The organism is Sulfitobacter sp. EhC04, from assembly GCF_001650875.1.
Taxonomy (GTDB): Bacteria; Pseudomonadota; Alphaproteobacteria; order Rhodobacterales; family Rhodobacteraceae; genus Sulfitobacter.
Genome location: NZ_LXYI01000029.1, coordinates 1 through 89,355 on the forward strand (window position 1 = coordinate 1; position 89,355 = coordinate 89,355).

At 62.6% G+C, this 89,355-nt stretch carries 91 protein-coding genes, 2 tRNA genes and 1 other RNA gene; 49 read left to right on the plus strand and 45 right to left on the minus strand.

Annotated features, from left to right (window positions below):
• Positions 1–96: 96 nt before the first annotated feature.
• A complete protein-coding gene (locus A8B82_RS13290; RefSeq protein ID WP_067293153.1) occupies positions 97–969 on the minus strand; it encodes an AraC family transcriptional regulator in 873 nt (290 codons plus the stop codon).
• Positions 970–1,128: 159 nt separating this feature from the next.
• On the opposite strand from A8B82_RS13290, the gene A8B82_RS13295 reads away from it, so the two are divergent.
• The 6 genes from A8B82_RS13295 (at position 1,129) to A8B82_RS13325 (ending at position 5,712) form a co-directional block, all read left to right on the plus strand.
• Entirely contained in the window at positions 1,129–2,037 is a 909-nt protein-coding gene (locus A8B82_RS13295) for an aldo/keto reductase (protein WP_067293156.1), read from the plus strand.
• Positions 2,038–2,092: 55 nt separating this feature from the next.
• Positions 2,093–2,668: an SRPBCC family protein gene (locus A8B82_RS13305; protein ID WP_161489462.1), complete on the plus strand. Its 576-nt coding sequence runs from the start codon at positions 2,093–2,095 to the stop codon at positions 2,666–2,668.
• Between the two features lie 311 nt (positions 2,669–2,979).
• Complete coding sequence (locus A8B82_RS13310) at positions 2,980–3,708, plus strand: precorrin-6A/cobalt-precorrin-6A reductase (RefSeq protein WP_067293165.1); 729 nt, start codon at positions 2,980–2,982, stop codon at positions 3,706–3,708.
• Entirely contained in the window at positions 3,690–4,340 is a 651-nt protein-coding gene (locus A8B82_RS13315) for a DNA-3-methyladenine glycosylase family protein (RefSeq protein WP_082899307.1), read from the plus strand. Before A8B82_RS13310 ends, A8B82_RS13315 begins: the two co-directional genes overlap by 19 nt.
• Positions 4,337–5,002, plus strand: coding sequence for an alpha/beta hydrolase (locus A8B82_RS13320; protein WP_067293167.1), 666 nt, complete (start codon positions 4,337–4,339; stop codon positions 5,000–5,002). Before A8B82_RS13315 ends, A8B82_RS13320 begins: the two co-directional genes overlap by 4 nt.
• Before the next feature lie 125 nt (positions 5,003–5,127).
• Entirely contained in the window at positions 5,128–5,712 is a 585-nt protein-coding gene (locus tag A8B82_RS13325; RefSeq protein ID WP_067293170.1) for an HNH endonuclease, read from the plus strand.
• Positions 5,713–5,806: 94 nt separating this feature from the next.
• On the opposite strand, the gene A8B82_RS13330 is transcribed toward A8B82_RS13325, so the two are convergent.
• Together A8B82_RS13330 and A8B82_RS13335 are read right to left on the minus strand one after the other, a co-directional pair.
• A tRNA-Asn gene (locus tag A8B82_RS13330) sits at positions 5,807–5,881 on the minus strand.
• A gap of 81 nt (positions 5,882–5,962) precedes the next feature.
• Entirely contained in the window at positions 5,963–6,874 is a 912-nt protein-coding gene (locus A8B82_RS13335) for an MBL fold metallo-hydrolase (protein ID WP_067293173.1), read from the minus strand.
• Positions 6,875–6,931: 57 nt separating this feature from the next.
• On the opposite strand from A8B82_RS13335, the gene A8B82_RS13340 reads away from it, so the two are divergent.
• From A8B82_RS13340 to A8B82_RS13350, 3 genes are all read left to right on the plus strand, one after another.
• Positions 6,932–8,257, plus strand: a complete 1,326-nt coding sequence (locus A8B82_RS13340) for an ATP-binding protein (RefSeq protein ID WP_067293176.1) — start codon at positions 6,932–6,934, stop codon at positions 8,255–8,257.
• 161 nt (positions 8,258–8,418) lie between these two features.
• Positions 8,419–8,616 (plus strand): hypothetical protein, encoded by a 198-nt coding sequence (locus tag A8B82_RS13345; protein ID WP_067293179.1) that lies wholly within the window; start codon positions 8,419–8,421, stop codon positions 8,614–8,616.
• A 262-nt stretch (positions 8,617–8,878) separates the two neighbouring features.
• Complete coding sequence (locus tag A8B82_RS13350; protein WP_067293183.1) at positions 8,879–10,147, plus strand: hypothetical protein; 1,269 nt, start codon at positions 8,879–8,881, stop codon at positions 10,145–10,147.
• A gap of 298 nt (positions 10,148–10,445) precedes the next feature.
• Here the strand turns inward: A8B82_RS13350 and A8B82_RS13355 are convergent, their stop codons facing one another.
• Both A8B82_RS13355 and A8B82_RS13360 read right to left on the minus strand, forming a co-directional pair.
• The gene (locus A8B82_RS13355; protein ID WP_067293186.1) at positions 10,446–10,838 is read right to left on the minus strand and encodes a hypothetical protein; all 393 of its coding nucleotides are present in this window, start codon (positions 10,836–10,838) and stop codon (positions 10,446–10,448) included.
• 158 nt (positions 10,839–10,996) lie between these two features.
• Positions 10,997–11,073: transfer RNA gene (locus tag A8B82_RS13360), tRNA-Ile, on the minus strand.
• Positions 11,074–11,188: 115 nt separating this feature from the next.
• Here A8B82_RS13360 and purM point away from each other — a divergent pair.
• Genes purM through A8B82_RS13380 form a run of 4 tightly spaced genes read left to right on the plus strand, consistent with a single transcriptional unit; the run spans position 11,189 to position 14,454 of the window.
• Complete coding sequence (gene purM, locus A8B82_RS13365; RefSeq protein WP_067293189.1) at positions 11,189–12,235, plus strand: phosphoribosylformylglycinamidine cyclo-ligase; 1,047 nt, start codon at positions 11,189–11,191, stop codon at positions 12,233–12,235.
• Complete coding sequence (gene purN / locus A8B82_RS13370) at positions 12,232–12,828, plus strand: phosphoribosylglycinamide formyltransferase (RefSeq protein ID WP_067293193.1); 597 nt, start codon at positions 12,232–12,234, stop codon at positions 12,826–12,828. Before purM ends, purN begins: the two co-directional genes overlap by 4 nt.
• A 60-nt stretch (positions 12,829–12,888) precedes the next feature.
• Positions 12,889–14,046 (plus strand): ribonuclease D, encoded by a 1,158-nt coding sequence (rnd, locus tag A8B82_RS13375; RefSeq protein WP_067293196.1) that lies wholly within the window; start codon positions 12,889–12,891, stop codon positions 14,044–14,046.
• 60 nt (positions 14,047–14,106) lie between these two features.
• Complete coding sequence (locus A8B82_RS13380) at positions 14,107–14,454, plus strand: RidA family protein (RefSeq protein WP_067293199.1); 348 nt, start codon at positions 14,107–14,109, stop codon at positions 14,452–14,454.
• A 65-nt stretch (positions 14,455–14,519) separates the two neighbouring features.
• Here the strand turns inward: A8B82_RS13380 and A8B82_RS13385 are convergent, their stop codons facing one another.
• Entirely contained in the window at positions 14,520–15,044 is a 525-nt protein-coding gene (locus A8B82_RS13385) for a hypothetical protein (RefSeq protein WP_067293201.1), read from the minus strand.
• A 126-nt stretch (positions 15,045–15,170) separates the two neighbouring features.
• Between A8B82_RS13385 and A8B82_RS13390 the strand changes: the two genes are divergently transcribed.
• Positions 15,171–15,581 (plus strand): SufE family protein, encoded by a 411-nt coding sequence (locus tag A8B82_RS13390; protein ID WP_067293204.1) that lies wholly within the window; start codon positions 15,171–15,173, stop codon positions 15,579–15,581.
• 89 nt (positions 15,582–15,670) lie between these two features.
• On the opposite strand, the gene A8B82_RS13395 is transcribed toward A8B82_RS13390, so the two are convergent.
• Positions 15,671–16,324, minus strand: a complete 654-nt coding sequence (locus A8B82_RS13395; RefSeq protein WP_067293206.1) for a DUF1638 domain-containing protein — start codon at positions 16,322–16,324, stop codon at positions 15,671–15,673.
• Between the two features lie 105 nt (positions 16,325–16,429).
• Between A8B82_RS13395 and A8B82_RS13400 the strand changes: the two genes are divergently transcribed.
• Entirely contained in the window at positions 16,430–16,921 is a 492-nt protein-coding gene (locus A8B82_RS13400) for a hypothetical protein (protein ID WP_067293209.1), read from the plus strand.
• Between the two features lie 2 nt (positions 16,922–16,923).
• Here the strand turns inward: A8B82_RS13400 and A8B82_RS13405 are convergent, their stop codons facing one another.
• Together A8B82_RS13405 and A8B82_RS13410 are read right to left on the minus strand one after the other, a co-directional pair.
• Positions 16,924–17,109, minus strand: coding sequence for a hypothetical protein (locus A8B82_RS13405; RefSeq protein WP_067293211.1), 186 nt, complete (start codon positions 17,107–17,109; stop codon positions 16,924–16,926).
• A gap of 155 nt (positions 17,110–17,264) precedes the next feature.
• On the minus strand, positions 17,265–17,966 hold the full coding sequence (locus tag A8B82_RS13410) for a corrinoid protein (protein WP_067293214.1): 702 nt from the start codon (positions 17,964–17,966) through the stop codon (positions 17,265–17,267).
• A gap of 215 nt (positions 17,967–18,181) precedes the next feature.
• Here A8B82_RS13410 and A8B82_RS13415 point away from each other — a divergent pair, with 215 nt between their 5' ends.
• Entirely contained in the window at positions 18,182–19,279 is a 1,098-nt protein-coding gene (locus tag A8B82_RS13415; protein ID WP_067293360.1) for a PA0069 family radical SAM protein, read from the plus strand.
• Between the two features lie 477 nt (positions 19,280–19,756).
• On the opposite strand, the gene bmt is transcribed toward A8B82_RS13415, so the two are convergent.
• The 3 genes from bmt to A8B82_RS13430 form a co-directional block, all read right to left on the minus strand.
• Entirely contained in the window at positions 19,757–20,770 is a 1,014-nt protein-coding gene (gene bmt / locus A8B82_RS13420; protein WP_067293215.1) for a betaine--homocysteine S-methyltransferase, read from the minus strand.
• A gap of 33 nt (positions 20,771–20,803) precedes the next feature.
• Complete coding sequence (locus A8B82_RS13425) at positions 20,804–22,678, minus strand: phosphatidylglycerol lysyltransferase domain-containing protein (RefSeq protein WP_067293218.1); 1,875 nt, start codon at positions 22,676–22,678, stop codon at positions 20,804–20,806.
• Between the two features lie 174 nt (positions 22,679–22,852).
• Positions 22,853–23,170, minus strand: coding sequence for a DUF1476 domain-containing protein (locus A8B82_RS13430; RefSeq protein WP_067293363.1), 318 nt, complete (start codon positions 23,168–23,170; stop codon positions 22,853–22,855).
• Between the two features lie 173 nt (positions 23,171–23,343).
• Between A8B82_RS13430 and purC the strand changes: the two genes are divergently transcribed.
• The 6 genes from purC (at position 23,344) to A8B82_RS13460 (ending at position 28,677) form a co-directional block, all read left to right on the plus strand.
• Positions 23,344–24,105 (plus strand): phosphoribosylaminoimidazolesuccinocarboxamide synthase, encoded by a 762-nt coding sequence (gene purC / locus A8B82_RS13435; protein ID WP_067293220.1) that lies wholly within the window; start codon positions 23,344–23,346, stop codon positions 24,103–24,105.
• Positions 24,106–24,172: 67 nt separating this feature from the next.
• Positions 24,173–24,403: a phosphoribosylformylglycinamidine synthase subunit PurS gene (gene purS, locus A8B82_RS13440; RefSeq protein ID WP_067293223.1), complete on the plus strand. Its 231-nt coding sequence runs from the start codon at positions 24,173–24,175 to the stop codon at positions 24,401–24,403.
• A 7-nt stretch (positions 24,404–24,410) separates the two neighbouring features.
• Complete coding sequence (locus A8B82_RS13445) at positions 24,411–24,878, plus strand: hypothetical protein (RefSeq protein ID WP_067293226.1); 468 nt, start codon at positions 24,411–24,413, stop codon at positions 24,876–24,878.
• Positions 24,875–25,543 carry a phosphoribosylformylglycinamidine synthase subunit PurQ gene (purQ, locus tag A8B82_RS13450; protein WP_067293228.1) on the plus strand — a complete coding sequence of 223 codons (669 nt, stop codon included), beginning with the start codon at positions 24,875–24,877 and terminating at the stop codon, positions 25,541–25,543. The genes A8B82_RS13445 and purQ overlap by 4 nt, the downstream gene beginning before the upstream one ends.
• Before the next feature lie 36 nt (positions 25,544–25,579).
• On the plus strand, positions 25,580–27,337 hold the full coding sequence (locus A8B82_RS13455) for a sensor histidine kinase (protein WP_067293231.1): 1,758 nt from the start codon (positions 25,580–25,582) through the stop codon (positions 27,335–27,337).
• A 5-nt stretch (positions 27,338–27,342) separates the two neighbouring features.
• Positions 27,343–28,677: a sigma-54-dependent transcriptional regulator gene (locus A8B82_RS13460; protein WP_067293234.1), complete on the plus strand. Its 1,335-nt coding sequence runs from the start codon at positions 27,343–27,345 to the stop codon at positions 28,675–28,677.
• A gap of 497 nt (positions 28,678–29,174) precedes the next feature.
• On the opposite strand, the gene A8B82_RS13465 is transcribed toward A8B82_RS13460, so the two are convergent.
• A complete protein-coding gene (locus A8B82_RS13465; RefSeq protein ID WP_067293236.1) occupies positions 29,175–29,465 on the minus strand; it encodes a hypothetical protein in 291 nt (96 codons plus the stop codon).
• 559 nt (positions 29,466–30,024) lie between these two features.
• On the opposite strand from A8B82_RS13465, the gene A8B82_RS13470 reads away from it, so the two are divergent.
• Positions 30,025–32,976, plus strand: coding sequence for an Rne/Rng family ribonuclease (locus A8B82_RS13470; protein WP_067293239.1), 2,952 nt, complete (start codon positions 30,025–30,027; stop codon positions 32,974–32,976).
• 148 nt (positions 32,977–33,124) lie between these two features.
• On the opposite strand, the gene A8B82_RS13475 is transcribed toward A8B82_RS13470, so the two are convergent.
• Positions 33,125–33,352 (minus strand): sulfurtransferase TusA family protein, encoded by a 228-nt coding sequence (locus A8B82_RS13475; RefSeq protein WP_067293241.1) that lies wholly within the window; start codon positions 33,350–33,352, stop codon positions 33,125–33,127.
• A 92-nt stretch (positions 33,353–33,444) separates the two neighbouring features.
• On the opposite strand from A8B82_RS13475, the gene A8B82_RS13480 reads away from it, so the two are divergent.
• The 4 genes from A8B82_RS13480 (at position 33,445) to A8B82_RS13495 (ending at position 38,087) form a co-directional block, all read left to right on the plus strand.
• Complete coding sequence (locus A8B82_RS13480) at positions 33,445–34,197, plus strand: cytochrome c biogenesis CcdA family protein (protein WP_067293244.1); 753 nt, start codon at positions 33,445–33,447, stop codon at positions 34,195–34,197.
• A gap of 316 nt (positions 34,198–34,513) precedes the next feature.
• A complete protein-coding gene (locus A8B82_RS13485) occupies positions 34,514–35,725 on the plus strand; it encodes a hypothetical protein (RefSeq protein ID WP_067293245.1) in 1,212 nt (403 codons plus the stop codon).
• Complete coding sequence (locus A8B82_RS13490) at positions 35,722–37,074, plus strand: cytochrome P450 (protein ID WP_067293248.1); 1,353 nt, start codon at positions 35,722–35,724, stop codon at positions 37,072–37,074. Before A8B82_RS13485 ends, A8B82_RS13490 begins: the two co-directional genes overlap by 4 nt.
• Positions 37,075–37,193: 119 nt before the next feature.
• Positions 37,194–38,087, plus strand: coding sequence for a fructose bisphosphate aldolase (locus A8B82_RS13495; protein ID WP_067293250.1), 894 nt, complete (start codon positions 37,194–37,196; stop codon positions 38,085–38,087).
• Between the two features lie 294 nt (positions 38,088–38,381).
• Here the strand turns inward: A8B82_RS13495 and A8B82_RS13500 are convergent, their stop codons facing one another.
• The 8 genes from A8B82_RS13500 to A8B82_RS13535 form a co-directional block, all read right to left on the minus strand.
• Entirely contained in the window at positions 38,382–38,654 is a 273-nt protein-coding gene (locus A8B82_RS13500; RefSeq protein WP_067293252.1) for an N-(5'-phosphoribosyl)anthranilate isomerase, read from the minus strand.
• Between the two features lie 18 nt (positions 38,655–38,672).
• Entirely contained in the window at positions 38,673–38,897 is a 225-nt protein-coding gene (locus A8B82_RS13505) for a ribbon-helix-helix domain-containing protein (protein ID WP_067293254.1), read from the minus strand.
• Entirely contained in the window at positions 38,894–39,070 is a 177-nt protein-coding gene (locus tag A8B82_RS13510; protein ID WP_067293257.1) for a DUF4169 family protein, read from the minus strand. The genes A8B82_RS13505 and A8B82_RS13510 overlap by 4 nt, the downstream gene beginning before the upstream one ends.
• A complete protein-coding gene (gene fumC / locus A8B82_RS13515) occupies positions 39,067–40,458 on the minus strand; it encodes a class II fumarate hydratase (RefSeq protein WP_067293260.1) in 1,392 nt (463 codons plus the stop codon). Before fumC ends, A8B82_RS13510 begins: the two co-directional genes overlap by 4 nt.
• 111 nt (positions 40,459–40,569) lie before the next feature.
• On the minus strand, positions 40,570–41,049 hold the full coding sequence (locus tag A8B82_RS13520; RefSeq protein WP_067293261.1) for an SspB family protein: 480 nt from the start codon (positions 41,047–41,049) through the stop codon (positions 40,570–40,572).
• 72 nt (positions 41,050–41,121) lie between these two features.
• On the minus strand, positions 41,122–42,369 hold the full coding sequence (chrA, locus tag A8B82_RS13525) for a chromate efflux transporter (RefSeq protein ID WP_067293264.1): 1,248 nt from the start codon (positions 42,367–42,369) through the stop codon (positions 41,122–41,124).
• Entirely contained in the window at positions 42,366–43,181 is an 816-nt protein-coding gene (locus tag A8B82_RS13530; protein ID WP_067293267.1) for a chromate resistance protein ChrB domain-containing protein, read from the minus strand. Before A8B82_RS13530 ends, chrA begins: the two co-directional genes overlap by 4 nt.
• 558 nt (positions 43,182–43,739) lie before the next feature.
• Positions 43,740–44,570: an alpha/beta fold hydrolase gene (locus A8B82_RS13535; RefSeq protein ID WP_067293268.1), complete on the minus strand. Its 831-nt coding sequence runs from the start codon at positions 44,568–44,570 to the stop codon at positions 43,740–43,742.
• Positions 44,571–44,787: 217 nt separating this feature from the next.
• Here A8B82_RS13535 and A8B82_RS13540 point away from each other — a divergent pair, with 217 nt between their 5' ends.
• The gene (locus tag A8B82_RS13540; RefSeq protein ID WP_235604698.1) at positions 44,788–45,756 is read left to right on the plus strand and encodes a GlxA family transcriptional regulator; all 969 of its coding nucleotides are present in this window, start codon (positions 44,788–44,790) and stop codon (positions 45,754–45,756) included.
• 266 nt (positions 45,757–46,022) lie between these two features.
• On the opposite strand, the gene A8B82_RS13545 is transcribed toward A8B82_RS13540, so the two are convergent.
• The 4 genes from A8B82_RS13545 to A8B82_RS13560 form a co-directional block, all read right to left on the minus strand.
• Entirely contained in the window at positions 46,023–48,056 is a 2,034-nt protein-coding gene (locus A8B82_RS13545; RefSeq protein ID WP_067293273.1) for a sensor histidine kinase, read from the minus strand.
• Between the two features lie 272 nt (positions 48,057–48,328).
• Positions 48,329–48,677, minus strand: a transfer-messenger RNA (tmRNA) gene (ssrA, locus tag A8B82_RS13550).
• Positions 48,678–48,700: 23 nt separating this feature from the next.
• On the minus strand, positions 48,701–49,762 hold the full coding sequence (locus A8B82_RS13555; RefSeq protein ID WP_067293275.1) for a hypothetical protein: 1,062 nt from the start codon (positions 49,760–49,762) through the stop codon (positions 48,701–48,703).
• Positions 49,762–50,076: a hypothetical protein gene (locus tag A8B82_RS13560; protein ID WP_067293278.1), complete on the minus strand. Its 315-nt coding sequence runs from the start codon at positions 50,074–50,076 to the stop codon at positions 49,762–49,764. Before A8B82_RS13560 ends, A8B82_RS13555 begins: the two co-directional genes overlap by 1 nt.
• A gap of 355 nt (positions 50,077–50,431) precedes the next feature.
• On the opposite strand from A8B82_RS13560, the gene rplM reads away from it, so the two are divergent.
• The 3 genes from rplM to A8B82_RS13575 all read left to right on the plus strand — a co-directional run bounded on the left by rplM (position 50,432) and on the right by A8B82_RS13575 (position 52,598).
• Positions 50,432–50,893 (plus strand): 50S ribosomal protein L13, encoded by a 462-nt coding sequence (rplM, locus tag A8B82_RS13565; protein ID WP_067293280.1) that lies wholly within the window; start codon positions 50,432–50,434, stop codon positions 50,891–50,893.
• Positions 50,894–50,895: 2 nt separating this feature from the next.
• Positions 50,896–51,384 carry a 30S ribosomal protein S9 gene (rpsI, locus tag A8B82_RS13570; protein WP_067293281.1) on the plus strand — a complete coding sequence of 163 codons (489 nt, stop codon included), beginning with the start codon at positions 50,896–50,898 and terminating at the stop codon, positions 51,382–51,384.
• A gap of 224 nt (positions 51,385–51,608) precedes the next feature.
• Entirely contained in the window at positions 51,609–52,598 is a 990-nt protein-coding gene (locus A8B82_RS13575; RefSeq protein WP_067293284.1) for an LLM class flavin-dependent oxidoreductase, read from the plus strand.
• Between the two features lie 10 nt (positions 52,599–52,608).
• On the opposite strand, the gene A8B82_RS13580 is transcribed toward A8B82_RS13575, so the two are convergent.
• The 4 genes from A8B82_RS13580 to metA are packed head-to-tail and all read right to left on the minus strand — an operon-like array spanning position 52,609 to position 56,030.
• Positions 52,609–53,226, minus strand: coding sequence for a TetR/AcrR family transcriptional regulator (locus A8B82_RS13580; RefSeq protein ID WP_067293285.1), 618 nt, complete (start codon positions 53,224–53,226; stop codon positions 52,609–52,611).
• Complete coding sequence (gene ppk2 / locus A8B82_RS13585) at positions 53,219–54,088, minus strand: polyphosphate kinase 2 (protein WP_067293287.1); 870 nt, start codon at positions 54,086–54,088, stop codon at positions 53,219–53,221. Before ppk2 ends, A8B82_RS13580 begins: the two co-directional genes overlap by 8 nt.
• Before the next feature lie 48 nt (positions 54,089–54,136).
• Complete coding sequence (locus tag A8B82_RS13590; protein ID WP_067293290.1) at positions 54,137–55,096, minus strand: alpha/beta fold hydrolase; 960 nt, start codon at positions 55,094–55,096, stop codon at positions 54,137–54,139.
• A gap of 16 nt (positions 55,097–55,112) precedes the next feature.
• Positions 55,113–56,030: a homoserine O-acetyltransferase MetA gene (gene metA / locus A8B82_RS13595; protein WP_067293292.1), complete on the minus strand. Its 918-nt coding sequence runs from the start codon at positions 56,028–56,030 to the stop codon at positions 55,113–55,115.
• Positions 56,031–56,250: 220 nt separating this feature from the next.
• On the opposite strand from metA, the gene A8B82_RS13600 reads away from it, so the two are divergent.
• The 3 genes from A8B82_RS13600 to A8B82_RS13610 all read left to right on the plus strand — a co-directional run bounded on the left by A8B82_RS13600 (position 56,251) and on the right by A8B82_RS13610 (position 58,193).
• A complete protein-coding gene (locus tag A8B82_RS13600) occupies positions 56,251–56,757 on the plus strand; it encodes a hypothetical protein (protein WP_138069762.1) in 507 nt (168 codons plus the stop codon).
• A 136-nt stretch (positions 56,758–56,893) separates the two neighbouring features.
• Entirely contained in the window at positions 56,894–57,820 is a 927-nt protein-coding gene (locus tag A8B82_RS13605) for a hypothetical protein (RefSeq protein WP_067293298.1), read from the plus strand.
• A 19-nt stretch (positions 57,821–57,839) separates the two neighbouring features.
• Entirely contained in the window at positions 57,840–58,193 is a 354-nt protein-coding gene (locus A8B82_RS13610; protein WP_067293301.1) for a hypothetical protein, read from the plus strand.
• On the opposite strand, the gene A8B82_RS13615 is transcribed toward A8B82_RS13610, so the two are convergent.
• The 4 genes from A8B82_RS13615 to guaA all read right to left on the minus strand — a co-directional run bounded on the left by A8B82_RS13615 (position 58,182) and on the right by guaA (position 62,786).
• Positions 58,182–59,039 (minus strand): ATPase, encoded by an 858-nt coding sequence (locus tag A8B82_RS13615; RefSeq protein ID WP_067293303.1) that lies wholly within the window; start codon positions 59,037–59,039, stop codon positions 58,182–58,184. The genes A8B82_RS13610 and A8B82_RS13615 overlap by 12 nt on opposite strands.
• A gap of 12 nt (positions 59,040–59,051) precedes the next feature.
• Complete coding sequence (locus A8B82_RS13620) at positions 59,052–59,984, minus strand: DMT family transporter (RefSeq protein ID WP_067293306.1); 933 nt, start codon at positions 59,982–59,984, stop codon at positions 59,052–59,054.
• 309 nt (positions 59,985–60,293) lie between these two features.
• Complete coding sequence (locus A8B82_RS13625) at positions 60,294–61,160, minus strand: DMT family transporter (protein ID WP_067293374.1); 867 nt, start codon at positions 61,158–61,160, stop codon at positions 60,294–60,296.
• A gap of 51 nt (positions 61,161–61,211) precedes the next feature.
• The gene (guaA, locus tag A8B82_RS13630; RefSeq protein WP_201120813.1) at positions 61,212–62,786 is read right to left on the minus strand and encodes a glutamine-hydrolyzing GMP synthase; all 1,575 of its coding nucleotides are present in this window, start codon (positions 62,784–62,786) and stop codon (positions 61,212–61,214) included.
• A 198-nt stretch (positions 62,787–62,984) separates the two neighbouring features.
• Here guaA and A8B82_RS13635 point away from each other — a divergent pair, with 198 nt between their 5' ends.
• Positions 62,985–64,529: a trimethylamine methyltransferase family protein gene (locus A8B82_RS13635; protein WP_067293308.1), complete on the plus strand. Its 1,545-nt coding sequence runs from the start codon at positions 62,985–62,987 to the stop codon at positions 64,527–64,529.
• A gap of 79 nt (positions 64,530–64,608) precedes the next feature.
• Here A8B82_RS13635 and A8B82_RS13640 read toward each other — a convergent pair whose 3' ends face one another.
• Positions 64,609–64,914 carry a DUF6477 family protein gene (locus A8B82_RS13640; protein ID WP_067293310.1) on the minus strand — a complete coding sequence of 102 codons (306 nt, stop codon included), beginning with the start codon at positions 64,912–64,914 and terminating at the stop codon, positions 64,609–64,611.
• Between the two features lie 287 nt (positions 64,915–65,201).
• Between A8B82_RS13640 and A8B82_RS13645 the strand changes: the two genes are divergently transcribed.
• From A8B82_RS13645 to lipA, 3 genes are all read left to right on the plus strand, one after another.
• A complete protein-coding gene (locus A8B82_RS13645) occupies positions 65,202–66,299 on the plus strand; it encodes a DUF6456 domain-containing protein (protein ID WP_067293378.1) in 1,098 nt (365 codons plus the stop codon).
• 100 nt (positions 66,300–66,399) lie between these two features.
• Positions 66,400–66,855, plus strand: a complete 456-nt coding sequence (locus tag A8B82_RS13650; RefSeq protein WP_067293312.1) for a DoxX family protein — start codon at positions 66,400–66,402, stop codon at positions 66,853–66,855.
• Between the two features lie 81 nt (positions 66,856–66,936).
• Positions 66,937–67,890, plus strand: coding sequence for a lipoyl synthase (gene lipA, locus A8B82_RS13655; RefSeq protein ID WP_067293316.1), 954 nt, complete (start codon positions 66,937–66,939; stop codon positions 67,888–67,890).
• Between the two features lie 42 nt (positions 67,891–67,932).
• On the opposite strand, the gene A8B82_RS13660 is transcribed toward lipA, so the two are convergent.
• From A8B82_RS13660 to hpt, 5 genes are all read right to left on the minus strand, one after another.
• Positions 67,933–68,985: an FAD-dependent oxidoreductase gene (locus A8B82_RS13660; protein WP_067293317.1), complete on the minus strand. Its 1,053-nt coding sequence runs from the start codon at positions 68,983–68,985 to the stop codon at positions 67,933–67,935.
• 166 nt (positions 68,986–69,151) lie between these two features.
• Positions 69,152–70,024 (minus strand): cytochrome c, encoded by an 873-nt coding sequence (locus A8B82_RS13665; protein WP_067293381.1) that lies wholly within the window; start codon positions 70,022–70,024, stop codon positions 69,152–69,154.
• Positions 70,025–70,040: 16 nt separating this feature from the next.
• The gene (locus A8B82_RS13670) at positions 70,041–70,514 is read right to left on the minus strand and encodes a c-type cytochrome (RefSeq protein WP_082899310.1); all 474 of its coding nucleotides are present in this window, start codon (positions 70,512–70,514) and stop codon (positions 70,041–70,043) included.
• 147 nt (positions 70,515–70,661) lie between these two features.
• Complete coding sequence (locus tag A8B82_RS24340) at positions 70,662–70,835, minus strand: hypothetical protein (protein WP_162841712.1); 174 nt, start codon at positions 70,833–70,835, stop codon at positions 70,662–70,664.
• Entirely contained in the window at positions 70,832–71,368 is a 537-nt protein-coding gene (gene hpt, locus A8B82_RS13675; protein WP_067293386.1) for a hypoxanthine phosphoribosyltransferase, read from the minus strand. The genes A8B82_RS24340 and hpt overlap by 4 nt, the downstream gene beginning before the upstream one ends.
• Before the next feature lie 69 nt (positions 71,369–71,437).
• On the opposite strand from hpt, the gene A8B82_RS13680 reads away from it, so the two are divergent.
• Together A8B82_RS13680 and A8B82_RS13685 are read left to right on the plus strand one after the other, a co-directional pair.
• On the plus strand, positions 71,438–71,890 hold the full coding sequence (locus A8B82_RS13680) for a type II toxin-antitoxin system RatA family toxin (protein WP_067293320.1): 453 nt from the start codon (positions 71,438–71,440) through the stop codon (positions 71,888–71,890).
• Positions 71,887–73,164 (plus strand): MmgE/PrpD family protein, encoded by a 1,278-nt coding sequence (locus A8B82_RS13685; protein WP_067293323.1) that lies wholly within the window; start codon positions 71,887–71,889, stop codon positions 73,162–73,164. Before A8B82_RS13680 ends, A8B82_RS13685 begins: the two co-directional genes overlap by 4 nt.
• On the opposite strand, the gene A8B82_RS13690 is transcribed toward A8B82_RS13685, so the two are convergent.
• The 4 genes from A8B82_RS13690 to A8B82_RS13705 all read right to left on the minus strand — a co-directional run bounded on the left by A8B82_RS13690 (position 73,146) and on the right by A8B82_RS13705 (position 76,560).
• Complete coding sequence (locus A8B82_RS13690) at positions 73,146–74,327, minus strand: ammonium transporter (protein ID WP_067293326.1); 1,182 nt, start codon at positions 74,325–74,327, stop codon at positions 73,146–73,148. The two genes, A8B82_RS13685 and A8B82_RS13690, sit on opposite strands and share 19 nt — an antisense overlap.
• 138 nt (positions 74,328–74,465) lie before the next feature.
• Positions 74,466–74,942 carry a CinA family protein gene (locus A8B82_RS13695; protein ID WP_067293328.1) on the minus strand — a complete coding sequence of 159 codons (477 nt, stop codon included), beginning with the start codon at positions 74,940–74,942 and terminating at the stop codon, positions 74,466–74,468.
• Complete coding sequence (locus A8B82_RS13700; RefSeq protein WP_067293331.1) at positions 74,939–75,433, minus strand: phosphatidylglycerophosphatase A family protein; 495 nt, start codon at positions 75,431–75,433, stop codon at positions 74,939–74,941. The genes A8B82_RS13695 and A8B82_RS13700 overlap by 4 nt, the downstream gene beginning before the upstream one ends.
• Positions 75,430–76,560: a bifunctional 2-C-methyl-D-erythritol 4-phosphate cytidylyltransferase/2-C-methyl-D-erythritol 2,4-cyclodiphosphate synthase gene (locus A8B82_RS13705; RefSeq protein WP_067293333.1), complete on the minus strand. Its 1,131-nt coding sequence runs from the start codon at positions 76,558–76,560 to the stop codon at positions 75,430–75,432. Before A8B82_RS13705 ends, A8B82_RS13700 begins: the two co-directional genes overlap by 4 nt.
• Positions 76,561–76,794: 234 nt before the next feature.
• Between A8B82_RS13705 and dusB the strand changes: the two genes are divergently transcribed.
• The 5 genes from dusB (at position 76,795) to ntrX (ending at position 83,942) form a co-directional block, all read left to right on the plus strand.
• Complete coding sequence (gene dusB, locus A8B82_RS13710) at positions 76,795–77,727, plus strand: tRNA dihydrouridine synthase DusB (RefSeq protein WP_067293389.1); 933 nt, start codon at positions 76,795–76,797, stop codon at positions 77,725–77,727.
• Positions 77,724–78,797 carry a two-component system sensor histidine kinase NtrB gene (locus A8B82_RS13715; RefSeq protein WP_067293335.1) on the plus strand — a complete coding sequence of 358 codons (1,074 nt, stop codon included), beginning with the start codon at positions 77,724–77,726 and terminating at the stop codon, positions 78,795–78,797. Before dusB ends, A8B82_RS13715 begins: the two co-directional genes overlap by 4 nt.
• Positions 78,798–78,800: 3 nt before the next feature.
• Entirely contained in the window at positions 78,801–80,174 is a 1,374-nt protein-coding gene (locus tag A8B82_RS13720) for a response regulator (protein ID WP_067293338.1), read from the plus strand.
• 112 nt (positions 80,175–80,286) lie between these two features.
• Complete coding sequence (locus A8B82_RS13725; RefSeq protein WP_067293341.1) at positions 80,287–82,533, plus strand: sensor histidine kinase NtrY-like; 2,247 nt, start codon at positions 80,287–80,289, stop codon at positions 82,531–82,533.
• Positions 82,530–83,942, plus strand: a complete 1,413-nt coding sequence (gene ntrX / locus A8B82_RS13730; RefSeq protein ID WP_067293344.1) for a nitrogen assimilation response regulator NtrX — start codon at positions 82,530–82,532, stop codon at positions 83,940–83,942. The genes A8B82_RS13725 and ntrX overlap by 4 nt, the downstream gene beginning before the upstream one ends.
• A 234-nt stretch (positions 83,943–84,176) precedes the next feature.
• On the opposite strand, the gene A8B82_RS13735 is transcribed toward ntrX, so the two are convergent.
• On the minus strand, positions 84,177–84,650 hold the full coding sequence (locus tag A8B82_RS13735; protein WP_067293346.1) for a hypothetical protein: 474 nt from the start codon (positions 84,648–84,650) through the stop codon (positions 84,177–84,179).
• 128 nt (positions 84,651–84,778) lie between these two features.
• Here A8B82_RS13735 and trkA point away from each other — a divergent pair, with 128 nt between their 5' ends.
• The 4 genes from trkA to hflX all read left to right on the plus strand — a co-directional run.
• Complete coding sequence (trkA, locus tag A8B82_RS13740; RefSeq protein ID WP_067293349.1) at positions 84,779–86,155, plus strand: Trk system potassium transporter TrkA; 1,377 nt, start codon at positions 84,779–84,781, stop codon at positions 86,153–86,155.
• A 3-nt stretch (positions 86,156–86,158) separates the two neighbouring features.
• A complete protein-coding gene (locus tag A8B82_RS13745) occupies positions 86,159–87,709 on the plus strand; it encodes a TrkH family potassium uptake protein (protein WP_067293352.1) in 1,551 nt (516 codons plus the stop codon).
• A gap of 131 nt (positions 87,710–87,840) precedes the next feature.
• Entirely contained in the window at positions 87,841–88,080 is a 240-nt protein-coding gene (hfq, locus tag A8B82_RS13750; protein WP_007119530.1) for an RNA chaperone Hfq, read from the plus strand.
• Positions 88,077–89,355: GTPase HflX (gene hflX, locus A8B82_RS13755; protein WP_067293355.1), on the plus strand; the 1,279-nt coding region annotated here is incomplete at its 3' end. The genes hfq and hflX, both read left to right, overlap by 4 nt.

Sequence of the window (89,355 nt, forward strand, 5' to 3'; positions counted from 1 at the left end):
CGCTGCAGCTCCCGCTGACAGCAGCCACAAACCTTGGACTTTGTTGCCGTTGACCTATTCTTTTTGAATGTCTGCTTTGCTCACTGCAGAGGTAAGCTATGATGCCCGCGCAAGGTGGTGTTTGGGGGAGCAACCAAATTTGCGGGAGTAGTCGCGACTGAAATGCGTAGAGCTCTCATAGCCGACTTCAAATCCGGCAACGGATACAGAAGGGACACCGCGCTCCAAAAGAGCGCGTGCCTCGATCATTCGAAGATCTTTTTGATACTGCAACGGCGTTGTGCCAGTCACAGACTTGAAGTGCTCGTGAAACGACGACTGGCTCATTCCGGCCACCTCGGCCAGTTCACCCACGACCAACGGCTCTCGAAAATTCGTCCTGATCTGTTGGATGGATTTGGCGATACGGCTGGCATGGCTATCGACCGACAACAGGTTCCGCAACATGCCGCCAATCGGCGACAGCAAAAGACGGTAGTGGATTTCTCTCAAGATCATCGGGCCGAGGACCTTCACGTCCAGGGGCGCATCCTTCAATTCCAGATAGCGCAGTATTGGATCGACCCATGCGGGATCAGCGACACTCGCCGAGAGTGACCTTGCATCATGCGCGTCAGACACCGCTTCGCCGACCTGTTCATAAAGGCTGCGCAAAATACTTAAATCCAATGACAGGATAAGTGCGCGGTAAGGGGCGTCGGCACTGGCTTGTGTGATTTTCGACGTCACAGGCAAGTCATGGCTGACCAAAAGCGCATCCCCTTCGCCAAGTTCAACGCATTGCTTGCCGACGTTCATTTCTTTTCGTCCCTGTAGGATCAGACAAATCACAGGGTTATAGACGACAGCTTCGAACGCTGTAATTTCGTCGCGTTGAAATATATGCGCAGCGGGCAGAATTCTGCCAGAACCTGCTATTTCGCGGACTGAAAGCTCTGCTGACAGGTGTTGCAATCTCTCAAACATCATCGACGTCTCCTCTACCAATCCTTATCAGGAGTGTTCCGTGAGATCACGCAATTTCCCAACCATTCGGAGGAATTGGCAGAAATACCGGAGAAATTGGCAGGACGGATCGTCGCCACGCACATAGCTTCCAATCAACAAGATGCATGAATGGAGCACTGCATGTCTGGACCACAAACCACCTTCGCCCTCAACGCTGACACCTCGATCCCCGCAGTCGGGTTCGGTACATATCTTATCTCGAACGACGATGCTGAAACCGCAATCAGTTCGGCAATCGCCGCAGGCTACAGGCATATCGACACCGCTTCGGGCTATCACAACGAGGAAACGGTTGGCGCCGGGATCAGGAAAGGGTTGCAGGCCGAAGGGTTATCACGCGCTGATCTGTTCGTTACGGCCAAGCTTTGGCCCGGAAACCCCGCATGGGGCGACGCGCCCAAAACCGGTGCGCAAACCCCTGAGGAATGCGACGCAAGCCTGTCACGTCTGGGGTTGGATTATGTTGACCTTTATCTAATCCACGCGCCTTACGGCGGCGACATGCGGCTGGAACAATGGCGCGCCTTGCTGGAGTTGCAAGCCATTGGCAAGGCCCGTTCCATTGGCGTGAGCAACTTCAACGAAGGCCATCTTGATGAGATCAGCGCCGCTGGCCTGCCGATGCCAGATGCCAACCAGATCGAATTGCATCCTTGGTCCCAGAAACCCGGCCTGCTTGCCCATATGGCCCGGCACAACATCGCACCGATTGCCTATAGCAGCCTTGTCCCGCTCTCCACTTGGCGCACAGAGCCCGGTCAAGACAGTGCCAAGACGGATGACATGAAGGCGGACGGCGCAGCCTTCAAAGGCATGGCGCAGAAGTACGGCGTGTCTGAGGCCCAGCTTTTGCTGCGATGGGGCGTACAGAATGGCTATGCCGTCCTGCCCAAAAGTCTGAACCCCGAACGGATGGCTCAAAACCTGGATCTGTTTTCTTTCACCATCGACGACGCAGACATGGCGCAGATGGCGACCATGGATCGCGGTGATGGCGTGGCCTGGGCATCAGGCGATCCCAGCAAGTAGCCACGCCTTCATCCAACCTTTCCGTAACCGAAACATAATCTCGATTGGAATCACCATGCACAGTTCATTTCCCTTCACATCAACAGCACTTGCCGCCTCATTGCTTGCAATCGCGTTCAGCGCACCTTTGGCGGCAGATACGTCCTGCGATGCACGCTTGATGAGCGGCAGCATCGCGCAACTCAGCCCAACGCATGCGACAGTCGACACATCGGTGCTTATTAATGCTGCCCCGGAGGATGTCTGGGCGACCCTGACCGACTTTGACAATATGGCGAACTGGAGCACCAGTACATTGCAAGGCATGACCGGTGACATCCAAGACGGCGGCAGCGTGACCATCACCTTTATCTTTGGCACCGATGAGAACGGTGAACCCAATTTGATGGAGATACCTCACACGCTTATCTATGAAGATGGCCAATCATTCGGTTGGTCCGACCCGTTCTCCGAAGACATTGGCGGCGGTCACGACAATCATCTCTACCGCGTTGAAGCCTGTGGTGATCAGACTCTGTTTGTCCAATCGGACGAGATCGTCGACAACCCCTATGCGGCGAACTTTGTGGCTCAGTTGTTGCCGATGTATCAAACCTTCAATGTGGAGCTAAAAGCCTCTGTCGAGGACTAAGCACCGGTGTCTTGTGGCGCGAAGCTGTCTGAAAAGTATTCGCGCCACTCCGGCCAAAGCTGACGTTCACTGCGATGCAGAAAACTGGAGGTTTAGGCTCGGAGCCGCCATCCGCTGCGATCTGTACCAAGGTCAGCTATGACGTTTTCAATGAATTGCGTCAGTTGTTGACGTAACGGTCAAAGTCATCTTACGTTCAACAGTCAACGCCGTGCCGCCGTCCATTGACAGGCCTCACACCACCCCTGACGCGCCGGAGATGCGCGATGCGCCCCCCTTGCCACCGCAGGGCCGGTGGCTAATGTCGGCGGATGACGTGCAGAATCCTCCTTCTTGCGGGCAGTGCAGAGGCGCGCCGCATCGCCGTGACCTTGCAGGCGCGGGGCGTGGACGTGCAGGCTCTGGTGTCAGAGCCACCGCGCGGCCCCGATCCGATGCCGGTGCCCTGCCGCCTGACCACCTTTGACGATGCGGCAACGCTGGCGGGTCAAATGGTCGGCTACGACGCCGTGATCGACGCAAGCCACGGGTTTGACGGGCAAATGAGCCGGGTCGGACATGCCGCCGCCGGGATCGCGGCGCTGCCCTTTGTCAGCCTGACGCGCCCCGGCTGGGGGCTGGAAGCGGCAAACTGGCACGAGGTGTCGGATGTGGCCGCAGCCCTGCCGCTGATCGGGCCCGACATGCGGGTGTTCTCGGCAACCGGCTGGGCCAGCCTGCCGGATTACGCCGGGTTTCCCGGCGCGCGCCTGCTGCTGCGCCAGACCACACGGCATGACAGGGTGCCGCCCTATGATTTTGTTGAACTGGTGTTTGGCGACCCGCCCTTTGATGCAGCACAGGAAGCGGCGCTGTTCCGCGATCTGGATGTGGACCTGCTGATCTGCCGAAACCTGGGCGGACGCCCCAGCCGCCCCAAGCTGGACGCGGCCAAAGCCCTTGGCCTGCCGGTGATCCTGATTGCGCGGCCAAGGCTGCCCGAGGGGGCAGAGGTGCTTGGCGACATTGACGCGGTGCTGGATTGGGTGGCGGCCCTGTGACCGGCGCGGGCGGCATCATCCGCAGCGCAGGGGACCTGCAACAGGGCGCCGCATGGCTCGTCACGCGCGAGCCGCGCTTTGCCCCGGTGCTGGCGGCCACCGGGCCCTTGCCGCTGCGGCTGAAACCACCGGGGTTTGCCGCGCTGATGGAGATCATCGTCAGCCAGCAGGTCAGCGTGGCCTCCGCCAATGCGATCCGCGCGCGGCTGGCGGCAGCGGGGCTGAACGACGCCGCCGCCATAAGGGCCGTGGATGAGGCAGCCCTGACCGCCGCGGGGCTGAGCCGCCCGAAAGCGCGCTATGTCAGCGCCCTGGCCCATGCCGACATTGACTTTCACGCGCTGGCGAACATGACAAATGCCGAGGCCGAAGCGGTGCTGATTGCCCAAAAAGGCATCGGTCCCTGGACCGCGCAAATCTATGTGATGTTCGCAATGGGCCGGGCGGATGGCTTTGCCCCCGGCGATCTGGCCCTGCAAGAGGCCGCGCGGGTGGTGTTTGACCTGCCCGCACGCCCCACGGCGGAACAATTGGCCGCGATTGCACAGGATTGGTCGCCCTGGCGGTCGGTTGCGGCCCGCGCGCTATTTGCCTACTACCGGATGCTGAAGAACAGGGAAGGGTTGGGATGACACGGGTATTGAACGCAGAGCGCCGCGCGCCGAAATCGGGGGACACACGATCCATTGTGGTCTTCCTGCATGGCTACGGGGCGAACGGGGCCGATCTGCTGGGGCTGGCCGATCCGCTGGGCGAACACCTGCCGGACACGCTTTTTGTCGCCCCCGATGCGCCGGAGATGGTGGCGGGGATGCCCAATGGCCACCAGTGGTTCCCGATCCCCTGGATCGACGGCTCTTCCGAGGAGGAATCAGAGCGCGGGATGATGCAGGCGGTGGCCGATCTGAACGCGTTCCTCGATGCGCTGATGGTGGACGAGGACGTGCTGCCCGAGCAGGTCGTGCTCTTCGGCTTTTCCCAGGGGACGATGATGGCCCTGCACGTCGCCCCCCGCCGCGAGGATGAAGTGGCCGGAATCGTCGCCTTTTCCGGGCGGTTGCTGTCGCCCGAGGCGCTGAAGGACGAGGCCGTGGTGCGCCCGCCGGTGCTGCTGGTGCATGGCGACGCCGATGACGTGGTGCCACCGCAATCCCTGCCGCAGGCGGCAGAGGCGCTTCAGGAGGCAGGCTGGCAGGATGTCTATGCCCATGTGATGAAAGGCACCGGCCACGGCATTGCGCCCGACGGGCTGAGCGTGGCGCTGGCCTTCATGCGCGACAAGCTGGGGCTTTGAAACGGTTATAAAACTGTCACGTTTCGGGGCTACTTCTGTCCGCGACATCTTGTGCCACGCTTGGGCTTGCCAGAGCTAAACCACGAGATATAGTCAGATAAAACGGGCAGGGGACGATACCGGACATGGACGGCGATTTCAGGACCGAATTTACCAGGCAGCCGGCGGGGCTGAAACACAGGCCCGCGCTGGTACTGAATGCCGATTACCGACCGCTGAGTTACTATCCGCTGTCGCTGTGGCCCTGGCAGGAGGCGATCAAGGCCAAGTGGCTGGACCGGGTCGACATCGTTGCCGAATACGACGAAGTTGTCCGAAGCCCCTCGACCGAGATCAGGATTCCTTCGGTTGTCGTGCTGAAAGATTATGTAAAACCTCAAAAGCGCGTGGCCTTCACGCGCTTTAATTTATTTCTGAGGGATGAATTCCGCTGCCAGTACTGCGGCGCGCGGGGCGATCTGACCTTTGACCATGTGGTGCCGCGCGCCAGTGGCGGGGTGACCTCATGGCAGAACGTGGTGGCGGCCTGTTCGCCCTGCAACCTGCGCAAGGGGGCCAAGGCGCTGCACCAGACCGGCCTGTCCCTGCGCAAACCCCCGCGCCAGCCCGGCGCAGAAGAACTGCGCAACATGGGTCGCAAATTCCCACCCGGCCATCTGCATGAAAGCTGGATGGATTTCCTGTACTGGGATGCGGAACTGGAGGCCTGAGGGGGGGACTCGCCAGATTATGTCCCGAGGGTAAAATCATGCCAGCCCAAAAACCAAAAAAGCCCTCAAGTCGTTGAGACTTAAGGGCTTTTTATGGCTCCGGCGGTAGGGATCGAACCTACGACCAATTGATTAACAGTCAACTGCTCTACCGCTGAGCTACGCCGGAACGGTCTGGGGCATATAGCAGTGGCATTTTTCCACGTCCAGAGGGGAAAGGCGCAAAAACGTGATTTTTCCGTCTCCCCGGTCAGCGCAGGCGAAAACGGGCGTCGGCCTGCAAATCTTCCAGCGGCTCCACCTTTGATTTCTGAGTGAGATCAACAAGATGCGCCAGCACATTGCGGGTGGCGGCGGGCAGCAGGGCGGCGGGGGTGTCGGCATAGACGCGGGCGGCGAGGGTGGCGGCATCGGTGGGGCCGTCCGACAGGGCCTGCACGATCGCCGCCTCACGCGACAGGCGGTGGCTGACCAGCCAGTCCAGCCGCGCATGTGGCGCGTCGACCGCGGCGCCGTGGCCGGGGTAGAACACCCGCCAGTCCCGCGCCGCCAGCCGCGCGCAGGAGGCCATGAAGTCGGTCAGGTCGCCATCGGGGGGCGACACCAGCGACGAGGCCCAGCCCATCACGTGATCGGCGGTGAAACAGGCATCGCCCCAGCCCAGACACAGGTGATTTCCCAGATGCCCCGGCGTGTGCAGCACCTCCAGCGACCAATCCGCGCCGGTGATGGTCTCGCCGTCCGCCAGGGTGATGTCCGGGGCAAAGCTGTGGTCGATCCCCTCGCCGCCGCCCATCGGGGTGGTGCGGGCCAATTGTTCCATGATCGCCGAGCGCCCCGCCATCGGCCCGCCGAATGCCAGCACCGGCGCGCCGGTCCGCTCTGCCAGCGGGCGGGCAAGGGGGGAGTGGTCAAGGTGGCTGTGGGTCACGATGATATGGCTGACCTGCTGACCGGGCGCCAGCGCCGCCAGGATCGCCTCCAGATGCGCCGGGTTGGCCGGGCCGGGGTCGATCACCGCAATGCCACGGGTGCCCAACAGATAGGTATTGGTGCCGCGATAGGTCATCGGCGAGGGGTTGGGGGCCACAATGCGCCGCAGTCCCGGCTGCAGCGCCTGCGCCACGCCGACGGGCGGATTGAAATCATCGGGTGGCAGCATCGGCGGGACCTTTCATTTCGGCTTTCGCGCCGGTCGGGCGCTGGCTAAGGTCTAGCCATGTTCTTTGTCTGGCTCAAACGCTATGTGCCGCGTGGCATCTATGGGCGCGCTGCGCTGATCCTGCTGTTGCCGGTGGTGCTGTTGCAGCTTGTGGTGGTGGTGATCTTTGCCCAGCGGCATTTCGAAGGGGTCACCAACCAGATGACCGATACGGTCCTGCGCGAATTGGCGCAGGTGCTGGAGGTGGTGGCGGAGGCCCCGGCGCGGGACGATGTTGCCGCAGCGGTTCAACAGAGTCTGGGCCGGCTGGCCATCGAGGTGACACCGGTGCCGGCAGAGGCTGTGCCCGCCGCCAACAGCTACCTGTGGTATGATTATTCGGGCCGGGTGCTGGCGCGGCGTCTGGCGGCACGTCTGCCAGAATACCGGGCGGTTGACCTGAGCGATGGCGGGCTGGTCGATCTCTACCTTCAGACCGGCAAGGGGCCGCTGAAGCTGCGCTTTGACCGGCGGCGCATCTCGGCGGCGAACCCGCACCAACTGTTTGTCTATACGGTCTTTTTCGGCGTGGTGCTCAGCCTGATCGCCTCGATCTACCTGCGCAACCAACTGCGCCCGATCAAACGGCTGGCCCGCGCGGCAGAGGCCTTTGGCCGGGGTCGCCACGAACCCTACAGCCCCTCCGGCGCGGTCGAAATCCGCGCGGCGGGCAATGCTTTCATCGACATGCGCGCCCGGATCGAACGGCAGATGGAACAGCGCACGCTGATGCTGTCCGGGGTCAGCCACGACCTGCGCACGCCGCTGACCCGGATGCGGCTGGGCCTGTCGATGCTGGAGGACGACGAAGCGGCGGCACTTTTGCAGGACGTGGAGGACATGCAGCGGATGCTGGATGAATTCCTGAACTTCGCCAAGGGCGCGGCAGAGGGCGAGCCGGAGCGGGTGGACCCCCATGTCCTGATGGCGGAAGTGGTGGAGGACGCCAGACGGGCAGGGCGCGACGTGACATTGCTGCCGCCCGAGGGCGACGGCACCGGCACGGTCAAGCTGCGGCGCATCGCGATCCGGCGCGCGGTGGACAACCTTGTGTCCAACGCAGTGCGTTATGGCGCCCGCGCCGAGGTTTCCGTGATGCTCAGCGACAAGACCCTGCGCATCCGGGTGGAGGACGACGGCCCCGGCATTCCCGAAGCGCAGCGGGTGGAGGCGGTCAAACCCTTCAGCCGCCTTGATCCCGCGCGCAATCAGGACAAGGGCAGCGGCGTGGGGCTGGGTCTGGCGATTGCCACGGACATCGCCCGCGCCCATGGCGGCGTGCTGCGGCTGGGAGAATCGTCGCGGCTGGGCGGTTTGCGCGCGGATATCGTGATCGCGCGGTAAGGCACAGGCCCCGGTGGTGCACCGGGTCAGGAAAACCGGCCCTAATTTGACAGCTACGGGGAACTGTGCGGTTATCCGCTATCCACATGCCACCTGCCGAAACGACGCGTCAGCGCGCCCCGGCAGCCATTATCAATTTTATTCGAACCAAAGGATTTATCATGCTCAAAACCCTATCCATCAATGCGCTTGCCACCGCCGCTCTGCTTTGGGCGGGCACGGCCGCTGCCGACAACGTGGTTGCCGATGATCAGATCGTGCAGCTGAAAAAGATCGAAGAACTGACACTCTATATATTGCAACAGGAGGACCGCACCGCCCGGCTGGAAGCGGCGTTGGAGGCGGGTTCCACAAGATAGGGACGCGTCGGAATTTGACAGAACAATCCGGCGAGGTAATATTTCCCGCGATCTGGACCCTGGCCTCCGGGCCACCGTATCCTTTGCGCATCACGGGAATGCCTGCCAGCCCGCGCCAACTGACGTCAACCGCAGGCGCTGGCTGCACTATTTTGCGCAGCAGAAAATCACCTCTTCCGGGCCAAAAGGAATATTCAAGGCACGCCCGGGACTAAAGCGCCGATAGCGCGACTGAAATTTCCAACTGAGGGACAATTGAACCATGACCAATTTTCACTTTAGCGCAGCTTTGCTGGCGACCATTTCGACGATCTCACTGGCCGGACCGGCCACGGGCGAGGAACTGATACACGATGACCTGGTGGTGGACGGTGCCGCCTGCATTGGTCTCGGCTGCGCAAGCGGCGAGGTGTTCGGCGGCACCGACCTGAAGATCAAACAGGCTGCGATCAGCATCCTTCTTGAAGACACCAGCACTGGTGGCAGCTTTCCCACCACCGATTGGGAGATCAAGGCCAATGACATCGGCTCTGGCGGTTCGGATTTCCTTGTCATCCGCAATGTCGACGCGGATTCCGCGCCTTTCCGGATCTGGGGGGATGCGCCCGACAACACTTTGGCTGTGTCGAATGTGGGGACCGTGGCCGTTCCGGAAGCGGGGCTTGGCATTGGCACACGTATTCCGCAGGCAAATCTGCATGTCAGTACGGCTGACAACGTCCCTTCCATCCGGCTGACCAGCAACGGATCGGGTGGGTTCACGCCAAGCGACTGGAATATCGAGTCGAGTTCCTTTGAATTTGCCATACGGCGTGTTGATAACACCAACCAGCGCCCGTTTCGCATCCGGGGCGACGCGCCCGAGAACAGCTTTTATGTCTCTCCCCTCGGCAATGTCGGGCTGGGCACCAACGCGCCGGAAGAAAAACTGCACATCGTGACCGTGGCGGAAGACACCGATGCCTTCGCCCTGTTCGATGCGGCGGGTGCCGGGTCTGATGCCGCGTTCCTGCTGCGCCAGAACGGGGTGACCCCCACCACCTGGGAATTCCGCAACCAGCAGGACTCGGGCCGCCTGAACATCGGCATCGCGGGCGGCAACACCCCACTCAAGATCGACAATGCCGCCGATAACAACCTGCTGAAACTGGGCCGCAACGGCAAACCGGACGAGGTAGTGGTGACCGGCACATTGGTGGTGAACAACACCGACATGAACGTGCCGGATTATGTCTTTGCCGAGGATTACGCCCTGCGCCCCCTGGCCGAGGTGCGCGCCTTCATCGACACCAACAGCCATCTGCCCGAGGTGCCGTCAGAAGCTGACATCAAGGCCAATGGGCTGGACATGACCGCAATGCAGATGACGCTTCTGAAAAAGGTGGAGGAACTGACACTGTATACGCTGGAGCAGGAAGAACATGCGGCAGCCCAGGACGTCACGATTGCCACGCAACGGAACAAAGCCGAAAAGCAGGATGCGCTGATTGCCTCCCTGATCCGCCGAATCGAGGTTCTGGAAGCACGCTGACCCCGTGTTTTCGCAGCTGGCCCCGCGCAACGAGGGGGCGGACCAGAACGACTCCATGCATCCCGGTGTCTGCTCACCCTCGGCAAAGCGGCATCGGGCGCGGCCATGGCGGGCGCGTTGGCACCGGTGATTCTGGACCCGCGCGCGGTCGCGGCCAGCGCACAGATTGCCTTCGCGACGCCGGAAAACCACATAAAGTGATAATCACCGCCGTCGCAAGAAAGCTTGTGACAATCGTGAATGCGCTTTGCAGATCACGGCAGAATGGGACGGTTCAAGCCGCTTGAAGATACAGGCCCTAGCTGCTGCCCCTGTAAACGCAACCGAACTTTTTCTGTATCTCCCGGTGTACTTCCTTTCGCCGCGCATCGGCTTCAGCGATCAAGTCCTCCAACATGGTAAGTACTTCGACGGAAACACTATCTGGCGACATGGCGACAACCATCGCCTTGGCCTGTACGCGGGCGGTCTCCTGTAGAGCCGGCTCGAAGAGCGCATGGGCGGCGCGGGCGCTTTCCTCCGATATCTTGGTGGTTTCCGTGTCATCGCAGCGATAGCCCAACGTGCCTTTACCGTCCGAGGCAGGGAAATTGAAATCGCCGGACCCGGTTGCGAACACCCCGAGGCTGCCAGCCGCCATCGCAACCAGAATGCCAAGCCCACACACACACACGACAAGTCCGAATTTCATTAAAACCATCTGTCAATCGTTAACCGGATGAACGGTAACAGCGGAACGTGGCACAATTTTGGCCCGTCGCTGCCGTTCCACGCAAATCACCTTATCGGCGGCTCTGCGTGCTGCATCCGATCCGTGAGCCTGAAAATGGCGGGTATGAAAGGCAGGTATGGTAGGCCCGGCAGGACTTGAACCCGCAACCAAAGCGTTATGAGCGCTCTGCTCTAACCAATTGAGCTACAGGCCCGCCATGGGCGCTTGGGTATGCGCGGGGCGCGCTTTCGTCAAGGCTTACCGTTGCGCAAAAGGCGGCGATGCACTAACCCCGGCGCGAACGGGATCACTGCGCCGGGGGCCATGCCATGTCATCACCACAAAACGGGATCACCTACGCCGATGCAGGCGTGGACATCGACGCCGGCAATACGCTGGTCGAACGGATCAAACCGGCGGCAAAACGCACCGCGCGGCCCGGCGTCATGTCGGGGCTGGGCGGGTTCGGCGCGCTCTTTGACCTCAAGGGGGCGGGGTTCACCGACCCGGTGCTGGTCGCGGCCACGGATGGCGTGGGCACCAAGCTGCGCATCGCCATCGACACCGGCAATGTGGACAGCATCGGCATCGACCTGGTTGCCATGTGCGTCAACGATCTGGTCTGCCAAGGGGCGGAGCCGCTGTTTTTCCTCGACTATTTCGCCACCGGCAAGCTGGAGCTTGATCAGGCCACCCGCATCATCGAAGGCATTGCAGCAGGCTGTGCCGCCTCGGGCTCTGCGCTGATCGGGGGCGAAACGGCAGAGATGCCCGGCATGTACCACGCGGGCGATTTCGACCTGGCGGGTTTTGCCGTAGGCGCGATGGAGCGGGGCACCGAATTGCCCCGCGCGGTCACCGAGGGCGATGTGCTGCTGGGGCTGCCCAGCGACGGGGTCCACTCCAACGGCTATTCGCTGGTGCGCAGAATCGTGGAGCTGAGCGGCCTGGGATGGGATGATTCCTGCCCCTGGGGTGACGGCACGCTGGGTGCGGCGCTGCTGACGCCCACGCGGCTTTATGTCAAGGGTGCTGTGGCCGCCCTGCGCGGCGATTGCGTGCAGGCGCTGGCCCATATCACCGGCGGCGGGCTGACCGAAAACCTGCCCCGCGTGCTGCCCGAAAACCTTGGCGCCGAGATTGACCTGGGCGCATGGGAACTTCCCCCGGTGTTCAAATGGCTGGCGGCACAGGGCGGCATGGCCGAGGCCGAGCTGCTCAAGACCTTCAATTCCGGCATCGGCATGATCGCCGTGGTCTCCCCGGATCAGGTCGACACCGCCAAGGCGGCCTTTGCCACGGACGGCCATGCAGCGATCGAGATCGGGCGCATCACCGAAGGCAGCGGCGTGGCCTACAGGGGCAGCCTGTTGTGACAAAAGGCGTTGCGATCTTTGCCTCCGGCGGCGGCTCCAACATGCGCGCGCTGGTGGCGGACATGACGGGCGACCACCCCGCGCGGCCCGCCGTGGTGCTGTCGAACAACGCCGAGGCGGGTTGCATCGCCTGGGCGCAGGGGCAGGGGATTGCGACAGTTGTGGTCGATCACCGGCCCTTTGGCCCCGACCGCGCCGCCTTCGAGGCGGCAGTGACGGCGGCGCTGGCCCCGCATGCGCCCGATATCATCTGCCTTGCCGGTTTCATGCGCAAGCTGACAGCGGGTTTTACCGATGCCTGGGCCGGTCGGATGATCAACATCCACCCCTCGCTGCTGCCCAAATACAAGGGGTTGCACACCCATGCCCGCGCGCTTGAGGCCGGGGATGCGCAGCACGGCTGCACGGTGCACGAAGTCACCGCCGCACTGGATGATGGTCCGATCCTGGGGCAGGCCCGCCTGAACGTCACCCCGGATGACACGCCAGAGACTTTGGCCGCACGGGTGCTGACCCTCGAACACCGGCTTTACCCCGCCGTGCTGCGCCGTTTCGCCGCCGGGGACCGCGAACAGATCACCCTCAAGGGGTGACTGGCAAAGGTGCCGGACTTGCTGTAGCTGTGATCAAACCAGCAGTCACGAAGTGAATTCATGAAAACGATCACCACCACCGCCGAACTTGCCGCCTTTTGCTCAGAAGCCGCCAATCACCCCTATGTCACTGTAGACACGGAATTTTTGCGCGAACGCACCTATTATTCCAAACTCTGCCTTGTGCAATTGGCGATGCCGGGCACCGATGACAGCAAGGCCGTGCTGGTGGACCCGCTGGCCGATGGCATCGAACTTGACCCGCTCTATGATCTTTTTCGCGACACTTCGGTGGTCAAGGTGTTCCATGCCGCGCGGCAGGATCTCGAAATCTTCTTTGTCGATGCGCAGGTCTTTCCCGAACCGCTGTTCGACACCCAGGTTGCCGCGATGGTCTGCGGATTTGGTGAACAGGTCGGCTATGAGACGCTGGTGCGCAAGATCTGCCACGCCGGTGTGGACAAGACTTCGCGCTTTACCGACTGGTCGCGCAGGCCCCTGACCGACGCGCAAAAGAAATACGCGCTGGCCGATGTCACCTTCCTGCGCCAGATCTACGAATTCCTGCGCGACAAGCTTGAAGAAAGCGGTCGTGCCCGTTGGGTTGCGGAAGAACTGGAAATCCTGACCAACCCGGCCACCTATATCACCGCACCCCAAGATGCCTGGAAACGGGTGAAAACCCGGACATCCTCGCCCAAATTTCTGGCGATCCTGCGCGAACTCGCCGCCTTCCGCGAGGAATATGCCCAAACCCGCAACGTGCCGCGCAACCGGGTCTACAAGGACGATGCGCTGATCGAACTGGCCAGCCTGAAGCCCGCCAATGCCGAAGAGCTTGGCCGCGCGCGTCTGTTGCTGCGCGAGGGGCGGCGGGGCGATATTGCCGATGGTATCCTCGCGGCGGTCAAGGCGGGCATCGCCTGCAAATCCGAAGATCTGCCGCAACCCGACCGCAGCCGCGACAAGTTGCAGGTGAACCCCGCGCTTGCCGACCTTTTGCGCGTGCTGCTCAAGGCCAAGACCGAACAGGCAGGCGTCGCGGCCAAGCTGATCGCGCCTGCCGCGGACCTTGACGGAATCGCCGCAGGCCTGCGCGATGTGCCGGCCCTTGCCGGTTGGCGGCGCGAGGTCTTTGGCAATGACGCCCTGCGCCTGTGCGACGGAGAGATTGCGCTGACGGCCAGGGGCAATGACGTAATCGTTGTTGAGGTCTGACAGCACCTGAGGTCTAAGTGCGGTTGAGGTTTAACCCCCAACCCTTTGCAGGAGAACAGAATGTCGAATATCACCCGTCACCACACCAACGCCCGGATGAGCCAGATCGTCACCCATAATGGCACGGTCTACCTTGCCGGTCAGGTCGGCACGCCCGGTGCCAGCGTTGCACAGCAGACCCAGGATTGCCTCGACAGTATCGACAAGCTGCTGGCCGAGGTCGGATCGGACAAGTCCCGCATCCTGCAGGCGGTCATCTGGCTGGCTGACATGGGCGATTTCGAAGAGATGAACGGCGTCTGGGACGCCTGGGTGCCAGCAGGCCAGGCCCCGACCCGCGCCTGCGGCGAGGCCAAGCTGGCCCGCGCCGATTTCACCGTCGAGATCATCGTGACCGCCGCCGTCTGAGCGGCAGCGCACATCAAGATCACAGTGTAACGGTTTGAAAAATATCGCTTCCGCTGGCCTGTCAGTCAGCGGCGGCGGGTTTCCTGCGCGTTCAGCGCGCCTTCGACCCGGATCACCCGAACATTGCGCAGCTGCTGGTCGGTCAATTTGCGCCCTGCGGTGACTTCACGGGTCGGTTTTGTCCCGACCGGCGTGTTCTTGTCGGGCCGCACACCCTCAAGCCGGTAGGTCAGAACACCGTCCACCGGCTCCTGCTCGTCATTCTCGGGGGTCAGTTGCACCGCATAGATGCCCTGACGCGCGGCCAGCCCCGTGGCGCGGATGATCGCACCGCCGGGAATACGCTCCACCGTCAGATCGGTCACCTGTTCAAAAGGACGGCCCAGATAAGCCACCTCTTCCTTGCCGGCCCGCGAAAAGAACCCGCCGCGTCGCGGGATCAGCGGATTGGTCTGTTCGGGCGCGGCAGCGGTTGCCACGGACCGGGACTGGCCAAACCAGTTGAACGGGTTGACCCGGCTTTCGCGGATCGCCCCACAGGCCGAAAGTGTGAGTGTGAGGACCGCCAGAACGGTCAGGGTCTTGCGCATGGTGCCGCCTCGGGTGTTTTCTTGATCTTTGACTAGCCTATTCCCCGGTCCTTGGGAAGGGGGTGGACCTTTGCCAAGGCGCTGCTTACCTCTGACAACACGCGCAGTTACAAAGGACCCCGATCTATGGCCACCGCCGCTTTCGAAGAACTTGTCGAGGATTTCGAATTTCTGGACGACTGGGAAGACCGGTATCGCCATGTCATCGACCTGGGCAAGGCGATGGACCCGCTTGAGGAAGCCCTGCGCGTGCCTGCGACCAAGGTGGACGGGTGCGCCAGTCAGGTCTGGCTGCATGCGCAGTTCGACGATGGCACGCTGCATTTCGACGGGGCCAGCGATGCGATGATCGTCTCGGGCCTGATCGCGGTGCTGCGGGTGCTCTACAACGGGCTGACCCCGGCGGACGTCGTCGCGGTCGATGCGCGGGCCGAAATGGGGCGGCTGGGTCTGAACGATCACCTGTCGGCACAACGCTCCAACGGGCTGCGCGCGATGATTGAACGGATCAGGGAAACCGCCGCCCAGACGGTGTGAGGGGAACAGCGCCGCTGTGCTATCGGCATTGTGCCTGCCCCAAAGGTGCCCCCCCGGCCTGCGCCTGATGGCCTGCCGGGGTTCGGGGCCTAAAGACCCGCCAGCGCCGTTTTCAGATCGCCATAGCCGGTATAGCGCCGCTCGAACGCCAGCCCCAGAACCTCGGCGCAGGCGCGGGCCTTCTCCGTCAATTCCGGATCGTCGGTCTGGGCCTGATACACCAGCTTTTCGTAATTGCCGAAATACATGTCCCGCAGCTCCGGATGCCGGTCAAGCCCCATGGGTTTCATGATAAAGGCATCGAACTGGCGCACCAGAAAATCGGTCAGATAGAAGCTGGTGAATTCCTCATCCGCCTTGGCGGCAAAGGCGTCGTTGCCTTCGTAAAAACTGTAGCAATGCGGGCCGGCAACCATCTGCACCCCCAACTCGTCGCAGGCGGCCTGCAAATGCCCCCCGGTGCCACAATCGGCATAGACCACAAAGATATCGTCATAGGTGTCGCGGTGTTTGGCGACAGCCTCGCGCACGGCGTCTGTGATCTTGTCCGGGTAAAGGTGATACTTGGCGGGCAGGCAGGTCAGATCCAGATGGGTCCAGCCGTTGGCCGCCTTGAGGTCGAGAATCTCCCGCGCCAGGGCACCGCAGGCAATCAGCAGGATGCGGCCCTTGCGATGCTCCAGTGGCAGGCCTTCTTCGGTCAGCTTTTCGGGGTCTGGCCGGGGGGCGGTGGGGGGTGTCACAATTCTAACCAATCCGTGTGGGCAGATGACATTCATTGCAAGATAGCACGCACGCCACCTATGTGTATGGAACAGATACGACATTTCTCACAAGGATGGAACGAAATGACGGTATATTCAAACAAGGTGGGTGTGAACACAGCCACGCTGGGGCTGATGTTCATTTCGGGGTTTTTCGCAACGATGGCCTTTGATCTCTGGGGGCAGGTGATCAGCCCCGGTGTGGGTTTTGCCAACCTGTCGCCACACGGGCTGGCCAAGAGCCTGTTTGGCGCGCTGGGGCTGCCAAATGGTGATTTTGCGGGCTATTTCATGCATTTCTATCTGGTGGGTCTGGTTGGCTATCCGGTCGGTTGGCTGTTCATTTTCAGGCCCGTCTGGAACCGTGTCATCGGCTCGGGCATCCATTGGTTCATACCTGCGGCAGTCTACGGATTTGGCCTCTGGGTCTTTGCCATCGGCGGGATCACAGCGATTGCGGGCCTGCCGTTTTTCCTGAACTTCACCGGAATCACATGGGTCGCACTGGTGGGCCATGTCCTTTATGGCGTGGTCATGGTGGCTGTGATGGTCTGGCTGACACGCGGCAGGGCCTGAACCTATTTCTGTCTGGTTCGGCCGCGCAGCAACCGGACCAGCACAATGGCCAGCAAGGCCAGTGGCACCAGCGCCATTGCGGATTGTGGCAGGCTGAAAGCCGAGGCGGCCCGCATTCCCAGCCAGATGGTGACCGCAGCAGCGGCAATTACCACGGCAAGGAGCAGGACAAGGTGCTTGAAGGGCATGGGACCTCTCTTTCATCCCCAAGATAAGACCTGTCAGCCCATATAAAAGCCCCGTGCAGGCAGGACCAGTAACAAGGGGCAGCTCTCCCGGATGCAAAAAGACCCCCGAAACCGCTTCGGGGGCCCTTGTTGTTCACTGCCGCAGGGCAGGGAGGTCAGGCCGACGCGGCCCGGTTGTGCTTGCGGTGCATCCAGTCCTTGGCGGTTTCCACCGCCACAGCGGCATCGCGGCAATAGGCGTCAGCGCCGATGGCCTTGCCGAATTCCTCGTTCAGCGGCGCGCCGCCCACAAGAATGATGTAATCGTCGCGAATGCCCTGTTCGATCATCGTGTCGATGACCACCTTCATATAGGGCATCGTGGTGGTCAGCAGTGCCGACATGCCAAGGATGTCAGCACCCTCGCGATCCAGCGCCTCAAGATAGTTTTCCACCGGGTTGTTGATGCCCAGATCGACAATCTCGAATCCCGCACCTTCCATCATCATGCCGACAAGGTTCTTGCCGATGTCGTGAATGTCGCCCTTCACCGTGCCGATCACCATCTTGCCGATGGTCGGCGCGCCGGTTTCGGCCAGCAGCGGCTTCAGGATGGCCATGCCGCCCTTCATCGCATTGGCGGCCAGCAGCACTTCGGGCACAAACAGGATGCCGTCGCGGAAATCCGCGCCCACGATGGTCATGCCCCCGACAAGCGCCTTGGTCAGGACATCATAGGGCTCCCACTTGCGTTCCAGCAGGATATTCACACCCTCTTCGATCTCTTCCTTGAGACCGTCGTAAAGGTCGTCGAACATCTGCTGTACAAGCTCTTCGTCATCGAGTTCGGAGAGGATGATTTCTTCATCGTCAGACATGGTGGTTCCTTCTGCCGTCTGTGCAGCTGCGGTGCGCTTTCGCCTACATGTCACGAATTCCCGCAGTCAGAAGAGCGAATTGCGACATGGACCGCGTAAAGCGCGACGCCATTCGGTTGAGACTACGCTTTTTTCACCCCAGGGGACAAGGCGCTGGCGTCTTGAATGCGATCTATTTCGATTGCCGGTGTTCCGTGTTTGTTCTAGTGTCAGGTATGGATAACGAAGATCGTCGTTTCAAAGTGGTCGGACGCGCGGCGGGCAGCAACCATGCCGGGCGGTTCGAGCGGCACGAAAGGGTGCAGGTCGATGACGGCTGGACGCCGGAAACAGACCTGCCGGTGCTGCGCACCCAGACCGCAATCGAGGTGCCGCGCAGCCTGATTTCCTACAACGCCTCGCCGGATCTGCCCTTTGACCGGTCGATCAACCCCTACCGGGGCTGCGAACATGGCTGCGTCTATTGTTTTGCACGGCCCAGCCACGCCTATCTCGGCCTGTCGCCGGGGCTGGATTTCGAAACCCGGCTGGTGGCGCGCCCCGATGCGCCCCAGGTGCTCAAGAGGGAGCTGGCCGCCAGATCCTACAAGGTGGCCCCGATTGCCATCGGCACCAATACCGACCCCTATCAGCCGATCGAACGGGAGCATGAGATCATGCGCGCCTGCCTGCGGGTGCTGTCGGATGCCGGGCATCCGGTGGCCATCGTGACCAAGGGCGCGCTGATCGAGCGCGACATCGACATTCTGGGCGACATGGCGCGGCGCGGGCTGGTGCGGGTCGGCATCTCGGTGACCACGCTGGACGCAAAACTCAGCCGGTTGATGGAGCCGCGCGCCCCCGCGCCCCGGCGGCGGTTGCAGGTGATCCGGTCGCTGGCCGGGGCGGGGATTCCGGTGCGGATCATGGCCTCGCCGATGATCCCGGCGCTGACCGATCCGGAACTGGAAAACATCCTGCGGGCGGGCAGGGATGCAGGCGCGCGCCATGCAAGCTGGATCATGCTGCGCCTGCCGCGTGAGGTCTCTCCGCTGGTGCAGGACTGGCTGGCGCAGCATTTCCCGGACCGGGCAGGGCGCATCATGGCGCGCCTGCGCGAGATGCATGGCGGCCGCGAATACGATGCCACCTGGCACCGAAGGATGCGCGGCGAGGGACCCTATGCCGAGATGGTGGCGCAGCGGTTCAATGTGGCGGTGAAACGTCTGGGCCTCAAACTGCGCGCCAACCCGATGCGCTGCGACCTGTTTCATCCGCCGCACAAGGAAACCGCGCAGATGTCGTTGTTCTACAGCGTCCCGCCTTTAACCTGAAGCATACCCCATCGCCAATGTCCCGAGAGCGCGCAGCGCGGCAGGGTATTGGCGATTCAAGTTTAAGGCGGGGCGCAGTAGGGCCTAAAGAGTCCGGCCTGCGCAACACCAAATTGATCGTCCATGTGCAGTGATAACCGACAAGGGTGGTAAGAGACGACCGGCGCCTTCGGCTTGATACCGGGCCTGGGTGAAAGACCGCAAGGTCCCGCTCACCGAGCTTTCGCGCGCCTTGCGGCGACGGATCGAATGGAGCCCGTTGTTGCATGAGGCGCTGGCCGCCTCGCTTCATTGCGGAAGGCAGGCGATGGGCCATGAACCGTCGTAAGCCCCCCATGTCGAAACATGCAAGGGACGGCAGCCCTTGGCTGGCTGTCCCGTGCGCAGCGTTAACGGAATAGAAATGTGTATTAACAATGTGTTGGGTAACCCATGGGTTACCCGCCTGCCAGTTCTGCCGCCCGGTGGCTGCCGGGGTCAGCCCCTGCGGCGGCCCTTGCGTGGGGCGCGTACCGGGCCCTGGCCGTCGGTGCCGTCGCTTGCCGAGGAAAAATCACCCAATGTGGCGGCGATCTCTTCCAGTGTCGGGGCGTCGCCCTTGGGCTGGCTGTCCAGTGCCGCGCGCATGGCCACCAGGTGCTCCGGCATGGTGCCACAGCAGCCGCCGATGATCGTGGCCCCGCAGTTGCGCGCCATCACCGCGTATTTGCCCATCAGTTCCGGCGTGCCGTCATAGTGGATATGACCGTCGTGATACTTCGGAATACCCGCATTGCCCTTGGAGATGATCGGCAATGTGCCGCCCTTGGCAGCAAAGCCCAGCACCGTGCGCAAAAGGTCCGATGCCCCGGTGCCGCAATTCGCGCCATAGGCCATGGGCCGGTTGTCCAACCCATGCACCATATCGACCATCGCCTCGGAGGTGACGCCCATCATGGTCCGGCCCGCCGTGTCGAAACTCATCGTGCCGCACCAGTCCAGACCGGCCAGTGCAAAACCTTCGGCGGCGGCCTTGTATTCTTCCGGCGCGCTGATCGTTTCCAGCCAGCCGATATCGACCCCACCGGCCTTCAATCCATCGGCGGCCTCGTGAAACATCTCGACGGCCGATGCATGGCTCAGGGTGCCGACCGGCTCCATGATCTCGCCGGTTGGCCCGACCGAGCCTGCCACGATCACCTTGCGCCCGGCGGTGTCAGCCACCTCGCGCGCCAGTTCGGCAGAGACGCGGGCCAGCTCATGCACCCGCTTTTCCGCGCCATGCAGTTTCAGGCGCGAGGCATTGGCCCCAAAGCTGTTGGTCAGGAACAGGTCGCTGCCACTGTCCACCGCGCCCTTGTACAGCTTGATGATGTTCTGCGGCTCGTCAACATTCCACATCTCGGGCGCGTCGCCAGACATCAGCCCCATGTTGAACAGGTTGGTCCCGGTGGCCCCGTCGGCCAGCAGAAAGCCTTTTTCGGCCAGAAGATCGGTGAATGGATTTGACATCAGCTATACTCCGCGCGTGGTCCTTTGCCTATTTCACGCAGCCCGCCTTGGGGCAAGTTCATATTCTTCATCACCTTCATGAACCTCAAACCGGGTGCCCGGCGCCGGGTCTGGCGGATGGTGGACTTCGCGTGCGATATCGGCAAGGCAAAGCGCCAGCGCGATGCGGCTCGGTGCCGCGACATAGCGGGGCGACCAGCGCGGGGCGAAGCCGGATTTGAACTGCCGCAGCCCCGCCGCTCCGGTCCGCGCCAGCAGACGCGCGCGCAGTGGGGCCGACAGGCGATGTTTCAGCGCCGGTATATCCGGCACGGCAGCCAGGCTGAACCCGGTCCTGCCCGCCGCACGACCCGCCTCCAGCGCGGCGGTTACCAGCGCCTGCATCGTGCCGTCCGGGGCATCTGCCGACAGGCGCATCAGGTCCAGCGCCATGTCCCGCGCGCCCGCGTGAAAGGTGGCAAACCCGATCAGCCTCTCGCCGTGCCAGGCCAGAAAAACCTGCTGACCCGCGATGTAGTCGGGGCAGTACCGCCCCATGGTGCCGCCGCGTGCCGGGCCGTTCCGGCGCTGCCAGCAGGCATCAACTGCGGCCATCCGGGACAGCGGCAATGGCGTGGCGGGCATCACCCGCACCCCGGATTTTTCCGCCTGACGCAGCTTGCGGCGCAATCCTCTGCGGGCCGGTTGGTCCAGATCAAAGGTCTGCGGGTTCAGCAATGCCTCCTCAGCGATGCGCAGGACCTGCCAGCCCTGCGACCGGGCAAATGCCGCCTCCCGTGCGGTGCATTTGTAAAGACAGGCCAGCCGGTTCTCCCACCGCGCGTGGCCCCGCAAGGCGGTCAGGGCGGCGGGCGTGGTCAGCGGTGCGGCGCCGGGCAGCACAACCAGCGCCTGACCACTGCGCCAAAGCGCCATTGCACTGCCGCCAAGCTGTTCCACCTGGCCACCGTTCTGCCGCAACAGACCCAGTTCCGCGCGCCCTTCGCCATGGGGGATTGGCGCGGGCGGTGCCGGAACCTTCAGCGACAGGGGCCGGATCAGGGCCAGCGCGCCAATCACCGCAGGCAGCGCGTAATACAGTGCGCGGTATCCCATGATCGCAGCAATCAGCGCCGCATCCGGGACAGCAGGCAGCAGGCTGAGCAGGACCAGCTCAAACGGGCCAACCCCACCCGGCGCGCCCGACAGCAGCCCGGCACCAAAGGCCAGCAGGAACACCGGCAGGAAGAGGGCGAAGCCGACTGTGCCTGCCGGGACCAGCAGGTAAAGCACCAGCGCCGCTGCCAGCATGTCCAAAGCGGCCCAAAGCACGATGGCACCCTGGGCCCGCAGCGTCGGCAGGCTGGGCCACCACCGCGCCAGACGCAGGCGCGGGCCAAAGGCCAGCAGACCGGAACAAAGCGGCAGCAGGGGCAGCGCGATGGCGGCAGGCAATATGGTCCGGCCCGGCGCGGGCAGGACGGTGCAGGCCAGCGCGGTGATCCAGAGCCAGGCGGCCAGAAAACTGAGCGAGACAAAGACCGACAGTTGCAACGCGCGCCCGACCCCCAGACCGGGCAGCAGGCGATGGCGCACCAGCGCGCCGGTGACCACCCCAAAGCCGAGGGTCTGGGCCAGTGCAATGGCGATCACGCCACTGCGCCGGGCGACCGCTGGCGGCACCCCGGTGCCGAAATGGCGGTGCGACAACCCGTCGTATCGTCCCATGGCCCAGAAGCTGACCGCGACACAGCCAAGTGCCAGAAAGATGTTGAACCCGCCGCCAGTCAGGCTGGCGGGCAGGGCGGTGGGCATGTTTTGGCCGACCTGCTGATGGACCAGCCACAGACAGCCCGCCGTGAGGGCCAAAGGCCCCAGAAAACGCGCGCCCCGCGCCAGATGCCGCGATGCGGCTGCGATATTTGCCATGGTTTGCTGTCCCCCGTATCACCCATGCGCAGCGACAATAGGGGGCGGGAGCGGTCAAAAGGTTAAGCTGTGGCCATGAAACGCAAAAACGCGCCTTCCATTTGAATGAAAGACGCGTTGAATTGTTGCGGAAGGCGGGCCTTTGCGGAGGCCCTTCGCGCCGGGTCTCAGATCTCAGTCGATCTCGCTCAGGATCTGGGCCTTTGCCTCGGTCATCAGGGCGGACATCTTGGCGCGGATCGTGGCCTCATCCGCCTTGTCGCCCAGATCGCCCGAGACCTTGCGAAAGACGTCTTCGTCGCCCGCTTCCTCGAAATCCGACTTGATCACCTCACGGGCATATTCCGTTGCCGCATCGCCGGTCTTGCCCAGCAGGTCGGCAGCCCAGAGACCCAGCAGCTTGTTGCGCCGCGCCTCGGCCTTGAACTGCATTTCAGCGTCATGGGCGTATTTGTTCTCAAAGGCGTTCTCGCGGTCTTTCATCGTGGTCATCGGGTTCTCCCTGGCAATATCTGTCTGACCATAGATGTGGGTGCAGGGGCGGGCGGACGCAAGGGAAAACCGGCCCAAGGCGTGCTTGCGGTGCGCGCACCCATAGACTAAGAGGAGCGCAAACGGGCCTTGCATCTTTTCTCCCGGCTGGCCCCCTTGCGGAAAGGACGCCCATGGCCCGGCGCACCAAGATTTACGAAGGCAAAGCGAAAATCCTCTACGAAGGTCCGGAACCCGGCACCATCGTGCAGTATTTCAAGGATGACGCCACCGCCTTCAACGCGCAGAAGAAGGACGTGATCGAGGGCAAGGGCGTGTTGAACAACCGCCTGAGCGAATTTTTCATGACCGGGTTGAACCAGATCGGGGTGCCGACGCATTTCATCAAGCGGCTGAACATGCGCGAACAACTGGTGCGCCAGTGCGAGATCATCCCGCTGGAAGTGATTGTGCGCAACTTCGCCGCCGGGTCGATGGCCAAGCGGCTGGGGATCGAGGAGGGGCTGCAACTGCCGCGTCCGATCGTCGAATATTGCTACAAGGACGACAAGCTGGGCGATCCGCTGGTCACCGAGGAACATATCGCGGCCTTTGGCTGGGCCAGCCAGCAGGACATGGACGATATCCTGAGCCTTGCGCTGCGGGTGAACGATTTCCTCAGTGGCGTGATGATGGCGGTCGGGATCAAGCTGGTGGATTTCAAGATCGAGATCGGCCGCGTCTATGACGGCGATTTCCAGCGCCTGATCATCGCAGACGAGATCAGCCCGGACAGTTGCCGGTTGTGGGACATCGAGACTGGTCAGAAGCTGGACAAGGACGTGTTCCGCCGTGACCTTGGTTCACTCACCGACGCCTATACCGAAGTGGCGCGCCGGTTGGGTGTGATGCCCAAGTCCTCCACGCCGATTTCCAAACCGACCCTCATCAACTGAGGCGGGCGGGACAGAGGCGGGCGGGGCGCTTGAGTATTTTTGGCATAAAGAAGCGAGGGGACGCGCCATGAAAGCACGCGTGCATGTGATGTTGAAGAACGGGGTCCTGGACCCCCAGGGCGAAGCAGTGCGTCATGCGCTTGGCGCGCTTGGCTTTGACGGGGTCAACGGGGTGCGCCAGGGCAAGGTGATCGAACTGGACCTGGCCGAGGGCACCACCGAGGCTGATGTGACGGCGATGTGCGAAAAACTGCTGGCCAATACGGTGATCGAATCCTACGCGGTGGATATCGGGTAGTTCCGGCGTGAGCCGCCCCTATTTGTGGCGTAACGATGTGACAGGCCGCGCGGTCAGCTGGCGGGTCTGGGTGCTGATCTGGCTTTGTCCGGTCATTTTCGCGCTGGCTGCGGTCTGGCTTTTTGCCCAGACGTGGTACGATCTGACCCATAGCGTCGAGGCCGACGCGCAGGTCGTGCGCATTTACCGTTGGGATGACACCGGCGGGGTCGCGCCCCTGATGCGCTATACAGACCCGCAAGGACAGACGCATGAGGCAACGCCGGGATTGCGTCACCCCGATTGGGATTTCGAGATTGGCAGCACCCGTCCGATCCGCTATTTCCCCGACAGGCAGGGCGACATCATCCTGCCCGGTGCGCATAACTGGTTCGTGGCGCAGGTCATCGCGGTGATCGCGCTGGTTCTTGTGATCCCTGCACTGATTTTGCACAGGCGCTTGCGCCGATGGCTGAAAGAAAGGTCCGTGGCATGAAAGCTGCTGTTGTCGTATTCCCGGGGTCCAATTGCGACCGCGATCTTGCCGTGGCTTTGCGGGCTGCGGGGGCGGAGGTTCAGATGGTCTGGCACAAGGACAGCGCGCTGCCCGAGGGAATCGACATGGTCGGCATTCCCGGCGGGTTCTCCTATGGCGATTACCTGCGCTGCGGGGCCATTGCCGCGCAATCCCCGATCTGTGGCGCGGTCAAGGCCCATGCGGAGCGCGGCGGTTACGTGCTGGGGATCTGCAACGGTTTTCAGGTGCTGACGGAAACCGGGCTGCTGCCGGGGGCCCTGCTGCGCAATGCGGGGCTGAAATATATCTGCAAGACCGTGGGCCTGAAGGTGGAGACATCGGACAGCGATTTCACCGCAGGCTATAACGCCGGTGACGTGATCGACATTCCGATTGCGCATCACGACGGCAATTATTTTGCCGATGCGGACACCCTTGCCCGGTTGAAGGGCGATGACCGCGTGGCCTTTACCTATACCGACAACCCGAACGGGGCGCAGGCGGACATTGCCGGCATCCTGTCTGCGAACCGCAGGGTGCTGGGCATGATGCCGCACCCCGAGCGGGCGGCGGACGCGGGCCATGGCGGCACCGACGGGGTGGCGCTCTTCCGCGCATTGGCCGGGGCGCTGATCACGGCCTGACTTGAGTGCGCTGGCCCTTGCGCGTAGATTGCGCGGATGGCGGAAGCAACTGACAATCGGCGGACATTGACGGTCTCCTGGCGGGTCCGGGTGGCCATTGGCGTGCTGATGTTGCTGGCGGTTGCGGTGATTTCGGTCACCAACAGCCTGCTGACCGACCGTTTTACCGAAAGCACCCGCAGCCGCGCGGAACTGCGGATTGCGCTTTATTCGGGGAACCTGCTGGCGGAGTTGCGCCAGAACGCGATTGTCCCGCAACTGCTGGCGCGTGATCCCACGCTGATCGGCGCGCTGGAATCGGCGGATTATTCGCTCTCGACCCAGCGGCTGATCTCCTTTGTCGAGGAGATCGGGGCGGCGTCGCTGATGCTTTATGATCTGGACGGGCGCACGGTCGCTGCGACGGACCGCAACAAGCTGGGCGCGACCCATCGGTCGGATGCCTATTTTGTCGATGCGATCCGGTCCAATGCCACGATCTTCAGCACCATCAAGGTGGATGGCGGCGGCTACAAGTTCATGTATTCACGGCGTATTCAGGACGGCGGTGCCACGCTGGGCGTGATCGCGGTCGAGGTGGATCTGCAAAAGTTCGAACGCGCCTGGGCGGGTATTTCGGACGCGGTGATCGTGATGGACAGCGCCGGAGAGATCATTCTGGCGACCGAACCGCGCTGGCGTGGCCGGACCGAGCCTGAGGCGCTGTCGACCCAGCCCGCGCGCACTGCCATCGAGCGGGCGATCAAGGTGACCGCGGACTGGACCGCGCTGCCGCCCGATGCCTATCTGCAGGGCGAGGCGGTGATGCGGCTGGAAAACAAGATTCCGTTCCGGGGCTGGCGCATGACCAGCTATACCACCTACGCCTCGGTGCGCGAAAAGGTGAACGGCGTGCTGGCGCTGGAGGTGATGGGCTTTGCCATCCTGCTGGCGCTGGCGTTCTATTTCCTCAGCCGCCGCACCGCAGGCAGGCTGGCGATCTTTCAGCGCGAGTCGGCCAAGTTGCGCGCATTGAATGCGGCCTTGCAGCGGGAAATCGCCGAGCGCAAGAGGGTGCAGGAAACTCTGGCGGTGGCCGAACAGACGCTTGAGCAATCAAGCAAACTGGCGGCGCTGGGGGAAATGTCCGCCGCCGTGAGCCATGAATTGAACCAGCCGCTGGCGGCGATGAAGACCTATCTTGCCGGGGCGCGGCTGCTGCTGCGGCGCAACCGGCCGGAGGAGGCGCTGTCGTCTTTCGGGCGCATCGACGATCTGATCGAGCGGATGGGCGCGATCACCCGGCAGCTGAAATCCTATGCCCGCAAGGGGCAGGAGGCATTTTCGCCGGTCGACATGGGGGCGGCGCTGGCCTCCAGCCTGTCGATGATGGAACCGCAGCTGCGCCAGCGGCAGGTCCAGATCAGCCGCATCCTGCCCGATGCCCCGGTGATGGTGATGGGCGACCGGATGCGGATTGAACAGGTTCTGGTCAACCTCTTGCGCAATGCGCTGGACGCCACCAAGTCTGAAAGGAACCCGCAGGTGGAGATCATGCTGAGCGCGGGGGAGACGGCGACACTGACCGTGCGCGACAACGGGCCGGGGATCGAAGACCTCGACGCGCTGTTCGAACCGTTCTACACGACCAAACAGCCCGGTGACGGCGTTGGTCTGGGCCTTGCCATCTCAAGCGGGATCGTCGCCGATCTGGGCGGCAGGCTGACGGCACGGAACGGACAGGGCGGTGGCGCAGTTTTTGAAATGCAACTGCCCATTCTGGGCGACACGACAAATATGGAAGCGGCGGAGTAACGGCTATGGCACAGGCAATGAAGATCGCGATTGTCGATGACGAACAGGACATGCGGCAGTCCATCAGCCAGTGGCTGGCGCTGTCGGGATATGACACGGAGACTTTCGGGTCGGCCGAGGATGCGCTGAAAAAGCTGGGGCCGGATTACCCCGGTATCGTGATTTCGGACATCAAGATGCCCGGCATGGACGGCATGCAGTTCCTGAAAAAGCTGATGGGCAATGACAGCGCCTTGCCGGTGATCATGATCACCGGGCACGGTGATGTGCCGATGGCGGTGGAGGCGATGCGGGTGGGGGCCTTCGATTTCCTGGAGAAACCCTTCAACCCGGACCGGATGAACGAACTGGCCAAGAAGGCCACGCTGGCGCGGCGGCTGGTGATGGACAACCGCGCATTGCGGCGTGAACTCTCTGACGGCGGCCAGCTGATGAAAAAGCTGATCGGCCAGAGCCCGGTGATGGAGCGTCTGCGCGAGGATATCCTCGATCTGGGGCAGGCCGATGGCCATGTGCTGATCGACGGGGAAACCGGCACGGGCAAGACCTTGGTGGCCCATGCGCTGCATGCGGTGGGCAGCCGGGCGGGCAAGAAATTCGTGCTGGTCAGCTGCGGCGCGCTGGAGGAAGACGCGCTGAGCAAGCGTCTGTTCGGCCCGATGCTGCCCGAGGACACGCAACTGCCCGCCATCGAAGAGGCGCGCGGCGGCACCTTGGTGCTGGAGGACGTGGAGGCGTTGTCAGAAACCCTGCAGGCGCGTTTGCTGAGTGTGATCAACGAACAGGGCACGCCCGCCGAGACCCGGATCGTGGCGATCTCGAATCTGCAGGAAGCGGGGCGCACCTCGGAAGATGCGCTGCGTTCGGATCTGTTCTACCGCCTTGCGGCGCTGCGCATCACCGTGCCGCCGCTGCGCCAGCGGGGAGAGGATATCCTGACGCTGTTCACCCGGCTGTCGGATCAGTTCGCCGATGAATACGGCTGTGACGCGCCGCAGGTCAGCGCGCAGGAGGCCGCACAGCTGTTGCAGGCCCCCTGGCCGGGCAATGTGCGCCAGTTGATCAATGTGGCCGAGCGCGCGGTGCTGCAATCGCGGCGCGGATCGGGGACCATCGCATCGCTGCTGATGTCCGATCACGACGAGATGCAGCCGGTGATGACCACCGAAGGCAAGCCGCTGAAGGAATATGTGGAAGCCTTCGAGCGGATGCTGATCGACAACACGATGCGCCGCCACAAAGGGTCCATTGCCAGTGTGATGGACGAGCTTTGCCTGCCCCGGCGGACCCTGAACGAGAAGATGGCCAAATACGGGCTGCAACGCTCGGATTACCTGTAGAGCATCGGATATGCGGGATCAGCAGATTAGAGGCCGGACGCCTTGAACCCGTTGATGCTGGCGCGGTGGCGGAGGTCATGCGCGCCGTCACAGTTGCTGTTTTTCGCGATAGCGCTCTGCAATTCTCTGCCCGATGCGGTCTCATGACCCTCCCGTGGAGACATGTCAAAAATGACATGTCTTCACGGGAGGGTGTGAACTGCCCGGGCGAATGAGCGGGTGCATGCAGGTCGCAGGAAAACGGCCAGAGCGGCAGCATTGTGACCCAGTCCCGTGTTTTGGCAAGAGATCGGCATGTATGCTGAATGCCGGAGGGCTTTGGCCATCGCGTCATAGCCTGACCCAGTTTGAATACCGGATCTTTGCCAGATTGCAGCCACGGGCGGGAACCGGCGGATTACCTTTGATCCAAACGCACCAGGCCGCCCCCTGGGCGGCCTGGCGGAAATTCTTTCAAAAGAATTTGCCCGGAATTTTCGAAAATTCCGGCCCCCCGATCAGCCCCGGCGGTTTTCCACGATGGACTGTGCCTGGCCTTCGTCATTGGTAAAGCAGGTCCAGTAGGGGGCGTTGGGCACGTTCACGATATATTGGTTTATCTCGACAATCGGGATCGTCGTATTGATTGCGGCACCGGTCACGCCGGTTTCATTCTCCACCGCCGAAATGCAGCTTTTGGTGGCGCGCAATTGCGCCCGCGCCACCGGGTCATTGGCCACGGCAACCTCGTCACAGGCGGCAAGCGCCAGCAGGGACAGGAAAAGGGCAGGGCGCAGAAGTCTTGGCATGGCAGGTCCTTTGGTATCAAGGCGGCCAGCGGGGGGCCGCAAAATGCATATTGGCGCGTGCACCGTGCAGCCGGTTTGCGCGCAGGGACTGTCCCCAAGCGGGTGCTTGTTGTCAAGCTTTGCCCCGTTTTGAACCGCATTCGATGTGAACCGGAACGATTGCCCATTGTCATTTGTCCCCCAAACCTCTTAACTGGTAACAGGGGGGATTGCGGCTTCAATGCAGCAATCCGACACCCCGCAAACAGTTTCGCTGTTGACGCGCGCCCCACCGGGACCGCCTGAACAGACCGATTGGGCCGGAAACGGCCAAAGAACCGCTGACGGTCCGGGCAATGCCCCCTGAAAAACCGCAGTACAATAATGGGTATGGCCGCCTTCGGGGGGATACATATCGGAGAAGAAACGCGATGACGCGCGCGAGTGCCAAGAGCAGACGATCAGAGGCCGGTATCGGCCCCGTTTTTGCGCCGTCCCCCATCGCCCTGACAAGTCTCATCACGCAGCCTTTGGCCCCCCCTGGGAGGACAGTGGCGCGCGTGCTGTGCAAAGTGGATTTATGCCTAAGAAAATGCTTATCGATGCCACCCACGCGGAAGAAACCCGTGTTGTGGTCGTGGACGGAAACAAGGTTGAAGAGTTCGATTTCGAATCCGAAAACAAACGCCAGCTTGCTGGCAACATCTATCTCGCCAAGGTAACACGGGTCGAACCGTCGCTTCAGGCGGCGTTCATCGACTATGGCGGCAACCGTCACGGTTTCCTCGCCTTTTCCGAGATTCATCCGGATTACTACCAGATCCCAGTTGCCGACCGTCAGGCGCTGCTGGAAGAGGAACGCGCCTATGCCGAGGCCCAGGCGGCCCGCGAGGAAGAGGAAGACAAGCCCAAGCGGTCGTCTTCGCGCTCGCGGTCGCGCAGCCGGTCGAGTTCCAAGGCAGCGGATGTCACAACCCAGGATGCCACCACATCCGGCGATATCAACGGGATGGAAACGGTCGATCTGACCGAGGACGACGAGGTCGAGGTCAGCGATGACGAGGCTTCCTCTCCGATGGAGCGGGTCAGCGAGACACCTGTTGAAACACCTGCCGTTGACGAGGACGACCAGGACGACGACGGCAACAGCGACACCTCCGACGATGATGGCGATGACAACAGCGGCGATGCCTCGGACAAGGACGACAGTATCGAATCCGTCGCCGACGAGGACGACAGTGAAGACATCCGCCCGGCGCGCAAGCCCCGGCCCAAGCGCTACAAGATCCAGGAAGTCATCAAGGTGCGTCAGATCCTGCTGGTGCAGGTCGTCAAGGAAGAGCGTGGCAACAAGGGTGCGGCGCTGACCACCTATCTGTCGCTGGCGGGCCGCTATTGCGTGCTGATGCCCAACACCGCCCGTGGCGGCGGCATTTCGCGCAAGATCACCAATGCGGCGGACCGCAAGAAGCTGAAAGAGATCGCAAACGAGATCAAGGTGCCGCAGGGCGCCGGGCTGATCGTGCGCACCGCCGGTGCCAAGCGCACAAAGGCCGAGATCAAGCGCGATTACGAATACCTGCAACGCCTGTGGGAACAGATCCGCGAGCTGACGCTGAAAAGCATGGCACCCGCCAAGATCTATGAGGAAGGCGACCTGATCAAACGGTCGATCCGCGACCTTTACAACCGCGACATCGACGAGATCCATGTGGAGGGCGAGCGCGGCTATCGCATCGCCAAGGACTTCATGAAGATGATCATGCCGTCCCACGCCAAGAACGTGAAACGCTATGAAGAACGGCTGCCGCTGTTTGCGCGCTATCAGGTGGAAACCTACCTCAGCGGCATGTTCAACCCGACGGTGCAGCTGCCTTCGGGGGGCTATATCGTGATCGGCGTGACCGAGGCGCTGGTGGCCATCGACGTGAACTCCGGCCGTGCCACCAAGGAAGGCTCGATCGAGCAGACTGCGCTCAAGACCAACCTGGAGGCCGCCGACGAGGTGGCGCGCCAGTTGCGTCTGCGTGACCTTGCCGGGCTGATTGTCATCGACTTTATCGACATGGACGAGCGCAAGAACAACGCCTCCGTCGAGAAGCGGATGAAAGACAAGCTCAAGACAGACCGCGCGCGCATCCAGATTGGCCGCATTTCGGGCTTTGGCCTGATGGAGATGTCGCGCCAGCGTCTGCGCCCCGGCATGATCGAGGCGACGACACAGCCCTGTCAGGCCTGCCATGGCACCGGCCTGATCCGCAGTGACGACAACCTCGCCTTGTCGATCATCCGCCAGATCGAGGAAGAAGGCACCCGCCGCCGGTCCCGCGAGGTGCTGATCAAGGCACCGGTGGCGATCGCGAACTTTCTGATGAACCAGAAGCGCGAACATGTGGCGCAATGCGAGGCGCGTTATGGCATGTCCGTGCGCATCGAGGGGGATCCGCATCTGATCAGCCCCGAATTCAGCATGGAAAAGTTCAAGACCGCGACCCGCGTCGTGCCGCCGACCAACCATGTGGTGTCGGTTGACACTTCGCTGATGGACAAGATCGACGAGGATGATGCCGCCGCGGCGGAAGAGGCCGACCGCGCCGAAGAAGACGCCGGTGAGGCGGCTGAGGAGCGGGATGGCCAAAGCCAGGCCAGCGGGTCGTCCTCCAACGGGTCGTCCTCCAACGGGTCGTCATCCAGCGGGTCCTCCTCTGAGGGTGAGGGCAAGCCCAAGCGGCGCCGCAGGCGTCGGCGGAGCCGGTCCAAGAGCAAATCGAACGGTGATTATCAGGGCGGCGATCAATCCTCCGACAACGCGGAGTCGGGTGACGACGATCAGAAGTCTGATGACGATGCCGGCAAGGTAGCGGCGAAGTCCGCATCCAATGAGGCTGCCGAAACCGCCGGGGAACCTGCGGCCGAGGAGGCAAAGGCAAAAGACGATCCGGCTGCGGCGGAGACCAAGAAAAAGCCGTCGACCCGGAGCCGGTCGCGCAGCACATCTGCCAAGGCGAAAGCCGAGGCTGCGGCGGACGCGGATGCCACGTCATCGGCACCTGCTGAAGCGGCAGAAGCTGCGGATGCCGAGGCTGCGCCCAAGCCCAAGTCGAAGCCGAAATCGACCCGGTCCCGCAGCACGTCCAAGGCCAAGTCAGCGCCAGCGGCGGAAGAAACCGCCACGGATGCGCCTGCCACGGATGCGCCTGCCAAGGAAACGACGGCCAAGGCTACGGCGGCCAAGCCGAAAACGACCCGCAGCCGGGCCAAACCAAAGCCCAAGGCTGATCCAAAGGCGGAGGCGCCGGCAGCATCTGCCGAAGGTGCCGCCAAGGTCGAGGACACCGCGCCGGACCCTGTGGTCGCGGAACAGGCAGAGGACAAGCCAAGCGCCGCCCCGGCGAAACAGGCGGCGGCACCCAGCGTGACGGCAACGCCCGAGCCGGAGGCGGCCAAGCCCGAGCCCGCGCCAGAGGCGGCACCGGAAGAGGTTGCCGAGAAAAAGCCGAAGAAACGCGGCTGGTGGTCCCTGGGCGGCTGAGGTCGCGACTGACCCTGATGAACGTCCACAGGCCCTACAGCGTCCCGCCTTTAACCTGATACACTCCGTATCGCCGATGTAGCGCGAAGCGCGGCAGGGTATCGGCGATTCAAGTTTAAGGCGGGGCGCTTTAGCGCCCCGCCTTTTGCTATCCGCCCTTGCGCACGAGATAGACCTGGGCTGCGCCCTCTTCCTGTGTTTCCACCAGGGTGTGACCCGCCTCGGCGCAGAAATGCGGCACATCCACGATGGCGGCGGGATCATCCGCGCGCATCGCGATGCAATCGCCCGGTGACAATGCAGCCAGACGTTTGCGCAGTTTCAGCACGGGCAGGGGGCAGAGCAGCCCGATGGCGTCGAGGTCTTGTGTGATCATGTTGCCGGGATAGGACAGATGTTACACCCCGTCCACAGGCTTGTGACCAGCTTGGGCGTGACGCGGCTGCGCAACGGGTTTATGGGTTGCGGATGTTTGGTATCGAACTCATTGACGCGGGTCTATTTCCCGCCATGCTGGTCGCGCTTCTGGCGGGGGTGATCAGTTTTCTCAGCCCCTGTGTGCTGCCGATCGTGCCGCCCTATCTTGCCTATATGAGCGGCGTCAGCCTGGGCGATATGTCCAGCGCGGGTGCGGCGCGCAGACGTGCGGTTGTTGCTGCTGGCTGCTTTGTCCTGGGGTTGAGCACGGTTTTTCTGATCCTTGGGTTCACGGCATCGGCGTTTGGCGCGTTTTTCCTGCAAAATCAGATCGTTTTCGCGCGAATTTCAGGTGTTGTGATCATCGTGTTCGGTCTGCATTTCCTCGGGCTGTTCCGCATTCCCTTCCTCGACCGCGAGGCGCGGCTTGATGCGGGCGACAAGGGCGGGTCCAGCTTTGGCGCCTATGTGCTGGGGCTTGCCTTTGCCTTTGGCTGGACGCCCTGCATCGGGCCGCAACTGGGCGCGATCCTGTCGCTGGCGGCCTCCGAGGCTTCCGTGACGCGTGGCACGCTGTTGCTGGGGATCTATGCGGCGGGGCTTGGCATTCCGTTTCTGCTGGCGGCGATGTTCATCACCCGTGCCATGGGTCTGATGAACCGGATCAAGCCGCACATGGGGTTGATCGAGCGGATCATGGGCATCCTGCTGGTGCTGGTGGGTCTGGCGATGCTGACCGGGGCATTTTCAAGCTTTGCTTTCTGGCTGCTGGAGACTTTTCCGGCGCTGGGGTCGCTGGGGTAGCTGCGATTCCCGGCATGTGCCGGATGGATGCCAAGGTGGCTCGTCAGATGCTGCTGATGTTCTGCGCCAAGGGGTGATAGCGACAAACCCGCCGGACAAGAAGACATGTCATCGCAGACCTGCATAGAATGACATGTCTTCGCCGAGCGGTATGAGACGATCCGACCACGCAAAGCCATCCAGTATGATCCGCCGTGTTTGACGGGCGCATGAGCGCCGGGAGGCGCAGGCCTGTTGGCCATGCCCCTTCCGCTAAAGCGCCTTACTCTCGCCCGGATTTTTGGCTAGGCTTGCGCCAACAAACGAGCGGCAGGCAATGAGCGGACAGAGGCATAATCAGGTGGCGCGGCGCCGGGTGTTTTACATTCCGGGCTATGACCCCATTCATCCGCGCCGCTACCGCGAGCTGTATCGCAAGGAGGGCGCGGCACAGGCGGCGATTTCGGGCTATGATATCGCGCTCAAGCCGAAACCCAAGGGCGAGAATTACGGCTGGCACGTCGATGCTAGTATCGAGGGCGCAACCGTATCGGCGGAAGTCGAGGTGCTGGTCTGGTCCGACATCGTGCGCGACAGCATGAGCAATTCGATCCCCGCCACATACCTGCAATTGCTGCGCACGGCCTGGGTCTATATCGCCTCCGGCGCACTCTGGCGGTTGATGAAACTGCGCAAGGGGCCGGTGATCGCGGCACTTTACCCGGTGGGGATGCTGCTGGGGCAGTTGGGAATTGCCCTGGCATTGTGGCTGTTGATTTTCAAGGTAGTCGGGTTGCTGCACCCGTTGGTTGGTTTGATCACCGGTGCCTTTGCCTTTCTCTGGCTATTGCGCTGGTTCAAGAAGAAAGACGGCAAGTTCTTTGCCTATTACCTGATGCATGACTACGCCTATGCCGCCGCCACGCGCGGGGCCAATCCGCCCGCGCTTGAGGCGCGGATGGCGGCATTCAGGGACAGCATCGCGGCTGCGTTGCACGAAGACGTGGACGAGGTGCTGGTGGTTGGCCATTCTTCGGGCGCGCATCTGGGCGTGTCGGTGCTGGCCGATCTGATCCGCGCGGGCAGGGTGCCGGGGGATGGACCGGCATTGTCTTTCCTTTCTCTGGGGCAGGTGGTGCCGATGGTGTCTTTCCTGCCGGATGCGCATCGGTTGCGCGCCGACCTTGCCTATCTCTCGGCCCGCGATGATCTGACCTGGGTTGATGTGACGGCCCCCGGCGACGGCTGTGCCTTTGCGCTGTGTGATCCGGTTGCGGTGTCAGGCGTGGCCCCGGTTGGCAAGACATGGCCGCTGGTGTTCTCCGCCGCCTTCACCCAATCGCTGAGCCCCGCGCGCTGGAAAGAATTGCGCTGGCGGTTCTTCCGGCTCCATTTCCAGTACCTTTGTGCCTTTGACCGGCCAAAGGACTATGATTATTTCCGGATCACCGCAGGGCCGCTGACCCTTGCCACACGCTATGCCGGGCGGCCACCATCGAAATCGCGCATCGAGCGCGCGGTCAACAAATACACCTCGCTGGCCGCATGAGCCTGCCGCCGAAACCCGCCAGCCGCCCTGACAGGGTATCGCTGTGGCGCTATGCGCGGCTGTTTCGCGCTGACATCCTGTCGGCACAGCCTGCGCGGCTCTACCGCGCCTGGATGGCCGAATTCCGCACGCCCTTTTTTCGCAGCTACCTGATGAACCAGCCCGATCTGATCAAGACGGTGCTGAAGGACCGGCCCGAGGATTTCCCCAAATCGGAGCGCATCGGGGAGGGGCTGCGCCCGCTGCTGGGCAATTCGGTGTTCCTGACCAATGGCGAGACCTGGAAGCGCCAGCGTCGCATCATCGACCCGGCGTTCGAGGGCGGCCGCCTGCGCGAGACATTTCCCGCCATGTGGGACGCGGCAGAGGCGGCGGCGGCACGGCTGGCACCCCACACGGACAGCGTGATCGAGATCGAGGCAGAGACCAGCCATGCCGCGGCCGATGTGATCTTTCGCACGCTGTTTTCGATCCCCATCGAACACCACCTGGCGCGGGACGTGTTCGAGGAGTTCAAGGCCTATCAGCGCAGTCAGCCGCTGCTGAACCTCGCCGCCTTTGTGCCGCTGCCGCGCTGGATGCCGCGTTTCTTTCGACGCGGGACAAAGGCAAGTGCCGCCCGCATTCGCCGGTTGATCACCGAATTGACGCAAGGCCGGATGGATGAGATCGCGGCAGGCACCGCGCCCGACGATCTGGCGACCAAGATCATGACCACCGCCGACCCTGTCACGGGCGCGCGTTTTGACACCGAAGAGATGGTGGATCAGGTTGCGATCTTCTTTCTCGCCGGGCATGAGACCAGCGCTTCCGCCCTGGCCTGGACGCTGTATCTGATGGCAACCCATCCCGAGTGGCAGGACCGGCTGGCCGCAGAGGCGCAGGTGCTGGAGGCCTGCGATTTTGCGGTGATGTCGAAACTCAGGCTCAGCCGCGATGTCTTTCGCGAGGCGCTGCGCCTGTATCCGCCTGTGCCGATGATGGTTCGGGAGAACACCTGCCCGGAGCGGTTTCGCGAGCGTGACGTGAAACCCGGCGCGCAGCTGGTGCTCAGCCCCTGGCACCTGCACCGCCATGAACGCCTGTGGGACAATCCGGACGGGTTCGACCCGACGCGCTGGGGCACCGAGAATGGCCAGAAATGTCAACGCGAGGCCTATATTCCCTTTTCCGCCGGGGCGCGGGTCTGCACCGGGGCGGGATTTGCCATGGTGGAAGGGCCGCTGATCCTCTCCCGCATCCTGCGCGATTACCGGGTGGCGGCGGTGCCGGGCAAGGTGCCGGTCCCGGTGGCGCATCTGACGGTGCGTTCAGAGCGCGGAATCTGGTTGCGCCTGACGCGGCGCTGAAGCGCCCGGACGCTTGCAGGGGGCCGTTTGCGCTATCATGCGGCGGGCTCTCTACCATCGGCTGGCGTCTTGTCTTATGAATGACGCTGACAGGAATCACAGGACAGGCGGAGCTCTTCATGGCGATCAACTCAGCACAAAAGATGCAGATGACCAGCGGCAAGGGGTTCATCGCGGCCCTGGACCAATCCGGCGGATCGACCCCCAAGGCGCTGAGCCTTTATGGCGTTGAGCCCGAGGATTACAACGGCGAAGCCGAGATGTTCGCCGCGATGCATGCGATGCGCGCGCGGATCATCCTGGCGGATGATTTCACCAGCGAAAAGGTGATTGGCGCGATCCTGTTCGAGCGGACCATGGATGCAGAGATCAACGGCAAGCCTGTGGCGCAACTGCTGTGGGAAGACCGCAAGGTGGTGCCTTTCCTGAAGATCGACAAGGGATTGGAAGACACCGACCGCGATGTGCAACTGCTGAAACCGATGCCGGGTCTGGAAGACCTGCTGGCCCGCGCGGCGGAGAAGGGCATTTTCGGCACCAAGGAACGTTCCGTCATTCACGAAGCGAATGAGGCCGGCATCGAGGCGGTCGTGGCGCAGCAGTTCGAGGTGGCCAGGACCGTCTGTGCCGCGGGTCTGGTGCCGATCATCGAGCCGGAAGTGAACATCAACTCCGAAAGCAAGGCAGAGGCCGAAGAGATGCTGGCCCGCGCGTTGCTGGCACATGTTTCCGACCTGGGGCCGGACCAACTGGTGATGCTGAAGCTGACGATTCCCGAAGAGGCCGGAATTTACGACCGGCTTGCGGGGCATGACAATGTGCTGCGGGTTGTGGCGCTGTCAGGGGGCTATTCCACAGATGAGGCCTGCCGCCGTCTCAGCCGCAACCCCAAGATGATTGCGAGCTTCTCACGTGCGCTGACCGAGGGTCTGAACGTGAAGATGTCGGATGCGGATTTCAACGCGGCACTGGGCGAGAATATCGGCAAGATCTACCGCGCGTCGGTTGGCTAAGGCGCCGGACTTTTCAAAAAGTCCGGTTCGTTTTCTTCAAAGAAAACGGGCTCTGATGCATCTCTTCGTCGGGGTTGAGAGGCGTGACCCTCCAGTGTGGACCGGGCGGGTGCCGGACTTTTCAAAAAGTCCGATCCGTTTTCTTCAAAGAAAACGGGCTCTGATGCATCTTTTCGTCGGGGTTGAGAGGCGTGTCCCTCCAGTATGGACCGGGCGGGTGCCGGACTTTTCAAAAAGTCCGGTCCGTTTTCTTCAAAGAAAACGATACAAGCCCAGCGAATTTCCCATCCGATCCTAAAGCCTTTTCAGGCTCGGCACGGCTTTCTTCGAAAGAATCGTTCTCGACGCGACCCGGACCGGCTCCTGATTGCAGAAGATCACCAGTTGCCCCGCATTCTCGACCGCCGAAAACCCCCGGCGGTCAAGTTCCAGCAGAAAGGCATCCAGCCCCGCGTAACGCTCAATATCCCTGATCTTGCGGCGCACGACGCCACCCTCGCGGGCGGCTTTCGAGCTGAAGACATGCGTGACCCAGTGCTGCGGTGACATTTCCATCGGCAAAGACATGGCACCAGCCTAAGCCCATCAAGGTAAACGATCCTTTAACCGGCGCAGCACAAACAGCCGGATGGCAGAGGCAAGGCCGATGTCCATGTCCCGCGCCGCGTCGATCTGTGCCACCAGCGCGTTGATCGGCTGGCCCTGCGCCGCCGCAATGGCGCGGAACTCATCCCAGAATTCATCCTCCAGCGAGATCGAGGTCCGGTGCCCTTGCAGCGTCACCGAATGTTTGACCGGCCGTCCGCTCATGTCTCGCGTTTGTGGCCTTCCAGATTGCGGGCGATCTGCTCGGCGCGGGCCTTCAGCGCTTCTTTCTGCGCCCTGGTCTGTCCGAACTGTACCGCGTTTTCATCCGCGCGGGCCTTGCGGGAGGCGCGGTTGCGTTCTTTCTTCACCTTGTTGAGGTTGATGGGGGCGCTCATTTGGGTCCAATCATCTGTTCCGGCCGCACCACGCGGTCGAAGGTTTCCGCATCCACGAAACCCAGCGCGATGGCCTCTTCCTTGAGGGTCGTGCCGTTCTTGTGGGCGGTCTTGGCGACCTTGGTCGCGTTGTCATAGCCGATGGTGGGGGCCAGTGCCGTGACCAGCATCAGGCTTTCCTTCATCAGCCTGTCGATCCGTTCCACATTGGCCTGCGTGCCCACCACCATGTTGTCGGTAAAGCTGCCCGCCGCATCGCCCAGCAGTTGCATGGACTGGATCACGTTATAGCTCATCATCGGGTTATAGACGTTCAGCTCGAAATGGCCCTGTGAACCGGCAAAGCCGACGGCGGCATCATTGCCCATCACATGGGCGCAGACCATGGTCAGCGCCTCGGCCTGTGTCGGGTTCACCTTGCCCGGCATGATCGAAGATCCCGGCTCGTTCTCGGGCAGGATCAGCTCGCCCAGGCCAGAGCGGGGGCCGGAGCCCAGCAGGCGCATGTCGTTGGCGATCTTGAACATCGACGCGGCCACGGTTTTCAGCGCGCCCGAGAACATGACCATCGCGTCATGGGCGGCCAGCGCCTCGAACTTGTTGGGGGCGGTGACAAAGGGCAGGCCGGTGATATTGGCGATTTCCGCCGCGACCTTTTCGGCAAAGCCCTTGCGGGTGTTCAGGCCCGTGCCCACCGCCGTGCCGCCCTGTGCCAGTTCATAGATGTCGGGAAGGCAGGCCTCGATGCGCGCGATGCCCTTGGCCATCTGATGCGCGTAGCCGCCGAATTCCTGGCCCAGTGTCAGCGGAGTGGCATCCTGGGTATGGGTGCGGCCGATCTTGATGATGTCCTTGAATTCCTCGGACTTGGCGGCAAGGGCCGCGTGCAGCTTGCGCAGGCCCGGCAACAGCGTGTCGCGCGCCACCATGCCGATGGCGACATGCATTGCCGTGGGGAAAGTGTCGTTGGACGATTGCCCCATGTTGCAGTGATCATTGGGGTGCACCGGGCTTTTCGAGGCCATCTGGCCGCCCATGATCTCGATCGCGCGGTTGGAGATGACCTCGTTCGCGTTCATGTTCGACTGGGTGCCGGACCCGGTCTGCCAGACCACCAGCGGAAAGTTGTCGTCGAACTTGCCGTCGATGACCTCTTGTGCGGCCTGCTGGATCGCCGGGGCCAGATCCGCATCCAGGTCGCCAAAGCCAAGGTTCACCTCGGCGCAGGCTTTCTTGATCACACCCAGCGCCCGGATGATCGCTACGGGCTGGCGTTCCCAGCCGATCGGGAAGTTCATGATCGACCGCTGGGTCTGTGCGCCCCAGTATTTGTCGGCGGGAACTTCGAGGGTGCCAAAGCTGTCGGTTTCGGTGCGGGTGTCGGCCATGTCGGGCTCCTGATGTCTTTATAGGTTGGCCAAGGGTGTAGCGGCCAGCGTGACCCGGCGCAATCGACCGATGGCGCTAACGGGCGACAGAACGGTCAAAGCTGCGGCAAATTACTTGCGAAACGAATCGAGCGAGACGATTTCGGCGTCCTTGTGGTCTTCCTCCGGCACTTCCAGCTCGTCCTCGGTCTGCTGGGGCAGGTCGGTGCTGTCGGCCTTGTCTGCCGTGGCACCACTGTCCTGCTGTTCGAATCGCAGGCCAAATTCGACCGAAGGGTCGACGAAGGTGCGGATCGCGTCATAGGGGATATAAAGCGGCTCCGGCGCGTCACCGAAGTTCAGCGTCACGGCAAAGCCTTCTTCGCCGACGTCCAGCTTGTCGTACCAGTGCTGCATCACCACTGTCATTTCGCCGGGATAGCGGTCAGACAGCCAGTCGGCCAGTTCCGCATCCGGGTGCGAGGTGTCGAAGGTGATGAAGAAGTGATGATTCCCCGGCAGACCGCGTTCCGCGACATCCAGCAGGACCTTTCGGATCAAGCCCCGCATGGCCTCGTGCATCAGGTTGCCATAGTCGATCTTGCGGCTCATCTCTATCTCCGGTTGTGCCCATGGGCAGCCTCAGCATAGCCCATTCCCCGGCAAGGAAAAGGGGGTGCCGCGTCAAACCAGAGCCATCAGCAGGGCGGCGGCTGTCAGTGCTGCCATTGTCAGCACAAAACCCCGTCGCAACCGCAGCATCAGGACCATGCCGGCAAGGACAAGAACGCAGGCCAAGATATTGAAACTGCTCAGATCCGGGGCCGGAATCGCGAGAAAGGAGGCGCCCTCGACCCGGTCGAAGATCACATGCAGCGCAAACCAGACAGAGAGGTTGGCAATCACGCCGACAACGGCGGCGGTGATGGCCTGCAAGGCCCCTGCAAGCCGTGGTTGTGCTGAAATCCGCTCCAGGTAGGGACCGGCCAGGAAAATCCACAAAAAGCAGGGGGTGAAGGTGACCCAGAGCGCCAGCAGCCCCGCCGCCAATGCGCCGGTGATACCCGACTGTGCGAATCCCGCCAGCAGCGCCACGAATTCGGTCACCAGGATCAGCGGCCCCGGCGTGGTTTCCGCCAGCCCCAACGCGTCAATCATCTGATCCGTGCTGATCCAGCCGAAATCCTGAACCACGGTCTGCGTCATATAGGCCAGCACGGCATAGGCCCCGCCAAAGGTGACGATTGCCAGTTTGGAAAAGAACAGTCCGAGTTGCAGCAGGAAATCCTGATCCAGCGCCCAGAGCATCAGCAGCGGCGCGGCCCAGAGCGCGGACCAGACCAGCAGGGTGCGCCGGGTCTGCGCCGGGCGGGCAGGCAGGTGGTCCGGCGCGGGCCTGGTGGTCTGCCCGTGCATCATCCCCCACAGCCCCGCGCAGAGAATAATCAGCGGAAACGGCAGGCCCAGCACAAACAGGGCCAGAAACGACAGCACTGCCAGCACCCAGCCCTGCGCGCCATGCAGCGCCTTGCCCGCCACCTTGCGCAGCGCCTGGAACACCACGACGATCACCGCCGCCTTGATGCCGAGGAAGGCGGCCTGCACCAGCGGCAACTGACCGTACCAGGCATAGCCCAGCGCCAGCACGGCAATGACCAGCGCGCCGGGCACGACAAACAAGAGCCCGGCCAGCAGGCCGCCCGCCACGCCGCGCAGCCGCCAGCCCGCGTATGTGGCCAGTTGCATCGCCTCCGGTCCCGGCAGCAACATGCACAGCGACAGGGCCCGCAGAAACGCCTCTTCGCTCAGCCAGGGGCGGTGTTCGACCAGCTCGCGGTGCATCACCGCGATCTGCGCCGCCGGTCCGCCAAAGGACAGCAACCCGATGCGGCCAAAGACGCGGGTCATTTGCGGCCAGCCCGGCGCGCTCATGACGGACGGTCCGCGGGCCAGTCGTGGCCTTCGTCCTGCCCGTCGCGCGCCCAGCGATAAAGCGCATCATACATCACCATGCCTGCCTCAAGCATCATCAGGTCATCGCGGTACTGGCGCGACAGCCCGACCGACAGCGCCAGCAGACCCGCCGCCTGGGGGGATTGGTCGTGGGTATCGGTATCGGCGGCGCGCACGACCTGCGCCAACCGGTCAAGCGCGGCAGAGGAAAGGGCAAATTCGGACAGTATCTTGTCGAATGTGCATAAAGGGCCTTCGTGTGAGAAATGGACATCCAGCACATCGAAAGGCACCGCATCATAGCGCGCGGCCACGCCCATGACCTCGGCGGGCGAAACAAACAGGAACCGCGCGTCAGGGTCCACAAAGCGGCGGATCAGCCAGGGGCAGGCGATCCGGTCGATCTTGGGCCGGTGGCGTGTCACCCATAGGGTGGCACCATCCACCGGCGCGGGCAGGGCGGCTGCGGGGATGCGCATCGTGTCGGGATGATCCCGCCAGCCATACATCCCGCCTGACAGGTATTCTGCCACCAGCCCGTCGGCGCGCAGCCGCGCGGTCAGGCCCTGGCTCAGCTTGATGCCCTGCTGGCAGGTGATCACGCAGGCCCGCCCGTTCAGCCGCGTCTTGAGGCCCGCAATATCGGTGTGTGGGTGGCGGAACGAACCGGGGATCAGAAAAGGATCCTCGGCAAAGTCGGGATCAATGGAGATATCGACAATCACCGGGCAATCCGGCGTGCCGATCAGGCGCAGCAGTTGTGGTACGGTTATTTCATTCGGGGCAGCCATGGCATGCGTCCTCTCAAGTGGGATACATGCGAACTTTGGCTGGCGCCTCACGGGGCGTTCGCGGAGAACCCCATGCCCCCAGACAGCATCGCAGCGCCGCTCTGTCAAGGTCGGATGGTGAGGGGCCGGGCCGTCAGGCAATTGTTGAACGGCAGATGACTTTGGCCTTTACGTCATCAATTGACCCAAAATAGAAAACCGGACCTTCGCGCAGAATGCGGCGAAGGGCGGGGAGGGGGCCCTTAGGGGCGGATGCTGCAGTCATCCTGAAGGTCTGCTATCGCATCCAAAGACGAGAGTCCGGGCAATGAACTGCGTCTTGCCCAGTGTTGCCTGGATTTCGTTCGCAAGCTGTGAACAACACGTTCAAAGCATTGCCAGCAGACACATTCTGGCGATCGCTGCTACAGCGACGATATTCAATGGCCCCAACGCAGTGTCATGTTAATGGGGCCACTCCCGTTCTTGTTGCTTCTGAAATGGTGCGTAATCGTGCGGATGTTTTTTTGTTTGGGAGGGCAGCATTGCCCTCCCATCAAGGAATCGATTTCGATCAGCCTAGCTTTGCACAAAGCTGAGCAGGTCCGGGTTCACCAGATCGGGGTGCGTGGCGAAAAAGCCGTGTGATAGGCCCTCGTAAACCTTCAGCGTTCCGTTCGGCAGAAGCTTGACCGCCTTCTCGGCCGAGTTTGCGATCGGGACGACCTGATCGTCATCGCCGTGCATCACGAGGGTTGGCACGTTCATCGCCTTGAGATCCTCGGTCTGGTCGGTTTCGGAGAACACCGCGATACATTGGTAATGTGCGGATGCGCTGCCCATCATGCCCTGACGCCACCAGTTGTTGATCAAACCTTGGCTGACTTCGGCACCGTCGCGGTTGAAGCCGTAGAAAGGACCTGACGGAACGTCGAGGAAGAATTGCGCGCGGTTGGCGGCCAGTCCGGCCCGCAACCCGTCAAATTCCTCAATCGGAACACCGTCCGGGTTGGCGTCGGTCTGCAGCATCAGGGGGGGGATGGCCCCCAGAAGCGCAGCCTTGGCGACACGGCCGGGCTCGGCTTTGGCCACGTAAGCCGCGACTTCACCGCCGCCTGTCGAGTGGCCGATATGGACAGCGTTTTGCAGATCAAGCGCCGCCGCAAGATCGACAACGTCGTTTGAATAGGTCGCCATATCATGGCCAAGGTCCGTCTGGTCAGACCGTCCATGCCCGCGCCGGTCGTGTGCGATCACGCGGTAACCGTTGGCGAGGAAGTACAGCATCTGGTTGTCCCAGTCATCGCCGCTCAGCGGCCAGCCGTGGTGAAAGACGATGGGCTGCGCATCTTTTGGACCCCAGTCTTTGTAGAAAATCCTGGTGCCGTCGCGTGTTTCAATAGTGGACATGATAATGTCTCCTTCTTGTTGAGCAGGGGATCGAGCCGCAAGCGCGGCAGGCATCGCGGCGAGCAACGCGGTTGCTGCACCCGCCTGTAGAACGGTGCGCCTGGTCAATTCGTTTTGGGTCATGGTCATCGGCTTCTCGTTGCTTGTTCGATGACGCCAATGTTGCAATTTGGAGGGTTATCTACGATTGTCACAAATGACAAAAAGAGGTTCAAAAGTGACAAAAGTGACAAAAGACTGGATCTGCGAGATCGGTCTGTTGATTTACCCCGACTGCCAATTGTCCGCGATTTACGGCCTGACCGATCTGTTCCGGATTGCGGGCGAGTGGGCAGATAGCGACAACCCGCGACAGGTTCGGGTCACCCATTGGCGCGCCGAGGAAGGTGGGGAGCTCATTTGCGTCTGGGATACCCATCCGAACAAGACCCATCATTTGGATTACGTTATCACGCCGCCCAGCATCGTCATGCCGGACAAGATGCAGCCCATGCCACAAGAGGCTGCGTGGCTTCGGTCGCAACACAAAGAGGGCAGCCGCGTTTGCTCGATCTGTGCAGGTGCGTTCGTTCTTGCCGAAAGCGGATTGCTGCAAGGCCGACGGGTGACAACGCACTGGGCTTTCGCCAAACACCTTGCACAAAGCTACCAAGATATTGAAGTTGCCGACAGAAATCTGGTGCTGGACGATGGCGACGTGATTTCAGCGGGCGGTATCCTTGCCTGGACCGATCTTGGCCTGACCCTTGTCGAGCGTCTCTTTGGACGGAGCACGATGCTGTCGACGGCCCGATTTCTGGTCATTCAGCCGCCGCGGGCCACGCAGCTTCCCTTCACCGAGTTTATCCCGGTGTTCGATCATGGAGACGCGGCGATCCTGCGGGTCCAGCACCATATCCACGCTGATTTGACTGCATCTCTGAACCTCAACGATCTCTCCGATGTTGCCCGTCTGGGAAGGCGAACCTTCATGCGCCGTTTTGCCAAAGCGACTTCGCTCAACCCCACCGAGTACATTCAACAGGCGCGTGTTGCCAAAGCCCGAGGTGTTCTGGAACTGACCAACCGTCCCTTGGATCAGGTCGCGTGGGAGGTCGGGTACAAGGACCCTTCTGCCTTCAGCAAAATTTTCCAGCGTATCTCCGGAGTTTCAGTCTCAGCGTATCGGCACCAATTTGGTGTCTAAAGCGTCCGGCCTTTAAACTGAGGCATCGCACATCACTTTTCGCGCCCCGCCGCAGGCGAAGGCAGCGAACAAGTGTTTCATGTTCAAGGCCGGACGCTCTGGCCAAGGCTACCGTAGGCGTCAGTCAGGACAAGAAGCAGACCTTGGCGCAACCGCAGCGAATTGGCGCTTTGTCCTGCACGCCGGTCCTTGACCCATACCGCGCCGAAGGCCCGGTTTGGGTCGGAAATGCTTGACGATTGGGTCAGAATGAATGCGTCCAGAGCCTATGCAACCATGTTGTGCCGTTCTTCCTGGGTTTCGGCATTTTCCCCAGGCTCTCGCGGCAGGCGCATGACAAAGGTGCTGCCCTGACCCGTGACGCTGCTGGCGGTCAGCGTGCCGCCGTGCATTTCGGCGATATCGCGCGAAATGGCGAGGCCAAGGCCTGTGCCGCCGAATTGCCGGGTCGAGGTGGCATCGACCTGGTGAAACGCCTCGAATACCCGGCTGACCTGGTCTTCGGGGATGCCGATGCCGGTATCGGTGACGCTGAATTCCACCACGTTGTCGTTCATGACCACATCCAGCTTGATGCTGCCCGTTTGCGTGAACTTTGCCGCGTTGCCGACCAGATTGATCAGCACCTGACGGACCCGGTTGGCATCGGCATAGAGGTTTCCGGGGTCGACGGACACCTCGAATGCCAGGCCTTTTTCCTCGACCATGGGGCGCATCTGGTCTGCGACCGGACCAACGATGTCATTTATATCGTAATGTGTCGGCTGGATTGCCTGGCTGCCGGATTCAAGCTTGGCGAAATCAAGGATTTCGCTGATCAGCGACAGCAGATGCTCACCCGACCGCTCCAGCCGGGTCATCATGCTGACGATCTGCCCGGTGAGCGATTTCAGTTGCGGCTCGATCTCTTTTGCGACTTCGGGATGGGCCTTGAGAGCCTCATTCAACGCCAGGGCAGGCGGCAGGCGGTCTACATTGCGGGCAAGGCGGGCGTGGCCCAGGATCACGGTCAGGGGGGTGCGCAATTCATGGCTCAGCACGCCCATGAAATCGGTCTTGGCCTTGTTGGCGGCCTCTGCCGCCTGCTGCGCGCGTTTCAGGTCGGTGACGTCGATGCGCAGGCCCACGACGCTGCCATCCTCCATCAGGCGGTCGGATGTCTGCATGATGCGCCCGTCCGGCAAGATCTGTTCAGGGTCCGAGGAGCCGTCCAGCGGGCGGTTGCGCCATTCCTCAAGCCACTCTTGCTCGCGCCCGACCGCGCTGCGGATGACCCCCTTGTTCAGGCTGGATTTGACGATGTCCTCGTAATGTACCCCGATTTTCACAACCGAGGAGGGGCCGTGCATTTCGGCGTATTTCTGGTTCATCGCAATCAGCCTGCCTTCGGGGTCGAACATCACAAAGCCATGGTGAAGTGCCTCGATGCCGTTTGTCAGCCTGCTTTCGGCCTCCCGCCGGGTGTCGGCCAGCCGCAGGACGTAAAACAGGCCGATTGCAACCAGCGAGATAAAGATGAGGCGCAGGCTCCATTGCCACATGAATTGGGGGCGGCGCAGGGGCCAGCCGTCTGCCGGTGTGGCGGCCAATTCCCAAACGCCCATGGGAATGTTCAGTGTCATCACAACCGGGTCCCGGCTGAGCGCTGCGACGTCACCCAGCAACACATGGGCCACCGGGCCATCGCCAACGCGCCTTTCGCGCAGCACGATATCGTATTTTTCCGACAGGTTCGCGCTGCTGATGCTATCAACGAATGAATCGTAATCCAGCACAACGGAAAGCAGGCCCCACGGCTCCCTCTTGCCGTCGCGCATGGTAAAGACCGGCTGTCTGAGGATCAGCCCGCGTCCGCCCTGCAACAGATCGACTGGCCCGTCGATCTGGCCGTTCCCGGTGCGCATGGCTTCGGCGACCTTCGGGAATTGCAGCGGGTTGGTGCGATAATCCAGCCCCAATACCCTTTCATTGCCGGTCTTGGGGAACACCATTGTGACAACAAGGTCAGGCGCTGCGGCGATGTTGATGACATCATTGTTTTCAAGCAGGAAATCGACCGCCTTGATGTTGAATTCGGTCTGGTTCATGTCGGGATTCTGAGACAGGGCCGCGGCAATTTCGTTCATCCGCAGGACGCGGTTGACCATCTCTGACTCGAATTTTTCGCGGATGGCGGACAGTTCGATCGTGGTGTTCAGTCGCAGGCTCTGCAGATAGGTTTGATAAGACAGGCTCTCGATCTTCCTGCCGAACGCGATGATGACGCCGCAGACAATTGCAATCAGAACAACGCGCGTCATCCAGAGATGCAGTGAACGCTGTGGTGTGGGGCGGATTCCCGTCTGGCGGCTCACCATATCTCGGCCTAACTTTCTGTCTTGTGTCGCTCTGTCTTTGTCGCTCGAACCACCTACACAAACATTCCTCTAGATTCGGAAAAAATCATGACCAAGTCACTGATTTTTCAATCTAACGGGGAAATTCTGGCGCAGTGTGACCCGATCACATCAACTATAACAGAGCACGAAACGGCGAGATATGCGTTGGATTGTGCGATATTGCGGAAGATGAAAGTGCAGGCTTCTGTTGCCAGGTGCCTGCGAACCCCGCCTTAAGTCGCTAAACCCAAGGACTTAGATTTCAGTCTCTCCGGTCGCTTACGCGGCCATTGCTACTGGAGCACTATTGTCATTTGCAATTGTACTTTTTACGCCGATAACGGTGGCAGTCAGCCGAGACAAAGCAAAACCCCTTTAGACGTTCGTCGATCCTGTTTCGACCCCATGATCCCCAAATGAAGGATGTTGGTGGAGTCGCCGGGTACCGCCCCCGGGTCCGATCCGCTTATTACGAGCGCGTTTATGTCCATAGTTCCGAAGAACAAGCCAGATATAGGCCAAGGGGCCGGGATTTTCAATCGTCTACGTGATGAAATCGACCGAAATCACAGCAACCCGCCTGCGCCCCAGGCCAGCCCCAGCACGATGGCCGCGGCAGAGAGTGCTGCCGCATATCCGATCAGTTTCAGCCTTGAGAACGGGCGTTCGCCATAGGTGCGCCCGTCGATGCCGGACACGACCACCTTCATCGGTTTGCCGCCATAGCTGTAATGGGCGATCCAGACCGGCAACAGGATGCGGCGGTAGTGGATGCCGGTTGTGTCGGTCTGATAGCGAATGCCGTGCACACCGGATCTGTCGATATGGCGCTTGATCCGGTTGCGGATCAGCAGCTTCTTGTCCGGCGCATTGGCGGACAGCCCCTGTGCCACGCTTTGATGGTGCCGTTCTGCGGCAAAGCCCGCCAGATATGCCGCGCGGTAGGGTCTGAGTGCTGCGGGATCGAAGTCATGCAGGATGCCGTCGCGGATCAGGGGGGTGACATGCGCAGAGGCGGGCATCAGCAGATCGTCGAAGGTGATGGTCATGCTGCCCGAAGTGCGATGCGTCCGCCGCCGATCGCCCGAGCCGGTGGTGTATTTCGCCCAGTATCGCAGGGCCTCATGGCTGTCGAAGGTCCAGAACGGCGCGTAAAGCCCGGCCAGCCGTGCGTCCTCCAGCAGGGCGGGCAGGTCGCGCGGGGCGGCCAGACGCCTGGCCACCCAGGCGCGCATCTGGCGGCGGGCAAAGCCGGGATCGGTCTGAAAGGGGATCAGTGCCTTGGTGCGATAGCCGGCATCCGCAGGGCCCAGCACCACCGGGCCATTGCAATAGGGGCATTGTTCGGAAAGCGCTGCACCCACAAAGAGCACCGCACCGCCGCAGTTGCGGCATTGATAGGTGCGTTCCCGGGTCAACTCGGGCAGATCGTTCTCTGCTGCATCCGGTTCATAGGCGAATTCCTGCGCCGCATCGGCATCATGGATTGTCTCAAGCGCGTAGAGCCTGCCGCAGCTGCTGCATTCCAGTTTGCCCTGCAACGGCGAAAAGACGCAGTGCCCGCCGCAACTGGCGCAGGACAGGGCCGCCTGATCCGCCACAACCTGATCCGTCACGTCATGGGGCATCAGTCATTGTCCCCAAGGGCGGCGGCGATTTCCAGCAGGATGCGCAGCCGCAGCCAGGATCGGTCGATGGCCCCTGACAGATCACCCGTCACATGCCAGTCGCCGATGATGGTGGCGAAAAACCATGTGGCCATCAGCCAGAAGGCAATCACCGCCCAGCCGGAGATGGACCGGATGCGCCCGGCGGAACCGGGGCGCAATTCGTGGCGCGCCTCGTAGACCCGGATCAGCTTGACCACCGGGCGGATGCCGATGGCGGTGGACAGCGCCAGCAGGGCAAGGGTGGCAAGCAGGGGGGCAAGGGACAAATACATCGGTAAGCCTGTTGTGACGGGACAGACCCAAGGTTACAGCGTCCCGCCTTTAAACAGAAGCATATCACTTCGCCAATGTCCCGAGAGCGCGCAGCGCGGCAGGGTATTGGCGTATCAAGTTTAAGGCGGGGCGCGTTGGCACGGGATGCGGACCAACGGGAACCGGGTGATGCGAAGCGGCTGCGGAACCCCGGAATATTGGGGTAAAATAATACCTTAATTTCAAGCACCTGTTTTGCAACGATAAATATGGATAAGCGGTGCTTGACCGGGCGTAGGGGATGGTTATAACCCGGCCATCAGATACCAGGCGGGGTGCTTTGCCCCTGCTGTCACCACCAAACGGGAATTTCCGATGAAAACTTTCTCTGCAACACCGGCAGACATCGACAAGAAATGGATCATCATTGACGCCGAAGGCGTCGTGCTGGGCCGTCTCGCGTCGATCGTTGCCATGCGGCTGCGCGGCAAGCACAAGCCGTCCTTCACCCCTCACATGGATTGCGGTGACAATGTCATCGTCATCAATGCCGAGAAAATCCAGATGACCGGCAAGAAGCGTGAAGAAAACTTCTACTGGCACACCGGCCACCCCGGCGGGATCAAGAGCCGCACCAAGGCGCAGATCCTTGAAGGCGCGCACCCCGAGCGGGTCGTGACCCAGGCCGTCAAGCGCATGCTGCCCGGCAACCGCCTGAGCCGCCAGATCATGACCAACCTGCGCGTCTATGCAGGTGGCGAGCACCCGCACGAGGCGCAAAACCCCGACGTTCTGGACGTGAAGTCCATGAACAAGAAAAACACCCGGAGCGCATGAGCATGGCTGACGAAATCAACACACTCGAAGATCTGGCCGAAGTTGCCGGCGTTGCCGCAGCACCGGAAGTTGAGCTGACCCCGCGTGAGCCCGTGCGTGACGAATTGGGCCGTGCCTATGCCACCGGCAAGCGCAAAGATGCGGTCGCCCGCGTCTGGATCAAGCCCGGTTCCGGCAAGGTCACTGTCAACGGCAAGCCGCAGAACGAATATTTTGCACGCCCCGTGTTGCAGATGATCCTGGCGCAGCCTTTCGGCATCACCAACACAGAAGGCCAGTTCGACGTGGTCGCCACCGTCAAGGGTGGCGGTCTGTCCGGTCAGGCCGGTGCGGTCAAGCACGGTGTCTCCAAGGCGCTGCAGCTTTATGATCCCTCCCTGCGCGGTGCGCTGAAGGCGGCAGGTTTCCTGACCCGCGACAGCCGTGTCGTCGAGCGGAAGAAATACGGCAAGGCCAAGGCGCGCAAGAGCTTCCAGTTCTCCAAGCGTTAAGCTGCTGGTCATATTTTCGGGAAAGGCCGCGCCATCGGGTGCGGCCTTTTTCGTTTCTGCGGGCGTTTTCGCATTTGGTTTCGACGCGCTGGCGCGCGCCGACCGCCGGGGGAGGCGCTGCCTCCCCCGGACCCCCACCGGGAATATTTTTTGCCAAAAAGAAAGAGGCAGGGTTTTACCCGGGCTGCGGCTGTCTATCTTGGGAAGCAACAAAGGAGTTTGATGTGAAATATTCGGTTCTCGATCTGGCACCTGTCCCCGAAGGCAGCGATGCGGCGCAGGCGATGCGCAATACCACCGAACTGGCGCAGCAGGCCGAGGCGCTGGGGTTTCACCGCTACTGGATGGCGGAGCATCACAACATGCCCGGCATCGCCTCTGCCGCGACATCGGTGCTGATCGGCCATGTGGCAAGCGTGACCCGAACCATGCGCGTGGGGGCCGGGGGCATCATGCTGCCCAACCATGCGCCGCTGGCCATTGCCGAACAATTCGGCACGCTGGCGACGCTATACGGTGACCGGATCGACCTGGGCCTGGGCCGCGCGCCCGGTGGCGATCAGGCGGTGTATCAGGCGCTGCGCCGGGTGGGCAGCGACGATTTTGTGGCCGACGTGGCAGAGTTGCAGGGCTATCTGGGCGATCCGCAGCCCGGTGCAGCGGTGCGCGCCCTGCCGGGCGAGGGCACCCATGTGCCGCTGTGGATTCTGGGCTCGTCGCTTTATGGTGCGCAGGTGGCGGCGCATTTCGGGCTGCCATATGCCTTTGCCTCGCATTTCGCACCCGATGCGCTGGAGCAGGCGGTGGCGGTTTACCGACATCAGTTCCAGCCTTCCGCGCAGTTGGACAAGCCGCATTTCATGCTGGCGGTGAATGTCTTTGCCGCCGAGACCGATGCGGAAGGGGCCTATCTGCGGACCTCGATGCAGCAGGCCTTTGCCCGGATGCGCACCGGCCAGCGCGGCAAGCTGCCGCGCCCGGTGGATGACATCGACGCCGAGATCGGCGGCGCGGTGCGGCGCGGCGTGGATCAGGCGCTGCGGGTGACGGCAGTGGGCAGCCCCGAGACGGTGCGCGGCCAGCTCGATGCGCTGCGCGCCGAATACCAGCCCGATGAGATGATCCTGACCGGGCAGATCCACGATCACGCGGCGCGGCTCAGGTCCTTTGAAATCGCGGCGGAGGTGCTGTCGGGCCTGTCCCGCGCCGCCTGAACGGGCGAAATCACTCGTCCGGGCGCACCAACCCCAGACCCCGAAGGTAGATGCCGATGCCGGTTTCCAGCAGGTCGTCCGCCGGGAAGGGCGAGGCGCGGCCGGGGGAGTTGCGCGCGAAAAGTTCCACGACACCGTGGCTCAACGCCCAGATATGGGCCGAGAACATCGAGGCGGGCGGGCGCCGGTCCTCGGGGATGTGCTGGCTGAGGTCGGTGGCGGCGCGTTCCAGCACCGCATTGGCGCGGCCCGCCACGGCGGCCAGGTCCGGCGTCCGGTTCACCGAGATGCCGCTTTCGAACATCGCGATGTAATGGCCGGGATATTTGCGGGCAAAGGCGAGATAGGCCCGGCCCGTGGCTTCGAAGGCCTTGAGGGCGGAGGGCTGGCCGGACTGATAGGCGAAATCCATCAGATCCGCAAAAATCTCGTAGCCTTGCCGGGCGGCCTCGGCGATCAGATCCTCGCGGCCATCGAAGTGGCGGTAGACCGCCGCCGGGGTCACGCCCGCCTGTTTGGCCGCCTCCGACAGGGTAAATCCGGTTGGGCCGCGCGCCTCGATCAGTTCAAGTGCGGCCTCGATCAGCGCCTGTCGCAGGTTGCCGTGATGATAGCCGCGTTTAGGCATCCCAGATGTCCGGACCGCCGCAGATCAGCGGGTCGATCGCACCGATGGCACGCGCATCTTTCTGTGGATACTCAAAGGCATGGCAGAGCACCCGCATGGCATTCAGACGCGCGCGGCGCTTGTCGTCAGAGCGGATGATGGTCCAGGGCGCGTGGTCGGTATGGCTGCGCGTCAGCGTGTCCTGGATCGCGGCGGAATAGGCGTCCCATTTGGCCAGCCCCTGGACGTCGATGCTGCTGAGTTTCCATTGCTTCAGCGGATCGCTTTCGCGTGCCAGCATGCGGCGCAACTGTTCGGCGCGGCCCACGTTCAGCCAGAACTTGAACAGGTGAATGCCGTCATCCACCAGCATCTTTTCGAAATCCGGCACCTGGTTGAAGAAATGCCGGTTCTGATCCGGCGTGCAGAACCCGAAAACCGGTTCGACCACGCCCCGGTTGTACCAGGACCGGTCGTAGAAAACGATCTCTCCCGCGGTGGGCAGATGAGTCACATAGCGCTGGAAATACCATTGGCCCTGTTCCGTCTCTGTCGGTTTGGACAGGGCGACGACGCGCGCCGCGCGAGGATTAAGATTGGTGCGCATCCGGTTGATTGTGCCGCCTTTTCCGGCGGCATCGCGGCCTTCGAACACCATGACGATGCGGGTGCCGCTGTCACGGACCCAGGATTGCAGCTTGACCAGTTCGATCTGCAGCTTGTCATAGGCACGGTCATAAACCTTGCGCGCCAGCCGCTCCGAATGGGGGTAGGACGCCGAAATCACGTCTCCCTTGTCGGCGCGGCGGATCGCGTTGCGGATCTGGTCGGGCGCGTCGTTTTCGTAAAAGGCGCTGATCGCGCCGTCAAAGGGCAGGTCCATGGGGCCTCCTCAAATGGTCTTTGAATTCAATATGGGATGTTAAGGGGATTAACGCAAACCCGCACGGGCCGCGGCCCTGTCGATGGCGGCAGTCAGTTCCTCGGGCGCGGTATGTTGCAGCATGTGGCCCTGACCTGGCAGGATCTTCAATGCGCCACGGGGGACGTCGCCCATCAGCACCTCGGCGTGGATATGTGCGGGCACGATGGTGTCGGCATCGCCGTGGACCGCCTCGATGGGCATGGTCAGATTGCCGTATTGCTTTTGCATTTCAACCACATGCGGGCGCAGGGCATTGACCTGCTGGGCATTGGCGCGCAGCGACGTCCGGCGCAGGGTCAGCCCGGTGCCCAGATGGTCGCCATAGCCCGCCGGGGCCTCTTGCGGGGCAAAGATGGCGTTGATGCTGCCCTCGATATAGGTCCTGGGGACAAAGGCGGTGACCATCGGCACAAACAGCGCCCCACCGGGCAGGGAGCCATTGACCGTATAGGTCCAGCCCAGCCCGCCGGGCCAGGGTTCCGACACCGCACCGGCCAGCACCAGCGCGGCGGTATCATCGGGGCGCGACAGGCCCCAGGCGAGGGCCACGATGCCGCCAAAGGAATGGCCCAGCACGATGGGATTGCGCACATCCAGCGCATCGGCGGCCTTTTGCAGCAGCGCGGCCTGTGCCTGTGGCGTTTCTTCGGTGGTGTTCCAGGCACCGCCCGATCCGGGCAGGCGGCCCGTCCAGCCCATGCCGGGCCGGTCGAACAGGATCACCCGGTAGCGGTCGGTCAGGCGGCTGGCGAATCCCATGGTCAGGTCCCGCAGGTTGCCGCTGGCCCCGTGGATCAGCACCAGGTCGGGGCCGCTGCCCATGACCAGCGCATGCACCGGCACGCCGTCGATATCCAGCATCCGGCCCAGGGGCGGCGTGGCCGCTTCTGCCGCCGCTTCACGGGCTGCCGCGCGCCATTGAACGATGCCGATCAGCGCGGCCAGAAGGACAACAGCAATCATCATTCCGGTCCTCATCTGCTCAGGTGCCGATCAGCGAAATATCATAGGGGCAGCTTTGGTAGATCTCGTTGATCCAGTTGCCATAAAGCAGATGCGCATGGCTGCGCCAGCGGTTCATCGGCGCGCGCGACGGGTCGTCATCGGGGTAGTAGTTGCAGGGCACGTTGATCGGCGTACCCGAAGCCACGTCACGGTCGTATTCCTGTTTCAGCGTATCGCTGTCGTATTCGAAGTGGTTGAACACATAAAGCGCGCGGTGCTCCGGGTCTTCGATCAGGCAGGGGCCGACCTCATCGCTCGCCAGCAGGGTGGTCAGCTTGGGGTGGGTGTCGACCTCGTCCTGGCGCATCTCTGTCCAGCGCGACACCGGCACGACGCAATCATCGGAGAACCCGCGCAGATAGGGTGACGCGGGGGCGAGGTTGCGGTGCCGGAAACAGCCGAATGCCTTTTCGCTCAGGATGTGCTTTTTGACGCCGTGAAAGTGGTTGATCATGGCCATCCCGCCCCAGCAGACGCCGAAGGTGGAATGCACATTGGTCTGGGTCCAGTCCATCACCCGGCGCAATTCCTCCCAATAGGTGACATCGGTGAAATCCATATGCTCGATGGGCGCGCCGGTGATGATCAGCCCGTCGAATTTCTCGTCCCAGACCTGGCTGACGGGGCGGTAAAAGCTCTTCATATGTTCGGCGGCGGTGTTGCGGGTGCGGTGGTCCGACATGCGCAGCAGGCTGAATTCGATCTGCAAGGGCGTGGCCCCGATCAGCCGGGCGAACTGGTTCTCCGTCTGGATTTTCTTGGGCATCAGGTTCAGCAGCGCGATCTTCAGCGGGCGAATGTCCTGATGGTCGGCCAGCTCATCGTCCAGCAGCATCACGCCCTCGCGGTTCAGCACGTCATAGGCGGGCAGGGTGGCGGGTATCTTGATGGGCATGAGTTTGGCGATCCGTGTATTGAATGGTTTAGATAGACCGGGCAGGCTGCGCTGCCAAGGGGCCGGGGCGGCGGAGAACGCGGATGTGACATTGCATTTTCCGCAAGCTGACGCATCATGGCATTCTGTTGCGCCATGCACCGAGGTTTCCATGCGTCTGACCCTGCTTCTTCTCTGTCTGTTGTCCCCGCTTTCCGTTGCCGCGCAGCAAGGCGATCCCATGGATGTTCAACGCTGCATCTGGCGCTGCCTTGCCGATTCCTCCGGTCCGGCAAGTTCCGAATACAATCAATGCGTTGCGCGGCTTTGTTCAGGTGAACCCGTTGCGCCGCTCAGCACGCCTGCACCACCACAGCCAGTGCCGCTGGCCTGGCGCGCGGGGCTGGCCAGTGACGGGGTCCACCGCTTTGCGGGTGCCGATGCCGAGCAGGGCTATGGGTTCTACTATTTCTGCACGCCGCAGGTCAGTTTCTTTACCCTGATCGGCCTGCCGATGGATGCCGGACAATACAGGTTTGTGATCGGTGACGTCGCCTATCTGGTGCCGCTGGACCGCAGCCGCGGCGATCTGAGCGTGAACATCCCGCCGGGCGATGTGTTCATGCAGGGCGTGCAGGCGGGGTCCTGGCTGCGGGTGGAGGCGCTGGATGGCACATCGCTGATCCAGTTTTCGCTGTCCGGTGCCGGGGCCAGCATCAACAACGCGGTGCAGGGGTGTTTTGGCTGAGGTTGATGAAAGGTGACATGTCACCTGACTGTGGCTTAAATCTTGTGCCATTTCTGCTCTACGACATTTTAACGATTAACTCACGCTTCTGCCTTGGCGGTGACTGTATCGTGGTGCAAACAAAAGGGGTATCTGGATGCGTTCAAGAATTGGCATTGAACTGGCCGCCGTTATTCTGTTGGTCGGGTGTGGTGTACCCGCGACCGAAACTGAGGTAGCAGGTTTTGCAAACAGCCTTTCAGAAGTGGAAGCACCGCTTGCGCCGGTACTTAAGGCCGGAACAGAGCGAGAGACCAGCGCGGAGAAGGCGCGTTTCCTCGCGCGAGGCGAACTGGTCTATGACAGACCGCTCGATTGCATCGAAATCGTGTTCGGTCCCCGGACCGCAACAGAAAAGCTGGACCGGCGCAGCGCCGCCTGTGATGCGGCCCCAAGGTTCAGAGCCCCGTTGGTGCGTGGGAGCGCGGCTTATGCCGCTTCGGGACTTTCTGCTTTGCGAAGCTATGCGACTGTGCTGGAGCAGATTAGCGGATCGGACGTTTCTGCGCAGGTCAATGCGAATTTTCAGGAGTTCCTGACGTCGATCAACGCCTTTGCTACGGCAAACAATGCTGCCGGTGCGGAAAACGGCGTGATCAAGACGGATCAGATCGAACCGCTAGGCAACATTGTTGGACGCGCGGTAGAGGCACGGCGCGGTGCGATCCTGAAAAGGCTGGTGAACGCGGCTCATCCGCAGATCAAAGTGATCATCGCAGAATTGATCGCATATCGCGAGCCATCCGAAAGGCTGCTGTCGCAGGCGCGCGCGTTGAACACCGCATATGAGAATTTGACAACTGCACAGGATTCAGGAAACCCGGAATATTATGCCCGGATGACAGCACGCTACGAGGCCGAGCTTGCATCATTCCAGAAATCGGTCGGCGCCAGTGATGCGGGCCGACTGATGGCGCTCTGGCGGGCGCATCAGATACTGCACGCCCAGATCAACGGACCCGGTGATCCGGTAGAGTTGATTGGACTGCTGGAAGACTTCAAGGCTTTGGCCAAGACCAACTAGGTAGAAGGAGATAGGGGACATGACACAGTCCGGCGATATCCGCGGGATGAAGACTTATCAGCAACTCTATGACTACGGGTTTGCTGCTGTAGGGAAACTAGACGCGCGAGCGAGTGAGGAAACCGATGTCACGAAACGCAAGGCCTTGCGCGCAAAGTCATCGGAAATAATGGATTTCCTATTCCGGCTGCGGGCTGCTGAATTGGTCGAACTTTCGACGCCAACCTCCCAGATTTCAGCAGGCACACAATTGAGAAACGCAGTGGAAACAGCTAAAAAGGAGATGCGAAAACTCGAAAAGCTAGCGACTGCGCTTAAGGCCGCGTCGGACCTCCTGAAGATGGCAACGCTGTTGGTCAAACTAACCGTCTGACAGACAGCCCGCAATCAACTCCACGAAATCCGCTTCACTCTTCAACCCGCCGATCTGGTCGGGGGTGATGGTGACACCCCATTTCGCCATCGCCTCATAACGCGGCTGGCGGTGTGATAGGGCTTGCGCATAGGTCCAGCGGACAAAGGCATCAGGATCAACTTCATCCGCTGTGCATTTGTTTTCATTCAGATAATCCGTCCAGACCCGCGCAAGGAAAGCGGGCTGATAGGCCATCGGTTTGGGCGCGCGGTCAAAGCGGCGGATCAGCTCTTGCGTGTGGGCCTCATCGCCCCTGATCCAGACCAGCAGGCATTCCTCCGACAGGGTATTCAGCAGCGGATCATCCGGGTTTTCCGGGTCCACCCATTCGCAGATCGACCCGCCGGTGTCGCAGATGAAATGGTCGTAGCCATAAAGCGCCTTGGCGCGCTCAGCGAAATGCGGCGTGTCGTTCAGCGCCGCGATCTCGGCCAGGCGAAACGCCTCTTGCCGGGTGGCGTATTCGGCCATCGGCAAGCCGCCCTTCTGCGGCGAACCGGGCTTGCCTAAGAAAGTAGCGACTGCAGTAAGATCATGTGTATGCACATTTGGAGCAATGTATATTGCGTCATTTATTAGCATTTCTTTGAGATAGGGATGTGACATCGCGGCAGCTAAGCACGAATCCACGATCGCCTCGCCCATGTAGCGGGTGCCGATGCGGTAGTCGATGGAGTAGTGGAACCAGCCGCCCGAGGCGCGCAAAAGCCCGCTGAGGTGGGTTTTGCCCAGTCCCGACATGCCGAAAACCAACACTTTGCGGCGCGGCGCGGCGCGCCAGTCTTGGGCGGTGGGGTACAGCATGGGGCAGGTCCGTCAGGTTGATTTCGCCCCCTGTCTAGCGGAGCGGCGGCGCGGACGCCAGATGCGGCCGTTCAGGATCAGCAGCCCCGCCGCCAGCAGCGCAAAACCCGCATAGGCCGCCGGGCGCAGGGCCTCACTCAGCATCAGCGCCCCCAGCACAATCGCAAAGGGCGGGATCAGCAGCGTGACCAGCATCAGGTTGCCGCTGCCCGCCATGCCCAGTACCCGGTAATAGAGCAGATAGGCCAGCGCCGTGCCCAGCAGCGCGTAATAGCCGATGGCGGCCCAGGTGCGGGGGCCGAGCGACAGATCGACCGGCCCCTCAATGCTCCAGGCGACCGGCAGCATGATCAGCGTCGATCCGGTGACCATGCCCGCCGCGGCGACCTGTGGCGGCTGGCCCGACAGCATCTTGCGCGCCCAGACAGAGGCGAGCGCATAGGACACCGTGCCGCCGATCACCGCCAATTGGGCCAGTGACCGGATGTCGAACTGGGCCAGATTCTCCAGCCCGATGGCGGTGGCGACCCCGGCAAAGCCCAGCATGACGCCCGCGGCCTTGCGTGGGGTGATCCGCTCATCCGCAAAAAAGACCGCCGCCGCGATCACGCCAAAGATCGCCGTGGCGGCATTTAGGATCGAGGTCAGGCCGCTTTCGATGTGCAACTGGCCCCAGGCCATCAGGCCGAATGGGACCACGTTGTTCAGCAGCCCCATGACCAGGAAAGCCCCCCAGACCCGCAGGTCGCAGGGCACCGGCAGGCGCATCAGCAGCACAGCCCCCCAGAGCGCCAGCATCGCCCAGCCAACCCGGTGGGCCACGGCCCAGAGCGGCCCGATTTCATCAAGCGCGACCCGGATGGAGACAAAGGACGCGCCCCAGATCGCCGCCAGCAGCAGCATCTCGGTCCAGGCGCGGGGGGTGATTGATTTCTGCGGGCTCATGACTAGGGCCTGTGGACGTTCATCTTCGACCACCCGTTTCTGCCCAAAATTGCTCAGTTCCAGGCAAGAGAGCGCAGGAATAGCCAGCTATTTCAAGCGCTCTTAACGCAGAAATGGGCAATTTTGGCGAAACCCCTGCGGGGCGCGGCGGATTTTGCCTCTGCCATCCCGGATGTTCGCTTCCAATGATCACATTGCTGCGCTCACATCAGGGCGCCAGCGGCAAAATCCGACTCGCGCGGGTGGTCGAAGATGAATGTCCACAGGCCCTAGCGTTTTACGCCGCAAGAGCGCACACCGCGACCCGGATCATGCTGGTTTTCTGCGGGTCTCGACCCAGATGTTCAGATAATTCCCGGCAAAGATGATGACGGCACCGACGAACACCCAGATGTCCACTGTCTCGCCATAGACCAGCATGGCGAGGATGGCGATGACGGGCAGGCGGGCAAAGTCGATGGGAGAGACCACCGCAGCCGGGGCCAGCCGGAGCGCATTGGTGATACAGAAATGCGCCAGCAGCCCGCAGAGCCCGACCAGCGCCAGCAGCGGGGCGCTGGCCAGCGTCGGCAGGGCGATGTCTCCGTCATATCCGGCAGTGATCAGCCCGAAGATCAGTTGCAGCAGCGTCAGGTAGAACATGATCGCGGTGATGCTTTGCCGGGCGGTCAGTTTCTTGGTGGTGATGAAGGTCAGCGCGAAAAAGACGGCACAGCCGGCGGCGGCCAGCACGCCCGCGTTCATCCCCGCAACCGTGGGGCGCGCCACGATCAGGATGCCGATGAACCCCATCAGCGCCGAGATGGAGCGGACCCTGGTCAGCCGCTCGCCCAGTAGGAAGGGGGAGAGCACGATCACCCAGAGCGGCGTGGTGAATTCAAAGGCAAAGACCTGCGCCAGCGGGATCACCGTCACCGCAAAGAACCAAAGGTTCTGGCCGGTGAAATGCACCATATTGCGCAGGACCTGAAGGCCCAGCGCATCGCGGTTGATCTCGTGCCAGGTGCCGACGCGATACGCCACGCCGATCACGATGAGAAAACCGAAGACCGAGCGATAAAGCATGATCTCGAAAGTGTCGTAATCGGTCCCCAGCTTGCGCCCGGCCATTGCCATCGCGGTGAATGAGGTGATGGCACCCAGCATCCAGAACGCTGCGCGCAGCGTCTGGTTGATCGGGGGAAGTACGGTATTCTCGGTCACGGGTGGGCAGGGGTCATTGTGTGATCATTCCCACTCGATCGTGCCGGGGGGTTTGGAGGTGATGTCATAGGTGACCCTGTTGATGCCGGGCACCTCGTTGATGATGCGGGTGGCGGTTTCGCCCAGAAATTCATGGGTGAAGGGGTAATAATCCGCCGTCATCCCGTCCACCGATGTCACCGCGCGCAACGCGCAGGCGAAATCATAGGTGCGCCCGTCGCCCATCACGCCCACGGTGCGCACCGGCAGGATCGCGACGAAGGCCTGCCAGATTTCGTCATAGAGGCCATGTTTGCGGATCTGGTCGATATAGACGGCATCGGCCTCGCGCAGGATGTCGAGTTTCTGGCGCGTAATCTCGCCGGGGCAGCGGATCGCGAGACCGGGGCCTGGGAAGGGGTGGCGCCCGATAAAGCTGGGCGGCAGGCCCAGTTCGGCACCCAGCGCGCGGACCTCGTCCTTGAAGAGTTCGCGCAGCGGTTCGACCAGTTTCAGGCCCATCTTTTCGGGCAACCCGCCGACGTTGTGGTGGCTCTTGATCGTGACAGAGGGGCCGCCGGAAAAGGACACGGATTCAATCACATCGGGGTAAAGCGTGCCCTGTGCCAGGAACTCCGCCCCCTCGATCTGGTTGGCGTATTTCTGGAACACGTCGATGAACAGCCTGCCGATGATCTTGCGCTTGGTTTCGGGGTCGCTGACGCCGTCAAGTTCACCCAGAAACAGCTCAACCTCGTCGGCGTGGATCACATGCAGGTTCATGTGGTCGCGGAACATGCCGACGACCTCCTCCGCCTCGTTCTTGCGCAACAACCCATGGTCGACAAAGACACAGGTGAGCTGGTCGCCCACCGCCTCGTGAATCAGGGCGGCGGCAACCGAAGAATCGACCCCGCCGGAGAGGGCGCAGATCACCTTCTTGTCGCCGATCTGGTCGCGAATGGCGGCGACCGCCTCTTCGCGGTAGGCGCGCATGGTCCAGTCGCCCTTGAAGCCCGCAAGCCGCACGAAATTCTCGTAAAGCCTTGCGCCGTTGGGGGTGTGATGGACTTCCGGATGGAATTGCACGGCGTAGAAATGACGCGACGGATCGCCGGTGATGGCAAAGGGCGCATTGGGCGAGGTGCCGTAGACTTCGAAGCCCGGCGCGATCTTGCTGACGTGGTCGCCATGGCTCATCCAGACCTGTTCGCGGTCGGTGGCGAACCAGCCCTGCAGCAGGTCGAGCGGCTGGCCGGTGGGTTTGACAAAGGCGCGGCCGAATTCGGCGGTGCCGTGGCCGCGTTCGACGTGACCGCCAAGGCAATGCATCATCACCTGCTGGCCATAGCAAATGCCAAGGATCGGCACGCCGAGGTCAAACACCGATTGCGGCGGCATCGGCGCGCCTTCGGCAAAGACCGAAGAAGGCCCTCCCGACAGGATGACGGCCTTGGGCTGGAATTCGGCGAGAAAGGCGTCGTCCACCGTGTTGAACGGATGGATTTCGCAGAAAACGCTGAGCTCGCGCAGGCGGCGCGCGATCAACTGGGTGACCTGGCTGCCGAAATCTATGATCAGCAGGCGGTCGTGGGCGGCGGGGGAAATGAGTTCTGTCATGGCCATTGATTAGGCAGGGTTTCGCGGCGTGGCAAGTGGCGGACTGGGGCGCTGCCCCAGACCCCGGGAATATTTTGGCCAAAAAGAGCATGGAGGGATCGGGGCGATGTCGTTTTTCTCCCCCCGGCGGCGGAAATCGCGCGAACCGGGGCGGGGGGATACGTTAGGAGAAGGAAATTTCTGAGCAAGGGTCATATCATGGCGGAATCAGCACGGCGCGGACGGACACGGGGTGGCGGCGGTGCAGCGCGCCGGGCGGAGCGCACGGCGGTGTCTTTCGAAACCGCGCGCTTTATCGAACGCAACATCCCCAATTTCGAAGTGTTGAACGAGGAAGCGCTGCAGATCATCGAGCGCAACGCGGATATCATCCTCGAAGAGGTGGGCGTCAATTTCCCCGAAAACCCCGAAGCCTTGCAGATGTGGCGCGATGCCGGTGCGGACGTGCGCGGCGAGCGGGTGCATATCCCCAAAGGGCTGGCGCGCAAGCTTTGTGCCACCGCGCCCTCCACCTATACCCAGCACGCGCGCAACCCCGAGCGCAACGTCGAGGTCGGTGGCCGCAATCTGGTGCTGGCACCGGTCTATGGCCCGCCTTTCGTGCGCGATATTGCAGGGGGCCGACGCTATGCCACCATGGCGGATTTCAACAAGTTCGTGAAACTGGCCTATATGTCCAAGTGGCTGCACCATTCGGGCGGCACGGTCTGCGAGCCGACGGACATTCCCGTCAACAAGCGGCACCTCGACATGCTGCATGCCCATATGACGCTGAGCGACAAACCTTTCATGGGCTCCGTGACCGAACCCAGCCGCGCGCAGGATTCGGTGGACATGTGCGGGCTGCTCTTTGGCGAGGAGTTCGTGCAGCAGAACACGGTGATGACCTCGCTGATCAACATCAACTCGCCGATGACCTTCGACGATGTGATGATGGGCGCGCTCAAGGTCTATGCCGAGAACAATCAGGCCTGCATCATATCGCCCTTTATCGTGGGCGGCGCGATGGCGCCCACCACGGTGGCGGGGACGCTGACGCAGGTGCTGGCGGAAACGCTGGCCGGTGTCGCCTACAGCCAGCTGTGCCGTGCCGGTGCACCGATTGTCATGGGGGCCTTTGTGACCTCGATCGACATGAACTCGGGCGCGCCGACCTTTGGCACGCCGGAAGCGGCGCATATCACCTATGGCGCGGGGCAGCTTGCCCGGCGGCTGAACCTGCCCTACCGGTCGGCCGGGTCCTTCTGCGGGTCGAAACTGCCCGATGCGCAGGCCGCCTATGAGACAGCGAACAGCCTGAACATGGGTCTGCTGTCGGGTGTGAACTTCATGCTGCATTCCTGCGGCTGGCTGGAAGGGGGGCTTGTGGCCTCCTTTGAAAAATTCGTGATGGATGCCGATCAACTTGGCGTGCTGCACCATTTTGCCAAGGGCATCTACATGGACGAGAACGGCCAGGCGATGGATGCCATCCGCGAGGTCGGCCCCGGCGGGCATTACCTGGGCTGCGCGCATACCCAGGCGAACTTCAAATCGGCCTTCTGGAAGTCCGACTTGCTGGACTACAAGCCGTTCGAGACATGGGAAGACGAGGGCGCGCGCGACACTGCGCAACTGGCCGCCATCCGGGTCGAAAAGATGCTGGCGGATTACCAGCAGCCGGCGCTGGACCCGTCCATCCGCGAATCGCTGGACGCCTATGTGGCCCGCAAGAAGTCCGAAGCGCCCGACAGCTTCATGTAAGATTGCGGCCGGGCCGGTTTGTCCGGCCTGGCGGCACCGGTGAACCCTCTGCCGCCCCGGTGGCGGCAGATGTCACCCGTCATGTCACGCTGCGCGGTGTGTCATTGACCGCGCGCAGCACGCGCGCCTCCCCGACCATGGCAATCAGCACGTCGATGTGCCGGATCAGGCTATAGCCTGCATCCGCGCGTTTGCGTTCGTCCTCCAGCATCGCCTCGATCTCCATCAGGCGCAGCAGGGCTGCGCTGTGGCGGGGCAGCACCCCATAGCCCAGAAGCCGGGGCAGATGGCTGGAGCGGCGGTAATTCTCGGCACCGATGCGCGCGGCGCGCATCATCAGGCGGGGGCGGTGCAGGGCGCTCAGCATGGAAAAGACATCTTGCATGGCGGTGGTCCTTCTCTGGTCGGAATGGCGGAATCGCTGAGGGCCGTTTTGCCACAACTCACGCGGGTGTTGCGCCGCGTCCGATTGGGACGTGCGGCACCTTCACCACTGTTTAGAATTTGAAAACAATGATTGAGAAACCGAAAAAGTTTTAACGATCAGGTAACCAGTGCACCCATAGGTTGCAGCTTGTCCGCCTGTGGATATCCCGTCAACCTACGGAAACAAAAACATAAAATGGAGTGGTATGCGTTTTGTCAGGAAAGAGTATTCATCAACCGTTAATCCTGCCGGACTGGGTGCCGGAAGGCGCGATTCATTATCTGGCCCATACCGAGCTTGGACAGCCGATGCGGGAACTCGCCCGTAGTGCGGGGTGCCACGCCTCCACGATCATGCGCCAGATCCGTCGGATAGAAACCCGCCGCGACGATCCGCTGGTGGATGCCGCCCTGCAATGTCTGGGCGCGGAACGTCGGCCGATCAGTGCCGGGAAAAACCCCTCAAAGAAAGATCTGCCAATGGCTCAGCCCGCCCTTACATCCGTACCCGACGAAGCGACGCTGAAACAGGAGGCGATGCGCATCCTGCCCCGGCTGTGCGAAACCGGCGCGGTGCTGGCGATTGCGGCGGAAATGGAAAAGGCCGTGGTGGTGCGCGACACCGCATCGGGGGGCAGCACCCGGACGGCTGTGGTGGATGCGGCGGTGGCACAGGCCATGGCGCTGAAGGACTGGATCGCACCGGCCAACTCCGGGCGCATCATCCGCGATCACATCACCACGGCAGGGCGCAGCGCGCTTGGCGAAATGATCGGCGCAAACGGGGGGATGCGGCGCGGCACCGGGGGTTTTGCCGAGGCGCAAACGGGTTTTGAAGGGCCGGACATGGGATGGCAGGACGATACCGATGACGCAGAGAGCAACCGCCGCCAGAAGATGCGTTTTTCGCTGGCCGACAGCCCGCTGATCGCGCTGTCGCGGCGCAAGGACAAGAGCGGAAAGCCGTTCCTGAGTGATGCGCTGGTGCATGCTGGTGAACATCTGCGCGAGGATTTTGAACTGGCGCAGATGGGCACGCGGGTGACCCAGAACTGGCAGGGTTTCCTGACCGCAGGCACGCAGGGCGGGTCCTGCGGGACAGGTGGCGTGTCGGACAGTGCCGGGGCGGCGCAGGCGCGGGTGACATCCGCGCTTCGCCACCTTGGGCCGGGCCTGTCGGATGTGGCACTGCGCTGCTGCTGCTACCTCGAAGGGCTGGAGACCACGGAAAAACGCCTTGGCTGGTCGGCGCGGTCCGGCAAGATCGTGCTGCGCATTGCCCTGATGCGCCTGAAACGCCATTACGATGAAACCATCGGGCCGGGCGGGCCGATGATTGGCTAGCTCGGAACCTGCCGCTCAACTCTGCGTGTGATGCACGCGCGATCAGGGACAGGCCGGTTCTGGAGGGCTATGAAGTTGCAACTCTCAAGGAGTGACTTCGATGACCTTTCAGGACCGCACAGATGCCGCCGCCCTGCTGATCCTCCGGCTGGGGCTGGCGTGGTTCATGTTCCTTTGGGCGGTGCACAAGGTGATCACCCCCGGCCAGTATCAGGCGCTGGCGCGTCATTTCGACAAGGTCGATCTTTCCCTGCCGCAAATCTATCTGGCGGGGGGCGTCCAGATTGCGCTTTGCCTGATGGTGGCGCTGGGGATCTTCCGATATGCCAGCTATGGCGCGTTGGCGGTGATGCATTTCTACACGCTGACGCGCCGGTGGGAGGGGTTCCTTGACCCGTTCGCCGTCAATGACAAGGGCTTTCCCATCAACCGCAATCAGGTGATCGACCTGGCCGTGATGGCGGCATTCATTGCGCTTGTCTTGCTGATTGCGCGCGACCACTGGTCGCTGGGCGGCTGGATGCGGCGGCGCATCGGGCCGCGCTGGTGGCAATAGGGCGCAAGGCTGCATTGCGCTGCTTGGGCTTTTGTTGCCGCGAAGTTGTGTTACATAGAGCGCAAGCAACGTGAGGTCCCCATGCGCGATCTGAAAATCCCCGAGCAGCGTCACCCCGAAAAGGCGCGCAAGCCCGACAATGCCCAGCCCAAGAAACCGAGCTGGATCAGGGTCAAGGCTCCCGGCGGCAAGGGCTATGCCGAAACCGCAAAGATCATGCGCGACAACAAGCTGACCACGGTCTGCGAAGAGGCCGGATGCCCCAATGTCGGCGAATGCTGGAGCCAGGGCCACGCCACCATGATGATCATGGGCGAGGTCTGTACCCGCGCCTGTACCTTCTGCAACATCGCCACCGGCAAACCGCCAGAGGCGCTGGATGTGTTCGAGCCGGGCAGGGTGGCCGATGCGGTGGCCAAGCTGGGGTTGAACCACGTTGTCATCACCTCTGTTGACCGCGACGACGTTGAGGACGGCGGGGCGGAGCATTTTGCCCAGACCATCCGCGCAATCCGCAAACGCAGCCCGGACACCACCATCGAGATCCTGACGCCGGACTTCATCCGCTGCGATCCCAAAGTGTTGGAGATCGTGGTCGCGGCGCGCCCGGATGTGTTCAACCACAATCTTGAGACGGTTCCCGGCCTCTATCCGGAAGTGCGCCCCGGCGCGCGCTATTTCCACAGTCTGCGCCTGTTGCAAAGGGTCAAGGAACTGGACCCGTCGATGTTTACCAAATCGGGCATCATGGTGGGGCTGGGCGAGGATCGCCAGTCGGTCATTCAGGTGATGGAAGACATGCGCGCCGCCGACATCGACTTTCTGACCATCGGGCAATACCTGCAACCGACGCCCAAGCACCACCGGGTGGATCGCTTTGTGCACCCGGATGAATTTGCCGCCTATGAAAAGTCGGCCTATGGCAAGGGGTTCCTGATGGTCTCCGCCACGCCATTGACGCGGTCGAGCTATCACGCGGGCGATGATTTCGCGCGCCTGCGCGAGGCGCGCAACCGCAAGCTGGGGCTGGCCTGATTTCCCGGCCTAGGGCCTGTGGAAAATGAATGCCCAAAGGCCCTAACCACTGACGAAATAGCGCACCGCCGCCCGCTGGATGGGCGGGACCGCCGCAATAAACTTCATCACGCGGGGCATGACCATCCGCCGCAACGGGCTTTTCGACTGCATCGCCTTGCGCAACCCCTCGCTGAAGGCCAGCACATGCGCCCCTTCCGCATGGCGCGCGGCGTGGTATCCCGCAAGCCCCCCGTCGATCAACCGGCCGGCAAGGTCCGCTGCATCCGCAATGCCGAGGTTCATGCCCCGTCCGCCCGCCGGTGAATGGCAATGCGCGGCATCCCCGGCCAGATAGACCCGGCCCACTGCATAGTCTGTCACCTGCCGCACCGAGATGGTGAAAGCACCGCTGCGGCGGATGTTGGTCACATTCATCGGCACCGGCAAGGCGGCAAGCGCGTCAGGCAGGCTTGCGATCACCCGGAACCGCGCCGCCTCCAACGGGGCCACGATGCAGATGTTGCCATGGGGCAGCATGAAGCCCTGAAAGGTTTGCGGATCGCGCCAGTCCGGGCTTTCCACATCCGCGATCGACCATTGGCCCGGCAGGTCAAAGCCGGGAAAACCCAGCCCCAGCGCCGCGCGCACGGCGCTATGCGCCCCGTCCGCACCAATAACATGGTCGAAAACCGCCTGCGTTCCGCCCAGTTGCACGCGCAGGCTTGTCTCATCCTGGGTCAGCCCCTCGAAAGGGGTGTCATACTCGATCCTGCCGCCAAATCGGGCAAGGGCACGGGCCAGGAAATGCTCTGTCCGGTCTTGCGGAAGCCCATAGAGCCGGGATCTGTCGTCGAAGTTCAGGGCAAATTTCGCAACCCTGCGCGCGCCGGTGTGAAAGGCGACCCCGTCAAAGCGCACGGCCTCGGTCCTGATCTCGTCGGCCACGCCGGAAGGGGTCAGAATATCCATCGAGAGTTGCTGGATTCCGACGGCCCGGCTGAGTTCCGAGGGGCCGGACCGCTTGTCGATGACGCGCGGCAGGACACCCCGGCGCGCCAGTTCCACCGCCGCTGTCAGGCCGGTTGGTCCGGCACCCACGATCAGGATGTTCATGACCGTCTCCTTGCTCTGAATATCCAGATAGCAAATCCGCGCAGCGTCTCAAACCGGGGCCTGCCAAAAACCTCCTGCACGTAGGCCTCAAATGTGCAGAACCACGCCCATTCTCTTTTTGGCCAAAAATATCCATCCTGCAGTTTCAGCCAGCGGGACCGCCGCGTCAGGGCAAGGCCTTGAGATAGGCAGCAATCGCCGCCCGGTCGCCTTCGGGCAATTGCGACATGTTGTCCACCACCGATGCCATGGTCCCGCCGGCGCTGTCGAAATCCGGGGTCAGCCCGCTTTGCAGGTAATAGGCGATGTCATCGGCGGACCAGTCCAGCCCCTGGGGCGTGATGTTTGGAATGCGCCCCTTGCCGGAGGGGTTGGGCGCGCCGGTCAGCCAGGCATCGCGCTGCAGCCCGCCAATTGGCCCGCGCGGCGTGTGGCATTCGGCGCAATGGCCCAAGGCCTCGACCAGGTAGCGCCCGCGCGTCACCTCTTCTGACATTTCGCCGGTCATCACATAGGCTTCATCGAGGTAGAGCAATTTCCACAGGCCCAGACCGCGCCGGATGTTGAAGGGAAATCCAACGTCATGCGGTTTGCTGGGGGTGTCCGACACCGGCAGGGTTTGCAGATAGGCAAAGAGGTCCGTCACATCCGTGTCAGTCATGTGGATATAGGTGGTATAGGGAAAGGCGGGGTAATAATGCTGCCCCTCGGGCGAGACGCCCCGCGTCACCGCGCGCGCGAAACCGGGCAGGTCCCATCCGCCGATGCCTTCCGGTCCGGGCGAGATGTTGGGCGCGTAAAATGTGCCGAAATCGCTGGCGAATCCCTCGCCGCCCGCCAGCGTCAGCTTGTCCTCGCTTTCAGGGGCCACGTGGCAGGAGGCGCAGCCGCCCGCGTGAAAGATGCGCGCGCCGTTTTCCACATCCGCCACATGCCCGCTGGCAAATTCGGCATTGAGTGGGGCAGGGCGCGTCAGCACCCAGAACACCCCAAGGCCAATGACCGCCAGCAGGCAGATCGCAATCAGAAAACGGCGCAACACTCAGACCCGGCGATCAGTTCTCGGGGCCGCGATAGTTTTCATGGCAGGCCTTGCAGGCCCCGCCAATATCGCCCATCCCGGCACCCACGGCTGCGGCATCCGACGCGCCGACCATGGCGCTGGCAGCGGTTTCAAGCTTTTCAAACGCGGCACCGAATCCCTCTGCATCGCTCCAGATCTCGGGTTTGGCGCGGGAATCGGTAGCCGCACCCTGTTCGGTGCCTTCGATCCACAGGGTTGCGCGGTCCATCGCGGCCAGTGAGGCGATGTTCATGGCCGCGGCGTCGACCATGGCGGAATCATATTCCATCTCGCCTTTGGCGACCCCGCCCAGAATCCCGGTGTGATAGGCGATCATCTGCATCATGGCATGGCGTGCCGTCACGCTCTTGTTCTCTTCGCCTGCATGGCTGGCGGCAAAGCCTGCGGTTGCGAGCACACCGCACATGATCGCGGTGACGGTCCGGGTGGTAAAGGTCTTCTGCATTGGCTGATCTCCATGGCTGAATGGCAAAAGTGAAATTTAACAGGTTCTTGCATCAGCATGCCATGGACCACAAAATGCGCCAAAAACATTTTCGTGATCGGCGGAAACATCGGCCGGGCCGGGGGGGCGGCCATGTGGGGCGACGGGTCAGAACCGGCGCGGCACGCGTTCTGCTGTGGCCCAGTCCGGCCACCATCCCATCCATTCGATGCCGAAGATGATCAGCGCCAGCGCAATGGCGGCAAAGACCAGTTTGACCCGTTTGGCAGAGGGCGGGTTATGCGCCCATTTCGACATGCGGAGCAGCCAGATCGGGTTCATGTGAAACGGACCTTTCCAATAAAGGGCAGGTTGCGGTCGCGTTGGGCATAGTCGATGCCATAGCCCACGACAAATTCATCGGGGATCTCGAAGCCGGTCCAATCCGCCTTCATATCCACCTCGCGGCGGCTGGGTTTGTCCAGCAACGCGATGGTCTTGAGCCGCGCAGGCTCGCGCGATTTCAACAGGTTGGTGACATGGTGCAGGGTGTGGCCGGTGTCCACGATGTCTTCGACCACCAGCACGTCGCGGCCTTCGATGGCACCGCGCAGGTCCTTGAGAATGCGCACCTCCCGGCTGCTTTGCATCCCGTCGCCATAGCTGGAGGCCTCAAGAAAATCGACCTCGATGGGCAGGTCCAGCTCGCGCACCAGATCGGCGATGAACACGAAGGACCCGCGCAGCAGGCCCACGACGACCAGCTTGTCGGTGCCGTCGAATTCATCGTGGATGGCGCGGCACAGCGCCTCGATCCGGGCGGCAATCGCCTTGGCCGAGATCATTTCATCAATCACATAGCGACGATCTGTCATGGCCATTGGCCCTTGATTTCATGGCGTTTACCGGAGACATAGGGCTAACCCGAGCAGACCCGGAACGCAATGCCGACCCATTCAGAGACCAAAGAACTGCCCTATACCGCGCAACAGATGTACGATCTGGTGGCGGATGTGGGCAAGTACCCCGAATTCCTGCCCTGGACGGCTGCCGCGCGGATACGCAGCGACACACCACAGGGCGATCATCGCGTGATGGATGCCGACCTGGTGATCAGTTTCAAGGTGTTCCGCGAGCGATTCACCAGCCGCGTGACGCTCTGGCCCGCCGAGATGAAGATCGACACCGAATATCTGGACGGACCGTTCAAATACATGCTGTCGAACTGGCGGTTCGAGGATGCGCCGGGGGGGTGTCGCGTGCATTTCCACGTCGATTTCGAATTCCGCAACCGCATCCTTCAGGGCATCATCGGTGTTGTCTTCAACGAGGCGATGCAGCGCGTGGTGAAAGCCTTTGAAAAACGGGCAGAGGCGCTTTACGGATCGGGTGCATGAGCACCATTACCGACCAATTGATCCGTTTCCGCAAGGCTGAGGTTCCGGCCGAGGCCGCCGTGATGATGCGCCTGTCGCTGTTCGACTGGGCCGCCTGTGGCATCGCCGGGGCGCAGGCCGGTGAATTTGACGATTTCGCCGCCGCACAGCGCGCCATGGGCGCCGGGCAGGCGCAGATATTCGGCGGCGGCACCGCCACCGCGCCGCTGGCGGCACTGGTCAATGGCACCCTGTCCCATGCGCTGGATTATGACGACACGCATTTTGCCCATATCGGCCACCCGTCGGTTGCGGTGCTGCCCGCCGTGCTGGCGCTGGCCCAGGAACTGCGCGCGCCGCTGGACGAGGTGGTCGAGGCCGCGACGCTGGGCGTCGAATCCTCCATCCTCGTGGGGCTCTGGCTGGGGCGGAGCCACTATCAGGTCGGCTATCATCAGACCGCCACGGCGGGGGCTTTCGGCGCGGTCATGGGTTGCGCGCGCCTGCTGGAGCTGGACAAGCACCAGTTGCGCGCGGCGCTTGGGCTTTGCGCCAGCATGGCCTCGGGGCTGAAATCGCAGTTCGGCACCATGGCAAAGCCGCTCAATGCCGGGTTGGCCGCCCGCACCGGGGTGGAAGCGACGCTTTGGGCGCAGGCGGGCATGACAGCGGCAGAGGACGGTCTGGCGGGCCCGCTGGGGTTCGGCCCCACCCATCACGGCGAGGCGGCAGAGGTCAGCCTGCCGCGCGGCACATGGCACATCACCGACATCAGCCACAAGTTTCACGCCTGCTGCCACGGGTTGCATGCGATGCTTGAGGCGCTGCGCGGTGCCGATCTGGACCTGGGCGCGGTGGAGGGCATCCACATCCGCACCCACCCGCGCTGGATGAGCGTCTGCAACATCGCGGCACCGACCACGGGTCTTGCGGCCAAGTTCAGCTATGCCCAGACCTGCGCGATGGCGCTGTTGGGTCATGACACCGGCGGCATTGCCAATTTCACCGATGAGATCACGCAAGACCCGGCGATCACCGCCCTGCGCGACAAGATCCGTGTCAGCGAAGAGGCGCGCCTGTCCGAGACCCAGTCCGAGGTTGCCGTCTCCTTTGCCGGCGGCGCGATGCGGCGGTTGAAGCATGACCTTTCCGCGCCGATTCCGTTGGAGGTCCGCGCGGCGAAATTGCAGGACAAGGCGGTGGCCCTGCTGGGCGAGGACCACGCCGAGGCGCTGTGGCTGGCGGCGCAGGGCGATGACCTGCCCGCCCTGACGGATCAGCTGGTCAGGTCATAGGCCCGTTCGCCATGGCTGGACAGGTCCAGCCCGTTTGATTCCGCTTCCGCATCCACCCGCATTGGCACAATTGCGCGGCAGACAAGGGCGATCACGACTGTCACGACGGTTGTGAATGCGCCGACGATGGCCAGCGAGCCCAGTTGCGCGGCCCATGTGCCCGCACCCAGTGCCGCAATCATGATGGTGCCAAAGATCCCGCCGACACCGTGGACCGCAAAGACATCCAGCGTGTCATCCACCTTGAGTTTGTTGCGAATCAGCGTGACCGCTTCCTGGCAGAGCACCCCCGCAACCGCCCCGATCAGCAGCGCGGCCCAGGGCCCCACGAACCCCGATGCCGGGGTGATCGAGGCGAGGCCCGCAATGGTGCCGGTGACCAGACCGACCATTGAGGCCTTGCCGAACTTGATCCGCTCCCACAGCGCCCAGGTGAGCGAGGCGGTGGCGGCGGAGATATGGGTGACGGTGATCGCCATTGCGGCACCACCATCGGCGGCCAGTTGCGAGCCGCCGTTGAAGCCGAACCAGCCGACCCAGAGCATCGCGGCCCCGACCATCACCAGCCCCGGATTATGCGGCGGTTTGCTGTTGTCCCGGCGTGCGCCCAGCATGATCGCCAGAATCAGCGCCGCGATCCCGGCGGTTTCATGCACCACGATGCCGCCGGCAAAGTCGCGTACACCTGTTGCGCCAAAGATGCCGCCATCGGCCAGCATCCCGCCGCCCCAGATCCAATGCACCACCGGCGCATAGCACAGCAGCATCCACAGGCCGGAGAACAGCAGCAGGAAGGCGAAATTGATCCGCTCCACATAGGCGCCGACGATCAGGGCGGGGGTGATGATGGCGAAGGTCATCTGAAAGGCAAAGAACAGGATTTCGGGCAGGGTGCCGCTGAGGCTGTCGGCGGTGATCCCGCTCAGCCCGGCCTTGTCCAGCCCGCCCCAGAGGCCGCTTGCGCCGGGGCCAAAGGCGATGGAATAGCCCAGCAGGAACCACAGCACCGACATCAGGCAGGCGATGGCATAGCAATGCATGAAGACGCTGAGCACGTTGCGCGCGCGCACCAGGCCGCCATAGAACAGGGCAAGCCCCGGTAAGGTCATGAAGAGGACCAGCGCGGTGGCGGTCATGATCCAGGCGGAATCTGCAGCGTTCATAAGATGTCTCCGGGTCAGCGTCAGGGTTGCCGCACCTTGGAGATGCGGAACGCCCAGAAAAGACCCGACATGCTTATTTTGGCGTCTTTTTCGAAAATGCCGATATTTTGGGCAGCCAGCGGGGCTGTTTGCCCATCTTCAAGGCAGGCTGAAAAGGCCTTGCAGCAGCAGCGTCAGCGCATGGTCGCGGGCTGCGGTGCGCACCCGGCTGCGGCCCAATGCGCCGAATTCCTGGGTGGTGGCCCAGACCTGATCGCCCGCGGCCAGGCCGAAACAGACGCGGCCTTCCGGCTTGTGCTCGGACCCGCCGGGGCCTGCGATGCCGGTGACGGAGACGGCCACCTGCGCATCGGAATGGGCCAGCGCGCCACTGGCCATTTCACGCGCAACCTCTTCGGAGACGGCACCGAACATCTGCAAGGTGCCGGGGCGGACGTCCAGCATCTTCATCTTGGCGGCATTGGTATAGGTGACAAAGCCAGAATCGAACATCACCGACGATCCCGGCATCTCGGTCAGGGCGGCGGCGACCAGCCCGCCGGTGCAGCTTTCGGCACAACTGACCATGACACCCTTTTTTTGTGCCAGTTCAATGATCTGTGATGCAATGCTCATGTCAAAACTCCATGGTACAATCCGGCCAGCAGCATCACGCACAGGGCGGCGAAAATGCCCGCGATCACGTCGTCCAGCATCACCCCCAGCGCATCGCCGCGCCGGTCGGCCCATCCCACCAGCCAGGGTTTCCAGATGTCAAACAGGCGGAACAGGACAAACGCCGCGATCCAGCCGGGCCACATCACCAGCATGTCCAACCCGCGCGTCCAGGCGGCATAGGACAGCGGCAACAGGGCAATCCACTGGCCCACGACCTCATCCACCACGATTTCGGAAGGGTCATGGTCGTCGCTGCCCGCCGTCATCTTTGCCGTGGCCCACCAGCCCTTGGCAAACCCGGCGATGACCGCAATCACCAGCAGGGGAAAGCCGCCAAGAACATGCAGCAGCCAGCCCCAGGGCAGCGCCACAAGCGAGCCCCATGTGCCGGGGGCGGGGCGGATGTAGCCGACACCAAAAACAGTTCCGATCGTCTTTGCGATATTCATGATTTCACCAATGTTGCCGTGGCCATGCAGGCGATCCCCTCGCCACGTCCGGTAAAGCCCAGCCGCTCTGACGTCGTGGCCTTGACCGAAACGCGGTCCACCTCGAGCCCCAGCAGGCCCGCCATCACACGGCGCATTTCCGGGGCATGGGGGCCGATCTTGGGCTGTTCGCAGATCAGGGTGCAATCGACATGGGTGATCGCGAATCCTGACTCAGCCGCAAGCCCGGCCGCATGGCGCAGGAAAATATCGCTGGCGGCACCTTTCCATTGCGGGTCCGAGGGCGGGAAATGCTGGCCGATGTCGCCCATCGCCAGCGCGCCATAGATCGCATCGGTCACCGTATGCATCCCCACATCCGCATCCGAATGCCCGACAAGCCCCTGATCATGCGGTATTTTCACGCCACAAAGCGTCACATGGTCGCCGGGGCCAAAGGCATGCACGTCGAATCCGTTGCCTGTTCTGATGTCCATCCGGCCCTCCAGTATCCGCGCGGCGCGGGCAAAATCGCCGGGCGTCGTGATCTTGATGTTATCGGCGTCGCCGGGGGTGATGGCAACCGCATGGCCTGCTGCCCGTGCCACCGCCACGTCATCCGCTGCCGGTCCGTCATATGCCGCATGGGCGGTGCGGATCAGGGGCAGGTCGAAGCCTTGTGGCGTCTGGGCGGCAAAAAGACCTTCGCGGTCCTGCATCCCGGTGACGTGGCCCGCGTTGCCCTGCCACAGCGCATCTGTCACCGGCAGGCCGGGGGCGGCGGCAGGGTGGTCTTGCAGCGCCGCGATCACGTCCCGGATCACCTGGGGCGAGACGCAGCAGCGCGCCGCGTCATGGATCAGCACCTTGCCCGACTGCGGCAACAGCGCCAGCCCCGCGCGCACCGATGCGGCGCGGTCCGATCCGCCGAGGGCAATCAGGATGCCCGCATCGCGGAACCCGGCGGCCTTTTCCATCTCATCGGGATGCAGCACCACTGCGATGGTGTCGACGGCGGGGTGCGCCTGAAATGCGGCGATGGTATGGGCCAGCACGCTGCGCCCTGCGACCCGCTGCCATTGCTTGGGCAAATCGCCCCCGGCGCGGGTGCCGCGCCCGGCCGCGACGACAAGGGCGCAAATGGTCATGAAAGGCTCTGATCGTGCATGAAACCTGTCTAGGGCCTGTGGCCGAAAGGCGCAATCGTGCAAGTGGTCTGCCTAAATATTAGGCAATTCAGGCTGTACTGTGGTCGTGAGAGGCGGTAATTCATTGAGGTATCAGGGGGGTGACGATAGACCATACCCAAGCGCACAAGGATTAAGCATGTGACCGCGACACGCCTGCCAAATGATCTGTTTCCCCCGGTGTTCCTGGCCCCCATGGCCGGAATCACCGATTTGCCCTACCGCAGGCTGGTGGCGCGCTTTGGCGCGGGGCTGGTCGTGTCAGAGATGGTTGCCAGCCAGGAATTGCTGTCGCGCCGCCCCGGCACCCGCGAAAAGGCCGAACTGGGCCTTGGCGTCGAAGGCACCGCCGTGCAGATCGCGGGCCGCGAGGCGGCACCGATGGCAGAGGCCGCGCGCATGATCGCGGGGCAGGGCGCGCGGATCATCGACATCAACATGGGCTGCCCGGCCAAGAAGGTGACGCAGGGGGCATCCGGCTCCGCCCTGATGAAAACCCCGGATCACGCCCTGCGTCTGATCGAGGCGGTGGTGGAGGCCGTGGATGTGCCGGTCACGCTCAAGACCCGGCTGGGCTGGGACGATGAGATGCTGAACGCCCCGGACATCGCGCGGCGGGCAGAGGCGGCAGGTATCCGCATGATCACCATTCATGGCCGCACCCGCTGCCAGTTCTACAAGGGGCGGGCCAATTGGCGGGCCATCGCGCGGGTCAAGGGCGCGGTGGATATCCCGGTGATCGCAAATGGGGACATCACCAGCACCCGCGCCGCGCGCACGGCGCTGGACCATTCCGGCGCAGATGGCGTGATGGTCGGGCGCGGGGCGCAGGGGCGGCCCTGGCTGCTGGCGCAGATCTCACACGCGCTTTACGGCACACCGGACCCCCAGGTGCCGCAGGGCCGCGACTTTGCCGATATGGTGGAAGATCATTATGAGGCGATGCTTGGCTTTTACGGTGTCGAACTGGGCGCAAGGGTCGCCCGCAAGCATCTTGGCTGGTACATGGATACTGCGGGTACCCCGGCGGAACTGCGCCGCGCGGTGCTGACCGGGGCCACAGCGGCCCGGACCGTCGCGCTGCTGCGCGAGGCGATGATCCCTGACCGCGCATTGGTGGCCGCATGAGCATGGATCACCAGATATGGGCCTCTCTGCCGATCCCCAGCTTCGTGATCGCGCCGGACAACAGCATCGACGCGATGAACCCCGCTGCCGAAGGTTTTCTCAACGCTTCCGCCAAACATGTGGAGGGCAGCCCGGTCTGGGACATGATCGCGGTCGATGACCCGCTGGAGGAAGCCTTCGAGCGCGCGCGCGACAGTGATACGCCGCTGTTTGTCAATGACATCGACGTCGGCTCCGGTCAGCGCGCGCCGCTGAAATCCTCGCTCCAGATTGCGCCGCTGTCGGGGCGCGCGGGCTATATGCTGATGATGATCAGCCCGCGCGAACTGGCCGGGCGCATGACGCAGAGCCATTCGGTCAAATCCGCCGCGAAATCGGCCATCGGCATGGCCGAAATGCTGGCGCATGAGATCAAGAACCCGCTGGCGGGCATCACCGGGGCGGCGCAGCTGCTGTCGATGAACCTCAATGCGGACGAGCTGGAGCTGACCGACCTGATCGTCGCGGAAAGCCGCCGCATCGTGAAACTGCTGGAACAGGTGGAGCAGTTTGGCAATCTGAGCGAGCCGGTGCGCAAGCCGGTGAACCTGCATGACGTGCTGGACCGTGCCCGGCGCTCGGCGCTGCTGGGCTTTGGCGCGCAGATGAAGATCATTGAGGATTACGACCCCTCGCTGCCGCATGCGCTGGGGGACAAGGATCAGTTGCTGCAAGTGGTGCTGAACCTGCTCAAGAACGCCTCCGAAGCCGCCGGAGAGGGCGGCGGCACGATCCGTCTGCACACCTATTTCGAACATTCCTTCCGCCTGCGCCGCGCGGATGGCACCGGCCAGTCGCTGCCCTTGCAGATCGAGGTGATCGACGACGGACCGGGCCTGCCCGAACACATCAAATCGGTGATCTTCGATCCCTTCGTCTCCGGCCGCGAGAACGGCACCGGGCTTGGGCTGGCGCTGGTGTCCAAGATCATTTCCGAACACGACGGCTGGATCTCGGTGGACAGCACACCGGGCCGCACCGTCTTTCGCATATCGTTATCCCGCGCCCCGGCGCAGCAAGAGGAGATATAAGACATGGATGGTACTGTATTGGTCGCTGACGACGACCGCACGATCCGCACCGTGCTGACACAGGCCCTGACCCGCGCGGGATGCAAGGTGCATGCCACCTCAAGCCTGACGACGCTGATGCGCTGGGTCGGTGAGGGCAAGGGCGACGTGGTGATCACGGATGTTGCCATGCCCGATGGCAACGGGTTGGAAATGCTGCCGAAAATCTCTCAGGACAGGCCGGATATGCCGGTGATCGTGATTTCGGCCCAGAACACCATCATGACCGCGATCAAGGCGGCGGAGGCGGAAGCCTTTGACTACCTGCCGAAACCCTTCGATCTGCCCGATCTGATGAAACGGACCGCCCGCGCGCTGGACCGGCAGGGTGCGACACGCGCAGCCCCGGCCGGCAAGACCGGAACAGAGGAACGCGACGACCTGCCGCTGGTGGGGCGCACCCCGGTGATGCAGGCGCTGTACCGTCTGGTGGCACGGGTGATGAACACCGACCTTCCGGTGCTGATCTGGGGCGAAAGCGGCACCGGCAAGTCACTGATCGGGAAGGCCATTCACGACTTTTCCGACCGCCGTTCCTTGCCCTTTGTCACCGTGACGGGTGCTGAGCTTCAGGACCTTGAAGGGCCTGCGCGCGTGCTGGCGCGGGTGCGAGGCGGCACCTTGCTGATCGACGAGATCGCGGATATCGACCACGAGATTCAGGCCCGTATCGCGCGGATGATGGACGCGCCCGGTGAACATACACCGCGATTCCTGGCCACCAGCCAATCCGATCTTGCCGCCGCGATGAAGGCGGGCACGCTGCGGCGTGACCTGTATTACCGGCTGTCCGGTGCCACCCTACATGTGCCTGCGTTGCGCGACCGGGTCGAGGACATCGACCTGCTGGCAGCGCATTTTCTGGAAAAGGCCGACGGGTCGGTTTCCACCCTGCCGCGCAACCTGTCCGAAGGGGCCTCCAAGGTCTTTGCCAATTACCCCTGGCCCGGCAACGTGCGGCAGTTGGAACATGCGATGCGTCAGCTTGCCCTGACCAGCCGCGCCGCCGAAATCTCGCAGGCCGAGGCTGAACAGGTGCTGGGGGCGCAGCCCTCGCCGGAACCGCTGAGCACCCAGGCCAATACCGAACGGTTGGGGCAAAGTGTGGAACGTCATTTGCGGCGCTACTTTGACCAGCATGGCGCGATTTTGCCGCCGCCGGGGCTTTATGCCCGAATCCTGCGCGAGGTGGAGGCCCCGTTGATCGAGATTGCGCTGGCGGCGACCTCGGGGAATCAGGCGAAATGCGCCGATTTGCTGGGAATCAACCGAAATACCCTGCGCAAGAAAATCACCGACCTCGATATTGAGGTGACACGGGGGCGCAAAATGATGTAAAACCGCCACATAACCGTGGCCATCGTGTCTCAGCTTTGGGTTGAATGCGATCAGGACCACATAATATGGCGGTTGATGCACCCGTGCATCACATCATCGGCGAGGATAACGGGTGGCATCCCGGTCACGCAGGATCACGTTGGAAACTCTGGGCCGTCTGCGGCGCGTCAAACGCGTGCGCAATCTTGCGACCCTGGGACTTGTGGTGCTGGGACCGGTGTTGGCCATGGCCACCTACCTGATTCTCGGGCCGTTGGGGCAGGGGGCCAATACCCCCAGCCTGCGCCTGATCCTGCTGACAGACCTGGTCTATGTCCTGCTGATCGCGGCACTTGTGCTGAGCCAGGTGGCGCGGCTGGTCGCGGCGCGGCGGGCCAAATCCGCCGGATCACGGCTGCACCTGCGCCTGACCGGGGTGTTTGCGCTGATGGCCCTGATCCCCACGGTCAGCGTGGCGGTCTTTGCGGGGCTTACGGTCAATGTGGGGCTGGAGGGCTGGTTTTCGGACCGGGTCCGGTCGGTTGTGGAGAACTCTCTGACCGCCGCGCAGGCCTATGAGAACGAACAGCGCGAGGGCCTGCGGGAGGACGCGGTGGCGCTGGCGCGGTTCATTGACCAGAACAGCGGCGCAGGGCGGGTGCTGACCGACCGGCAGCTTTTGACCGAAGGGCAGCGGCAATCCCAGCGGGGGTTGCGCGAGGCCTATCTGATTGACGGCACCGGCCAGATCCGGGCGCGGGGTGCGCGGTCTTACCTGTTCAATTTCGAAGAGCCGGGTGCCGCGCAGATCGAGGAATCGCGTGCCGCCGACGTTCTGGTGATCGAGGATTGGCCCACCAATGAATTCCGCGCCCTGGTGCCGTTGCAGGGGGCGGTGGACCGATACCTTTATGTCAGCCGGGATGTCGATGGCGATATCCTGTCGCTGCTGGATGAAACCCAGGAAACCGCCCGGCTTTATCAGCAGTTGGAGAAAGACCGGGGCAGGCTGCTGTTTGAGTTCGGCCTGCTTTATGTCGGCTTTGCCGTGATCCTGATTCTGGCGGCGGTCTGGCTGGGATTGTGGTTTGCCGAACGGCTGTCCGGGCCGGTGGGGCGGCTGACCGGGGCGGCGCAGCAGGTTGGCGCGGGCGATCTGAACGTGCAGGTGCGCGAAGAGGACGGCGATGATGAAATTGCCATGCTGGGCCGGTACTTCAACCAGATGACCACCCAGTTGCGGGGCCAGCGCGAGACTCTGCTGGACAACAACCGCCAGATCGAACGCCGCAGGCGGCTGTTCGATTCCGTGCTGTCGTCGGTCACCTCGGGGGTGGTGGGGCTGGACCCCGAAGGCAAGGTCACCTTCGTCAACCGCTCTGCCATGCGCCTGCTGGACTGGACCGAGGAACAGCAGTCGCTGTCGCTGACGGTTGCGGTGCCGGAATTCGGACCGCTGTTCGAGACACTGTCGGGCAGCGGCGGCGAGGCCGCGACCGGCGAGGTCAAGGTGTCCCGGCAGGGCGCGATGGAGAACCTGCTGGTGCGCATGGCCACCCGTCGCAGCGACAACGGCAGGCTTGAGGGCTATGTGGTTGCCTTTGATGACGTGACCGACCTGGTCAGCGCACAGCGCATGGCCGCCTGGGGCGACGTGGCGCGGCGCATCGCACATGAGATCAAGAACCCGCTGACCCCGATCCAGCTGTCGGCCGAGCGGATCAGGCGCAAGTTCGGGGCGCAGATGCAGGGCGAGGATGCCGAGAAACTGGACCAGATGACCGGCGTGATCATCCGCCAGACCGGGGACCTGCGGCGCATCGTTGACGAATTCTCCAAATTTGCCCGGATGCCGGAGCCGCAAACCGCGCAGGAGGATCTGTGCCAGCTTCTGCGGGACGCGGTGTTCCTGCAACAGGCGGGCCAGCCCGATGTCCGGATCGGTGCCCATCTGCCGGATCATCCCGTCCTGTCCCAGGTCGATGCCACGATGATCTCGCAGGCGCTGACGAACCTGATCAAGAACGCGGGCGAAGCCATTGAAAGCCTGAAGGAAAAAGGCGCGCCGGACGGGCTTGTGCCGCAGATTTCCGTCACGATGGTGCCGGGTGAGACAACCACCCGCATCACCATTGCCGACAACGGCATCGGCCTGCCCGAAGACCGGGCAAGGCTGTTTGAACCCTATGTGACGACGCGCAGCGAGGGCACCGGCCTTGGCCTGCCCATCGTCAAGAAGATCATCGAGGAACATGGCGGCAGCCTGACCCTTGAAAATGCTCCCGTGTTCGAGGGGCAAAACCACTTTGGCGCGATGGCGGTGATTACCCTGCCCATCGTGCCAACCCAGACCCCGGCCCAGATGGAGGAAACCGCATGAGTGATATTCTGATTGTTGACGATGAGAGGGACATCCGTGAGTTGATTTCGGACATCCTGGAAGACGAAGGATATGCGACGCGGCTGGCAGGTGGATCGGACGAGGCGATGGCCGCGATCAACACCGAGCCACCGGCGCTGATGATCCTCGACATCTGGCTCAAGGACAGCCGGATGGATGGCATCGACATTCTCAAGACCGTGAAACGCGACAACCCGGATGTGCCGGTGGTGATCATCTCTGGCCATGGCAACATCGAGATCGCGGTGGCGGCGATCAAACAGGGGGCCTACGACTTTATCGAGAAGCCCTTCAACATCGACCAGTTGCTGGTGGTGATCCGCCGGGCGATGGAAACCTCGCGCCTGCGCCGCGAGAACCAGACCCTCAAGCGCAAGGATATCGTGACCTCGGAGATGCTGGGCAATTCGGCGGCCTATCGGGCGCTGATCGGACAGCTGGACAAGGTGACCAAATCGAATGGCCGGGTGATGCTGAGCGGCCCTGCCGGATCGGGCAAGGAAATCGCGGCGCGCTATATCCACGCCCATTCCAGCCGGGCGCAGGCCCCCTTTGTCACCGTGAACTGCGCGGGCGTCGCCCCGGACCGGATGGAGGAGGTGCTGTTCGGCCGCGAAGGGGCAGACCGCGGGGTCGAGCCGGGGCTGCTGGAGCAGGCACATGGCGGCGTGATCTATTTCGACGAGGTGGCGGACATGCCGCTGGGCACCCAGTCCAAGATCCTGCGGGTGCTGGTCGACCAGCAATTCACCCGCGTGGGCGGCAATGACAAGGTGCGCGTGGACCTGCGGGTCATCTCATCGACCAACCGCGACCTTGAGGCCGCGATCCGGGCCGAGACCTTTCGGCAGGAGTTGTATCACCGGCTGAACGTGGTGCCGATTGCGGTGCCTTCGCTGGAAGAGCGGCGCGAGGACATTCCGCTGCTGGCGGAACATTTCATCGCCGAATTCAACCGCAGCCAGGGGCTGCCGCAGCGCGCGCTCAGCGACGACGCGATTGCGCTGATGCAGACCATGGTCTGGCCCGGCAACGTGCGCCAGCTCAAGAACCTGGTGGAGCGGGTGCTGATCCTGGGAGAGGGCACCGGCCCGATAGAGGCGCGTGAACTGCCCGGCGAGGAAGAGCGCGGCGAAGACGATGGCCGGGTTGTGCTGTCCGGTGCGCTGGCGACCCTGCCGCTGCGCGAGGCCCGCGAGGCATTCGAGCGGGAATACCTGCTGACCCAGATCAACCGCTTTGGCGGCAATATCTCGCGCACAGCGAATTTCGTCGGAATGGAACGCTCGGCACTTCACCGCAAGCTGAAGTCGCTGGGGGTGGTGACATCGGCCAAGTCCGGGGTGCGGGTTGCCCATGTGGACGAGGAGCAGGCGACGGTGGAGTGATTTTGGGGGATGTCCGCCCTTGTTTCGGCTGGTGGCTGATGTTCGGACTGGGGCGCTGCCCCAGACCCCGGGAATATTTACAGCGTCCCGCCTTTAACCTGATACACTCCGTATCGCCGATGTCCCGAGAGCGCGAAGCGCGGCAGGGTATCGGCGATTCAAGTTTAAGGCGGGGCGCTTTAGAGCCAAAAAGAACAGCGGGTATGTGACAGGCTGCAGGTCCTTGCGCGCGGATCAGCCGCGGTTGACGATCTGGAAACTGCCGTCGCGGTTGCGGATGGCGCAGGCCTCGGGCCCAAGGGCGGGCAGTACCTTGGTGGCCGCAGGCGGCGCGGCACGCGCCACGTTGTCAGGGCAGGGCGGGATCGACACCGGCGCATAGCCCTTGTCGGCCATACATTGCTGTTCGACACGTTTGCGCAGGCCATCGTTGGGATCAAAGCTGATGGTCTCGCCGGGGATGTAATAGCCCGGCACCACTGTGCAATTGCCCGCCGAATCGCAGCGCCTGCGCGGCGGAATGAATTCGGGTGGAAGCCGTCTGATCTGCGTGCTGGGGGGCACATCGCGCAGCGCTGCGACCTGACAGGCGTTTGTATCGCGGTTCAGCCGCTCGACCGCCACGCCGGGCTTGTAATAGGTCGTCAGCGGGGCGCAGCCCGCCGCCAGCCCCAGACCGAATATCGCTGCCATCCGAATGCGTTTCATGCAACCATTCTGCACCGGGCGCGGGGCAAAGGCAATTGCCGCCCCTTGCCAAGCTTTGCATCATGCCCTCTAACCGGGGCAGGATGCGCAAGGGCGTCGGCACGCGGGGCAACAGGTAGGGATGCGCCATGAAAGTGATCATTTGCGGCGCGGGACAGGTCGGCTGGCAGATTGCCCGCCACCTCAGCGGCGAACGGAACGACGTGACGGTGGTGGACAGCAATGCCGACCTGATCCGGCGGGCCACCGATACGCTTGACGTGCAGGGCATCGCGGGATTCGCAAGCTATCCCGATGTGCTGGACCGGGCCGGGGCGCGCGATGCCGAGATGATCATCGCTGCAACCCATTCGGACGAGGTCAACATGGTGACCTGCCAGGTTGCCCATTCGGTTTTCGGCATCAACCGCAAGATCGCGCGGCTGCGCTCGCAAAGCTATCTGGATGCGATCTATTCCGACCTTTACCGGCGCGATCACATGCCCATCGACGTGGTGATCAGCCCCGAGAAGGAAGTCGCCGCCGCAGCACTTCAACGCCTCTCGGCCCCCGCCGCCTTTGACACCGAGGTGTTCATGGACGGCAAGGCGCATCTGCTGGGCATCACCATTGATCAGGACTGTCCGGTGGTGAACACGCCGCTGCGCCAGTTGACGGATCTGTTCTCTACCCTGCGGGCGGTGGTTGTCGGGGTGCGCCGGGACGGCACGCTGTTTGCGCCGGAATCGGCGGATCAGCTGTTTGTGGGCGATGACACTTATGTATTCTGTCATCACGAGGATATTTCCCGCACCATGGAAATCTTTGGCAAGCGCACCTCCAAGCAGGAGCGCATCGTGCTTGTGGGCGGCGGCAATGTGGGGCTGACCGTGGCCCAGCATCTGGAAAGTGGTGCCAGCCGGATGCGCACCAAGATGATCGAGAAGAACCGCAAATGCGCCGAACGGGCCGCCGAGGCACTGGAGCGGACCATCGTGCTGAACGGCGATGGTCTGGACGCGGCCTTGCTGGCGGAGGCGGGTATCAGCCGGGCCGATGCGATGCTGGCGGTGACCGACGATGACAAGACCAACATGCTGTCCTGCGTGCGCGCCAAGGCCGAGGGCTGCCCCTTTACCATCGCGCTGATCAATGATCCCACGCTGGTGCCCCTGATGACGCCGCTGGGCATTGATGCCTATATCAACCCCCGCGCCACCACGGTCAGTTCGATCCTGCGCCATATCCGTCATGGCCGGGTGCGCGCGGTCTATTCCATCGGCGATGCCGAGGCCGAGGTGATCGAGGCGGAGGTGCTGTCGACCTCGCCGATTGCGGGGCGCACGGTGTCCGAGATTGAGTTTCCCGAAGGCGTGCTGGTGGGCATGTTGCGCAAGAACGGCAAGATCGTGCGCCCGCTTGCCAGCACCCGCATCGACGAAGGCGACACGATTGCGGTCTTTGCGCTGGCAGAGGACGTGCCCAAGGTCGAGCAGCTTCTGCAAGTTTCCATTGATTTTTTCTGACCCATGGGAAGCGCACGCCATAGACAGAAGAAGTCGCTGCGCAGCAGTTTCCTGGAACTGCCCCTGTTCCTGCTGATCTTCGGTGTGGCCTGCGCGTCGATGCTGGTGCCGGCCATTCACGGGCTTGCAGTGAATGATCATGGCAGCTCGCAGGCGTTTCTTTATGCAGGTGTGCTGGGGCTGGTGGCCTTTACCCTGATCGCGATTGCACATGCGGGGCGTGCGCCGCGCCATGGCACCCTTGGCCCGTTGATGTCGCTGCTGTCTGCCTTTGTCTTTCTGCCGGTGATGCTGGCACTGCCCTTTGTAGAGGCGCTGCCGACGACGCGGTTCGTCAATGCCTATTTCGAGATGGTCAGCGCCATCACCACTACCGGGGCCACCATGTTTCAGGAGCCCGGACGGCTGAGCCCGACGCTGCATCTGTGGCGGGCGCAGGTCGGCTGGATGGGCGGTCTGCTGATGTGGGTCGCGGCATCGGCGATCCTTGCGCCGCTGCATCTGGGCGGATTCGAGGTGACCTCGCAGGCCGAGCCGGGGCGGCGCGATACCTCGTCGGCGCGGATGGCCCCGATGAACCCCCGCGTCCGGCTGATCCGGGTGACGCGGACCCTGTTGCCGATCTATGCCGGGCTGACGCTGCTGCTGTGGCTGCTGCTGCTGGCGGAAGGGCAGCGGCCGCTGGTGGCGCTGTGCCATGCCATGTCGGTCATGGCGACCTCCGGCATCTCGCCGGTGGGCGGGGTCCAGAACACCGCCATCGGCCTGTCGGGCGAGGCGGTGATGGCGCTGTTCATGCTGTTTGCCCTGTCGCGGCTGACCTTTTCCAAGGACACGGTGACCGCGACGCAGGGGGGCCTGCGCACCGATCCCGAGTTCCGCATCGGCATCTTCATCACCCTCGCGGTGCCGCTGGTGCTGTTTGCCCGGCATTTCATCGGGGCCTATGACGTTTCGGCGATGGAGAATCTGGGCCAGGCGGTGCGCGCGCTTTGGGGGGCGCTGTTCACGGTGCTGTCGTTCCTGACGACAACCGGCTTTGTTTCCGTACACTGGATCGAGGCGCAGAGCTGGTCCGGGTTGCCGACACCGGGGCTGATCCTGATGGGGCTGGCGCTGATCGGGGGCGGCGTGGCGACAACGGCGGGCGGGGTCAAGCTGCTGCGGGTCTTTGCGCTTTATCAGAATGGCGCGCGGGAGATGGAACGGCTGGTGCATCCCTCTTCGGTCAGCGGGGCCGGGGCGGCAGGACGGCGGTTGCAATCCAACGGGGCCTTCATCGCCTGGATATTCTTCATGCTGTTTGCCCTGTCGCTGACGGCGGTGACCCTGTTGCTGACCCTGACCGGCGTGCGGTTTGACAATGCGGTGGTCCTGTCGGTCGCGTCGCTTGCGACCACGGGGCCGTTGATCGAATATGCCACCGATACGCCGATCCGGCTGATCGAACTGACCGTCGGTGCCAAGGCAATCTTGTGCGGCGCGATGGTGCTGGGACGGCTCGAAACGCTTGCCATTATCGCGCTCTTGACACCCGACCTGTGGCGCGGCTGACACTGGGCTGACCCAAAACCGGTCAAGCTGCGGAGATTGGGGGTGGAAACTCCCCGGCGGGGACTGCATAGTTGGCCAAATTGGGGGGGCCCGGTCCGCGGGTGCCGGCAAGAATAAAAGCGAGAAGTCAAATGGCGTCTGACAGACAGAACCTTCAGGATGCATTCCTGAACCACGTGCGCAAGACCAAGGTTCCGGTAACGATTTTCCTGATCAACGGTGTGAAATTGCAGGGTGTCATCACCTGGTTTGACAACTTTTGCGTGCTGCTGCGCCGCGATGGGCAGTCCCAGCTTGTGTACAAACATGCGATTTCGACCATCATGCCAAGCCAGCCGATCAGCCTGTATGAGGGCGAAGACGCTTCTTGAGCAAGACGCCTTTTCAGATCGACAATACCGATGGCCCGCGCGTGACGCGGGCCTGGGTTCTGCACCCTGACATCAGATCCGACCCGGACCGCCGCGCGCCGCAACCCGCGCTGGAGGAAGCCGTGGCGCTGGCCCGTGCCCTGCCACAGCTTGAGGTGGTGGGGGCCGATGTGGTGCCGCTGCGCAAGGTCGATGCGGGCAAGCTCTTTGGCAAGGGCAAGATCGCCGATCTGCATGACGCGCTGGAAGCCGCCGAGGTGGAGCTGGTGCTGGTGGACGGGTCGGTCAGCCCGGTGCAGCAACGCAACCTCGAAAAAGCCTGGGGCGTGAAGCTGTTGGACCGGACCGGTCTGATCCTCGAAATTTTCAGCGACCGTGCCGCCACCCGCGAGGGCGTGTTGCAGGTCGAAATGGCCGCGCTGAACTATCAGCGCACGCGGCTGGTGCGGGCCTGGACCCACCTTGAACGTCAACGGGGCGGGCTGGGGTTTGTCGGCGGTCCGGGCGAGACCCAGATCGAGGCCGACCGGCGCGCCATTGACGAACAGCTCGTGCGCCTGCGCCGCCAGTTAGACAAGGTGGTGAAGACCCGCGCGCTGCACCGGGCCGCCCGTGCCAAGGTCCCTTACCCGATCGTGGCGCTGGTGGGTTATACAAACGCCGGAAAATCGACGCTTTTCAACCGGTTGACCGGGGCGGATGTGATGGTCAAGGACATGCTCTTTGCCACGCTGGACCCCACCATGCGCAGTCTGGCGCTGCCCGACGGGCCCGAGATCATCCTCAGCGATACGGTTGGGTTCATCTCTGATCTGCCGACCGAACTGGTTGCCGCCTTTCGCGCGACGCTGGAAGAGGTGCTGGCCGCCGACATCGTGCTGCATGTGCGCGACATCAGCCATGCCGAGACCGAAGAACAGGCCCATGATGTGCGCGAGATCCTGACCTCGCTGGGTGTAGCCAAGGAAACCCGGACCTTCGAGGTCTGGAACAAGCTGGATCTGCTGCCCCCTGAGGCCGCCGAAGCAATGCGCCAACGCGCCGAGCGTGATCCGGATATGATTGCCATTTCGGCGATCACCGGCGCGGGGCTGGAGGCGTTGCAAGCCGCTGTGGCAGAGGCGCTGCAAGGGGCGGTGCGGGTTGCCGAGATATCCCTTGCGTTCTCGGAAGGGCGCAAGCGCGCCTGGCTGTTCGAACAGGACGTGGTGGAAAAGGAAACTCCGTCCGAGACCGGATTCGATCTGGTCGTGCGCTGGTCCGCCAAGCAGGAAG

Coding starts and splice junctions, on each gene's coding strand:
- A8B82_RS13290 (WP_067293153.1), bottom strand. CDS start 969: ATGATGTTTGAGAGATTGCAACACCTGTCAGCAGAGCTTTCAGTCCGC.
- A8B82_RS13295 (WP_067293156.1), top strand. CDS start 1,129: ATGTCTGGACCACAAACCACCTTCGCCCTCAACGCTGACACCTCGATC.
- A8B82_RS13305 (WP_161489462.1), top strand. CDS start 2,093: ATGCACAGTTCATTTCCCTTCACATCAACAGCACTTGCCGCCTCATTG.
- A8B82_RS13310 (WP_067293165.1), top strand. CDS start 2,980: ATGACGTGCAGAATCCTCCTTCTTGCGGGCAGTGCAGAGGCGCGCCGC.
- A8B82_RS13320 (WP_067293167.1), top strand. CDS start 4,337: ATGACACGGGTATTGAACGCAGAGCGCCGCGCGCCGAAATCGGGGGAC.
- A8B82_RS13325 (WP_067293170.1), top strand. CDS start 5,128: ATGGACGGCGATTTCAGGACCGAATTTACCAGGCAGCCGGCGGGGCTG.
- A8B82_RS13335 (WP_067293173.1), bottom strand. CDS start 6,874: ATGCTGCCACCCGATGATTTCAATCCGCCCGTCGGCGTGGCGCAGGCG.
- A8B82_RS13340 (WP_067293176.1), top strand. CDS start 6,932: ATGTTCTTTGTCTGGCTCAAACGCTATGTGCCGCGTGGCATCTATGGG.
- A8B82_RS13345 (WP_067293179.1), top strand. CDS start 8,419: ATGCTCAAAACCCTATCCATCAATGCGCTTGCCACCGCCGCTCTGCTT.
- A8B82_RS13350 (WP_067293183.1), top strand. CDS start 8,879: ATGACCAATTTTCACTTTAGCGCAGCTTTGCTGGCGACCATTTCGACG.
- A8B82_RS13355 (WP_067293186.1), bottom strand. CDS start 10,838: ATGAAATTCGGACTTGTCGTGTGTGTGTGTGGGCTTGGCATTCTGGTT.
- purM (WP_067293189.1), top strand. CDS start 11,189: ATGTCATCACCACAAAACGGGATCACCTACGCCGATGCAGGCGTGGAC.
- rnd (WP_067293196.1), top strand. CDS start 12,889: ATGAAAACGATCACCACCACCGCCGAACTTGCCGCCTTTTGCTCAGAA.
- A8B82_RS13380 (WP_067293199.1), top strand. CDS start 14,107: ATGTCGAATATCACCCGTCACCACACCAACGCCCGGATGAGCCAGATC.
- A8B82_RS13385 (WP_067293201.1), bottom strand. CDS start 15,044: ATGCGCAAGACCCTGACCGTTCTGGCGGTCCTCACACTCACACTTTCG.
- A8B82_RS13390 (WP_067293204.1), top strand. CDS start 15,171: ATGGCCACCGCCGCTTTCGAAGAACTTGTCGAGGATTTCGAATTTCTG.
- A8B82_RS13400 (WP_067293209.1), top strand. CDS start 16,430: ATGACGGTATATTCAAACAAGGTGGGTGTGAACACAGCCACGCTGGGG.
- A8B82_RS13405 (WP_067293211.1), bottom strand. CDS start 17,109: ATGCCCTTCAAGCACCTTGTCCTGCTCCTTGCCGTGGTAATTGCCGCT.
- A8B82_RS13410 (WP_067293214.1), bottom strand. CDS start 17,966: ATGTCTGACGATGAAGAAATCATCCTCTCCGAACTCGATGACGAAGAG.
- A8B82_RS13415 (WP_067293360.1), top strand. CDS start 18,182: ATGGATAACGAAGATCGTCGTTTCAAAGTGGTCGGACGCGCGGCGGGC.
- bmt (WP_067293215.1), bottom strand. CDS start 20,770: ATGTCAAATCCATTCACCGATCTTCTGGCCGAAAAAGGCTTTCTGCTG.
- A8B82_RS13425 (WP_067293218.1), bottom strand. CDS start 22,678: ATGGCAAATATCGCAGCCGCATCGCGGCATCTGGCGCGGGGCGCGCGT.
- A8B82_RS13430 (WP_067293363.1), bottom strand. CDS start 23,170: ATGACCACGATGAAAGACCGCGAGAACGCCTTTGAGAACAAATACGCC.
- purC (WP_067293220.1), top strand. CDS start 23,344: ATGGCCCGGCGCACCAAGATTTACGAAGGCAAAGCGAAAATCCTCTAC.
- purS (WP_067293223.1), top strand. CDS start 24,173: ATGAAAGCACGCGTGCATGTGATGTTGAAGAACGGGGTCCTGGACCCC.
- purQ (WP_067293228.1), top strand. CDS start 24,875: ATGAAAGCTGCTGTTGTCGTATTCCCGGGGTCCAATTGCGACCGCGAT.
- A8B82_RS13455 (WP_067293231.1), top strand. CDS start 25,580: ATGGCGGAAGCAACTGACAATCGGCGGACATTGACGGTCTCCTGGCGG.
- A8B82_RS13460 (WP_067293234.1), top strand. CDS start 27,343: ATGGCACAGGCAATGAAGATCGCGATTGTCGATGACGAACAGGACATG.
- A8B82_RS13465 (WP_067293236.1), bottom strand. CDS start 29,465: ATGCCAAGACTTCTGCGCCCTGCCCTTTTCCTGTCCCTGCTGGCGCTT.
- A8B82_RS13470 (WP_067293239.1), top strand. CDS start 30,025: ATGCCTAAGAAAATGCTTATCGATGCCACCCACGCGGAAGAAACCCGT.
- A8B82_RS13475 (WP_067293241.1), bottom strand. CDS start 33,352: ATGATCACACAAGACCTCGACGCCATCGGGCTGCTCTGCCCCCTGCCC.
- A8B82_RS13480 (WP_067293244.1), top strand. CDS start 33,445: ATGTTTGGTATCGAACTCATTGACGCGGGTCTATTTCCCGCCATGCTG.
- A8B82_RS13485 (WP_067293245.1), top strand. CDS start 34,514: ATGAGCGGACAGAGGCATAATCAGGTGGCGCGGCGCCGGGTGTTTTAC.
- A8B82_RS13490 (WP_067293248.1), top strand. CDS start 35,722: ATGAGCCTGCCGCCGAAACCCGCCAGCCGCCCTGACAGGGTATCGCTG.
- A8B82_RS13495 (WP_067293250.1), top strand. CDS start 37,194: ATGGCGATCAACTCAGCACAAAAGATGCAGATGACCAGCGGCAAGGGG.
- A8B82_RS13500 (WP_067293252.1), bottom strand. CDS start 38,654: ATGTCTTTGCCGATGGAAATGTCACCGCAGCACTGGGTCACGCATGTC.
- A8B82_RS13505 (WP_067293254.1), bottom strand. CDS start 38,897: ATGAGCGGACGGCCGGTCAAACATTCGGTGACGCTGCAAGGGCACCGG.
- A8B82_RS13510 (WP_067293257.1), bottom strand. CDS start 39,070: ATGAGCGCCCCCATCAACCTCAACAAGGTGAAGAAAGAACGCAACCGC.
- fumC (WP_067293260.1), bottom strand. CDS start 40,458: ATGGCCGACACCCGCACCGAAACCGACAGCTTTGGCACCCTCGAAGTT.
- A8B82_RS13520 (WP_067293261.1), bottom strand. CDS start 41,049: ATGAGCCGCAAGATCGACTATGGCAACCTGATGCACGAGGCCATGCGG.
- chrA (WP_067293264.1), bottom strand. CDS start 42,369: ATGAGCGCGCCGGGCTGGCCGCAAATGACCCGCGTCTTTGGCCGCATC.
- A8B82_RS13530 (WP_067293267.1), bottom strand. CDS start 43,181: ATGGCTGCCCCGAATGAAATAACCGTACCACAACTGCTGCGCCTGATC.
- A8B82_RS13535 (WP_067293268.1), bottom strand. CDS start 44,570: ATGTCCACTATTGAAACACGCGACGGCACCAGGATTTTCTACAAAGAC.
- A8B82_RS13545 (WP_067293273.1), bottom strand. CDS start 48,056: ATGACGCGCGTTGTTCTGATTGCAATTGTCTGCGGCGTCATCATCGCG.
- A8B82_RS13555 (WP_067293275.1), bottom strand. CDS start 49,762: ATGCCCCATGACGTGACGGATCAGGTTGTGGCGGATCAGGCGGCCCTG.
- A8B82_RS13560 (WP_067293278.1), bottom strand. CDS start 50,076: ATGTATTTGTCCCTTGCCCCCCTGCTTGCCACCCTTGCCCTGCTGGCG.
- rplM (WP_067293280.1), top strand. CDS start 50,432: ATGAAAACTTTCTCTGCAACACCGGCAGACATCGACAAGAAATGGATC.
- rpsI (WP_067293281.1), top strand. CDS start 50,896: ATGGCTGACGAAATCAACACACTCGAAGATCTGGCCGAAGTTGCCGGC.
- A8B82_RS13580 (WP_067293285.1), bottom strand. CDS start 53,226: ATGCCTAAACGCGGCTATCATCACGGCAACCTGCGACAGGCGCTGATC.
- ppk2 (WP_067293287.1), bottom strand. CDS start 54,088: ATGGACCTGCCCTTTGACGGCGCGATCAGCGCCTTTTACGAAAACGAC.
- A8B82_RS13590 (WP_067293290.1), bottom strand. CDS start 55,096: ATGATGATTGCTGTTGTCCTTCTGGCCGCGCTGATCGGCATCGTTCAA.
- metA (WP_067293292.1), bottom strand. CDS start 56,030: ATGCCCATCAAGATACCCGCCACCCTGCCCGCCTATGACGTGCTGAAC.
- A8B82_RS13600 (WP_138069762.1), top strand. CDS start 56,251: ATGGATGTTCAACGCTGCATCTGGCGCTGCCTTGCCGATTCCTCCGGT.
- A8B82_RS13605 (WP_067293298.1), top strand. CDS start 56,894: ATGCGTTCAAGAATTGGCATTGAACTGGCCGCCGTTATTCTGTTGGTC.
- A8B82_RS13610 (WP_067293301.1), top strand. CDS start 57,840: ATGACACAGTCCGGCGATATCCGCGGGATGAAGACTTATCAGCAACTC.
- A8B82_RS13615 (WP_067293303.1), bottom strand. CDS start 59,039: ATGCTGTACCCCACCGCCCAAGACTGGCGCGCCGCGCCGCGCCGCAAA.
- A8B82_RS13620 (WP_067293306.1), bottom strand. CDS start 59,984: ATGAGCCCGCAGAAATCAATCACCCCCCGCGCCTGGACCGAGATGCTG.
- guaA (WP_201120813.1), bottom strand. CDS start 62,786: ATGACAGAACTCATTTCCCCCGCCGCCCACGACCGCCTGCTGATCATA.
- A8B82_RS13635 (WP_067293308.1), top strand. CDS start 62,985: ATGGCGGAATCAGCACGGCGCGGACGGACACGGGGTGGCGGCGGTGCA.
- A8B82_RS13640 (WP_067293310.1), bottom strand. CDS start 64,914: ATGCAAGATGTCTTTTCCATGCTGAGCGCCCTGCACCGCCCCCGCCTG.
- A8B82_RS13650 (WP_067293312.1), top strand. CDS start 66,400: ATGACCTTTCAGGACCGCACAGATGCCGCCGCCCTGCTGATCCTCCGG.
- lipA (WP_067293316.1), top strand. CDS start 66,937: ATGCGCGATCTGAAAATCCCCGAGCAGCGTCACCCCGAAAAGGCGCGC.
- A8B82_RS13660 (WP_067293317.1), bottom strand. CDS start 68,985: ATGAACATCCTGATCGTGGGTGCCGGACCAACCGGCCTGACAGCGGCG.
- A8B82_RS13670 (WP_082899310.1), bottom strand. CDS start 70,514: ATGCAGAAGACCTTTACCACCCGGACCGTCACCGCGATCATGTGCGGT.
- A8B82_RS24340 (WP_162841712.1), bottom strand. CDS start 70,835: ATGAACCCGATCTGGCTGCTCCGCATGTCGAAATGGGCGCATAACCCG.
- hpt (WP_067293386.1), bottom strand. CDS start 71,368: ATGACAGATCGTCGCTATGTGATTGATGAAATGATCTCGGCCAAGGCG.
- A8B82_RS13680 (WP_067293320.1), top strand. CDS start 71,438: ATGCCGACCCATTCAGAGACCAAAGAACTGCCCTATACCGCGCAACAG.
- A8B82_RS13685 (WP_067293323.1), top strand. CDS start 71,887: ATGAGCACCATTACCGACCAATTGATCCGTTTCCGCAAGGCTGAGGTT.
- A8B82_RS13690 (WP_067293326.1), bottom strand. CDS start 74,327: ATGAACGCTGCAGATTCCGCCTGGATCATGACCGCCACCGCGCTGGTC.
- A8B82_RS13695 (WP_067293328.1), bottom strand. CDS start 74,942: ATGAGCATTGCATCACAGATCATTGAACTGGCACAAAAAAAGGGTGTC.
- A8B82_RS13700 (WP_067293331.1), bottom strand. CDS start 75,433: ATGAATATCGCAAAGACGATCGGAACTGTTTTTGGTGTCGGCTACATC.
- A8B82_RS13705 (WP_067293333.1), bottom strand. CDS start 76,560: ATGACCATTTGCGCCCTTGTCGTCGCGGCCGGGCGCGGCACCCGCGCC.
- dusB (WP_067293389.1), top strand. CDS start 76,795: ATGGCCGGAATCACCGATTTGCCCTACCGCAGGCTGGTGGCGCGCTTT.
- A8B82_RS13715 (WP_067293335.1), top strand. CDS start 77,724: ATGAGCATGGATCACCAGATATGGGCCTCTCTGCCGATCCCCAGCTTC.
- A8B82_RS13720 (WP_067293338.1), top strand. CDS start 78,801: ATGGATGGTACTGTATTGGTCGCTGACGACGACCGCACGATCCGCACC.
- ntrX (WP_067293344.1), top strand. CDS start 82,530: ATGAGTGATATTCTGATTGTTGACGATGAGAGGGACATCCGTGAGTTG.
- A8B82_RS13735 (WP_067293346.1), bottom strand. CDS start 84,650: ATGAAACGCATTCGGATGGCAGCGATATTCGGTCTGGGGCTGGCGGCG.
- trkA (WP_067293349.1), top strand. CDS start 84,779: ATGAAAGTGATCATTTGCGGCGCGGGACAGGTCGGCTGGCAGATTGCC.
- A8B82_RS13745 (WP_067293352.1), top strand. CDS start 86,159: ATGGGAAGCGCACGCCATAGACAGAAGAAGTCGCTGCGCAGCAGTTTC.
- hfq (WP_007119530.1), top strand. CDS start 87,841: ATGGCGTCTGACAGACAGAACCTTCAGGATGCATTCCTGAACCACGTG.